The organism is Prochlorococcus sp. G4PB17 (assembly GCF_059772445.1).
The window spans coordinates 342,060-442,899 of sequence record NZ_CM186288.1; the positions used below are offsets into that span (position 1 = coordinate 342,060).

Consider the following 100,840-nt stretch of genomic DNA (forward strand, 5'->3'; position numbering starts at 1 on the left):
CGAGGATGAAATCAGGATATTTAGTCGACTCGTCATTAACTCTGTTGGGATTTTCAGCCACTGAGCTTCTTGCTGTATTAAAAATAGCAAGAAAATGGAATGAAGATTATAAAAAAATAAAAATGTATTAAATACAAATCTCATGGTACTCCAGACCTTCCATAATCTGGGAAAAACAGAGCTGTAGCAAATGAAGCATATGAGTTAAAAAGCTATATTAAATTTAATTGCTATTATTTGAAAGTGTGAATTCAATTATATTTAATATCATAATTAATAAATCTATTGTCATTTATATAATGACTAATCAAATACCCGCATTAATTGGTTTATTAAAACCAAAAGCCAATCCAATAAAAGGTAATTATTGCAATTTATCAGTATAAATATATTCAATTGCTTTACAATTATATCAGGTCTATAATCATAGAAATAAATAGCTGAAAGAAATGAATTTAATTGATTATATGAAAAAAATGACTATTAATATTAGAAATTTATTACCTTACTTACTACTAATTGCAATATATTTCTTTTTTGTAAATCTAGAGGCTAAAAAGGAGAATATGCAAAATAAAACTTCAAAAGAAAATTATAAAAAAGAAAAAGTCTTATCAAAAAATGAAATAAGGAACTTTAATAATAACAAAGTGATAGAAATACCAGTAATTCCTTACAAAAACTAACTATAGTATTTTTGCATAATCTTTAAAGTTCTGTCTTTTAATAATTCAGCTTGTCTTTTTTCAGCTCTATCAAGCTGTTTTCTGATTTCCAAACAATGTTGACAGTTACAATTCATTTTCGATGTGAATGGTAATTAATAATGGATTTTGAATTAAAAAGACTTTCTTCTAAAATAACTAATAAAACAAAATTTTCAAGCATGATATGTTAATTAAATTTTAATTTAAATCAAAGAATAGAAAACTATTGTAATTCTGATTTTTAAATTCAAACACAAATTGTTATTCTTTAATTATATCTACTTTTTTATTATACCTTAATTTCATTCTTAATCAATAAACTTGATAAATATTTATTTTTATTTTCTGAATAATAAAAATTCCAATTCATACGCTTAATATATATCTTATTGTTAAATTAATTAATATTTTTTCCTCTCTTTACTATGATAATTAAATAAATATATTTATGATTAGTAAATTGTTTAAGTTAAATACTAACAATTCATTTTCTTTGATTGGCCTTGATAAAAGAGCATATTTAGCAATTCAGAATCATTTTCGTTTAAGTAATTATCAAATGTTGATACTTATTTGGGTAAAAGGAGTATGGACAGGATTGCTTATCGCACTGGTGCTTCATTATTTTATTTCTGAATAATATTAAAATCTGACTTTTTTGCAATTTTATTTTTATAATAAAAGAGAAATTGAGTATAGAATTAGTTATTAAAATGTTAATACCTTTTTGGTATTACTCTTCACCCCGGTATCCTTACTTGGAGCGTAATAGGTATTTTGAGTTTAGGTTTTGTTGTAATGTTTGGCTTTCCTCTGGTATGGGGGATTATCAGGGACTATTCACCAAAACGCTGGAGAATGGCTCAAACTCAAGGATTCTACGTAAAAAGAGTAAGAAAACATGATAAATCTATTTTTTAACCTCTCCCTTGTTTAGTTAAAAAGTTCATTTCACCAAGAATTAAAGTATATATGGCTAATCAGTGTAAAAATATCTAATTCCTTATTTTTCTAAAAATTAAAATGATTTATGAGAGGGCTTAGTAGACAATATTAATCTTATTTTATTTTTTGTCTTTATTACCTTTTTCGATGTTCTTATAGATTTAGGTAGAAGAATAATAGATAAAATAATTAAATATATTTTTAGTAAAAATATTTCAGGGATTGTGCATTAATTTATACGAAATCATATTTTTTAGTTATTGTTTTTCTTTTGAAGAACTTTCTGTGTTTCTGCTCTAGAAATACTTGCTTCAATCTGAGCTAAAACCTGTTGCAGTTCTGCTGTTTTATTAAGTGAATTCTCAGCCATAGATCTTAGTTTTTTAAGTTCTTTAGATGCTGTTTTCATATAGTAACTGAGAAATCAAAGGCGATGAATTATTCAATGGTAAGTATCAAATGCTTTTAAATAAGATACATTAAATAATCTGCCAAATATATTCATGATGTCAATAGGAATAATTCAAATAAATAATTTTTTATCTTTCGTTTGTCTTGACTTATCTTTTATTTGATAGGACTAAATCATTTAGTTCAAATTAATGATCTATAAATATTTATCTAAATATTAAATGATTATTAAATTATAGAATTTAGTTGTCTTTGCCTTTCTTTTCTGAGTCTACTGGTCGAACTGGTTTAGGAAGAAGCATGGTAAAAACTAATCTCTGTATATATTTATAGACGTTTTTACAGGGACGTAAATAAGAATACAAGCTTTGAAACTTCTTTTTACATCTTATCTATTGTTGCGTCCTTTCTCAGTGACCTTTTGATTTCCTTTTCTTGACAATATTGCCTCTAGTTGAGCTAGGACTCGTTGTAGCTCTGCTGTCTTGCTTAATTGTGCTAAGGAGATTTCACTTATTGAGTTTTTCATAGAAAACAAAATTAGCATTCGAGTTAACGGCTTTCAATAAAATGAAGAAATCCAGACAGTACATACAAGAAAAAGCTAATATCTGATGGTTCTTGTAATTTCCATAACCTTTGCTTATTTAGGAGTTTATCTATGACTGATGAATGGAAACCGGTAGATTCTCAAGTTTTAGTCGATGCATGGGAAGAAATAAAAGACTGTGCGGAAGGGATTCAAAAAGATTTAGCATGTCCAGATGAAACTATTTCAAAAATGCTCAGATCTGTAGCTGAAACATTTGAGAATACTGTTGAGGATATTCTTGATAAAGCAGAGGAAGACTGGGAGGAAGATAAATAGTTGTATTATTTTCAAATGATCCCAGATTTCTTCCAATCATCCGAAATAGCTAGTCATTTTGATAGCTGGAAAACAATATTAGGGTTAATAATTGTTTTATTTGCGACATTCATTGGAGTAGAAATTAGAATCGGAAACGATGAAGAAGAACAATAAAAGTATCTGAATCACTAAATTTATCTTTTATCCATTAGTAATAAGATATTTATAATTAACTTATAAGCGGAAAAACTTTAATATTTTATGCTAAATAATTTATAAAATAATGTAGTCTAGAAAAAAATGGATGTATTGAAGAACGTAAAATGCATAATTATTTGAGGATGACGAAGCTTACTGTTGGGGAAGCTTCAATATGTTCCTATCACCCTCATTTAATTAATAGCAATATATTTAATTATTGGCAACAATGGCATAAAAAATTGTTTCTGGAACTCAATTGATAGTTAATAGCGAGTTTACTTTAAATATATTTATAGCAATAATTTCATATTAACTCATATGGCTATTTCGATACGAAGGCCTTCTTTCCCCATGCTTTATGCTTACTATCAAGGTCTGATAGGGAATTTCTTTGTGCGTTTAATTTCAGTAAATAAGAAACTTTTGAAATTCTTGTTTTTTTTATTTTTTCTGAATGATCGCTAAATTGTTGATATGCCTCTAAGTAGTCTCCATTCATTTTTCATAAAAGAAAATATATAATCCATACTTACTACCTTATTAATTAAAACGATCGTACTTTAATATTGTCTTTCTCTTTGCTTTACAATTTAAAAAGTGCCGTTTATTTGAAATTCTGTAAATTTTTAAAAAATAATTTTTGATCAGATTCAGCATTAAAATACAAACATAATTAAAAATACCTATAAACGACTGGTCCAAAAATCAAGGACTGAAAAATTACCAACTTTTAGCTACTAGATCAAAGCGATCATAAGACCAAAACAACATTTTTCGTCTTTTTAAGTCTTTTAGTAGTCTCATTCAAACTTTAGTTCTAAAGATTTCTTCCGTACTTGACCATCCTGAATTATCATAGATTTTGAAAACCAATTGGTTGATGGAACAATGTGACTCTTTTCAGTGAAGCATTCCTGAAAATGAGCGACATTAATACTTTTTCCAATTTTTTCAGTCTGTCAGTGTAGCTCAGCTGGTTAGAGCACAGCATTCATAACGCTGAGGTCGAGAGTTCAAGTCTCTCCACTGACATAAATTTTTTTATATGAATAATTAGTTATTTTCATCTATTATCATTTAATTTATTTAATAATTATTTTTATAGTTATTGTAATTTTATTCTCAATTTGTAGAATTAAGTATATTAAACATCTTTAAATATCTTATAACACTATTTCATATCTATTTGCTCCAACCTAGTTTTAAATGTTGATGATGTATCATTCTCATTAGTTTTATTATCAATAATTACTTTGCTTTCTCTCTTTTCATTAGTTGATTCATTATTATTATAAATAGAAAAATTCTTTGAGTTATTGAAACTTATTGTTGATTTATTAATGTGGGTGTCCTTATTTAAATTTGAATTGTTTGAAATGGATATATTTTTAGTGTAACTTTTATCTGTATTTTCATTTTTATTAGGATTAATGTCATTATTCGGATTTGATATAGTCTGCTTTTTTTTATTTAATGGATACTTTTTAACTTCACTTCTCAACTGATTTAACATCTTAAAGTGATTAGAAGAACTAAATTTTTTAACAAGGGAGGAATCCCAACTTATTTGATCATTCATTTTTAATAATTATGGTCGGTTAGCTAAAATGAGAAAGTTTTCTGGTCTCTTCATGATAAATTATAAAAAGGAAAAGGGGAAGTTCTCCAGCCTCTAAACCAATCAAAATACGAAATTATTTCCATGACGACAAATGAATGCCTAAGGGTAGGTATGCAAGCTCCTGATTTTTCAGCAACTGCAGTCGTAGATCAAGAATTTAAAGATGTCACTCTCTCCCAGTACAGAGGTAAATATGTGGTTCTGTTTTTCTATCCACTAGATTTTACTTTTGTTTGCCCTACTGAGATTACAGCTTTTAGCGATAGATATAGTGATTTCAGTTCTAAGAACACTGAAGTATTAGGAGTATCAGTTGATAGTAAGTTTACACATTTAGCTTGGATTCAAACACCAAGAAATGAAGGAGGAATTGGTGATATTAATTATCCACTTGTTTCAGATCTTAAACGTGAAATTTGCCAGGCATATAACGTATTAAACGAAGATGGAGAGGCAGATAGGGGCTTATTCATCATTAACCCAAGTGGTGTAATTATGCACTCAACTATCAACAAGGCACCAGTAGGTAGAAATATAGATGAAACGCTACGAATTCTACAAGCCTATCAATATGTAGAGTCTCATCCAGATGAAGTATGTCCTGCAGGTTGGACGCCAGGTGATAAAACAATGAAGGAAGATCCTAAAGGAAGCAAGGAATATTTTTCTGCACTGTAGATTTATTAATTAAATAGATTTATTAATTATTAGATATGAAAGAATTAAGTTTTTGACTAACATATTCAGAATCAAGTATTTCCTTATCTATTAGCTCATCAACTAATATATCCATTAAATTGACTTTATCGATTATTAAATTAATAGCATGATTAAGAGCTTTGTTGGCAATTAAAATTATTTGCTTATCAATTTCTTTACTGGTTTTCTGAGAATATTCTTTTCTATTTTGCATTATATCGCGCCCTAAAAATATAGAATTATTTTCAGAATCATAAGCAATAGGTCCAAGATCAGAGAAGCCAAATCTTGTAACCATTTGATTAGCCCAAAAATAAACATCCTCAAGATCTTTTCTTGATCCTTGAGTAACTTCATTTGAGCCAAAAACAATTGTTTCTGCTGCTCTAGGACCAAGGGCGATAACTATTTTGCTATATATGTAGCTTCGGGTAATCAAACCACTATCCATGTTTTCTTCATTAGGTGTGAAATAAGTCATACCTGAAATATCTCCTAAAGACCTAAATAATGAAATTTTTTCTAGCTTGTCTTGAGAAGGAATTAGCAAGGCTACTAATGTTTTACCAATAATCTGATAAGCAATTTGCTTTTTTTTTGTACTATCTGTCAGTGGTTTAGAAATCAATCCGAAACGTGCTTTTTCTAGAGCCTGATCAATTTCAATAGTACTGATTTTTGTTTTTTTATTTCTAGCAGAAAGGATGGCTGCTTCATTTAGAAGATTTTGTAAATCAGCGCCTGAAAAACCAGGTGTTTTTGTTGCAAATTCCTTAAGGTTTACTGAATCGGTTAAAGGCTTTGTTCTTGCATGGACTGACAAAATCTTAAGCCTAGCTTTTTTATCTGGGAGTGAAATGTCTATTCTACGATCAAATCTTCCGGGTCTAGTAAGGGCTTGATCAAGAATATCGGGCCTATTGGTGGCAGCTATAACAATTACTCCATTATTAGAGGCGAATCCATCCATCTCGGTTAAGAGTTGATTTAATGTCTGTTCTCTTTCATCATTACCGCCACCAATTCCAGCTCCTCTTTGGCGACCAATTGAATCTATTTCATCAATAAAAACTATGCAGGGAGACTTTGATTTTGCATTTTTAAATAGATCTCTAACTCTTCCAGCACCAACACCAACAAACATTTCTACAAATTCTGAAGCTGAAATACTAAAGAATGGAACATTTGCCTCACCTGCAATTGCACGTGCAAGTAAGGTTTTGCCTGTTCCAGGAGGACCAACCAATAAAACACCTTTTGGGGTTTTTGCACCAAGGTCAATCAAAACTTGAGGGTTCTTTAAAAAGGTAACAATTTCTCTTAATTCTTCTGAAGCTTCATTTAATCCAGCAACATCATCGAAAGTTACTTGACTCATTTCATCTTCATTTTGTTGTGATGTTCTACTCGAAAAACTTTGCATGTTGTTCAGCAGCTTTGATGATCTCCTAATTAAAAATGAAAGTGACAAAACAAATATTAAGGCGAGTCCTAGGCCAGAAATAAAATTTGCTAAACGCTGTTCTGATCGTATATCTCTAACTGAAAGAGGTATATTATATTCTTCTGATATTCTTAGAATTTTTTGATCGTTATAAAAGATTGGAATTATTTTCTTCTTTCCATTATAAAATTCAACGATGACCTCTCTTCTGGTTGGAATTAAAATAATAGAAATAATTTCCCCAGTTTCAATATCCTTTAGAAGTTGACTATAACTTTTACTCATTTGATAATTAATTCAACAAAATCAAAAGAATTTATAAATAAACTATAGTCATAATGTCTACTAACTTGAGTTTATATAGAAAAAGAAACAAGAAATTTTCTATTCCTAAATGGGTTTTTGTTAAATCGGAGCATGACGTTATAAAATAAAAAATTAATAAATGATACGAAAAGATGGCTGTACCCAAGAAAAAGACCTCTAAAGGAAAGAGAAATCAAAGGCATTCCATTTGGAAAGGAAAAGCTGCTATCGCAGCTGAAAAAGCTTTGTCAATAGGTAAATCTGTATTAACTGGAAGAGCCCAAGGATTTGTGTATCCTATGGATGAGACCTCAGAAGAGGAATCTGAATGAATTTATTAAGATCCAAGCTTAAAAGCTTCTAGTATGAGTGCATAGGTTGAACCTATTCTAAAATTATTTATAGCAATAAATAATATTGAAAGTTTTCCTGAGTTAGTTAATATTAAAGAACGAATAGTTAATTCCATTATGACTAATATTGATATAGAAAGAAAAATTGTATTTACAGATTTATCCAACAAATAAGAGATTAAGCTATTGGTAAAATAAAAACCAGAAAAAACTGATATTAATAATATGCTTCTTTTAGACCATGAGTCAGAGATAAGGGGCTTTAATATTACTAACGAGCTGTCAATAAATTCTCTAAATTTAGTTTTCTGCATATTATTAATTAAGAATTTTTGTAAGATAAGTAAAATCTACATGATTGCTAATTAATGGTTTGCCATAAATTAAATTAGATTTATTGTTTCCATTCCCAAGACTATCAACACAAGCATTTGCCTTTTTGGATATTTTTTGTGGGTTAGAGTTCCATGGTGACAATGTTAACAGGCAATTTATATTTGCCGCAATAGCCGCATCAACGCCAATTACAGAGTCTTCAATGGCCATACAATTTGAATTGGGCGTATTGCTTAACTTTACTGCTAGCTTATATGCATCTGGATAGGGTTTGTGTTTTTTTACATCCTCATAACTAATTATTCGAGAAAAGAATTTACAATGCGATTCTAATGATGTATGTAAAATAGCTTCCACAGAATCTCTTCCACTTGTAGTAACAATAAATTGTTCAACATTAAAATTTTCTAATTCCTCTATAAGCCTTATTACTCCATCTCTAACTTTGATATTACCTGACTGAATTAATCTCTTGTAATGAAAACGCTTTCTAGATTGTATATTACTGCAAATTTTATTTGAGATTTGACTCTTGATTTCATCGCGATAAAAAAGAATTCTTTTTAAGCCACCTGAAATTTTTAACAATTCCAAATATTTATTTTCATTCCAGAACCAGTCCAAGCCAAAATCCTTAAAAGCTAAATTAAATGCGACTCTATGCCCACTAAGTTCTGTATCGGCTATAGTTCCATCAACATCCCAAAAAACTGCTGATAATTTATTCATGTTGATGAGTAAAAACTTAAATATAATTTATATAACTATAGAATCTTATAGGTAAAGCAATTGACAATAGATAATAATAAAATCAAAAGATGGATTTTACCAAAACCACTAAATAAAAGTGAACTACATAATTGCTTAATAAACTTCACATTACAGAAAGTCTTGTTAAGGAGAGGAATAAATATTGATTGTGAATTGGATTCTTTTTTGATACCTAATGAACTTCCAGATCCTGTAGACCATTTTAATGATTTAACCAAAGCATCTAATAGAATAATTGATGCTTGTAAGAATAATAGGAAGATAGCTATATGTGGTGATTATGATGCTGATGGAATCACTAGCACTGTACTTTTAGTTGAGTTGTTTTCTAAGTTAGGTGCAAATGCGATACCATATATCCCCTCCAGACAGGACGATGGATATGGATTAAATGTAGATATGGTAAATCATATTGCTAGAAATGATATTAAGCTTATAATCACCGTAGATAATGGGATTTCGGCTCTCACAGCTATTAAAAGATCAAATGAACTTGGTATAGATCTAATAATTACTGACCATCACAAAATTACTAATAAAACTATAGAAGTTTTTGCATTAATACATCCTGAAAAAGCCCCATTTGATTCCCCATATAAATATCTTGCTGGTGTCGGTATTGCATATATGTTGGCAAGAAATATATGTAATAAATTAAATTATAATATAAATAATACCACTGCTAATGTCCTATTTTGCATAGGAACAGTTGCCGATATGGCACCTCTTATTGGTGCTAATAGAATTTGGCTCAAAGAAAATTTACCCAAATTTAAAACTACACAAAATATAGGCATAAAAAATATATTAAAAAAGCTAGAACTTGAGGATACTGATATTTCTACTGATGATATTGGATATAAAATAGCTCCAATAATTAATGCTATTGGTAGAATAGGTGAGCCCAAGTTAATAATTGATCTTCTAACGAATCATAATATTTGTTCTGTAGATAAACTTACAAACGAATGTTTTTTATTGAATAAACAAAGAAAAATAATTACCGCTTTAATTGAAAAAGAAGCTAATGATTTGGCCATTTATGAATATGCAAAAAACTATAAGTTTATAATTCTCGTTAAAAGAGAATGGCATCCAGGCGTTATTGGAATTGTTGCGGCTCGAATTGTTGATAAATATAATTTACCTACTGCCATACTTTCAATAGCAAAGGATGGTCTATTCAGAGGTTCCATAAGATCTAACAAATTCTTAAAAGTTAATTTAGCTTTAGACGAATGTAGCGATTTACTTATTGCACATGGTGGTCATTCGGATGCTGCAGGATTTACAATTAGGGAAGAAAATATTCCAAAATTTAAGGAAAGATTAAATGCAATTGCTCAAAGACAATTTGTTAACCTGAATCTAAGTAAGTCAATAAAGCCAGATGCGCGTATATATCTTAGAGACATTAATTTTGATTTCTATAATCAATTAGTATTATTAGGGCCATTTGGGATCAAAAACGAAGAACCAATTTTTTGGGCTAGAAAATGCAGAATATTAGAGCTTTATAAGATGAAAGGAAACCATATAAAAATGACTTTAGATGATGGCACTGGAATGATAAGTGCTATAAAGTGGAACTTTATTCTTGATCTTAAGGTAAATGATTTAATAGATATTGCATTTTACATACAGATTAATAAATGGAAAAAAACTAATAAATTAATATTAAATATTATTGATATTAGATTTTATAAAGAAGAAATTGAATTGAAATTACATACTAGGACCTATAAATGTAAAATATCAGAAAATAATAATGTAATAATCACAAATGATAAAGGTACAAGTATATCTTCAAATCTATCAACTGTTTCTAGTTATAAAAATATGAAAAACAAAGTATTTGCTAAGAAGATTCTATCATTTGCCGAAATTGCCCTTGGTAGAGCAACTTAGCCCTTTAAACGCCTCTTCTATAAAAAATTAATGCAATTATCGCAGGACCAGCAAGAAAGACTGCTACTAGAGGCAATAGGTTTCCCATGTAATAAAAAAAATCTTTTTATATTGTACTAAATGGTTTGACAATGTTTCCCAATAATTAAAAATTTTTTATTTTTGTTCTTATTTAGGGCTATTCAATTTTTAGAGATAGGCCAAATTTTCAAAATCAACAGAAAGAAATGCCAAGTTAGCCTGCTAAGTTTTGAGATTTTGTATATATATTAATTATTCTTTTAGCGATTTTTGTCATAACTTGATTAATTAGTGGTTTACTATATATGATAAAAATGTTGTATAAACATAATTCTAAAGATAAAGTCTCTCTCTAGGAAGTAATGGGTCAGCCTAATTCAAATTCTAAATTAAATAATAGTGAGCAAAAGGATTCTACTACTTTTTTCAATATATTAATTACTTCTTTTAGTACCATTTTTCTTGCCGAGTTAGGAGACAAAACTCAGCTTGCAACCTTGATGCTTTCTGCTCAGTCCGGTAGACCATTAATAATCTTTATCGGTGCAGCTATCGCCCTTATTTCTACAAGCCTGCTTGGAGTTCTAATAGGTCAGTGGATAGCCAATAATTTGCCAAGGCAGCGTTTCACGGTGGTTTCTGGAATTATTATGTTAAGTTTAGGAATATACTTAGTAACAACTGGTTTTATTGACTTTATTCAAAATCGGATATTGAATTAATTTAATGCTTCTTACACTTCTTTTCTCAACTTTTTTTGCTGTTTTTCTAGCTGAGATGGGTGATAAGACCCAATTAACTACAATAACTTTAAGTAGCACTACCAACAAACCACTTGCGGTATTTATTGGTTCGTCAATAGCTTTAATCCTAGCCACATTGCTAGGAGCTTTAGCTGGCGGATCTATAGCCAACCTAATTCCAGCATTTTTACTTAAATTGCTTTCTGGAATAGTATTCTTAATAATAGGAATTAACCTACTTACACAAATTAATGATGATACTACTAGTGCTTAGACTTAACTAAATATTTAGACTTTATATTAAGAGTCTAAATCCAAAAGAAAACAAATTAATTTACCACTGGTCTTATGACAAAAGTTTTAAAGATACTTGAAAATTTAGATGAGGAGAAAGCATTAGAACTTGTTAAACTTGAGAAATCCTTGAGACTTACGAAAAAACTTGATAGAGATAATTTAAGCATAGCTATAAATGCTCTTACAAAAATTGGAATTATAAAAAATATTGGTGATGATAAACTTATAATTAATAATGAAGTTGACTTTATTCAAGGTAAAGTCCGATGTAGCAGTAAAGGATATTGCTTTGTAGTTAGGGAAGATAAAGGAGAAGATATTTACATACGAGAAAATAATCTAAATAATGCTTGGCATGGAGATTTTGTTATTGTATTAATCACTAAACCAGCGCTTAAAAGAAGAGCTCCGGAAGGAACTATACAATGTGTTTTAAAAAGAAACAATGATATATTGCTAGCCAAAGTTGAAGTGGACAAATCAACAGATAAATTGAGGGCATATCCCTTAGATGACAGAATAACAGCAGTAATTGAAGTAGATAGTAAGGTTAATAAGACTTTCAATCAAAAAAATAATGATTTTATTTATGAAATTCAAATAACTAAATATCCTATTGCTCAATATAATGCAAAAGGAATAATAATTCGTGAATTATCTGTAAACAACGGCGTTGAAGGTGATATAGAACTATTACTTTCCAAAAATAATATTATCAAAAATAATAATGTTCCTAAAATTAATCCAAAAAAAATATCACTTAAAGGTAGAGAAGATCTAACTTCTCAAGATGTATTGTTATTTAAAAGTTGGGAATGTTCAAACGCTCCTTCTCTTCCTGCATTATTTGCATCCCCCCATGAAGGTGGTCATAGATTATGGATTCATTCACCTACAGTTTCTGAAAGATTGGTTTTAGACGGTAAGTTAGATAATTATCTTAAGGAAAAAGGAGAAGTTATTTGTTTAGGAAATAACTGGCTTGAATTCTTAAATGAATCTCTTGCTTCAGCAGCTAAATTCAAAATTAATGAAGAATGCGAGTCGATTTCATTAATGATTGACATCGATAGCAAGGGAGAAATTACGGACTGGAAATTTTCTCTTAGTTTAATTAAACCTGTAAATGAAATTACTCAAAAACATCTTCAAACAATTAACAAGAGAAAATCAACATCAAAATCCATTCCTATTGCTCTTAAATCAGTAAAAAATAACCTTGAAGTTATATATAGTATTATTCACATATCAAAAATTATTAATCAGAGTGATAATGGTGCTATAAAATTAGATCAATATATTCCTAATTTAGAAAGAATTAAGGAATATCAAAAGGCTTTTCCCAGCAGAGATTTCTATGGTTGGACGAATTCTTTTGATACTAACGATCCACAATCAATAATTGATGTTTTTGTTAGATTAGCTAATAATACTCTTGCAAAACATTTAGTAGGCTACAAATTGCCATTTGTATACAAGGAACATGATGAAATTGATCCACTTTCTATTAATGAAATTACAAAATCTGCACTTAGTTTAAATAATAATATTGATGTTAGCATTGATGGGTCACTGACAACAAAAGAGTTAATTAATTCGTTCGAATCAAGTACAGAAAAGAAAATTATTCATAAATTAGTTAAACATATAATACCAGGTATACATCTGAAGCTTTTCAAAGATAATGAACATCTTAATTATGATCATTTAAACCAAAAGTTACTTACTAGAAACATAGAGGCTCCATGGTGTTGTCCATCACTTAATTATTGGAATATATTTAATCAATTTATGATTAGTTCACTTTTAAATGATGGCAAAAACAAACTATCTAGTCGTAGTAAAGTATCAATAGATTTAGGTAAAAATGATTCTTGGAATCTCTTAGAGTGGGAATTATTTTCATCCAAGACAAAAGACCTTATTGATTTATATTCAAATCCTAAACTAATTCAACATCTTAATGAAATTAGAAAAAATACAAAATCATTCAGGAATAATATTATTTCGATAGCTCAATGTAGAGAAGCCCAAAAAATAGTTGGAAAGGAGGTACCAGCAATTATTACTGGCGTTCAAAGTTATGGTTTTTTTGCTGAAATTGACGAGATAACAGCAGAGGGATTGGTTCATGTAAGTACGCTTGGAGACGATTGGTACGAATATAGATCAAGACAAAATCTATTAATAGGTCGTAAAAATAAAAAAACATATCAACTCGCACAAAGTGTAAATGTTAGAGTTTTAAAAGTTGACATATTAAAAAACCAAATAGACTTAGAACTTGCAAAAAAAGATGATATCGAGCAAATAAAACATAATGAAAACATTAATGAGGACAAAACGTATAAGGATTAAAAAAATGAAAAGTTTTGTTATTGCTATTACAGGTGCTTCAGCGATGCAACTGGGTGAGAGATCTATTCAGTTATTGCTAGAAAACAATAAGAATGTGGATTTAATATTAAGCAAAGGTGCATATGAAGTAGCTAAAAGTGAGCGTAATATTCATATACCTGTTGAGTCACATTCCCAAGCTGATTTTTGGAGAAACAGACTTTCAGTGGAATCTGGGACATTGACATGTTATCGATGGAATGATCATTCAGCACCGATAGCAAGCGGAAGTCATAAAACAACTGGAATGGTCATAGTCCCATGCTCAATGGGAACACTTGGGCGTATAGCTTCTGGTTTTTCATTAGATTTAATTGAAAGATGCGCTGATGTTCATTTAAAGGAAAATAGGCCACTAGTTATTTGTCCTAGAGAATCACCATTCAATTTAATTCATATTGAAAATATAAAACGTGTTGCTACAGCAGGGGCTTTAATTGTTCCTCCAATACCAGCCTGGTATACAAACCCTAAAACTATTGAGGACATCATTGATTTTATAGTAGTAAGAATTTTTGATTCGCTTGGCGAGGATTTAGATAATATAGAACGATGGGCGGGTCCAAATAAATGAAAGTTAATTCTCAATTGAAAAGCATACCAATATTAACAATTTTAATCTTAGTAATGCTTTTAAGCATTAATAATCAAAGGGAAAAAACCAAATTAAAAATACTTATATGGGATACACCCTCGTTATCCCTTGGGACATACCTTGCAATCTCAACTGGATCAGGATTTCTACTATCATGTTTTATTACTGGAGGTCTTATACAAGTTAATAAGTCGAAAACTATAAATAAAATAAAATATAAAGTTGAGAATCAAGATAATAAATATAGTGAATATTCAGAAGTGAACAATTTTAGTCAATATGATAATACACTTATAGAAAGAGATATTAAAGATCCCTCTCCTACATTAAATGCAAACTTTAGGGTGATTGGTAAAATAAGTAGAAAATCTGTTTCCCATAACAACAATGAAAGAGATAACTTCTATTCATCAGACTCCTCAAATGAATCGAATGATAAATACTATGAAAATGAAATAACTTATGAAAAGGAATCTAATTCAGAGAAAACATTAAATGACTGGTTTGATTACAATCATTTAGATTGGTAAGATTTTTCGCAAAATATTTTTATTCTATAATAAATTAACAACTTGGAATTGTTTTGCTAATATAAGTATATGTCAAATTCATCTCCCTCAAACGAATTTAATGCCGAGCCTAAGGTCTCAAAAATAGATAAACCAGATACTCCAAAAAAACAAGTAAAGCCTCCCAAAATAGAAGATAAACCATTTGAAGAATTTATTACTAATTATTTTATTCCAGGATTGAAAGAATCTATTTTAAATAAAGGAACTAATGTCGTTGAAATTAAATTAATAAAAGGAACTAGACCAGTTGTAGGAGGTCTATGCTGGATGGTGTTTTGCGAATTATCTGAAGATAGAAAATTTTGGCTTTGCTTTAATAATGAAAAAATTACTTCTGAGAAAACTATATTATTAGCAGAATCAGATAGTCTACCAAGTATAGTAGAATCATTTCTAATTGATGAAAAAAAGACAACTTTACCTTTACTAATATCACGAGTTCTTCAAAGATTAAACGGCCAAAAGTGGATCGGACCTAATTAGATATGTTATTATTATATTTATTTACTTTAAATTATTACTAATATTTTATGTAATTACAATAAATTTAAGAACTTTATATATTAATACGCACTACCGGCAATAAAATGGCATAATAAAAAAAAAAAAATTGACTAATTCCTTGTTAACTAAACGGAACGACAAATTTCTTTTTCATATTTTTGATGATACATTAAAACCACAAATTGAGGAATTACTATCACTTGGGAAATCTGCAGGAGCAGACCTTGTTGAAATCTTTTTAGAAAAATCGGACAATATTTCTGTACTGGCGGAACAAGATGATATTTCAAATGTAAGTCCTTCATTTGGTATTGGAGCTGGAATTAGAGTTTTCTTAGGGACAAAGGATGGCTTTGTAAGTACTAATGACTTGTCCAAGCAAGGTCTACTATTCGCTCTATCACAAGCATTAAGGATGTTAGGCCTTGAAATTGGAACTGGTAATCACAGATATTTTGATGGTCTATGCAAACTCAAAGATTTTGGAATTAATAAAAATAATTGGCTCAAGAAATCACCAGATCTTAATGAATCAACTTTAAAATTATTAGAATCTACAAAATTGCTTGCAAGCAAGAATAGTAATCTACAAGTGAGGAGGGCGAGTTATTCAAGAAATTGGCAGGAAGTTCTCGTTGCAGCAACTGATGGGGTTTTTGCTAGAGATATTCGTTTACATCAAACAGTAGGAATTAATGTAATAGCTACCAAGGATAAAAATCGATCAACATCAGCTAGACGATATGGAAGTTCAGGTAATCCAAATGATCTACGCAACTGGAACATTGAAGAGAGCGCTACAGAATTAAACGAAAGTGCTCAAAAAATGCTTAACGCGGAATATGTTCAAGCAGGGCAAATGCCAGTTGTTTTAGCAAATAAATTTGGAGGTGTAATATTCCATGAAGCATGTGGTCATCTTCTTGAAACCACTCAATTAGAGCGGGGAACATCACCTTTTCATGACAAAATCAATCAGCAAATTGCTCATAATTCAGTAAGTGCTGTTGATGAAGGAATATCAAACTACGCTTTTGGCTCACTATCAATGGATGACGAGGGAATGGAACCACAAAATACTCTCTTAATTGAGGATGGTATTTTAAAAAAATTTATTTCTGATAGGGCAGGTTCATTAAGAACTGGTCATCCAAGAACGGGTAGTGGAAGGAGACAAAATTTCTCTTATGCTGCGGCAAGTCGAATGAGAAATACATACATTAAACAAGGCTCTTATTCACCAGAGAATTTAATTGAAAGCATAGATAATGGTCTTTACTGCAAATCTATGGGTGGAGGAAGTGTTGGGCCAACCGGTCAATTTAACTTCTCCGTTGAGGAGGGATACTTAATCAAGAATGGAAAACTTGATAAACCAGTTAAAGGTGCAACATTAATAGGTGAAGCTAAGGAAATACTACCAAGAATATCTATGTGTGCGAATGATTTAGATCTTGCTGCTGGTTTTTGTGGATCAGTAAGCGGAAGTGTAAACGTTACTGTTGGTCAACCCCATATAAAAGTTGATTCAATAACCGTGGGAGGCAGATAAAATGAACAATAAAGATATCAATAACAATCTAGGTGAATTAAATTCAACATTATTAACAGAACTTTTAATCAAATACAGCAAAGAGACGGATATATCACAATGGGATATGGGTGCTTCATCAAGTAGAGATTTATCGGTCCAAGTTCAAAATGGAAAGGCTAAGCAATTAAAGGGTTCTCAACGGAACTCAATGACACTAAGAGTATGGAATAATAATAAAGTTGGGATAACGAGTACCTCCGATTTGACGAACGAAGGTATTAAAAAAGCAATGTATGGAGCTATTGATGCTAGTTTTTTTGGCAATGAAAATGAATCACCAGAGTTTTCCTCATTAGCAAAGAGTCCTATCCAGGAAATAAGTTCAAAAATATCTAAAGAGCATGATATTGATGAACTACTTACAATGCTTAAAGATGCTGAAAATAAATTATTAGCTTCACACTCTTCAATTGATTCTGTTCCATACAATGGTTTGAACCAAACTTATATGGAAAGGTTATATATCAATAGCGATGGTGCTAATAGATATATGAAACTATCTCAGTCTTCGATTTATCTTTATGCAAAAGCGCAGCTTGAAAATAAAAAACCTAGGAGTGCTGGGAGTATCAGAGTTAATTCTGAATTAGACAAACTTAACATTAAATCCTGCATAAAAGAAACATCTAGCAAGTTAATTAGTCATCTTAATTATAAAGCTATAGAAACTAATAAATATTTGATTTGTTTCACCCCAGAAGCCTTTCTTCAATTAATAAATGCATTTAGTTCAATGTTTAATGCTCGTTCAATAATAGACGGCTTAAGTTTAATGAATGAAGAATCAATAGGTAAACAAATAGCTGTCAAGAGTATAAACATAAGTGACGAAGGTTTACACCCTAAAAATGTTGGTGCCTTTAGTTTTGATGGTGAAGGTACACCAACCCAAAATATTGATTTGATCAAATCTGGTGTTTTGAAGAATTTACTACATTCAGAGGCCACAGCAAGAAAGTTTGGTGTAAAACCTACTGGTCATGCAGGATTAGGGGCTAAAGTGTCAGTATCTCCAGATTGGTTGGTTATTACTAAATCAGACGATGAAGGTGATAAAGATAAGTCTCTGAGTGTTAAGGAAACTAAAACTGAATATATTTTAATAGATGAATTAACAGCTCTTCATTCAGGGGTAAAAGCCAGTCAAGGTTCATTTTCATTGCCTTTTGATGGGTGGATAGTCAATGAAGGTAAAAAAACATCAATTGAGGCTGCCACTGTTGCTGGAGATATTTTAAAAGTTCTAAATAGTATTGTAAAAATTGAGGATGAACAAATTGTGACTCATCAAGGTATGAGTCCTTATATTTGGGTTGAGAATATGTCAATTACAGGTGAAGCGTGAAAATTGTTTTTTGGGGAACGCCAAAATATGCAGCAGAAAATTTAACATCAATATTCGAAGCTGGTTATGAAGTTATTGCTGTAATAACTCAACCTGATCGAAAAAGAAATAGAGGTAAGCAATTATCTCCATCACCAGTAAAAGAAGTTGCTTTAGATTTCGGTATTCCTGTATTTACGACAGAATCAATAAAAAATGATCAAAAAACTCAAAATATACTTTTGAATTTAAATGCCGATGTTTATGTAGTAGTTGCTTTTGGACAAATTCTTCCAAAAAAGATATTAGATCAGCCTAGTCTTGGCTGTTGGAATAGTCATGCATCATTATTACCATCCTGGCGAGGTGCCGCACCAATTCAATGGAGTATTATTAACGATGATGCAAAAACTGGAATTTGCATTATTGCAATGGAAGAAGGTTTAGATACTGGACCAGTAATAGAAATGGAATCAACAGTTATTAATGACAATGATAATCTTGAAACACTTAGCAAAAGATTATCGCTGATATCTTCAAAACTTTTAGTTAAAGCTTTAGATAATATAAAGTTAACTAGTGGATTAGGGAAAAAGGAAAGACTAGAAGTATTGAATGCAATTGATCAATCAAAACTTGGAAGTGGAAGTATAAGTTATGCTAGACAACTAGAAAAGGAAGACTATTTAATTGATTGGAATCAAAAAGCGATAAAAATATCAAAAAGAATAAAAGCACTTTATCCAAATGCATATACATTTTACAATGGAAAAAGAATTAAAATTTTTGATTCAGAGATAATTTCGACTATCCACGAATCATCAGAACTAAATAATTTATTGACTAAACCTATTAATGATTCATTACCTGGCAAAGTGATTATGATAAATAAAAAATATGGAATAGCAATAATGACAAAAGACAAACCAATTTTAATAAAGTCTTGTCAATTGGAGGGCAAAAATAAAACAGATGGATACACATTGTCGAATCAAACTAATATTGACATTAATAATATTTTAGGAAATTAAATATCTTCAGTAACATTGTCTTTACTTGAGAATCCCCAAAGGAAAAGAAATAACATAATAATAAAAAATAAATATTCTGGTATCACAATATCATAAAAGATTAATGAAATAATTAATTTTATACCTATTATAGCTACTGCTATATATCCTGCTTTCTCTAAGTTAATATATATCTCAAGCCATTTAATGAATAATCCAGAAGTAAAACGTAATGCTATCACACCAATAATTGCCCCCGTTATAACTAAAAGGAATTGATCGCTTATAGCGACTGCAGCTGTAATACTATCAATTGAAAATGCTAAATCAGTTATTGACAAAAGCAAAATAACATTTAACAATGATTTTGTAGAATCAACTCTAATATTGTTTTTAGTAGATTCATTATTGTTAGTGCCAATTAACTTTGAAATAGATAATGAAATCAAATAAATACCGCCAATAAGTTTTACTGGCCAAAATTTTAAAACATATTGTGCAGATAGTATTACAATTATTCTTAATAAAAGTGCTATGAGAATTCCTATATCTAGAGCTTTTTTTTGTAAATTTATATTGTTTAAGGTTTTTGTTATTGAAGCAAGCGCCACAGCATTATCAGCTGAAAGAACAAGCTCTAGTGACACGATGACGGGCAAAAGAGGTGCAAGTTCTACCCATCTATCGATACCATCTAGTAAAGGAGTTATGGATCTTAGTGATGCTGAATCCATTAAATTTCGATAAAAGAACTTTTTTTAATCGCTGTTTGGTATATGTTAACTCTAATTATTATAATTAGCGTTAGAGCAAAAGGTTATGAGAATTGAATCAAAGCTTTGCCATCTATCTGAAAACAAAGCTATTGTTCAAGTTAATGGATGGTTGAATGACAAAAATATTGGAAGCTCACTTGGAGAAGGTACATCAGTTGAAATAGCAGAGGATAGAGCAATTTCAAGATTGAACAAGAGACTTGGTTTTAAAAATGAAAATGAATCAAATTTAGGGCTAAATAACGATAATATAATTAAAGATAAGATTAAAGTTGAGCTACCAAAAAGTCAAAATTTCGATTCTAAAATCATAACTACTGAACCGAAAGATTGGAGTAACGAGTTAATTTCAATAGATTCACAAATTAAGCGTTTAAATTGGTCTAGAGAGGATGAAAAAATATTTCTAGAGGATAATTTTGGTTATAATCATAGAAATAAAATCACCAAATACAATGAGCTATTACATTATTTAGAACTGTTGAAGAAACAAGAAAATATTAATCAGGAGACACTAAAAACAATAGATAAACCTGCTTTGATCGAAGAATCTAATATTATCCTTAATGAATTATCATGGGATCACAAAAAAGGTAGTGAATATTTAAAGAAGGAATTTAATGTATATTCTAGAAAAGAACTTGATGATAAGCAGTTATTATCATTTGTTAACAAGCTTAGATCAATAAGAAATAATCGTCATCAATCTGCTATTTCACAATGACTAACCCAATGTTATAGTATTCTCAATATTTAATGAAATAGTGTCATTAGGTTCAATAGTAGAAAAATTAGAGAACCACCCATTAACTAAAGAAATTTTAGTAAGAACTAATAGAAAAGAAAGATTAATATTAACGGGAGCATCGCGAACAGTAAAAGCACTATTAACTACTTCACTTGCCAAAAAGGATTCTAAGGTACTTCTAGTAATTGTTCCAACATTAGAAGAGGCGACAAGGTGGTTCCCTCTCGTTAAAGATTGTGGTTGGTCTAAAACATGTTTATACCCAACAAGTGAAGTTTCTCCCTATGATTCGACTCAAGTTACTTCTGAAATTATATGGGGTCAATTGCAAGTCTTAAGCGATATTTTAGAATTAAATAATGAAGATAGTATTGCAATAATTGCTACTGAGAGATCGCTTCAACCGCATTTGCCACCAATTGAATATTTAAAATCCAAATGTATAAAATTAAATGTAGGAGATGAATTAGATTTAGCCAACCTATCTTTAAAGTTGGGTGAATGTGGTTATATAAGAAAAAGTAATATTGATCAGGAAGGTACTTGGACAAGAAGAGGAGATATTCTTGATATATTTCCAGTTAGTAGTGAGATACCTATCAGATTAGAGCTATTCGGAGATCAATTAGAGAAAATAAAAGAATTCGATCCTCTTTCACAGAGATCTTTAGACAAAATTGATAACGTCTGTATTACTCCTACTGGATTTAACCCACTAATTATTGAAAGACTTTTGGAGTATAAAGATGAAATAACATATATTACTGATGAGGAATATAGTGACTTTAGTAATTCAAATTCTATTTCTTCATCAAAAAAATATCTAGGAGTTGCATTTGATAAACCATCATCTTTGTTAGATTACTTAGATGCTAGTACAGTTGTAGTTTTTGATGAAAAATTACAATGCAAATCACATTGTGATGCATGGTATAAAATAGTTAATGAAAATTATAATGAACTTATAAGCGAAAAACAGGATAAAGGTATAAGTAATCGTATACTTAAACCAAATCTGCATAGAACTTTTAATGAGATTAACGCTGAACTGCAGAATTATAATGTAATAGAAATAACAGATCTTGAAGATGTTACATCAAAAAATAATACGTTAAATATTTCTAGTAAGTTACACAAATGGCTACCTAATCAGTACGGTAAAATTAGTTTATCAATTAAAGATTATATAAGACAAAAGTATACTGTATGGATAATTTCAGCCCAGCCTAGTAGGGCTGTGTCACTCTTAGATGAACATGAATGTTACGCTAAGTTTGTAGCAAATAGTAATGATCTAAATGGTATAAAAAGTATTCTAGATGATAATACTCCTGTTGCAATTAAAAATAATAATGACGGTGAAATTGAGGGATTTATACTTCCAAGTTGGAAAATGGCCTTAGTAACCGATAAAGAGTTTTTTGGCCAAAGTAATATTCTCAGAACAGGTTACGTTAGAAGAAGAAAACAGGCTGCAAGTAGAAAAATAGATCCTAACAAAATGAAACCAGGTGATTATATTGTTCATAAAAATCATGGAATAGGACTATTTCAAAAAATTGAGAAACTAAATATAAATGGAGAGTCTAGAGACTATTTAGTTATTAAGTACTTAGATGGCAAGTTAAGTGTTGCTGCAGATCAGCTTGGTAGTTTAGGTAGATATAGAAGCTCTAATTCAAAAACACCAAAAATTAATAAGCTTGGAGGAAATAATTGGAATAAAATCAAAGAAAAGGCTAGAAAATCTGTAAAGAAAGTAGCTATAGATTTAATAAAATTATATGCAGAAAGAAGCAAGGAAAAGGGTTTCAAATTTCCAATAGATGGTCCATGGCAAAGTGAATTAGAGGATTCATTTCCATATGATCTAACACCCGATCAATCTACAGCTACCAATCAAGTTAAGAGTGATATGGAAAGTGATAAACCTATGGATAGATTAATTTGTGGTGATGTTGGTTTTGGAAAGACAGAAGTGGCAATAAGAGCAATATTTAAAGCGATTACTTCAGGCAAACAAATAGCATTCTTAGCTCCTACTACAGTTTTATCACAACAACACTGGAGAACTATCTCTGATCGTTTCGCACCCTATCCAATTAAAGTTTCTTTACTTAATAGATTCAAAACAAGCAGAGAACGAAAACAAATACTATGCGGTCTAAAGGACGGTAATATTGATGCCGTTATAGGCACACATCAACTATTGAATAAACAATTAACTTATAAAGATTTAGGCCTTTTAGTTATTGATGAAGAGCAACGTTTCGGTGTGAATCATAAGGAAAAAATCAAGGAATTAAAAAAGAGTATTGATGTGTTAACACTCTCAGCAACACCAATTCCACGAACCCTTTATATGAGTCTTTCTGGTGTAAGAGAAATGAGTTTAATTACTACACCACCTCCATTACGAAGACCTATAAAAACCCATTTAGCGCCATTAGATAATGAAATAATAAGAAGCGCAATATCACAGGAAATAGATAGGGGAGGACAAGTTTTTTATATAGTTCCACGTGTTAGTGGAATAGAAGAAGTAGCAGAAAAACTAAAAAGCATGATTCCAAATGTAAAATTGCTTATTGCTCATGGACAAATGGAAGAGGGAGCACTGGAAAATGCAATGCTTGCTTTTAATGCAGGAGATGCAGACATATTACTTTGCACAACAATTGTAGAAAGTGGCTTAGATATTCCAAGAGTAAATACAATATTGATTGAAGATTCTCATAAATTTGGATTATCACAACTTTATCAATTAAGGGGAAGAGTTGGCCGAAGTGGGGTTCAAGCTCACGCTTGGTTATTTTATCCAAGTAATGAAAAACTAAATGACGGATCTAGACAAAGATTAAAAGCAATACAAGAATTTACCGATTTGGGTAGTGGTTATCAATTAGCAATGAGAGATATGGAAATTAGAGGAGTTGGCAATATTTTGGGCATAGAGCAAAGTGGACAAATGGAAACTATAGGATTTGATTTATATATGGAATTATTACATGAAACAATCGCTGAAATACAAGGCCAAGAAATACCATCAGTCGATGATACGCAAATTGATTTACCCGTTACAGCTTTTATACCTGGTGACTGGATTACAGATCCAGACGAGAAAATTCAAGCGTATAGATTAGCAACTCAATGCGAATCTAATAATGAACTAGTTCAATTTGCTAGCAATTTAATTGATAGATACGGAAATCTACCAAAAGCGGTGGAATCATTGATAGAAGTAATGAAACTGAAAATAATCGCTAAAAAATGCGGTTTCTCAAGAATTAAGCTTTCCAGACCAAATGTAGAGTTAGAAACATCAATGGACGAACCAGCATTTAGATTAATTAGAAAAGGTTTACCAACTCATCTACATGGAAGATTTATCTATAAAAAAGGGGATAGCTTTTCTTCAGTATTAATACGAGGTCTGGGAATCTTGGATAGCGATAAACTTCTAGAGCAACTGACCGAATGGCTAAACATAATGAATAATCAAATAAATACTCATTAAATTTAATAATCACTTCAATAAATCTAGTACATGGCAATTTTTCAATTGGTAACCAAAAAAATTATGAAAGTAAAAAATTGCTATACTCTCGAAAATTTGAGTATTTTTACCTTGGGTGAAGTCGTAGAAATCAGTACTAACCAGTATGGACTCAGCCTCTTTAGTGGATTAATAAGTCTAATGGCTTTAGGTGTATATACTCTTTTAACAGTAGACACTGGCAATGACGACGATGACTCTGATTCTGGTGGTGGTGGTTTAATGCAACCAGTTAACTAAAACATTAATCACACAACAGTTTTGAAAGTCTTTCTCTAAAGTCGCCTTTTGCAATACCCCCCTTTAATTCACCAATAATTTTAAATTCACCCTCAGGATTATCTACTAAAAGATAGGTAGGCCAACCCATACCCTCCTTTGTTGGATATTGTTTTAAAAGAATTGGTCTGTATTTTCTATATACCAAGGTGTCTTGTAGTTTTACACTGACAAAGTCTATTCCCAATTCATTTGCAACCTTTGAATCAAAGAAGCTCATTCTATGACACGTACCGCAATCCTCAGAACTAAATTTAATTAGTGAATAAGACATAAAAAATTCAACAATAATACAATTATATTAAATAGTAAAATAAATAAAACAGTATCAATTTTTAGACTTGTTATTTCTTGCAATAACAGAATAAAAGGGATCACTTTCTACATTATAAAAACCAAATAACTTATTATCATATGTTTTTTCTGAATAGATCTTTTCAATATCCCATTTGTTTGCTTTTAAGACATTTGTCACATATTCTACTCTTTTTTCTTCTGAGGAATTGGCCCAAATAAAAGGGGACTTTGTCCAAAATGCACGATTGGTAAAAGATATAATTAATAAAGAACTAGGTTTTATTATTCTAGATAGTTCTTTTGAAACTTGTTCGGGATATTGTAAATATTGCCAGCCGGCTACTACTAACACAGCATCAATAGTAGAATCTTCAAATGGTAGGCTTTGAGTCGTATTTAAATTTTGAATCCAGAATTTATCAAGTCTATTATTAGCTCTTAATTCTGCTTCATTCATTCCATGACCAATTACTTTTTTGTATTTAATTTGTGTGGGTAGATGACTAACCCAACTACTCATTAAGTCAACAATTACATAGTGCTCGCAAAGATATTTTGAATATAGCTTTGTAAGACGATTTCTAAATGAATTACTGAGATGATTAACATATCTTGGTGTTTTATAAAAAAATTGATCATCATTGTTATCAATTTTCTCTCTATCAAATTCTGAAAGTTTCATGTATATAAGTTATTTAAATTATCATAAAACATTTTTAATGTAGTTGTGAAATTTCAAGAAATAAATTAAGGCTAAATAATTAAGATAGTCTAAATTATAAGGAGGTTCACTATTAATATTTTGGAATAGACAATTTCGAAATGTTATTAGATTTATTGATTTCTTGATTATTATTTACTGGAATACAAAGTAATAAAGCACTACTTGATATAAAGATTAAAAGTGCAAAAAGTAAATTAAAATGTTTTCTAGGTTGTTTTATATTTTGGAGAATATATCTCTTAGTAAAAGGTTTATCTATACTAATATCCCATTTTAAGTTGAATCTAGAGTCAAAGCGAAGTAAATCAAGACATCGTGTTAGATCAGATAACTCGGAATCATCTAGAATAATTTCTAATGGCTGAACATCTTTTTTTGTACTATTAAGTAGTAATTTATGATTAATGCCATGAGGAGATAATGTCACAATATTTTTATTAGATGTAATTTTTGATCTAATTCCAGAAATATAAGATCGTGAATATTGGAGGATTACTTGCATTAAATTATCTAGATGTTCTTTTTCACCTTCTAATATTGGTGATCCTATAATTTTCAAGGTCCATGAAGTTAAAATTCCAATAGTTTGTTCTGAATCTCCATTGGAAACATCAGGTATTCCGGCTAATTCAAGAGAAGATGAATTTTGATCAAATTTATAAGTTAAATTTATCATATTTTTAATTTAATTTTGATGATATAAAGAAGCTTTTAAACGATCGGCGCCCCCTGGTCCACAAGATAATGAAAGAATAACTAATAAATGCCTAAAAAATTCATTATTCTTTTCTGCTAGCAGAAAAGAAATATAACTACGCTTCAAATTCATCCTTTCTCGTATGAGCGACTTTAGACGGGAACTAAATAAAAACCATCGTTCTTTATTTAGTGTTTGAGATTCCTTTGAAGATAGAAGCTGTCTAATGAGAGGATAAAGGTTTTCAGCCATAGATGAAATTAGTTCAACAAGTGAATTGATCTGATCCGATGAAAGGGATGAGAAAGTATATGATTTTCTCAAAGGGTTAGAACATCTCATTTTCCAAAATTCAACACGACTAGAAAATTGATCTGCAAGACCTATATTTTTAGCCTTTAAAAAAAGTGAATCCGTGGCATTAATCTGGAGAGTTTCAATTACTAAAATCAAAAAATCTAGTTTTTTAGAGGCATCATTGGCTATGGAGCAGTTTTGGTAAGTAAAACCCGCAGTAGTATTGGTAAAATTGGAGTCTTTATTTTGGAATTTATTCTGCGAGGTCACTAAATAAGTTGTTTTCATAAATTAAATAATGACAGGACTTAAGGGATTAGCTAGCTTAATTGTTGGTTTTATAAAATCGCACACCATATATAAATCTAAAATGGAACACCTAAAAAAATATATATCTGAAATACAAGATTTCCCCAAGGAGGGCATAGTTTTTAAAGACATAAATCCAATATATAAAAACCCTAAAATATGGAAAGAGCTAATGTGGCCTCTTGAACAGTTAATTTCAAACATTAAGCCAAATTATATAGCTGGTATTGAGTCACGAGGCTTTATAACTGCCTCTGCTTTAGCTTTTACCAACGAGATTGGTTTTATTCCCATCCGAAAGCCTGGTAAATTACCAGGACAGGTAATTGGTATTAATTATAAACTTGAATATGGTGAAGACAGATTAGAAGTTCAAAAAAACATGATAAAAAAAAACGATAGAATAATAATAATTGATGATTTATTAGCCACAGGAGGTACTGCATCTGCTGCCGGTAACTTGATAATGATGGCTGGAGGGCAATTACTAGGATATTGTTTTCTTGTTGAACTAAAAAATCTTTTAGGGAGACAAAATTTAGATAATAATTTAGTAATTGAAAGTCTAGTAAAATACTAATGGCCACCCTGCCACGATAATAATTCCTTTAATTGAGGAAGGGTAATCAATCCATAACTCCACATAACTATAGGTAAGGGTGAATTTTCTAAATAAGACCGCTTAATTCCTAAATCCAAGGCACTTTTACTAACTCCAAGTTTAGCTATGATAAATTCACATAACTCATCCGATGGAGGATTAATTGGTTTACTAGTATTTATCATTTATGTAGCTAATTGTTTATGTTCATTTTGTCATTAAATTTAAAATAAGTTTTCTTATAATCTTCGATTTTTTTAAAACTCTAAATATTAAAAATCTAGGAATAAAGAAAATTTTAGCATTACTTCTGGAATATCTAACCAAGCTATCAGTAAGTATAGATATTGATAATACATCTATTAATCTAGTTAAAGAATAAATAATGGGAATAAAATATTTATTAGTCATAAGTATTTTAGATGAAATTAAATTAGTAAGTGTTTCAACATCACGCCAACATAAATTTAATCCCTGACCACCAACTGGATGTAATGCATGAGATGTTTCTCCTAAGAATATATATTTTCCCGAATGAAATGAGTAATTTAAAAGAAAATTAATTGGAAATGATTTTGGTTCGCCAATTATAGTATCTGGTTCAATTCCATAAGGTAAAATTGTTGATAAGTAATCTAAGAAAAGTGCCTTAGAGATAGACATATTATGTTTACCATTTTCTATTGTTTGACTACAAATAATTTGAAATAAATCACCTCCCAGAGGCAAAACAGCAAAAGGACCTTCTGAGTTTAGTATTTCATATGCCTCATTAGATTTAGCTCCTCTTAATAGAATCTTTGCTGTAATACATACTTGATCATAATTAAATCTAAAAGATGGTATTTTGAGCTTCTTTTTAGTTATAGAATTTACTCCGTCTGCTGCAACAATGAAATCATAATTATTAGTATTTGGGATAACTGAAGTTGGGATCTTATTAATGTTATCAATATTAGATATAAATTCTAATATTGATAACATTAGTTTATTATGTTCAGCAATCCAACCGACAGTTGAATATTTTCTGTTGCTTTTTCTTAAATCATTTATACGAAATTCCACCATTTTATTTAACTCATAATCTATAACATTTAAAAATTTGAATGGAATTAAATCGGAAACAATATGTGACCAAATATCAATTCTTTCTAATATTTTTCTTGATGAATGTGTAAGAGCGTAGCAACGATCTCTATTAACAAGATCTTCGTCTGACAACCTTTCATACAAATCAACCCTGCAACCAGCTTTTGCTAATGATATTGCTGCTAATGATCCTGTTAATCCTGAACCAATAATTGCTATATTCATAAATATAATTATATCATTTATATTGTAAATTATTAATTTATGATTCTTCTATTAACAAATTCCTCAAAGGCAGGACGAAGTAGGAAAGGGTAAGAACCTACCCACAAATTAATTTCTGGACACCAAGCATCACTAATAGCATTAATATTATTAAAATCTCTTCTATTACTAAAAACTACACAATTTATCCTTAAGCCTTTTGTAAGGATATTAAATTTATTTTGTAGTGGAAAACTTATATTTCCAATAAATCCATCCTCATCTTCAATATCTATAACTATATAAGTTCTCTTTTTTTCTATTAATTCTAATCGGCCATCTTTATTTGCTTGTTCTTGTTGATTTTCAACTCTATCTTCAACATAAACATCAGAAATAAAGCCATCAACTAATGCTGAAAAAGAATAACTTTTGAATTTTGAATTTTTTCTACTAGCTTCAAGTATTGGTCCCCATAAAATATATAAAAGAAAAGCTACACCTAAAACCAACCACAAAGAGTAAAACTGACTTGTCACTTGACTTTGGCTAATTAGCAAAGTTATTACACCTCCAATGGCTGAGATCATAATCCTTTGAAAAACCTTCTGAGGATTACCCAACGCTGAATTAAATTGCAACCCTGTTGCTACGGCAGGGATTAACTTATTTATCTCATTTTGCTTAATCGGTAATAACATTTTTTGACACCTACAGGATTTTTTCTAGCCCATAAACCAGTTTTTTGTAAGATCTTATTTTTTTAACAACTAAGAGTACTCCGGGCATATAAGCAGAGCGATCAACAGTGTTATGAACTAACTCATAAGTCTCTCCATTAGAACCAAACATGACTTGTTGATGAGCAACAAGTCCGGGTAATCTTACAGAATGTAGTCTTAATCCACTAGGACGAGATCCTCCTCGGGAACCTTTAATTGATTCCTCTTCCTTTACCAGAGGTTTATTAAAAGCTGAGCGTTGTTCCTCAATCAATTCAGCGGTTTTAATACAAGTTCCACTTGGTGCATCTGCTTTTTTGTTGTGATGCATTTCTGTCAATTCCGCAAACTCATAAAAACGTGCCGCTGCTGCGGCAGCTTGCTGCAGCAAAACCATACCTACTGAAAAATTTGGAATTATTGCTGTACCAAGGGAAGCTTTTTTTGCAAATTTAGAAAGATCATCTAGTTGATCTGTTGTTATTCCAGTTGTCCCAATGACTGGATGAACTCCATATGCAATTGAAGTACGAGTGTGCTTATAAGCAACTTTTGGATGAGTGAAATCTACTAGAACAACTCCATTATTTAAACCATCTTTTGGGACGTTCTGACTTGCAGCACATAAAGTGCCTTCGAAGTCACTTGATATGAATACATCAAGCGGCCCTAAGCCAATTAATGTTCCAATGTCTTGACCTTCTTTTTCCTTCTGATTATCAATTGCTCCAACTAGTTCATAATCATTGGATGAATTAATTGCTTTAATCACCTCAGATCCCATTCGACCTAAGGCTCCTGCGACTAAAACTGGTATTGATTGATTAGCAGAACTCATTGAATTGCTTTTTTTATAATCATATTTGATATCCCTTGTAACACGCATTAACTAAATAACACACTAAAGGGCCACTGAACACTAGGCTTGGTCGAATTCCGATAGAAGAAAAAGATGTTTACACAGGTTCGCTCAGCCAATCGCAGAGTTTCACCTGTCGAGAATCACAAGCATAAAGCAGTGATGAAGGCCGTTTATGTGGTTCTTGAGCCTCAATATCAAAATGCTCTTACACAAGCTGCAAACTCATTAAATTCTCAAAATGGTCCTATTGGAATTGAGCTTAATGGATATTTAATTGAAGAATTAAGAGATACAGCCAATTATGAAAGCTTTAAAAAAGATATAAAAAATGCTGATTTATTCGTAGCTTCATTGATTTTCATTGAAGATTTAGCGCAAAAAGTTGTTGAAGCAGTTGAACCTCATAAGGAAAATCTTAAAGCTGCAGTTGTATTCCCATCAATGCCAGAAGTGATGCGACTGAACAAATTGGGCACTTTTTCTATGGCCCAGTTAGGTCAAAGTAAAAGCATTATTGGCGACTTCATGAAGAAGAGGAAAGAAGCAGGCGGTGCTGGCTTTCAAGATTCAATGTTGAAGCTTCTAAATACTCTTCCATCAATTCTTAAGTATCTACCAGTAGACAAGGCACAAGACGCTCGTAGTTTTATGCTTAGTTTTCAATATTGGTTAGGTGGAACTCCAGATAATTTGAGGAATTTCCTACTAATGCTTGGTGACAAATACGTTTTTCCAGAACTTAATATAGAAAAAGAGAATATTGAAGTTGCAGAGCCAGAAGTTTTTCCAGACTTAGGGATTTGGCATCCTTTAGCGCCAAATATGTTTGAAGATAAAAAAGAATATCTAAATTGGTCAGCTTCTAGAGATGATTTATCAAATAAGGCGAAAGAAGGCCCAGTAATTGGTCTTGTACTTCAAAGAAGTCATATCGTTACTGGAGATGATGCTCACTATGTCGCTGTAATTCAAGAACTGGAATATCGGGGAGCAACAGTAATTCCAATTTTTTGTGGTGGATTAGATTTTTCTAAGCCTGTAAATGAATTTTATTACGATCCAATTAACCCTGACAAACCAATTGTGGATGGGGTTGTCTCCCTTACTGGCTTTGCACTTGTAGGAGGTCCTGCAAGGCAAGATCATCCAAAAGCAGTTGAGGCATTAAAGAAACTCAATCGACCCTACATGGTTGCTCTACCTCTTGTTTTCCAAACGACACAAGAATGGGAAGGTAGTGACCTTGGTCTTCATCCAGTTCAAGTGGCTCTGCAAATTGCAATTCCTGAATTAGATGGAGCTATTGAACCAATCGTTTTATCCGGACGTGATGATGCCACTGGAAAAGCTCATACACTCCAAGACAGAGTAGATGCAATAGCTGAAAGAGCTATTAGATGGTCATCACTAAGAATAAAAAAAAGAGACCAGAAGAAATTAGCGATTACTGTATTTAGTTTTCCACCTGATAAAGGAAATGTTGGAACAGCTGCTTATTTAGACGTCTTTGGCTCAATTTATAGGGTTTTAGAAGAAATGAAGCAGAAAGGTTATGACATAAAAGATATGCCTAAGAATCCAAAAGAACTGATGGAGACATTAATAAATGATCCTGAAGCATTACAAGGTTCTCCTGAACTATCAATAGCTCATCGAATGAGCGTAAAAGAATATGAAAAATTGACTCCCTATTCTGAAAGGCTAGAAGAGAACTGGGGAAAGCCACCTGGAAATTTAAATAGTGACGGTCAAAATCTTCTTATATATGGGAAAGAGTTTGGGAATGTATTTGTTGGAGTACAACCAACATTTGGATATGAAGGCGATCCAATGAGATTGCTTTATTCCAGAAGTGCTAGTCCTCATCATGGTTTTGCCGCTTATTACACTTATTTAGAAAAAGTTTGGAAGGCAGACGCAGTTCTACATTTTGGTACCCATGGATCTCTGGAATTCATGCCTGGGAAACAAATGGGTATGAGTGAGACTTGTTATCCCGATTCATTAATTGGAGGTCTACCTAATCTTTATTACTACGCAGCAAATAATCCCTCGGAAGCAACAATCGCCAAAAGAAGAGGATACGCATCAACAATTAGTTATTTAACTCCTCCTGCTGAAAATGCTGGACTATATAAAGGACTAAAGGAACTTGGAGAATTAGTTGGTTCTTATCAACAGTTACGAGAGAGTGGAAGAGGAATTCAAATTGTTAACGCCATAGTTGAAACATCAAAAAAATGCAATTTAGACGAAGATGTAAAACTTCCTGAAAAAGATGCCTCCGAATTGGATTTAGATGAAAGAGATTTGGTAGTTGGAAATGTTTATAAACAATTAATGGAAATAGAAAGTCGATTATTACCTTGCGGCTTACACACTATTGGAAAACCCGCCACTGCTGAAGAAGCTATTGCAACTTTGGTAAGTATCGCATCTATAGAAAGAGAAGATGATGGAATCAGATCTTTACCAGGTTTATTAGCTGAATCAAAAGGGAAAACCATTGAGGAAGTCTACGAAGGGAATAACAAGGGAAAATTAGAAGATGTTGAACTTAATAAATTAATTACAGAAACTTCTAGAGAAGCTGTTGGTTCAATGGTTAAGTCTCTTACAGGAAGAGATGGCAGAGTAAATATGAAGAAGAATATTTGGACCCTAATAGTTGAGTTTTTGAGAGGAATAGGTTTCTCAATCCCATCGCCATGGCAAGCATCGACTAAGAAAGCAGGTTTTGAAAATGTAAATACAAGTTCACTTGATAAATTGTTTGAATATTTGAGATTTTGCCTAGAGCAAATATGTGCAGATAAAGAAATGGAGAGCCTTTTAAAAGCTCTAGATGGAGATTACGTTATTCCTGGGCCAGGTGGAGATCCTATAAGGAACCCTGGAGTATTACCAAGTGGTAAAAATATTCATGCATTAGATCCTCAATCGATACCAACTGTAGCTGCTGTAGCTTCAGCCAAGGGTGTGGTTGACAAACTTATAGAGAGACAAAAAGAAGAGCAAGGTACATGGCCAGAAACTATAGCTTGCGTACTTTGGGGCACTGACAATATCAAAACCTATGGTGAATCATTAGCACAAATTCTTTGGTTTGTAGGTGTAAAACCAAAACCAGATTCAGTTGGAAGGGTAAATAAATTAGAGCTTCTTTCTCTTGAGGAACTAGGAAGACCAAGAATAGATGTAGTTGTTAATTGCTCAGGTGTTTTTAGAGATTTGTTTATTAATCAAATGGCATTAATTGACCAAGCCGTAAAAATGGCTGCAGAGGCAGATGAACCACTTGATAAAAATTTCGTAAGAAAACATGCATTAGAGCAGTCAGAAAAAGAAGGTAAAAGTATCAGAGAATCAGCAAGCAGAGTGTTCTCAAACGCGAGTGGAAGTTATAGCTCAAATGTCAATTTGGCAGTTGAGAATTCAACATGGGAAGAAGAAAATGAATTACAAGAAATGTACCTTTCTAGAAAAACTTATGCATTCAATGCAGATAATCCTGGTGAAATGAATCAGAACAGAGATGTTTTTGAATCTGTTATGAAGACTGCTGATGTTACATTCCAAAATCTTGACTCTTCAGAAATATCATTAACTGATGTAAGTCATTACTTTGACTCTGATCCAACAAATTTAATTAAAAATCTTAGAGATGATGGTAAAGCGCCAAGTAGTTACATAGCCGACACAACAACAGCCAATGCCCAGGTCAGATCATTAAGTGAAACTATTAGGTTAGATTCTAGAACAAAATTACTTAACCCAAAATGGTATGAAGGTATGCTCAAGTCAGGATATGAGGGTGTAAGGGAAGTCTCTAATAGACTTAATTACACATTGGGCTGGAGTGCAACTAGTGGTCAAGTTGATAACTTCGTATATGAAGAATCAAATGAAACTTTTATAAATGATCCGGAGATGAGGAAAAGACTAATGGAATTAAATCCCCACAGTTTTAGAAGAATAGTTGGAACATTATTAGAAGTTAATGGAAGAGGATATTGGGAAACATCCGATGAAAATATTGAACAATTAAAAGAGCTCTATCAAGAAGTAGAAGATAGAATCGAAGGGGTTAACACAGAAGATTAGTTTAAATTAAATAATTGACTTAGTCATTTTGATAACCTGTGAAATTTGTTTAACATCATGAACTCTTAGAAAATCAACTCCAGCAATCACAGATCTAGACGCAACTGCCGCCGTTCCAAATATTCTTTTTGTAGGGTCAGGTTCATTAATAACCGAACCGATAAATCTTTTTCTAGAAGGTCCTATTAATACAGGATAATTCATAGAAACAAATTCTTCTAAATTTCTCAGTAAAGTTAAGTTTTGAAAATGATTTTTTGCAAAACCTATACCAGGATCAATAATAATTTGTTCATTTTTTATGCCTTTAGATAAAGCTAACTCAATTTGATTAGATAATTCATTTTTTACTTCTTTGACAACATTTGTATAAGTTGCTAATGAATCCATAGTCTTACTATTTCCACGACTATGCGTCAAAACATACGGTGAACGTTTATCAGCAATAACATTAAAGATTAGAGGATCATGTCGACCCCCACTAACATCATTTATCCAATCAGCACCAAGATTTAATACTTTCTCAGCTACAGAATGATGGAATGTGTCTACAGAAATTGGAATCTTGGGATGTAATGATTTTATTTCACTTATTAAAGGAACCAATCTTTTTATCTCTATGTCAGCTCCAACCTCAGATGCACCAGGTCTCGTGCTCTGAGCGCCAATATCTAAAATATGCGCTCCTTGTTTTATGCATAATGTTGCATGCTTAACCGCCGAGGATAAGTCAATATAAAGACCTCCATCACTAAATGAATCTTCAGTGATATTTAGTATCGCCATTAAATGGGTTTCTCTATCCCAATGTTCTGGCAGATAATTATTATATTGTTTTGAAGTTAGCAATTCTCGCAAAATTTTTAGGGTCTAAAGAGGCACCACCAACTAATACACCATCAATATCTGGCATAGACATAATCTCATCAATATTATTTGATTTAACTGATCCACCATATTGAATAGTGACGTCTTCGTAACCAGTCCATTTACGAATGAGTCCACAAATCCTATTAGCCTCATTTGCTTCACAAGTTTTACCAGTTCCTATGGCCCAAATTGGTTCATAAGCGACTATGAGTCTTTCTACATCAATACCTTCAAGGCCCTGATCAATTTGCCTTCTAATAACCCTTTCTGCCTCTCCCAGCTCTCTTTGTTCAATAGTTTCACCTACACAAACAATTGGAATTAATTGATGATCTTGAGCCGATTGCGCTCTCTTATTTATTTGTTCATCACTTTCACTGAAGTATTTTCGTGGCTCACTGTGTCCAACAATTGCACATTTAACCGAAAGCTCGTTAAGCATGAGAGGAGAAACCTCTGCTGTATAGGCTCCACTATCCTCCCAATGAACATTTTGGCTAGACAAAGAAATATATTCACTTCTTTCCTTAATGAATTCAGAGAGAGGGTAAAGGGCTGTAAATGGTGGTGCAATAACAACTTCCCTTTCTTTTTTTGGTATATCTTTCAACAATGGTATCAATACCCGCATGTACTCAATCGCCTCAGAACAAGTCATGTTCATCTTCCAATTCCCTGCGATGACCGGTTTACGCACGGCAGCTCCTCATTTTTCGCTTCTTGCCAACCTACGGCCTAGAGGATCAGAATTTGGAACAATGTATGTTTCATTTGCAAAAATAATTTGATCACCATCAATTAATTTTCTACCTCTTCTGTTTTCAACTATGCCATTGACTGATATTTCTCCTGATTTAATAATTAATTTTGCTTGTCCTCCGGTCTGAACGATCCCAATAAATTTTAGAAATTGATCTAATTTCATTGACGTGCATTTAAATTAAACATTGATAGTTTGATGGAATGAACCAAAAAAACAAAATAAATTTCATTTACTTGATAAGGAGACTCAAGGGACATTTGTCAACCTTGCTCCTGGGTGGAATAAGCATGTTTGTATACGTCATTTGTTGGCCAATACTCGCATGGTTATCAGGAAAATTAATACCTGCGATTGGTCAAGGAAATACAAAACAGGTTTTAACCGTGATTTTACAAGCCCTGATAATTTTTATAATTCAAAAAACTGCACAATATCTACAAGATAGTCTCCTTGCAAAACCCGCATTAGCCTTAAGCCAAGATCTTCGAACAACAATATTTAGGAAACTTCAAAAAAGTAATATTCTTTTTATAGAAAAACTTTCATCTGGAGATATTGCGTACAGACTCACAGAAGATGTTGATCGAGTTGGGGAAGTTATTTATAAAACAATTCAAGATACTACACCATCGATATTTCAATTATTAGCAGTATTTGGTTATATGATATTTATTGACTGGAAATTATCATTTGCAACATTGATATTAGCTCCCTTAATTGCAATATTAGTGAGTAATTTTGGAGGAAGAGTACTAAAAGCATCTGAAAAAAGTCAAAACAAAATTAGCTCTTTAGCTGGTTTGCTTTCAGAGGCAATTCAAGGATTACCGATGGTTAAAGCATTTGCTGTAGAAGAATGGTTGCAAAATGATTTTGATAAACAAGTTAAATTACATAAAGAGGCAAAATTTAATATGCTTAAACTTATAGCCCTTCAACATCCAATAGTTGGATTAATAGAAGTAATTGGTATTTTGAGCATTCTAGCAATAGGAACATATAGAATACAAACTGGAGGTATCTCAAATGAAGAATTTGGTAGTTATTTTACAGCTTTAATAATGTTAATTGATCCAATAAGCCATATAACTTCAAACTACAACGAATTAAAGCAAGGTCAAGCATCACTAAAAAGATTAAATGAAATAACAACTAATCCAAAAGATATTCTGACTTTAGATAAAGGTATTATACCCAAAAAAATTGTAGGGAAGATAACTTTAAAGAATATATTTTTTTCGTATAATGTTAATAATGACGTAATAGAAGATGTAAGTTTAGAAATAGACAGCGGGAAAATAATAGCCTTAGTGGGACCTTCAGGTGCTGGTAAAAGTACCATCTTCTCATTAATATTAAAATTCATACAACCAAATAAAGGATCAATATTTATCGATGACTATAATTTAAACAAATTAAATACAAAATATTTAAGAAGATTAATAGGAATAGTTCCTCAAAAAACATTTATATTTTCAGGGACAATTGCAGATGCAATAAGTTTTGGAAGACCCACAACAAGAGATAGAATTATCAATGCTGCGAAAATTGCTAATGCTCACGATTTCATTGAACAATTCCCTAATGGGTATGAAACATTTATAGAAGAAAGAGGTGCTAATCTATCTGGAGGTCAATTACAGAGAATATCAATTGCAAGAGCTTTACTAGGAGATCCAACAATTTTATTACTAGATGAAGCTACTAGTGCTTTGGATGCTGAGGCGGAAGAATCCGTTCAAAAAGGCCTCAAACAAGCTATGAATAGTCGAACTGTATTGGTAATAGCTCACAGATTATCAACTATACAAAAAGCAGATAAAATAGCTGTGATTGAAAAAGGCAGAATTTGTGAAGTAGGTAACCATAATGAATTAATTAACAGGAAAGGAAGATATAAAGAGTTTTGCGATAAACAATTTATTAAGAGCTTTTAGGAATGTAATCAATGCTATATTAAATATGAATTATATATTAAATTAATGTCAAATAACATATCAAATGAAAGAGAAGCAATTCTAACATTTGAGGACAAAAAATATGATATTAAGAATCTACCAAGTGAAGCCCAAGAACTCATAAAAGGTATGCAAGTTGCAGATGCACAATTAAGGATGCATGAAGACACACTGAAAGTACTAGCAGTAGGACGTCAACATCTTGCGATGCAGTTAAAGGCTAAACTTGAAAAAATAAGTCCTATAAATTAATTAGTTTTACATTAACAACTTATAATTAAACTTTAACGATAAATAAAATTAATTTGATTAATAATTAAAATCAATAACTTCAGAAAGCATCATTTGCAAATAAAGTAAATATACTTATTAACTATAAAAAATTAAATAATCCCATTTATTGACCCTAAGGTGGCTAATACATGAGAGAATCTAAAAAAAAAATAAAGAAATGGCAACTAAAGGTTATTGGCTAAAGCAGGCCAAAATTGAAAGTACAGCACAATTCATCGAATACGTAAAAACAGTTGTTCCATGGCTTAGATCAGTAGGCGGAACAATAATTGCTAAAGATGTAAACCAAAATTCCGATTTAAACGAATGGGATGGTGGACAATTAGGGGTAATAGTTGAATTTGAATCTAAAGCCGCTGCTCAAAAGGCATTTAATTCATCTGAATTTCAAGAATATATTAAATATAGTGGAATAGAAAATCAATTATCCCTTTCTATAATTGGATAAATGAATTAATCTGATCAATAAGTAGAAAGATTAATTATGATAAGAGATTCATCAAATCTTCAAAAAGGACAAAAATTACGAATTGAAATTAATGAAGTAAAAGATCGACTACCAGAAAATATTCTAGAAATAATAAGAAAAGAGCCTTTAGTCGAACTTGTTGGTTATAAAATGGTAGATGGCAATCAATTTGGCCTAGTGGTCAAACATACTACTGGTGATATAAATTGGTTTTTCGAAAAGGAATTATCCGAAGCGATGTAATTTATACCTAAATATCACTTTTTTGTATAACTAAAAGATACATATAAGGATATCAAATGATTGATAAAGTATATTAAATACTCACTAATAAAAAAGATGATGCCTTACAACCAAATTACTGTGGTTATTGGTGGACTTATGCATATTCCTGTAATAATAGCAGTTCTAAGATTTGTTGAAAATAAATTTAATAATAGAAACTGGACCACAGAAGAACTTAATTACAATAAAATAGCTTAATAGTTAATCAATAAGACAAATTTTTTACTCAAAATATATATACATCTGTAAGATAGTAAATAATGAAAACAATCGTCATCACAGGACCATCAGGTTCTGGAAAAACTTACTTAAGCAATAGATTATCTAAATTATTTAATAATTCAATAGTAATAAAAACCGATTCTTATTACAGGGATAATCTATTTATCCGCGTTTTATCAATATTTCTAGAAGATATATATGATAGGCCCATTAGTATTAAGAAAAACAAACTAATGAATATTCTAAGATCTATAAATAATAAGGATAGCTTGATTTTCTTTAATGAATATGACTTTAAAAGAAAACATTCAAAGCAATCAAAAAAAAGAATTAACTATACAGAAGATAATCAATTCCTAATATTAGAAGGAATATTTTCTCATAGATTAGATTTAAACTATCAAAAGACTATAAATATTGTATGCGTAGAAGAAAAAGAAATTTGTTTTCAAAGACGACTTAAAAGAGATCAATTAGAGAGGGGGAGAAAAAAAAGGAAATCAAAAATAAATTCAGCAAATCATGGCATTTATTTTATCGAAATATTAAATCCTATCTAAATGGAAATAAAATAATAAGATTCAATCAAGTTGATCAAATTTCTTTCGATAAATTAGTTGACAATTTAAAAAAGATAAATAACTAAGAAAATATTTTAAATATATTTCTTAGTTATTTTCTCAATATAAAAAATATCTATTTTTTCACCTCTGGGGCATTCATGCCATCGTAGTCAGGACCTACCATTAAGCCAACAATTGCAAATAATGCAATTGAAGCTACTCCAACTAAAACTGCCGTTGGGGCTGGAGTACTAGTAAGGCCAGCAAATAATAAATTGAACATAAAAAATAATTAAAGCAAATTATAAATAGCAGAAAAAGGTATAAATTGATTAAATAGTGACTAGTTTTGAACTAAAAATGGAAAAATAGTAATTTTGATACATAAAGAAGAGTCTATTGTTTAAATGCCACAAGATATTCTATACATTTTTATTTATTAATCGTACACCAATGAATTAAAAAAGTGCTGGATGGAATCAATTCATTTACATGTAAATCTTTTAAAAAGAAAAATGTGGGTTAACATGCAAAACATATCAACCCACATGATTTGGCTAGATAATCTAATTATTTAGATGTATTTGGATCATTAAAACCATCGTAATTAGGGCCAACAACGACAGCCATAATTCCAAATAGGGCCATAAAAGCGATACCTATGATTGGTGCAGTAGGAGCTGGTGTACTTAGTAGCCCAGCGAATGTTAAAGGAAGCATGTTCTTTAGTAAGACCCAATATAAATACCAGTCATCAGGGAATATGACCATTGATATTTTAATTTGTAACATTTAACTCTGACTTAAGTAAGCTATGACTGGGTTTAGAAAGAGAATCATGAAGAAATGTCAGTAAATCTCATATTCATGAAAGGTTTAAAATCAGCCGTATGTCGAATAGATTGATTGGTTTATAAAAAAAAATAAATATTCAAAACTAAAATTAATTTACTATTACCTTTCAACGTAATATATAAAAAAAGAATAAAATTTGGTAATATAAAAGTATAGATGATAATTTAAATTTTTGAAGTGATTTCTTACAAACGTCCAATAACACCCATCGAAGAATTTGAGGAAGCCTGTATAAAAGCTAAGTTAAATGATAAAGAACAAAAGATTATTGATCATATTAGATATGTCGGTGTATTTACTCAACCGTCACTTACTAAAGATCTTCAATTAGATTCAAAGCCTCCAATATTATCCGTACTATGTGAAATTTGTAGAAAGATAGGTAACTATATGCCCGAACATTTTAGAAGTGTCAGAGACTGGTCCAAGCAAATTAATGAACATAAAGTAAAATGGGATGGAGACCTAGTTTGTTCATTAGCATGGAATAAAGATGGACAAAGATTATCACCAGAAAATGGAACATGTTTATACCATACATTTGCAGTACACAAAGAATTATTCCAAGGCCTAGATTAAAATACTAATTTAGATAAAAGGTTATCCCTGACTAAGGTACTCAAACAACACATTATTAAAACCTAACTCTTCGGCTGAATATTCAAGCATCAAATTATCAGATTCTATTTGGGAACGGAAGGTTTTAATTTCGTCAGATTCATCTCCTGATGGAGGGATACCATCGACAACATCGAAGATAATGTTTTGTCGATCAATTTTAGCAAGAACTTCATTTGCCATAATGATCAAACTTAGTACTATTAAATACATAGCCAAAATTTTGAATCTGTATAAGCAAATAAAACATTCCTTTACGAAAGACAAAATACAAAAATGGATAGCTAGTAGATCAAGACCCTAGTTTCTGCGTATCAGCTAAAACTTTCGAGCAGGCAGGAACAACAGCTTTACATAAATTCATTTATGATTTACATTCCTTAACTTATTATTTTCTAAATCGTGCTTGACCAAGTAATTATAGGTGAGTCGAAAGTGAAAAAAAATACTGTCATAGCAGTAACTATGGCGACAAGCCGACAAGGTTCAGGAGTGGTAAAGGAATTAAGCAAAACTAACAAATATCAAATACGTGCAATTACAAGAAATATAAATAGCCCTAAAGCTAAAGAGCTTGAAAACCTACAAAACGTTGAACTAGTTAAAGGTGATTTAATGGTTCCTGAAAGCCTTAATAAAGCTTTTGAAGGAGTTAACGTGATTTTTGGAAATACTACCCCTACTAAAGGATGGAAATTATTTAGAGGAAGTATTGTCAGGGCTTATGAAATGGAACAAGGATTTAACTTGGTAAATCAAGTTAAAATTGCATATGAAAAAGGCATGCTAAATCATTTTATTTTTAGTTCAATTAGTAAAGGAAAAGATCCACTAAAAAATGATCCTGCTCCAGGACATTTTACGAGTAAATGGGATATAGAAGAATATATACAAAAATTAGATCTAAAAAAAATTACTACTGTATTAAGACCAGTTAGCTATTTTGAAAACTTTGAGAATAAATTACCAGGCTACAGTATTTCTAAAGAAATATTTCCCGGTATTGTTGGTAAAAATTTTAAGTGGCAAACAATTGCAGTTGAAGACATTGGTAAATGGGTAAGAGGTGTTTTATCTAAACCAGAGAAATATAAAAATCAATCAATCAATATAGCCGGAGAGGAATTAACGGGAATAGAAATGGCGAAGACACTACAAAATATAGTTTCCTCAGAAGGACTTCAAACTAATTACGTGATGATACCCAGATTGGCAATTAAACTGTTGGAATATGACATAGGTTTGATGGCAGATTGGATTGAAAGATCAGGGTATGGGGCTGATATGAATAAACTCAAAATGATTCAGTCAGATTTAGGTATTGTTCCTACAACTCTTAAAGACTGGCTTAAAGCAAAACTTAAAAATCAGAGTGAATCACGAAATTCATGGTCAAGGCAGTGGAAAAAATCACAATGGAAACTACAATGGGACAAATATTAAATATATATATACGTTCAATTAAACTTATAGACCATTCAATTCAATTGCGTTTGCAATAGATCTGAGCAGTTCAACTATTTCACTTTCATCACAACTGGTTTCTTCCTTAAGCTCAACACATAAATCTTTAATAGAGACATTAGTTGACCACCATATACCTGAAGTTTCTGTATCATCAAAGTTAAAATTTGGCATCAAAAAAATCCAAATTTATACTATGACAACTTTTGAACATCAGTAGAATTATCTAAAGCTTTCAATTCTTCGGGTAATTCCATATCTAAACCCTCTAATAAATTCTTTAATAGGATTTTATTATTTTCCATATTTTTTCCAGTTCTAAAATTTAGAAAAAAGTAAAAAATAGAACAGATTGCAAATAATATAAAAAAGAAATATAAATAGTTAATGTTGATCATCCAATTGAATCATTACTTTTATTTATATTCATACCAAATGTGCTAAAAATCAATAAAAGTTAAAAAAATAATAATAAAATGCTAGAACAAACACAATCAGAGTTTAAAAGAAAGCATATAATAAGTATTTATAACTAGTAGTTATTGCTTTAAGCGAATGGACCAAATGATTGAAAGAATCTGAGATATTTGAAAAAACCGTATAAATTTGAATAAAAAAAGCTAGTAGAGTTTATTAAAATATAAGAAAAGAAGTTATTATTTGTATTTACAATAGAAGCAACTATCAAATAACATCTTAATATGCTTTAAATTATTATAAAATTTATGCTTACTAACATAAGTTATATATTTCTTATTTCCGTGCTTTTAATTTTTGGTGGGTGGGCGTTTAAAGCGCTGATCTCATTAGCTCAAGGGAAACCTATAGAAATAAACCTCAAAAACCCACTTAATTTAAAGGCAAGGTGGCCTAAAGAAACGAATGAAAAGTAATTAATTATCTAAGAACTAAAACAATAAGTTTTCATTTGGGTATATAGGCTTTTGTTCAATTATCATTATTAAAGTGATTAAAAAGTTTAAGGAAAATAAAAATGCTTGATTCCTTAGATCCATTCCAACAACTTTTATTAGGTGTTTCTAGTGTTGGTCTGCTAATGATAGTTTTAGTAATTTTCCTTACTGCAAGTCCTAACTTTCAAAACACAGATAGATTAAAAAAGATCCTAGATTTTTTAGAAAAAAAGAAATAAAGATTTAGTAAAGAAGAACCTAAACACTTATTATTTGATTATTAAAAACCAAAATCTATCCATTCGCATATATTTTCAAAGGATAACTTAATCTGATCATTCTCTAAATCATAAGTAATGTTGATAATAAATAATCATTTCTCGAGATGCTTAAAGAATTATTTGACAATAACAAATACTTGCTTTGTGCTGGCTTAAGTACTCTATCTATCTTATTCACTTCAATCTCAATAATTTCTGTATCTAATTCAGTAAAGAAGATATCAACTGATTTGGAACCGCTTTCAAAATGGGCTGACTCACAAAATGAATGCATAACAAAAACATTTCGCATTGATGGTAAAAATACACAAGGGATCCCCTCAAAGGTTTGGAGCTGTAATGGGGGAGGACAGTAACTTCAAATCTTTACAAAGAAAGGCTAGGGTTCTCCCCATCTCTTACCAATTTCATAACCCCATTTCTTTGCAAGTTCTACTACATCATCATGAGTTTTACAAGCTAAAAGTAGATTATACTTTTCAGGAGACTTATTAATTAATTCAACCAGTTGATTTAGCTGATCAATTTTGAATAAGAACCTCTCGTAATCCTTCTTAGACATTTTAATTTAATAGTAAATACTATGTATAAATAAATATTTTGCAAATATAAAAATTAAACAAATTTAATATAAATCATTTAATAATATTAATAAAATCTTTGATTTTAATTAAGTTTTAGAGTGGTTTGGTTGTTTCCAAACATATCTATCAATGGTATAATCCTTCTTTACTGCTACGCAATTGGTAGCTATATGCCAAAGAGACTTGTGAATGGGAGTAGGATTATATAGATATACTTTAGGAAATTTATTTTTCAATATTCTCGTAGCAAGTCTTGCATGATAGTGAGGTATTGTTGGTTCAATGTGATGAATAGCGTGAGTTGAACCTATTGAGTGATGAAGAAAATCTAATATTCTTCCATAAGGTCGGTCGATAGATAAGAATGCGCCTCTCATATAGGAAAATTGACTAGCGCCTAGATGGGGAACATCAGTATCTGTGTGGTGAAGCCATGTATAAATAACTAGCCAAATGTTAACAACCAATAGTGGGCCTAAATAAAGACTAATCATTGAATTAATACCAAAAATAAATGACCAACAAGTCAATAGAAGCAACATACAAACAATTCCCCAATCTGATATCCATACCTTTCTTGCCCATACGGATGGCCAAAGTTTTTTGGAGAAAGGTGCTTTTGGCCAAAAATGATTACTGGTCCCATAACGAGGTCCGCCAGTTTTACCTAGAAGTAAATAAGCTGGCCATCCAAGAATCAAATGAAGGAAAAGTTGATTAAATCCATAAAGAATCTTCCCAAAGAATAATGATGATTCCATTTCATTTTCACCACCCTTTTTCTCAGATTTACCATCGCCGGAAATCACAACAGGAACATGTGTCTCTCCAGCAGTTATGTGATTGGTAAAAGCATGGTGAACAGCATGTGACCTTTGCCATGAAAAGTATGGAACTAATAAAAAAGAATGAAGACAATATCCAACAAGTGTTTCTAATTTTCGGTTATCTGAAAATGCACCATGACCACATTCATGAGCTAAAACCCATAGCCCCATTGAAGTTGTACCTGAGAGAATAGCGTATAAGAACCAAATTGGAATCATCTCTTTTGTAAGAGGAATACAGAGACCTAGCAAAACAACAAAAATCTGAATTACTACTGTCCTAGTGAGATAGAAAAGAGATTTATTCGTCTGGCGAGTAAAACAGTGTTTGGGTATAGCTTCTCTAACTTCTTTTCTAGAAGGGATGTCAGCCATTGAAATTTTTAATGCTTTACCATCTAAACCAGATGGAAGAAAAGTCCTATTGTTTTTTTCGTTATTATTTCTCTCGAAATTAGTAAGCAGACTTTTTTCCAATTTCTACAACATGATTAAGGTTCACGTAAGACGTTACTCTTCAATATGCGATGAGGCTATAGTAATTTCTAACTTTCACACAGGATAGCTAAAGTATCCAAAAAAATTCGTAAAAAAATCAATTTATATTCCCTGACTATCAACTTTAAGATGCGATAGAAAATTGATGACTAAAAATAATATTAAATATTCCGACTCTCAGGATACTCAACCGATCCATCAGCCTTCCTAACAGGCTTTGAATATAGAACTCTTAATAAACCTTTTGTATCCATATTAGGACTAGTTATAAAAAAACTGATTAGAAAGAAACCACCGAACATAACTAATATTACTACAAGGGGTAAAGTCAGACCCATCTCTGAAAATGATAATAAAAATAAATACATTGTAAGTACTATTAAATAAATATTATTCATTTAATAGTAATTGATTTTAGTGGGATAGAAACAAATGTAAATGATTACTAATAATCTATAATTGAATTTTCTCAAAAGGGTTTTCAATTATCTCATTATCATCAAGAAACACATTATATGTATTTTTATTATTTTTAAAACTAATATTTTTAAATGGTTTACCGTCAATAAAATGCATGGCAGAACCCCCCTCAATAGATATACAATTAGATACTTTTTCTTCAAGAAGTATTTTTTTAACATAGGGAATACGAGATGGTTCCTCATCATAATGAGGGCAACAGGTCCCACTAATAAAATCCAAACAAGGTAAGATCCTTAATTCATTATCCCAAGAGTCTGTAATACCATTTGTAAACCAACAAATAGCTCCTGCACTTACTCCGCTCATTATTACTCCATTATTATAAGCTTCCTTAAGTAAATCACTCATTTCCCACTCATTCCAAATCGCTAGCATACTCTTTGTATTTCCACCCCCAACAAAAACAATATCCTGTTCCATAATATGATTTTTTATATTTGTAGTTCTTTTAAAAAATTCAATATGACTGGGATTACAATTTAAACGGGTAAAAATTGAGTAATAACGAGCAATGTAGCTATCATTATCTCCGGTAGCGGTGGGTAGAAAAGTAATTTTTGGGCTAGTTTCTACTGAAAGATTAAGTATATATTTTTCGATTAAATAAGATGAATTGTTTCGACCAAATCCACCTCCACCTATGGCGACTATATGTTTTTTCAAGTGCGTTATAAAATGCTTTTTATATAATACAACTTAAAAATAGAAAATTAAAAACTAAATAATCAAAAGGAATAATAATAGGATTGAAATCAACTAAAATTTGACAATCACCAGGGGATAATACTCCTATCCCAAGCTATAAATTTTCCAGAATCAGTGGGGGTTTGATCAGAAATAATATTTATCAAATATTCAGAAGATTTCGCAGGACTAAAAAGTTTATCCTTAGGAACTGCAGTCTGATAGGGTTTTGATAATTTTGTATCACATGTACCTGGATGCAAAATAGACACAATTGAGAGGGGGAATTTACGTCGCCATTCAATACTTAGAGTTTTTAAAAATTGATTTTGTGCAGCTTTAGAAGCTCTATAGGAATACCAACCACCAAGTCTATTATCACCAATACTTCCAACTCTGGCACTTAAGCTTGCAAAGCAGAAGGGAAGTTCTGGTTTTATAAACTTTTCAATACTTTTTGCAATCAGAATAGGAGCAATAGCATTAATCGTAAAATTTTTATTTATATTAGAACGATTTATATTTGAAAGTCTTTTCTCAGGTTTAACTAAATTTGAATGAAGAAACCCACTTGTATTGAAAACTAGACGAAGAGGCTTTTTTAATTGGGAAATTTGGTTTTCAAAGGAAGTAAATGAATGGTCATTTTCTAAATCAAGGTAAATAGCATTTTTATTAGCTAGTTGTCGACCACAGACAAAAACATCCAAATTTGGTGATACGTTCGTCAAATAATCAAAAATACTTTTACCAATATCTCCAGCTCCAACAATCAAAGCAACTCCTTCCCAATCTCTAATTGTCATGATTTTAATAATATAGTTGATAATAGGGGAGTATTTTCTCAAGTGAGAGATTAACAAAACGTATATATATATTAGTTAGCTAATATAGTAGTTTAAATTAGATAATTAATAAAATATTGATACCATGGAAAATGATTGGTTGTATGAGTTTCAAAAATATATAAAAAAATTTGCACTTCTATTAATTGTAATTTTGATAATAATATTTATTTTTTTGGTCATTTAGTGATTTTAAAAACAAAATCACAGTCGAATAATCCACCATATTAAACAACAAGAGTTATATTAGGATATAAACGATGGTAATAAAAGCGACTTACTACGGAGCGAATGGTTGGCTTCTTGATTTGGATAAAACAAGAATATTGGTTGATCCTTGGTTGAATGGCGATTTGACTTTCCCTCCTGGAGACTGGCTAATAAAAGGAAAATTGAGCAAGGAAATTGAAGTTCCTAGTGATATTGATTTTTTATTGCTTACTCAAGGCCAACCGGATCACGCCCATCCTCCAACACTTGAAAAAATAGATAAAAGTATTTCAGTAATTGCTTCACGAACAGCTAGTAAAGTTGTAGGTCAATTGGGTTTTAACAAAATTCATATCCTAAAATGTGGAGAAAGCTTTAAAAAAAACAATCTAAATATTCAAGCGACATCCGGTGCCTCCGTGCCAAATATTGAAAATGGGTACATTATTGATTTAGGATTAAACTCAATTTATATAGAGCCACACGGTTTCCTTGACAAAAAAATAAAACCGAGAAATATAGATTTATTAATAACACCAGTAATTGATTACTCATTACCACTTGCAGGCAAATTTATCAAAGGTAAAACGGTTTTACCAGAACTTATGAAGTTGTTTAAACCTACTACAGTTTTAGCCAGTACAACTGGCGGAGATATAACTTTTACTGGGTTAATAAACAATTTAATAAATGTTGATGGCTCTCTAGAAAATATAAATTTATTCAAAAATAGTACAACCAACTTTATAAATCCAATACCACTTAAACAATATATATTTAATAGAAACTAAGGAATCATATAATTATTGTTTATTTTTTTTATTTTGAAGAATATAAAACTCAGAAACATCCTTAAGCATTTTTAAAACAACATCATTGCTACATTTTGTTCTTTCTTGGAGTCTCATGCATGCTTCCTTTATATTTACAAAAGCATCCTCAGTCATTTCTGAAAGTTGTTCTTTAGTAAATTTTGTTTTATCCATTAGTACTCACAAGTTCAGTTTGATAATAGTATAAAGAGTCTAAAATCAAACAAAATTTGTTTAAGTGTTAATTAAATCCGATAGAGATTTAAATTGTTTACGATATTTTATTACAGTTTTTAAATCTGGAAATCCCTCTCTCGTAAGTTTAGCTAGGAATAATTTATCAAAGCCAAGTAATTCCTGGTTAGAAGTTTTTTCATCCTCGAAAGAAAATAAAAATTTAGTCTTATTATATAAATTTTGATAATCTTCAAGTTCTGATTTACTTTTAAACATTGAACCATCCTCTGCTTTAAAGGATTCTTTACTAAAACTTTTAAACAGAAATAATGAAAGAAATATTAGTGCAAGAACTATAAAAAATATTATAGCTATAAAGGTAATATCCATAAATTAGATAAAAGGTTAAATTTATTTTAGTTGATAAAAAGTAAAAATGGTAGAAAGACGTATTAAAATGAGTATCCTCACTTAATGTAAAAATTTATTATATGAATAACTCGTAAAGTAAAGTATATAAAATGTATAATAAAAAATATTAAACTCAGAAATCGGTAATGATAAAATTATTAAGCATCTCTATTTTTTTTGTTATAATAATTATCTTACTTACTAATTTAAGAAACCGAAGACAGAAATCTATTTATCAAAAGGCAGCTAAGAAATGGGATGGAATAGTTGAAGAGCTGAGAAGAAGAAAATAGAAATTTTAATTATATTCTCCTGGAACATCGTTTTTATGGACCCTGACTCTACCGACTTTATTTCCTGAAAAACGTAGTAACTCATCTCCTGAAAATTCATACCCCCTTTTCAAGGCAATCAAAGCTACATCATCCGCAGTTGAGGATGAAATGACTTCATCTTTTAGGGCTTTATCGTTCTGCATTTCCTTTAAGAAATTCCTTAAATCATCTAACGACATTTATTAAATAATTTATTTTTGTTATTATATATAATTAAACCAATTTCTTAACAAAGATGTAAATAAAGATAAATAAATAGAAAATATCTATTTATTTAATATAATAATCATAAAGTATTTAGCAATAATGCTTATTAGGATGAATCCAATGAAAGTTCTATTAATTATCGCTTTTTCTTTAATTTGTTACTCAGGACGAGTATTTGCATACCCTGCAAGTCAAATGGAAGACTGTATGTTAAGTGCGTTAAGTAATCCAGCAACCAAATCAATATCCAAAAACTCAATAAAAAATTATTGCGATTGTGCCCTCAAAGCAATAATTGATGAGCAAAGAGATATAAAAGAATCAGGATATGAATGCGCCCAGCAATATTTTAATTAAAGTAAATTTCTTTAAATAGGAAACATAGCAAATTATGATTAATTTAGATAATTAAATAATCCTAATACAAATTGGCATCAGATTTTCCCCAATCATTTGGCAAAGCCAAAACCCAGTCATCTATTGAATCTCCTAACCACTCCTTATATTCCTGAAAAATACATCTTCTAGTTTTTGCTTCGCTAGTCAACTCAATTCGGTGAACTGCATTAGAGACAACCTCTTCAAGAGTTGACTTCAAATCATTATCTTGACTCATAAAACATTCGTATCACCTATGTTTATACACATAGCAATAAAACAAAAAAAAAGCAGCTATTTCATTCTAAAATCATAATGAATCATGGTTTTTCATAAAGCAAAATTGAGAGTTAAAGAGCTTGCTGAGGCACTTAATTTAGATTCACGTGAAATTATTGCAACTTGCATTCTTTTAAAAATACCCGCCTCATCTCCACTATCTTCTTTATCTGTAGATCAATGCAAAGAAATAATTGATTATTTAAAAAATGAAAAAACTATAGATAATCTATAATTAGCTATATTAGAGAAAGTATTTATTATATCCAAGTGATTGATATGTAGGATTCTAATAAACCTTACATATCATTTGCTTCTCTAAATAATGCATCTTGGTAGTCTGAATCTTTCTTTAAGTTTTCCATTTTAACAGGGTCAAAATGATTAATTAGTGATTTACCAAACTCAAATATTTCAAGGTCTGACAAACCTTTATCACGTAAACCTGCAAGTATGGCTGAAATATCTTGGTATGCCTCTTCAAATAATTCTTTTTTGTCATCAGAGTCAAGATTAGCCATATCTATTAAATTTAAAAGTAATTAAATACTTATTTTAGTATAAGTTAAATTTTACCCTGTATCATTATCTATATAATTTGAATACTTAATACTTCCTGACAATAAGTCTAGAAGTTGAATGGAAAAATAAATTAAATCGCTGCATTATATTAAGATCAATCTAACGATTAATTCTAGGAGATTGAAAAACAATAACTATAAAAACTATTTAAAAGTTTGGGCCGTTCCTTTATCCTTGCTAATAGTATTGTTTTTCTTTGGTGCACTGGGTTATCGCATAACAGAAGGGTGGGATTGGGGCGATTGTTTATGGATGGTTCTAATAACGATAACAACAATTGGCTTTGGAGAAGTTGAAGTTTTAAGCGCCTCAGGTAGAGTAATAACTTTTTTAATCATTGGTGGTGGATTATTTGTAGTTCAATTAACACTACAAAGATTTATACAATTATCAGAACTGGGATATTTCCTAAGATTAGAGGAGTTAAGATTAAGAAGAATAATTAGAAGAATGAAAAATCATGTGATCATATGCGGGTATGGGCGAACAGGGAAAGAAATAGCCGATCAACTTAAAACAGAAAAAATATCAACAATAATAATCGAAATCGATCAAGCAAGAAAGAACGAAGCAGAAGAGAAAGGATTCAATGTCCTTATGGATGATGCAACAATGGATGAAACATTAATACTTGCTGGAATAAAAAGTTGTAGGAGTATAGTCGTTACATTACCGAGTGATGCAGCTAATCTTTATGTAATACTAAGTGCTAAAGCCTTGAATAATAATTGCAGATTAATTGCAAGAGCGGCCACAGAGGAAGGATCTAATAAATTAAAACTTGCAGGAGCAAATGCAGTAGTTAGTCCATATGTTGCCGCTGGAAGAACCATGGCTGCCTCAGCATTAAGGCCAATAGCTGTTGACTTTATGGATTTACTTACTGGTTCTGACTGTGAAATTGAGGAATTTAAATTAACCAATAATATCGAAAAAATAAATAATTTCTTAATCAATAATAAGAATGAATTAGATTTCTCAAAAGATTGTGGAGCTTTGCTATTGGCTACTAAAGTCTCCGGAAAGCTAATAGGAAATCCAATTGATAAGTTAACCTTATCTCCTGGAATGATATTGATATTTCTTGGAAGTCAACGACAATTACAGATTATCAAAGAAAAATTAAGGGAACTGCTAGTCAATACACCATAGTTAAAACAGCTACATACAATAAGCGTGGGTAAACACTACAAAAAAGCTCAAACATCGATAAGCGTTTGTAGTTAGAACTTTAATAGTAATATTCTTATAGATGCCACTAGAATTTCAAACAAATCTAAAAAAAGAGAAACGGTTAAATGAATTATCAAAGTTTAACGAACAAGTTTTCTCAAAAGATTACGTAGATTTTTTACACGAAGCTGGATGGATATTAGAAAAAAGATTCCCCTCAAAAGTTAATCATTATTCAGACTTACTAGAGGACACAGATTGGAAATCTACGAAATCAGATTTTAAAAGTTCAATCCATTACAGAAGGGATTTAGATGCGTTAAGTTAAGAATGAAATTTGTTAAAAAAGCTGAAATATTTTCCAGATATATCATACTAATAAAAGAAAGAAATATTTCCATCTTCAGTAATGCAATCACCCAATCAACCTTGGAAGATATGGATATTTGTGATTGTTTTAAACTCAATGGCTATTGTAGGGGCTTTTTATCTTAAATCTATTGGTATCGACATTTATGCCTTTAGAGGTGTTTCATGATAAATACATTAAATTTTTCCATAACTAATTAACATATAACAATATTCTCATTAAAATTAGAAAATGACTGAAGGAAAAGAAGGCAATTGGAAAAAGGCAATTGATAATGTTTTGATCTATAACCTCTATGTATTAATAATAGGTGCGTTATTTTTAGGAGTTAGTTTTATATTGAGTGTAAATGGAGATAATAAATTATACATATTATTCCAAAAACTTTGGTACCCTATATTTATACCCTCATTAAGTCTATTTTTTACGGCAATACTTATTGAAGCAATTTTTAATAAAGTAGTTGATTAAAACAACTAAAGCACTTTCTCCTTCTAGTTGTTAACATTTTTAACCAATTAGTTGCCTTAAGAGAGGAATTCGTAAAAATAAAAAAAAATACTACAAGAAATGAGATTTAAAGTAAAAGTGGTCAATCATTTTGGAGAGCACTATGATGAGACAATAATTGCCAACCATGAGAATGAAGCAAAACAGAATGCAAGGCAATCTAATCCCAAGTCAAATATACTTAATGCTAAATGGGTCTATAAATAAATTATTTATTTGAATATAATGGAAGAACTAACTTATAAAGATTTCACAACAAATGAATTAGATTCATTGAAAGATATCTATATATCCAGTCGTATTAACTCAATGACAGAAAATGATCTTAGACAATTTGCCAAAGAAATTATTGTAGATCAAATAAAAGGAACCGTTGGTAATGCTGAAGAAAAAGAAGCATGGGAAGAAATGAAAGATCATTTCTCAGATGATTTTGAAAAAATTATTCATGAAGTTAAAGCTAAATATTCAAAAAATAAAAAACAGGATATAAAAAGTCCTGAAGAAATTGAATTCGATAAAAGACTTAGTCTTCTTAAAAAACAAGAGGATGAAAAAACAAGTAAAGACATGTGGTAAGTTTAATTTCAAAATAAATAATTATTTAGTCATAATAAAAATCTATAAAGATATCTAAAGAACAATGCATATAAAATAAAAGAAGATACCCTTGTAACTCTAAATTTCATCTCATTAATTATGCTGAAATAAAAATCAGATCTGATCGTGATAGAAATAAACGATAAACAAATTGAAATCTTCTCAATAAAATATAGCGAATTAAATAACACATGTTTTACATCATTAAAATTTAATGATAGGAAAATAAAAAAAACAATAAAAATTGATAATAAAATCAAGAATGACTGGAGAAAAATCCATAAAGTAATACTTAAAGGGTAGGAAATTTTTCTAAGCCTATATTTAATTTCTCTGACTTGAAAGTTATCTAATCGAAAATATTCAGTTTGAGGAATTCTGACACTTTTATATTTCTTATGAAATTCTCTTTCTAAAAGCTTAAAATTACTGGTATATATTTTTGCAATAACTTTATCAGGTTTAAGTTGTTTCATCCTATTCTTAAAGTTTTTTGTAATTCCAATCTTATGCAAATCTCCATTTTTTATTAGATAAAGCCATCCATTCATATCTCTATTGATTCTGAACATAAATTAAAATAACTAGATGTAAAAGATATTATTATTACATAAGTGATCTAATTAAGCAGCATTGCTATCTCTTATTCGTTTAAACTTTTCCATCATAGTTGGATTATTTTTAGTTAATCTCTTTACTGTCACTTCTTGAGCCTTGTCATTCGCTAACCTAAGATTTCTGTCGGCACCAAGCAAAGCATCCTTCGTTTTCTGTAAATGATTAATAGATTTATCTATCTCTGAAATGGCAGTTTCAAAACGTTTTGATGCGAGCTTATAATTTTTACCAAATGAATCTTTAAAAAGCTCTAGGCTTGATTCAAAATTTGTAATGTCAATATTTTGTTCTTTAATTTCAGCTAATTCAGATTTATACTTAAGAGCCTTTAATGAAGAATTTCTTAACAATGAAACTATAGGTAAAAAACATTGAGGCCTAACAATATACATTTTTGGAAAGCGATGTGAGAAATCTACAATTCCAGAATTAAATAAATCATTATCTGACTCTAATAAAGAAACAAGAACAGCATATTCACAGTTTTTCTGAAGCCGATCTTTATTTAATTCTTTAAGGAAATCATCATTTTTCTTTTTGGTAGAGGTACTATCACATTCGTTTTTCATCTCGAACATAATTGATACGATTTCATTTCCATCATCATCAAAATCGCGAAAAATATAATCTCCTTTACTACCTAAACTAGTATCATTATCTTTTTCAAAATATGAATTAGGAAAAGCACTAGCTCGTAAACGATTAAATTCATTTTCACAATGTTGCTCTAATGACTCTCCAACCATTTTTGTTGAAAGTTTTATTTTCATATCACGAAGTCGTTCAATCAAGTCATCGCGTTCTTTTAACTGAATCTCATACTTCATCTTGAGCGAATTTTCTGAAATTTCTTTTTGTAATTCAACTTTATCTAAATTATTTTTAACCTTGTCATAGTCTTCTTTTAAATCGGAAGTTGCATTAGAAATAGCCAACCTTTTATCAATTTCATTATTCTCTTTTGTCTTCTCAAGCAAATATGAAAGGGCAGTGTATTCTTTTTCATAAGCTTGTTTAATTTTGTTGACGGTATTGTTTTTGTCGGTATCTGCCTCAACTAACTGAGATTTGAGAGCTTGTATTTTTTTTTCATGTAAAAAAGAAGCTTCTTGCATTTCAAACCGAATATTTTGAACAGCAAGATCTATAGATTTATTTTTATCCTTCTCAAGGAGTTCGATTCTTTTGCAAATTTCATTCTCAAATTCCTTATTTCTTACTTGTTTAATAATGTTAGAGTACTGGTCTTCATCCATCCTGATCGTACTTCCACACTCAGGGCATTTGATTTCATCCATATCAAAATCAGAAAGGGAAAATAATCCTATATAACTCTTTTTATCTTTATTAGTCTTCGTGAGCAAGCATTTTGTTAAAGACGGAATTTAGTTGTTAAAAAAACCCATATCAAAAACCAAAGTCAAAAACAGAGACAGATCTATAGCCTTTTATTCTTCAAGATCAGGGTAAATGCTAGACAAATCAGCTTTATTCTCCTTGATAGCAGAAGACTTCCATTTCAACCATTTCTTATTTCTTTCAAAATCTTCTTCCTCCCAAATTTGATTTTGAAAAATCAATATCCCACAAAGGAGAAAAAAGATAATTCCACCTAGCAAGAGTTGTAAATCAAAATTTAGTGAGGCATTTGAATATCGTACAAAAGAGAAGATTTTAACCATGGTTTGATTTATGAACGTTCAAGTTCAAAGAGATTTTTTTCTTGTAGTTAATAATAATAATATTTTTTATAAAAAAGTGAGTAAATTTGACCAAAAAACCGTATGAGAAAGGGTAATCAAATGAAATACCACTTAGAATAACAAATAAGAAAAGAAATTAAATTAAATTAGACCAATAACTTTTACTACATAATAGATTTATAATGGATTTTAAATCTATTATTAAAAAGATTTTTATAGTAATAGAATGTTTTATCTGAACTTTGCCCTAACTCAGTCAGAGCTTGGTATAAGTCACTTTACAAGTGATTTAATACTTGTAGTTTCATTTGCTATAGTAACTGCACTTCCAATGTCATTATTAAGGCCACAGATTAAAGAAGAAAATGTAAAAAGCAATATCTTTAAGAGTACAAACTAAATAATTTTTATAATAATACTTATACATTGTAAACATTTGTTTTTGGTAATAGTTAGATGGCAATCAATCAATTGAATATAAAATATATTGGGTTTTATCATTAACACATTGAGTATATTTTAATTAAATCATTTAACTATATTAATTATTTGAGATAAAATTTTTTATCTGTCTATCCACGCATTAGATCGGTGTTTATGTAAAATAGATTTATTAGATTTATGTTATGTCAAATAAAATTGTATTTATTTATGACGGGGAATGTCCCTTCTGCAATCATTTTGCGCATTTACTTGAATTAAAAAGTACTTTTCCCTCATTAGAGATAATAGATGGAAGAGAAAATTTAGCTCAATTAACACAGCTATATAAGCAAGGATATGATCTGAATAATGGAGCAATTCTTATAAATAATGGAAAAATCAAGCATGGGGCGGAAGCAATAAACTGGATTTGCAGTGAGCTCAAGCAGCCCAATGACTCATTACTTGAAATCCTCAGGATTATTTTCTCTTCTAAGAAGAGTAGTAAATTATTATTTCCTATTCTTTTATGGGCAAGAAGATTATCCTTGACAATAAAAGGAAGGGCATGGGAACCAGTAAGTGATAGCACTCAATTCTATTGACTCTAATCAGAATTCAGAATTATTAGCATGACCTCTAATCTAAATAGCAGCAAAAAACGTATAGATAATTAATACTAATTATAAAAACCTAGAAATCTAACTTCATCAATAATTTTTCCAAAGAACAAAACCAGTTTAATTAAAGACCTTTTCACTTTTCGAGTCCATCAATTTTATCAAGATCAGCCAAACAACAAAAGAAGTCATATAGCCTGGTATGCGATCGCTAATGAAAAAATCTAAATATACATTCGATTTGTAACACGATTTTATAGATGCATATCTCCAATTGTTTGTAAGAGTTGAGATAGGTAAAATATATTTAAGTTTTATAAACTAATATGCTTATTGAAATCCTAGGTAATAGCAGTTCAGTGTTAGTTGTTTTTTTAATTGGATTATCAATTTATTTTGGTATCCAAGCTAAAAGAAAAAAATTAAAATAAATTTAATATTAAAAAAAATTTATAAATGATAATTCCAAACTATGAATAATATGAAAAAGTAACCCATCTCATTCAAATAGACTTTTTTTTAGGTCCTCAAGACTAATTCCTCTTTCACTATCAGTTGAAGACAAGGGGATAAAACTCCAGTCAACAAGCAAAGTAATCATCATTGCACAAAAGATAGATAATGGTAAAACAAGTTCCAAAAAAATATGTCGAGCAAAATAAACCAATAGTTCTGAATAATTAGTAACAAGCTCGTCATAAAGGGGATCAAACAAAATTCTACGAATAGTACATCCCAATAAAGATAACGTAATTAGATAAGGAAGCGTGAATATAATAATAGCCAACAATATTAAAAATATATAGATCAGGATTCAATTAAAGCTTTCTAAGATTAAAAATAAAAACTTGACAAGGAATTATCTCAAATGCTAACGATCTAACGAAAACGTAAATAATAATCGTAATAAAATAAAATTCACTGATACAAAAGACAATGTTAGTTAAAAATGGCTCGAATGAGCATGAGCACAATAAAAAAATTGCTAATTTAGATAAGGTATATGAAATTTCCGATTAGAGGCCATATCAAAAATTGAATAAAAGTCAAAATAGGTGGCTATGAAAAAAATGTAAATGGATAAAATAAAAAATGGAAAAACCTTCAAAAAGATTTAGGAAAAGGTAAACGGGTAAATAAAATATAGATGCCTAATCAAGGCTATATTTCATGAAGGATTTATCCAATAAAAAAGCCGAGAAGCAAATATGCATCCCGGCAAAATCTAAATGTTTAAGAACAGATAGTTTAGAATTAACCTTCTCCTTCAGGTACTAAACGGAAACCTTTACGTCCCATCTTAATCTCAAAATTATCACCTGGTTTGAGATCTAAAAGAGCTGTATAGGCCTTTCCTATCAATAGGTTTCCATTTCCTTGAACGGTAGCAACATAACTAAGCTTTCTACCTCCTTTACCAATACCACCGGCACTTTCAGCAGCTAGGTTTACACCTTTAGCCTCAAGAAGTGCTTCATAGAAAGCGGTATAGTTAAGACGCTCTCCGCCTCCTTTTTTAGTGGATACATATCCACAAGCCTTTACAAGATCAGATTTTGAGACATCTCCCAAGTCTTTGACCTTGGCTAATAAATCCTTACCAGTGAGCATGATAAATAAATGGTTGTACTTATAATACTAACTTATAATTAACAAACTTACAATATTTATATTAGTCCAAGACATTAAAGCTAAAAGTTATGGGAACAAAAGCTACTAGATTAAACTCACAAATTCAAGGTTATATGGAAAACTAAACAGAGATCAAGGCAAAGATTTATAGGAAAGTTCCTTATTGGCAAACTGTAAGATAAATGATTCGTCACATCATTTCGCTATTAGAAATCCCTCAATCACCAGCAATAGCAAGATAAATTGATAAATAAGGCAAGATCTATGAATGGTTAATCACAGGTATGCGATGACTGTAGTTTTCCAAGTGTCTCTACGATAAGTTTATAAAGCGTTACTTTTGTATATTGGTTTAAGAATGAATCAGAAGAAGATTTCTTATTACAACAAAAAATGAATCTCTCTAAAATTCTTGCGATTTGTATCGTATCTATATTCATCCTTTCAGCATTTGCCGGATTAATTGGAACTCTAATAAATCCCTAGAATCAAAAAGAATTAGTAAATTACGGACTTAGCTAAAGATTTATTATTTTCTTAAAATCCGATTAAAAACTTTTAAAATACAACTTCTTTAATATTTCACAGCACGAAATAATTAAATGATAAAAGCAATGGCTTTACTGGATATTCGTCTTAATTTTGGGTTCAAAGACTGCTCCATTACATATCATCACGGAAATAACTTCCTTGCTTTCTTTATCCATTTTCTTAATAGCCATGATTTGACTCAAAGATACAGATGTTTTTTTTAAGCAACGGTTCCAGCTAGAGGCTTGCTTAGACAAAGGAATTAATTGAATAGAAACTGTAGTAAATGAAATTGCCATAAGGCCAAAAAATAATTTTTGAGGGAAGACAATCATTTTTTCTCTAAAGATAAATAATCAACCAAAGCTATTTAAACAGATCAGGAAAAGAAATTTATTAACCCCCTAACCAAAACAGGAACATTTAATGTAAGTAAAGTAGATGAAATTATGGGACTAGAAAATCAGCGGGTTCTGACTGATTTGAATATTTCATATACAGAGCCACTGTAAAATTTAATCAGTGCCATTTTCCCATTGTAAATTCAAGAAACCTATCAACATCATCATCAGGGCAGCCTGTATTGCTTTTAAGTTCCTTACACGCGTCAGCAATTTTACTAAAGCAATCTCTGACATACTCATTTTTTTCTAATGCTGCAAATATTTGCTTGTCTGTAAATGCCATATTAAAAGAACACTTATATTGATAAAGAATATTTTCATTAGACTCTTTTGGCAATAAAAAAAATAATAATCCTATATATTCATTCAAAAGATAACTTAGATAATTAAATAGGGAGAAAAAATAATCAAGCAATCATCGAGTCAAAGCTAAAGCCCAATTAGGAGAAGATCGTTTATCACCTAAGAACTTCTTGGTCGAGAGAGAATTGCACTTAGCGACGATTCCATTAGTTGGAAGATCAGAAAACAATTCGTTATTTATCCATTGAGAATACCATTTTCTGACCTGCATCGGATCATCAGTTCTTAATGTAATAGGAACATCAAATCCCCAATTTTGCAGTTGAGTCAAATCTGACAACTCATCACCATTTGAACAAAAAATATGAAATGCTAAAAACGAAAGAGGTAAATTTGACTCAAGAAGATAGTTAGAAGTTGCATGAAATTTCTCGTCCGAGAATTTAGAGTTCAATTTTGGGGTATATAGAATGCCCTCCAACTCAACTTCAACTTTTAGAGAATCATCTATGCTTAAAGGAATAGTATTGATTGTTCTAATATTTTCAATAATTTCTGTGTCTTCTCTAGTGTAAGCATCGACCAATTGACCATATTTATATCTCAGGCCAATCGCACAGCCAGCAATCTTTGGTTGTACAACCATAGTTGCTCCTTCTGGTAGCTTCGAACACCAGTTGGAAAAACTATTTTTCTCTAGTCCAAGTAATCTCATATATATATCAATAGGAAAATGTCGAGAGAAGTCTCTTCTTTAACTTCTTTTCTTAAGGAATCAAAAATCCAAAAAAGCACGAATATAATTAAATAAAGAAAATGCTAAAGATAAAAATTAAAAAATCAATCTAGAGTCAAATATCACTTTAATTAATTGAATGTGACTTATAGGAGAAAAATCAGCATTATTCCTGAGATGAATGAAAAATTAAAATGATGTCAAGGAATTTGATTAATCAAATGTTTACTAATTATGACTGTTACAAAAATCTATCCTATCGAGCCATAAACCGTTAATTAGTAGTTATGTAAATAAATACAGTATATATTCTCATGTCTAGCTTGAAAAAATGACCTATTATTTATAGGCATTAGTAACTATATGCCAATATTAGAAAAATATCCTGAATATATTCCTTGGGATTTAAATATCAAACAGAGCAAATACAAATCTATCCAATGGATTCTAACAAAAGCTGATAATGTTTATACATTTAAAAGGAGTTGTATAAATGATAATTATGTGTACATTCAAAAAAACGATGGAAAAAAAGAAGCCTTTATAGAATATGACGCTAGATTTACATTTCAAAGATTATTTGATGATGGATATTCTTTAGCTGCCGTTTCGTGATTAAAAATAATTCTTGACGTTGAAGAGCATAAGTGTAGTCTGAAAGCATTAGACACTTTCAATACATGCCAAGAGTAAAAAGAGAGAAGTATCCAGAAAAGGCTCCATGGGATTTAGGACCATTATCGGAGCATAAATCTCTAGATTGTTGGAGGTTAGTAAGAGGTTCCGAAATAGTCATTTTCGCAAGGAAAGGTGATGACAACCACTATTTTTTGATGCAAAGAGATGACAAAGAGCCTATCGAAATTCTTGCATTTCAAGCGAGGCTCTCATACCAACAACTTTTAGATAAAGGATTTAGACTTGAAGTCTAATGAATTAATTTTCAAAAAATTACCTATTTAATACATATAGATCTAGATCATGACTGAATTAGATGAACTAGAGCAACTAGTTGGCAATTTAGAAAATATAGAAGCTTTTGGAATAGAACCTGATTTCAGCTCGTTAGGCCTTGAACCAGCAGATGTATTGGGATTTAAAACCGAAGAATCATTAGAAAATGCTCTTGAGCTTCTTACAAAAGAAGTAATCTTTGATCGATCTCGTTTGTATCTCACAGCATATAAAAGTACAGCCGCCTAATAACACTATTTTAATAAACTACAATTGAACACAAATAGAAGTCAATTAATAAAATCAAATACAAAGAAAATAGTTATATAAAGTTTTATAATTACTTAGTCACTTAAGTTTAAAAAATAAATAATTCCAAATTATATGTTTTTTATTATCGAAAAATTTTTTCTGTTCTCTCAGATTAATTATAAACAAAAGGAGAAGTAGAAATTGAAAAAAGGAATAGTATGGTGACTGGGCTAAACATAATTCCTATAAAAGGTTAAAGAAAACTTTAAATATTTAACTTTTACATTCATTAAATTAATTACATAAACATCTCTAAAGTATAATAAAAAATAAGGTATATTGATTTTAGATTTCAAATTCAACGCGATATATAAGTATACAATTTTTCATAAAAAAAGAGTATAAAAAAATCATCAAATACTGAATAAACTTTAATGAGGAATAAAAGTGGAAACTATTAGATTAGTAGTATTAGAGATGAAATATTATATAGAGTTAAAAAAATTTTATCTCTGTTAGATCAGAAAAGGTAATAATGATATGTTTCGTACAAATCTATAGGGTGCTGAACAATAATGATATACTACTTATTTTATCAAGATTGTTGAAACACCCCATGCACAAAATTAAACCTTATATTCTCCAATAAAAGTCAGAAGAAGTTTTCTTACTTAGTTGACAATAAAAGGTTTCTTGCATTGTCAACACATTGCCTAAATAAGAACTAAGTCCATTCAGTATCTTCTAATAGACTTGAATAATCTGAACAATCGAAGAAGGTATCTTCGTTGAGTAAATCCTCGACTTCTGCACGAAGCCAATAACTTAAAGCCATTGTAAAAAAAGAGTAGGGTTAAACAAAACCTGGAATGATCCAGCCAGTGAATCCATAATTAATTACAGCTGCAAGAAGGCCCATCATCGCAAGACGACCATTCATTATTTCAGCTGTCTTCCAGTAGTTGTTTTCCATTAAACAAAACCAGGAATGATTTGACCTGTAGTTGCGTATGCACCAACTAAAGCAATGCATCCAAACAAAGCTGCATAGCCATTAAGTCTTTCAGCAGTTACCTTTTCAGGGTCAATTTTTCTACTGTTGTTGTCGTTTTGTATAGTCATTACACAACACCTGGAATGATTTGACCTGTTGTTATGTATGCACCGATAAGTGCCCAGCATCCAAAAAATGCTGCGTAGCCGTTGAGTCTTTCAGCAATTACTTTGCCTTCTTCTACTCTTGGAGTTTCAGTAGTTGGAGTTTTCATTAAACGACACCTGGGATAAGTTGACCGGTTGTTAGGTAGATACCTGTTAGCAGAACGAATGCCATCATGGCTGGTCTGCCGATGCTTCTTTCTAGGATTGTTTTGTTGGATGGTTGCATTGTTTTAGTGGTTACTGGTTTAGAAAATCCCAGGAATGATTTGACCTGTTGTTGCGTATGCACCGAAGGCTGCAACGAAGCCAAGCATTGCTGCCCAACCATTAAACTTTTCTGCTTCTGGAGTCATGATGAAATCCGAGATGTGTATGTGACTAAATGTAAACCAATTATTAAGCTACGTAAAGCTCAAAAAGTACGGCTTGCCTCATGAATATGTAATTCAGACGCAACGGATACAGAAAAACCTTTTTTCACTATCTTACAGAATATATAAGAGGAAAATAAAACCAGAATTATATCCTCCTACAAGAGGTATTGAGCAGAAAAAAGTGTGACACTAGTGTCACGCAAAGATTAGATTTATTTTCAGTTATCAGATCTCAGTTATAAAAAAAATCTATTTCTTTAGTTTTTAATCCATCCCAACCAGCTTGAATTAATCGTGTGTTTAGAGAATCTTGGTCAAAATGTTTGGATCCCGTTTTGACAATACGGTTTCGCATTGATTTTTTAACTCCACTTCTTTTTCGCGCATTTTCTTTATCCATTACATCCCTGTAGAGGGTAAGCATTTCTGATGGAATCGGAGTTCCATCTAGATCTAATCCTGCTTGAATAGCGTTATCAATTGCATCTGGGCCAGAAAAATCCACAAGAAAAAAGCATAATGTAATTATTCTCCTATCGCATCTACCGAATTACTGAAATTCTTAGCAGAAAGTCTAATAATTGCTAGTAATTTTACTTTAAGCGATAAATAATTGAAAGATTATTGGCAGGCATATCGATAACTTTATCTATTTTAAATCCATTTTTATCAGCAATGTGGTTAACGTTTTCTAAGTAGCGAACGCCCCAGAGCGGATTTTGCATTTTTAATGATTGATCAAAATTCAAATTACCTTCTGATGTTTGTCTATCTTTTCTTAAGAAAGGTCCATAGAGCATCAAAAAATTACTTTGATCTAGATATTTAGTTGATTGCTCAAACAACGATCTTGTACAACTCCATGGTGAGATATGAATCATATTTATACACACGATTCCTTTAATTAATGCCCCAAGTCCATTGGTAATTGACCAAGGACGCATTTCTACATCAAGATCAAGAGGTTCCGGCATTTTTGAATCAAGCCCCTCATGCTTAATCCATGAATTAATACTTTTTCTATGTACTAATTCGGGATCACTAGTTTGCCAGGTAATTGACGGGAATTTTTTTTGAAAGAATACTCCGTGTTCTCCACTACCACTAGCTATTTCTAAAAGCAAGGTATTAGGCGAAATATAATTGCTTAAAACCGAGGCGATTGAATCACGATTCCTTGCCGTGGCAGGAAAAAATAGGCGATAGTCGAGATTTATATTGTCCATAATTTATCAATAGTTAATAGGACTAATGAATCAGAATTGCGTGGAAGTTTTTCCTTAGAAAAATCTTTAATAGCATGAATAATCATTATCAGTAAGGGAGCTAGAAATGCTAATACGACAACTACTCCAATAATTCGTTTAGAGTTAATTAAGGGCTTTTTAACTAATGTCTCACCGCAGAGACCACAAATTAAAACCCCCTCACTGCTAGTTTTATGAAATTGATAATTAGAAGAGCAGAAAGGGCAATAATATAGGCTCATTTCTGATCTTACAAAAAACAAAATTTATCTATATTAATTATGCCTACCATTATAAAAAAAAAGTAAATTGATTAAATGAAGAATCGAAAGATGAGAAAAGAGAATGAGGTATCAAATCATCTTATAAGGAATCTTGAGAGAATATCTCCAGAAAACTCTATCTTTAATTACAAATCTGGAAGAAATACCTTCTTGTCATTAGGTAAAGGAAATTTTCGTGAATGGTTGGAGATATTTCTTCCGAATACCAGAATAATTTTAGAACCAAAAATCATTGGATCAATCATTGGCATTCAATATATCAATGGAGAATTAAGCAAGGTCATAAATAAAAATAGTCAAGATCTTACAGAAACTGTTAGGTCTCTAAAAATTATTCCTAAAAGCCTACCGATTAAAAACAAAATAGAAATAAAAGGAGTTCTATACGACAATAAAACAACATCAAATGAAAAAAACCAAAGTGAATTTATGGAAATTCAATATTTCAAATCACAGTCTGAAAGACTTAAATTCTGCGCTTTTCAAATATGTCATTGCAATATTAATCACTTTCAATCACTTCAAGAGTTAAAACATCTAAATTTTGAAATTCCACAAACTCAATTTACAAACTTCATTTCAGACATCGAAATCTATTTTCAATGTTGGAAAGAGGGTAAGTTATTTACAAGCTATCCAACAAATGGATTAGTATTGAAAATCAATTCAAGAAAATTACAAAAGTATCTTGGAGAAAATAACCTATCAATACCTTGGGCATACGCCATAAATTAATGATTATGCTAAATCGCAAAAAGCATCACAAGTCATGTGAGGGGTAGAAATCCTTTCCCCCATGGGATTAACCATCCTAACAATAGGCATACTATTTACAATCGGAGTGCCACTAACAATGATTTCAAGAGGAAAGAAAGATTAAGTTATTTTTACTCACAATTTTATCGATAAATAAAATTGTGAGTAACCAAACAATCAACTACAAAATAAGGATTTAGATTAAACTAAATATATAGTTAAATTCAATACAAGAAAGTTATGAATAAAGATATTAAAATTTTAATTTCTAATATCAACTACTTATTTAAGACTATACAACCTAAGAGATTTCATTTGAATTGGGTATTGCTATCAGGATTAGTCTTAGTACCATTGCAACAAACTAAATCGGAAGAAATTTTTCTAAAATGTATTGGTAAATATGAAGTAAATAGAGGTGCTCTAATAAAGCCAGATTGGGAAACGAGCTATCTCACAATTAATCTAGATGGATTAATCTCTACTATTGACGATAAAGGAATAAAAAAAGAAGGAAGGACTTCGATTAGACGTAATTCATACACAATTACGCACAGAGACAATAGAAACAGGGTGAAGAATATCTACAAAATAAATGGAAATCATGGTACATACTCAGTTGAATCACCTCAAAGGAATAGAACTTTGATAGGCACTTGTCAAAAAGGAAGAGGCTAAGAAGATTGATTTACAAAATATAAAATACTACTTTAACTATTTTCCAAATCAATTATTTTTCACTTCTTTTACTTTGATCAAGGCCTTGCGCTCTGCGGTTTTTGCCAATACCTCCTACCCCAAGCACTAAAAAAATAATGTAAAAAATTACAGTAGAAATAATCGTAATAAGTACAATCGTGGCTAAATTCATATAAATATTGATTAAAATTGTCTCTTAATCTAACAGGAAGTATAAATACAACCACTTAGGTAAAGACAACAGTAACTCCGCTGATCAATATGGCAAAGGTAATAATAAAAAAAGGTAGAACCTGAAATTGATTTTTATCCATAAAAATTCTTTATTTTTACCGTAATCAATTCAGAGCTCAGCCGAGATGAATACTGTGTAAAAAAATTAGTAATAACCGAACTGCCGCAAATTTAATTTAGCAAAAGCTATTGATGAAGAAGACTTTAAGTATAAAAATTAGTAGCTAGAATTTAAAAAATGCTTTCAATCTTAAGTTGATATGTGGGTAAGCATAGATCTTTGCTTAGTACCAATAGGGGTAGGTGTCTCATTATCTCCATACATAAAGGAGTGCATATCAATTATTGAGGAACATAAGCTCGAGTATGAACTGGGTCCAAATGGAACTGCAATTGAAGGGGAGTGGGATCAAGTTTTTGAATGCATAAAAAAATGTCATGAGGCAGTTCATAGCAAAGGTGCTCCACGTGTTTACACAACATTAAAAGTGAATACACGTACAGATAAGAAACAATCATTTAAAGAAAAAGTGCAAAGAATAAGAGGCTCATAGCAAAAGAATTTAAAAGCATTAAGCAAAAGTTTAAAACCATAAAACAAAAGAAAGATCCAAAAAATTACCCATGCATATTCAGATTAGAACTGATATAAAAGAGTAGGAGCACAGTGTACTAATGACTATTTTTGCTCGTCTAAGTAGATCAGAAGTTATTCACGGAAGAGCAGCCATGTTTTTTGTTGCAATCTGGTTATTCACTAACTATCTAATTCGTTAAAAATGGCTAATCCAATAAAAACTTGGTTTTTTGAATTAATCGAAGATGCAATAGGCAGTAAAGCCATGAAGCAATTTAAGGAAGAAGAGGCAAAAAAAATGAATCAAGAATCAAAGGCGAGCCAAACAAAAATAGATGTTAATGACTCCTAATTACTAATCTAACCACAAAATCAATCCCATTCAGCCGCAACGGCTCTTAAACCACTAGCGATGATCTCGTTGGGGCAATTAGTATTTTCCTTTAAGGCCTTAGCTGCAAGATGAACGTTCTCCCAAAATACTGAAACTGCTCCTGTTTTTTGATCTTCAGAGAATTTGAACTCCTCAAAGGCTTTTGGCATTTTTTCTGTTTTTTTAAGTTCTAGCAAATAATTCATTCGTCAACTTTTATTTTCACAGCTTCAATGCAATTATCTTTTATATTGTCTAAAAGTAGTTTTCTTGTTATGGAAACTGCCAAAGTTGTTAAAAATATGAAGCCAACACTTTGAACAAAATCTATATACGTTGCCAAAAAATGATTCATTGGAAAATTGATTTTTTTAAATTTAGAGGGAAAAAATCAAATGACACATATAACTTGACAAAAGCAATAAAGAGTAACTTAGTAATCTTTTTAAGTCAAAGAGCTATCACCCAATAAGGTACCAGTAGCTAGATCAAAAACATTATCCAAATTAGATAGCAGCTCTTTTAATTCTTCACCACTGATTCTCTTAATTTCTTGGTAAGTTTCTTTAGACATCAAAAAAAATAAATCAGATGCAAATTTAACCACTCCCAATCAGCCTCAGAGGCAGTAAAGACCGATAGGGTTAATTACCTTTCGGTATACGTCAATAAAAATAATGATAATAACAAGATTGCATGCATAAAAATTACTAATCAATGCCACAAACAAAATAACAATACTAACGAGCTATAAATTTTAAGTAATTATTCCTACACGGCTAATATTAATTTGTTCTTATATTTTTTGAACTTCTCAGGACAACCTTTTTTTTATACTGAGCTTTAGAAGGTTGTTTCTTTGAATAAAAAACGTCAGTGCTCCCCCCCAGAAGCCAATCAATTGGGGACCAATTCAATTGATTGCCTGACGTACATCAATACTAAATTCTCCCTCTCCTCAATACCTTTGTAGGACCGTACGTCTTTGGTAGGGAAACCGTAGAAAGAGTAAAACTCATTTAATTAGACATTTTAAAAGGGCCTCAGGGGGCCCTTTTCCTTTACCGATTCTTTTGTAGAAGCTTCTGGATTTTGGTGGCCTGGGGCCAAGTGTCTAGTAGAAAGGCTTTTATACTCCGTTAGGGCACCTAAACGATGCAGAGGAGCTTCGACTGAATTGACGCACCTATATCATTGATCCTTGTCGCATCAGACGAATAGCCTACTTATTCATTGAGAATGTTGGAGCAGGAACCAGAATTCAGTTCGCTTCTCTTAAATACTCAGGTGGAGTGTCGACCATCAATGGTGCCTCTGAGCTCAACAAACGTATCTTTGCTCTATTCGCACCTCAACGCAATCAGCCTTAATGCCCATTGCATTTCCACTTAACCTGATCAAAAATAGTAAGTTTGAGGTACAAAACTTCTATCTCAAATCAAAACATCAATATGACGAATGAACAAAAAAGTAAACAAGACCAGATAAGCATTTTCGGAGAAATAGCAAGAGGATGTAAAACTGATCATCAGAAAATTGAATTTTTCGATTCATCTAAGGAAGCATTTTTCACTGATTCCAATGAAGCAACAAGCTCCGTTAATAAAGATATCCCTAAAGAATTAGACGACGGGTTTTACGTATACGCAAATATGAAAAAACTCTGTGAAAAAGAGTTTGAAGAGTTAAAAAGTCTGGCCTGGAATGAATACCCGGAAAACCTTAAAATATTTTTATTCGATTTTTGCATCTTAAACGGTGATGTATATGCAAAATACTTCCTAGATTAAAGTAGATTCAGGCATTTTCTAAGACGACCCGCTCAGCGAAAGAACTCAATAATTTGGTGGAGTGGAATACGGAGAATTCGGCTAACACAGAAAATATAAAAACAACCGATAATATATTTTTGAGTTTGGGCTAAGAATATGATGCGTTCATTGCAAGCAAGTTAGGAGCTTTTAAATTAAAGAAACAACATTATTTCTCACCTAATGATTGAAACAACTGTATGTACATTTGATGTGAATGTACCTTACGGTGAATGGGTCAGAAAGTTTGACAACGACGAGGCTCCAGCCAAATCAACCAAAGGAATAAAGGTGATTTTCAAATGTGTCAGCAAGGACAATCCTAATAAAGCGATCGTAGTAGTTCAAGCTTTAGAGGGTGTCTTAGAGAAACATATAAAAGAAAACATTGAAATATTTGAAAAAAATGGTGCAGTCATGAGTACTGCAGAACCTAGTCTCTGGTCTTGAGGAACCACATTGCTTAGGTATAAATAAAGAATCAAATCAAAAGATTAGTCTCAATTAAATTTGAACAATGATTAGAAATCTTTTTTTCTTAATTCTCGGAGTATTTAGCGGTCTTTGGTTTATATGGCCTCAAATCATTACTACCAAAGGTTGGGAATGCACAAAAGATGTTATTGCATCTTCTAATGAAGATCTAACAGATATTGAATCATTAGTTGAGTCATTGCCAAACAGAATCAAATTAAGCTTGGCTGTTTCCCCTAAAACATTGCTAAAGAGAGAGAACCTTACTCGTATCGAGAAGCTCAGAGTTGTTGGAGATGCTTGCTTTAGATAATTTATAAATCATAAAGCAAAAATATCATCATGAATAACAACAAAAAGTTGGCGTCTTAATTTATCAAAGCAATTGCTTCTTTTAATTCGTTCGCATGATTAATCTCATCCTGAGCAATTTCACGTATTCTCTGATCATTTGGATTAACGGTTAAATACTTTGCATATGTTTCATAGGCATGCTCTTCAATTTTTATATTGATATCGTATGCATTTGATGGAGATAGTAAGTAATAAAAAACCATTACCCAGTAATAGAAGAGCACTAAATGCCTAGCAAGAAATCGATCAACCCAATATCTATTGCCGCTTCGTGATTCCATCTCCTCTAAATGCTCCGTTTCATTGATTGCTTGGTAAAAATGAGCCTTCATAAGCATGTTACTTAAAGGAGTTTTAAGACCAAGCGACTCTTGTAAATGCAAAACTGATAAGAATGCAAAATAAGGGGCTCTAGCAATTACCTCAAGAACCCAAAAACGTTGTACAGGTCTACCTTCGTAGATCCGATCTAGAATGCTTACACTGAAATCTAAAACAAATGAATTCAAGCTTTTCATAATTCCTTAGCTCACTAATTGAGTATATATACTTAACAAAAGATTTTTAGTTGTAACTTATTTTTTTAACTATCGATAACAACTAGAGTTGAATATGGAAGTGGACCAATGATTAAATCTATCTTGCTCGAACAGGTTGGTAAGCAGGAATCATCTTTCCTCCACCGAAATCGTCATCATCATCTGGAAGCGCTCTTGAGATTAGTTCTAAGAGAACTAGAGCAGCCATCGGATAGAAACACCATAAAACAGCTTTCCAGATGGGAAATGAGTCAACTAGCTGAAGCTCAGACATGTATCAGAAAATTGTTTGCACAAACCTAACTGATCTAAAAATATTTAGTGTTACGGTTAGCACGAAGTGAATGTTTATGTAATCGAAACTTGTGTAAAAAAATTACTTCAATCTGTTTAGGTTTTCCACAGTTTCAGAGTCACTAAATAACTCCAAGATCTAAATAAAAAGCAATTCCAATAAAAAAGACCCTAGGTATGGTGTCCTACGGGCCTGGGTGATGGGGACCTTATTTTTAACTGTTTTTCAACCAAATTGCAACCCCTACCATATCTGGTGTTGGAAAGATTAAAAAAACAGAAAAAAAGGCCCATATCTGGAATTATTAGCTTGCGTAATATGTACACAGCGAGTAGTATTTTCGAATTACTGGGTGATGGGGATCTCTCAGTGTCTTCTCCCTCAAATTGAGGGTTTTTTTTTGCCATGAATTTCTGCACATAATTTCTAAGAAGGATTATGGAAATTAGTGAAAAAATGCTCTGATCCCTATTTTTTTCCCAAATCGAAAAGATGGAACAAGTAACTGATGCAATTGGTAATCCCACAGCTCTATTAGTAGAGAGAATTTTTTGGTTGGGGTTAGGTGCATTTTTAGGACTGGCAATAATTACATCTTTACTAAGAGGTTTAAAAGAAGGAAAAAACAAAATGACACCAGTTTCACCTGATCAATTAAAGAATCATGCAAAAAAAGCGATCCAACAAAGCAGTGACAGCAATTGATATTGGTTATCAGATATTTTTATAGCCACAAACAAATTTACTTATGGTCGTTGGAGCGAGAACCGTACAATCAACTACCACTGATTAGATGGTGAGCATATATGCTTAATACATCTTCATAAAAACAATGAAATTAGTTCCTTACATATTTATGGCTGTTGCAATCTTCTCAGAAGTTTCAACAATTGCTACGACTCCTATTATTTAACTGAATATCATTAATTGAGTATTCAGACCTAACGCGATCGGGCGAACACCATCGTTAGATTGTATATAACTGATTTAAATCCATGTTTAAAAAAATATTGAGCGCTGCCAGTTTTTTAGTTTTGTCTATTTTTTTAGCCTCAACAACTATATTTTCAGGATTTAACCCAGTAGAAGCTGCGCAAATGGGTTCTGATATGAATGAAGACAACTCTATGGGGATTGTGATAGAAGAATCAAGTGATTCCTTGAATGGTTCGAAAACTAGTGCTGCCCCAGACCTTGGAGATGATCAAGCATTTCCTTTTATTCCAGGTTTTGGTAAAAATTCCGGTAAAGACTGATCATCTTTTTATTTAAAAGTAATGGTTGATATTTAATAACTAATTTTTTCGAAAGCTAGAAAAAATCCACAGATATAAGTATTAATAAGCTAAAACCATTTTCATGGAAAAATGGGAATCAAAAATAATTATTTTTGTTATTTTTGCAGTACTTGCAATTGGGTCAATCGCGCCATTGATCAGGATGATCAGTGATCGTATTTCCTAAGAATGACTGTGCCTGCACAAACTGAGATCATTGGAGGGATTACTACGAACATGTTTGCTTTAGGTATTTTTTTGCTTATAAATTTTTTATTTTGCAAAACTGGAAAAATGGCTGAAATGCATTGAGGGAACATAAAAATCTAGAGGGAAATCTCTAGATTTAAATGAAGATTGATTTGCCTAAAACTTTTTAAAATATGCCAGGAATAATTTGTCCAGTAGTGATATAAGCGCCAAGTAAAGCAATCATCCCTATCATCGCCCAACGGCCATTGGTCTTTTCCGCTTCTTCAGGATAGCTGGTATAGTTTTCAACTAATTGAGTTTGTACTTGTGTAGCAAACATGTTTTGCTTGCCATATTCAGTAATGATCTGGTTAGAAGCAGAACTGTAAGCAGGGATTCCTGTTGGATCAACAGATTGACCTTCTAATTGATTATCAGTGGTATCTATTGATTCATCAGAAACTGGGTTAGTAGAAGTCATATAAGAACCTAAAAAATACCTGGAATGATTTGACCTGTTGTTGCGTAAGCACCGAAAGCAGCAATAAAGCCGATCATTGCCATCCAACCATTAAACTTTTCTGCTTCTGGAGTCACGAGGTTAAACTCAAATAATGGCCATGAATGTAAAGGAAAAGTAAAGGAATGTAAAGGGGGCACCCGTACACAGCAAAAGTTATCAGGGTTATTAGCTGAAGCAATATTTTTTATCCACGGTCTAAATAACAATTCAACTACCTTTGTTGAACTTAATTCAACTAGATGGATTTAATACCGGGAGTAGTTCTTTTCTTTGGAGCCATTGGAACTATTGCTTTACTTGGCTGGGATACTTTCCAAAATCGCAAGCCAATAACTAAAGCTGAAATGCAGCAGTCACGTGGAACTAGGGCAGCTAAGCCACAACAAAAAAGAAGAGGGTTGTTTAACAGAGGTTAATTATGGGTGAAATTCAGACATACTCTTCAAACTCAGGAGATTTTAGTTTCCTTTTTGTTCTAATTATTGTTGGGACTTATCTTCTTTATGAGGTTGGAAGAGCAATATTGGACAACAACGATGATGATGACATGGATGGCGGAATGATGATGCGTGCAGCAGATGGAGCTCAAGCCTGATTAACTACCAAAATAATAGATACTTGTTGACTACAAAATTTGTCGTCTCTTAACAGGCTTAAGGGTTAATTGAATTTATAATTAGTTATCTATTAAATAAAAAATTTTGAGCGAAGAAAATATCAAAAGAAAAATAGGTGCATTATTAAAAGAACTTCAGGAGAAAACAGCTGTTTCGGATGAGGAGATGGAGGAATTTAAAAAAATAATGGAATTAGTAGATTTTTCACAAGACAAAGAATAATTTATTTATAATCCGGCATTAATGAAGGTTTAGCGAGATGCGAGTTTTGACCAAATAAACAGTACCAACACGTTAAACAATCCATATCCAACAGCTATTTGAAGTTGGTAAAAATATCCAACAATCGAAAAGGATACCAAAATGATCAAACTAGTAATAAAAATATCTATTGAAAAATTCACCTAAAAAATCAGGCACCATAAATATTCAGATTGAAACTAAAATCATGAAAGTCTTATTTGATTTTCAATCGAATAAGCATTGATTGTGCACGCCTCATTACCCGTAACTTGAGAAAGAGCAATAACAAGAAGGCTTAGAGAACCAACTGCTAAAGAAATAGTTCTGATTGCACTGGCTTTCTTAGAGATTTTCTTGCTCATATCAAAAAATCTTGATGTAATTAAGAATATGATAACTATCCAAGCATAAAAGAGTATCCATTGATACCTAATAGAAATAATTACCTAAAAATTATTAGCACAATTCTGAATAGAGCGAAATCAATTGAAAACTATATGTAAATTGATTGCTTTATTTACAAGATTGCGATGGTTTTTGCGAACTTTCTTTTAACAGTTCAATCCAATCTTGCAAAGAATTTAATGAGTCAATATTCAATTGGTAATAAACCCATCTACCAGTTTGCCTATCGGTAATTAAACCTGCGTCTTTTAAAACTTTTAAATGAAAAGATATTTTCGATTGCGCCAATCCAATTTCATTAATCAAATCACAAACACATCTCTCTCCTCCTGAAAGTGACTCAATGATTTGCAATCGCAATGGATCAGATAAAGCTTTTAGCAATTTCCTGGCCATTGCATTTTCAAGAACTACTTTGCTCTTTATCGCTGTGGCCATCACAGAAGGAAAAATATAATCACATGATAAAACAAACTTCAGAAAAGGCTTATATCGACAAACCTCTATATATCAAAATAAATTGATATGAGGAATCTTATCTTTATTGATTCACTAAATTAACTCAATTACTGGTTATGCGTGTCGGTATTAATGGTTTTGGTCGAATAGGAAGACTTGTTCTTAGGGCACTCTGGGGTAGAGAAAACATCGAAATTACACATATCAACGATCCATTTGGTGATGCAAAGGGAGCTGCGCATTTACTTGAATTTGATTCAGTTCATGGTCGTTGGATGAAAGCAATATGCAACGACCAAGACAACCTGAGTAATGAAGGTCAACCAATATCTTTTTCTCAAGAAAGTGATTTCGCAAAAGTCTCATGGGATGAGTCAGGGGTAGAGATAATTCTCGAATGCTCAGGAAAATTCAAAACCTCTCAAACATTAAATCCATATTTTGATACTCTTGGGATGAAAAGAGTTGTCGTTGCATGTCCAGTTAAAGGAAAAATCCAGGGAGAGGATGCTCTAAATATCGTCTACGGTATTAATCATGATTTATATGAGCCCAATAAAAATCGCTTAGTAACAGCTGCATCCTGCACAACTAATTGCTTGGCTCCCGTTGTGACAGTTGTTAATCAAGTTTTGGTATTAAGCATGGATGCATTACAACACTCCATGATCTAACCAATACATACGTAATCGTTGATTCATTTAAGCCGGATTTAAGAAGAGCCAGAAGCGGATCACAAAGCTTAATTCCAACAACAACAGGTTCCGCAAAAGCGATAGGGATGATATTCCCAGAATTACAAGGAAAATTAAATGGCCATGCAGTTCGAGTTCCTCTCCTCAATGGATCCTTAACTGATGCTGTATTTGAATTAGATAAAGAGGTAACGGAAGAAGAAGTCAATCATGTGTTCAAAGAAACTTCTGAAGGAGAACTAAAGGCATACTTGGTTACGAAGAAAAACCACTTGTTTCAATTGATTATGTCAATGACTCAAGAAGTTCAATCATTGATGCTCCCTCAACCATGGTGGTCAATAAAACTCAACTGAAAGTCTATATTTGGTATGACAATGAATGGGGGTATAGCTGTCGAATGGCAGATCTCGTTTGCCATATCATAAATCTCGAAATGGATAAAAAAAAAGAACATGCGATTATCGGCATTGCAACAATATGGAATCGTAACGACCAACTATTGGGCATTCACACTGACAGATGGTGCTCTAAGGATGCTAGTGATATTTCACTTTCATGGCCTTGGGTATACAACATTAGAAATTGGATTCTTATTCCTTTTTTATGAGTTCTTTGGCGTTATTACTAATCTCTATGGAGGATGGATAGGAGCAAGATATGGATTACGTCTAACACTTTGGGTCGGGACTCTTTTACAAATCGGTGCCTTATTGATATTGATACCCGTTTCAAGTGGTTGGTCGAAACTTTTGAGTGTCTTTTATGTCATGGTTGCTCAAGCAATTAGTGGTATAGCAAAAGATCTCAATAAGATGAGTGCTAAAAGTGCCATCAAAACTGTCGTTCCAGACTCCTCAGAAGAAGAAGGTGGAAATAAACAATTATTTAAATGGGTAGCCATCTTAACTGGTTCAAAAAATGCACTAAAAGGAGTTGGCTTCTTTCTTGGTGGATTGTTGCTGACCAGTTTCGGTTTTAATAAAGCAGTTGAATTAATGGCTATCGGGTTAGGTGTTTCGTTTTTACTGACATTGATTTTGCCTGGAGATATTGGAAAGATGAAAAGCAAACCCATCTTTAAAGACTTATTCTTTAAATCTCAAGGGATCAACGTCCTATCTTTTGCACGTTTTTTTCTCTTTGGGGCAAGAGACGTATGGTTCGTCGTAGCACTTCCTGTTTTTCTTGAAACGTATCTAAATTGGAATTTTTCTGAGATTGGAGGGTTCCTGGGATTGTGGGTAATTGGTTATGGTTTTATTCAAGCTTTTGCACCTTCATTAAGAAATTTATGCGGAAATAAAACAACTCCAGGAGTCTCTTCTGTTCAATTCTGGAGCGCTGTCTTAACTGCAATACCAGCGCTAATAGCAATAGCACTATGGCGACAAAGCAATCCAGAAATAGCAATTACCGTTGGATTGATAACATTTGGATTCATTTTAGCAATGACCTCATCGATACATTCATATATGGTTCTTGCTTATACGGACAAGGAAAACGTAAGTCTAAATGTAGGCTTCTATTACATGGCAAATGCTGCAGGGAGACTAATTGGCACGCTCTTATCTGGTGTCCTATTTATGCTTGGGAGCAATGCCTCTATAGGAATGCAACTATGTTTATGGTGTTCAAGCCTATTTGTATTTATCTCATTGTTAACTAGTTTACGACTACCATCAGTTTCAATTGCTATGGCTATTGAAAAAGCCTAAGAACCCATATTAATTAAAAATAAATTAAATATCATGCAGGTGAAATACTACTGAACCTCTGATTCTCGGTCATATTCAAGTCCAACTTCATTCATCCAAGCTGCTTTCGTTTTACAGTTTTTACCATGCTCGGCTAGATGTAATCCCTCAATCGAAATAAATAAAACTAGTAGTGAAACTGGAACCCACCAAATGGGTGATCCAACTATTTCCTTCAAATTATTCATTGATTCTTTTTTTTCAGATTAAAGATCTTTTTTTTAGCTTAAGTTAGGAAGTGACTGGCTAACAAAAACAGACATTAAAAAGGAGGCTATTGCCTCCTTTTTAATTTATAAGGAATTAATTTACTTACCAATACGCTTCACAGCAGCGCGAGACTTGAAAAGAAGATTACCTTTTAGAGGAACAAAGCCAAGAGAAGGAGCCTTAGCCTGGGCTTTATTACTTAATAGGTAGTTAAGTGAATCTTTAATGGCATCAGTGTTTCTACCATTACCAGTTTCGTAAGCAAGAATCCATGTAAGGGTTGCGATTGGGTATGCACCTTTGGCCTTAGGGTTAGGATTTTTTCCGGCTAGATTTTTATCTAGTTGTATTCCATTAAGAGCAATCGCACCAGCCTCAGTAGTTGGCTGCAAGAACTCTCCTGATAAATTTTGGAGAGCGGCTGCTTTGATTTCACCTCTTATATATGACTGGTTTACATAACCAATTGCACCAGGAGTGTTTCGAATAACGCCAGCGACACCAGCATTACCTTTACCACCAACACCAGCAGGCCAGGCGACAGATTTACCTGTACCCAGAGTCCAGGTCTTTGAGAAAGCTTGCATAGAATTTGTAAAAGCCTTCGTAGTACCCGAGCCATCAGAACGATGCGCCCAAGTTAGTTTTCCTTCAGGACAACCAACCTCTTTCCAGTTTGTAATTTTACCCATAGCAACACGAACAGCTTGCTCTTGAGTAAGTTTAAGATCGCAATCGTAGTTATAACCAAAGGCAATAGTGCCACCAACCATAGGGATTTGAACTAATCCACGCGTAACTTTTGCAATATCTGTTGCTTTCATCGGATCATCAGACGCACCGAAATTAACGGTTTCATCAATGAAAGCTTTACGGCCAGAACCTGAACCAACAGCTTGATAGTTAACACGAGGTCCACGCTCTTTAGCTAAGTCAGAGAACCATCGAGTGTAGATTTTAGCGGGAAAGGAGGCGCCGGCTCCGCTGAGTCGAGCACCCGCAAAGGCACTTCCACTTGAGCCAAGAATAATCAAAGAGGAAAGAAGAAGACTCTTCTTAGCAAAGCTCATCAAAGGTCTGCCACGTAAAAGCAATGAAAGCATAGGACGCAAAGGCACTGACATTGATCAATACATATTGATATGAGGCAATTGACAAAAATCTAATTCAGAATATACATATACGATTATTATTCCAAAGCGGTATATTTAAGAGCAATAATAGAATTGATGGCTGGTTGAAAACCAATCATTAGATCAATCAAGTACTTAATAAGAAGTTGAGTAGAAAACAATTAAAATATTTTCTAATAATTTTAATCTTGGTAATATTTACACCTATATATGTTAGGCAATACGAAAACACATATACAGACCCAAAAGAGAGAAAAGAGTTATCTGCAACTGCAATCTTTTTAGATTAATTATGATAAATTTACAAAAATATAAAACATAAAAAAGGTTTAAGTGTATAAATTTAGACTAAAGTGAAATAAGTGAGAAGGCTTGAAGAAAAGAGGAAACAAAATGAGATGGCCACCGAATGCAGCTTGGACCTCAGCCGTAAAAAGAGAAGGTTATCGACATTTTGAAGTCAAAAGCTATGGAGGCAAAAAAGATGAACGATGGGTAGAACTATTTCCAGTTAACAACAACGAAATTCTTATAAGAGTTCCATGGTCGGAATTAAAAACGTACTCAAAGTGGACAAGTGGATGGCTTCAGTTGCCAAAAGATGAAGATTGCGATGGCAACTAATCTTTAGAGAAAATAAAAAATAGGTATTTTAAGTAATTATTCCTACACGGCTAATATTAATTTGTTCTTATATTTTTTGAACTTCTCAGGACAACCTTCTTTTTATACTGAGCTTTAGAAGGTTGTTTCTTTGAATAAAAAACGTCAGTGCTCCCCCCCAGAAGCCAATCAATTGGGGACCAATTCAATTGATTGCCTGACGTACATCAATACTAAATTCTCCCTCTCCTCAATACCTTTGTAGGACCGTACGTCTTTGGTAGGGAAACCGTAGAAAGAGTAAAACTCATTTAATTAGACATTTTAAAAGGGCCTCAGGGGGCCCTTTTCCTTTACCGATTCTTTTGTAGAAGCTTCTGGATTTTGGTGGCCTGGGGCCAAGTGTCTAGTAGAAAGGCTTTTATACTCCGTTAGGGCACCTAAACGATGCAGAGGAGCTTCGACTGAATTGACGCACCTATATCATTGATCCTTGTCGCATCAGACGAATAGCCTACTTATTCATTGAGAATGTTGGAGCAGGAACCAGAATTCAGTTCGCTTCTCTTAAATACTCAGGTGGAGTGTCGACCATCAATGGTGCCTCTGAGCTCAACAAACGTATCTTTGCTCTATTCGCACCTCAACGCAATCAGCCTTAATGCCCATTGCATTTCCACTTAACCTGATCAAAAATAGTAAGTTTGAGGTCTCGCTAAGATCTAACTAATAGATAGAAAAAATGAATCAGTCTCCAGAGAAAGAGAAAGGAATGAGCTTTATAAAAAAAGCTGGTAAATGGGCTCCATTAGTTGGAGGAGCATGGATTGTTCTGAATATTGTTCTTCCATTAGCGCTTCTTCGTATTCCTGCAGTCCAAAAATACCTAGTAGTGCTGGAAGACAAACTTCCTTTTGACATTCCAAGTATTGGTTAGATGGCAACAGAGATTATTTGTTTTTTCTTGCTTGGTATTGCAGCACTGCTTCTAAATGCTGGACTCGACGCTCAAGTTCTTCCACTCTTTTGGCTAATTCTTCCATTAGTAATCAAATTAAGTTTCGACAATATAACCAGAAAGAAAGCACTCCTCATCAACAAAAAAACAAAATAGAGGTTAAGGTCGTAGAAAATTAGCCGCAAAGCTTTGAACGAGTTACAAGCATTGACGCTATCAGGAGCATTAGCAGTATTCGCAATTACCTGGCTATTTTTTGGTTTTGGAGATGACGATGATGATGGAGGCGGGATGATGAGACCTGTCAGACAAAATGCCAATTAAAAATCAGTTGCTATTAAGAAAAAGAAAAGCGTAAATCTAAAAGAAGACAATTCAAAAGCTATTTTTACAAGTCCTAAAGCTAATCAACCTTCTGATCAAGCATTAGCCCAAGTAATGAGAGCATGGGTATATGAAAAATTTTCTAATCAAATTAGTTTTATTCGTATTCATTGCTTTCTCTGGATTGAATAGTGCTGAGGCTGTAATACAAGGCTGGGTTCCACCAGAGGATTATGGGGAAGGTGACTCATATGAAATGGGAATGGAATTCGAAGAAGAAGCTGTAGGAATGGAGTCACAAAGTGAAGAGTTGAGTATGGAGGATATTTTTGGGGATGAACAAGTTTTTCCTTTTCCACCTGGTCTAGGCAATTAATCAAAAGGCAAACATTCGCTTTAGTAAGGTAGATACAGATAACTATCTAACTATTAAGTTTGTTGAACTAATGGCAGCAATAAAAAAAGACTCAGAGCCTCTAGATAACTTATCCAGTCAAGAGATAGAGGATATTGTCAGATCAAACGAAATCTTGGATCAAGAAAATGAAAGACTACTCAAAGAAGCAGAAATAGAGGCACAAAGATTCTCAAACACAAAATCTACAAAAAGATTGCTTAGACGATTAAGAAGATCTCCACTTGAAGTGATAAATCGATCACTCTTTTTTGTATTCATTGGTAGTTTTATCTTCTCCTTTGTCTCTGTTTACTCAATCAACAAATTGTGGTTTATCTTTTATGTCATAAGTGCCTTCTCATGTGTCTTATACACTCCCAATAGACAAGCCCTAAAGGAACTAATTGCAGCATGGCCTAATATCGAAGATCTTTTAAAACAAAGAAGTCTATGGAAATAAATTATTGAGACTTATAGGCCATTGATTTGAAAATTATTTTTTGAGCTAAGTCTGATCTATCCTAAATTCATAATTGATTAAAAGGTAATGGATAAGAAAGGAGCCAAAGGGTACTGGATCTCAACTTCAAAGGTTATTAATCAAGAATTATTTAATGAATATGTCGAAAAAGTTGGGCCATGGCTCAAAGAAAATGGTGGGGAGGTATTTGCGAAAGATACAGACCCAATAGGAAAAGAAAAAACTGAAGATTCTAACCTAGCCGTCATTTGTGAATTCCCATCAATGCGAATAGCAGTAGAAGCTTATGAATCTAGTGAATATCAAGAGCTATCAAAGCTACGTACAGCCGCGACAGTTAATTCTACTTTCACAATCATGGAGGGAATGGACGAGGCGACAAAACTTAGAAGAGCAATGGGAATGTAGATAATGGCATCAGCCACTTCACTATTCATTTCACATGAATGGATGAATTGATCTAATTCCTTACCGCATTAAAACTTAAGGAGGCATATTTTGATGAGTACCCAAAAAAGAAGTGACGATCAAGAACTAGTTAGGAAAAACCTTGAATTAATTATTAGTTCGAACAATTACCAATTAGCCCATGAAGATAGAGAGTTACTCAATAGTGATGAAATGAGAGGAGTGCGAATGCTTCTAGAAATTAATAAACCAGAAAAAATCCTAGAAGAACAGAATATTTTATCAACAATCATCGTCTTTGGAGGAGCGAGCCTTACCGATAAAAGCTCGATAGATAACAGACTTGAACTAGCTAAGAACTCTCTCACCAAAGATCCAAGATTATCTAATTTACAGAGAGAAATAACACGTCTAAAGAATTTACAATCGATATCTCATTACTACGATTCGGCCAGAGAATTCGCAAAGATTGTCTCCAGACAAAACCAAAAAGAACACTGCAATTCACATGTAATTGTCACTGGTGGCGGCCCAGGGATTATGGAGGCTGCTAATCGAGGCGCTTTTGATGCCGACTGTAAATCCATAGGTTTAAATATAAGTCTCCCAAACGAACAACATCCCAATGCTTATATCACTCCTGGGCTTTGCTTCAAATTTAATTATTTCGCCTTAAGAAAATTTCATTTTGTGATGCGATCAGTTGCAGCTGTTTTTTTTCCTGGGGGATTTGGAACATTTGATGAACTCTTCGAATTACTAACTCTTCGTCAAACAGGAATGAAAACACAAATTCCAATTATTCTATTTGGTCGAGATTATTGGTCAAAAGTGATCAACTTTCAATTCCTTTGCGATCACGGACTTATCTCTGATGAACACATGAATCTCTTTCAATACGCCGATAGTGCTTCAGAAGCATGGGACATTATCAAACAATAGACGTAACATCTGATAATGGATTGGAAAACATCACTAGATTGGTATTGTTCAGGCAACATTCTCGATAAAGAGGATCTAGACCTTTTAGAAAAACATTATCAACAGGTAATCAATGAAATCGATACGAATATGTCCCTTGAACTAGCTCCAAAACATATTTGTAATCAAACCAATATTCCAGAGGGAAGTTCTTGGTTTACAGCAGTAGCAGTTGTACTTGATCGATTAAATCCTGTTAAGACTGGCAAGCCAAGAAGTTTAATCGTTGATCAATTAAGAAGAAAGCAAAGCAGTTAACCCCTCTTTATACAAAAGAGTTGAACATAAAAGGCCCGATGCCCAACAAAGTCCTCTAGCAGGAGGAATATCGCCAACATAAGCACCGATATAGATAAACCTCACAATAGGGTGAACCCACGCAGCTATTACGGCCACAGGAGACGCAACACCAGCAATCAGACATAGCAAACATGCAGGAGCGTGAAGGGTTATGCTCTCCCAACTATTTTGATGACACCAAACAGCTCTTTTACCAAAATCGGGGAGCTCGTCAAACAAAGCCCTTGGAGCACTCATATTCTCAGCCGAATATCCAGCTTTGACTCGGCCATAAGTTAGTGGCCCAATTGAAAGCAAAACAACAACGGCAGAAAGGCAAAGGCTCCAAGCAAAAGCTGTTTCCATAGAATAAATAATTTTATCTCGAGCCTAAGTGAGGCAGAGTCAAAATGAGGTTTAAGGTTGGGTTTCACCTCATAAGCCTAAAAATTCATTCAAATAAGATTTTCATAAAGAAGATAAAAACACAATAATTAGTTAATAAGCTTGTTATTCTCTAGGAGTCATAAAGAGTTCTGCTCGACCAAATCATCCATTATCAAAGTAATCCAACCATGAACTGGGATTCTGCAAAACAACATTGCAATGAGCGAAACTGGCAATGGTCATTGGAATTAATCAATCAGGCACAAAAGGAGATGGAAGAATTAGAGACGAAACTAAAAAAATGTGAGGATCAGCAGAAAGCTAATCGTTTATATAACGCCTGTAATTACTAATAGAAGAAATGAGCGCAACAATAGTTCCATTGGGTTCACTTGCACTTTTATTTGCTGTGATCACAATCCTTGTGTTACTTAGGAAGGCAATTATCGCAAGACAAGCTGATGAGTCAATAAAAAATAGAATGGAGGCAAAAAGAAATGAAAAGACCGAATCTCTTGAAGACCAAAAAAAACGTTTAGAACTTTTGCTTAAAAAATAAAAAAGTACGTATTTACAAATTATCGTCGCTTATTTTGCCAATCCTTTTAATCGGATTAGATCCATCTCTATGATTTGCTGGATCAAATGGGAAATTTGTATCTGGCCCTAATAGATCATCAATACTTTTTGTATCCATTGAGCCTTGATCATTTTCAATATCAACATCCGTTGTCATTAACACCGGCTGTGCTTTAACTGACTGGAAGCAAAAACAAACTACTAAAAATAGGGAAAGAAATAATCCATAACAAGTTTTTATAACACTTTTCATTGAGAAGTAAAAGAATAACTATTGCTCAAGGAAAGTATATTTCCTTATTTTTCTTTCAACTACTAGTCCTCAAAAATCAGACATGCAGGTGAGGAAGGATTTAAAGCACACTCTCTCTCCCAGTATGATGCGATCGCATTCATTCCTCTTTTGACCGCCTCGTGTTTTCTACCTATGTCACCCATATTTTCTCTGGGGACACTAAATGAAGTTTGAAGTTTCATAGTTTTCCTCTTCAATTAATCTCGGTATAAACCATCAAGAAGGCCTATTGCAAGGGAATTTATCCTCATTTTTCTTTTAAATTATTTTAGAGTCATAAATTAAAAAATTTTTAATCTGGGAAACTCAATTTTTGACATCTGATGAGCTGCTTAAAAAAGCAAAATCAACCCAAGCAATTAAGGGTTATAACAAGTGACTTCATCAATAATTTCAATAATGACATTAGGCATCGCTATTACAGGAATTTCAGTTTGGTGGGTCACAACCACCCTCAAAGAAGGTAACAAGACACTTGAAGAAAGCCAAAAAAAGAATCTAGACAATTAACACTTTCATAGATTTAGGTGCAAAGCAATGCATTGAGAAAAATCTTTTGAAAATCTAGAAAAAAAAAGCACCTCCACTTAAATAGTGGAGATGCTAAGAAACACATTCTTCAGACCAACTAACAGTTACTTCTTATTACGGGCAGTCTTAACCTTTGTTGGAGACAAAACCTTAAGTTCCTTTTTTATCTCATTTTGACGTTCATCAAGAACTTTAATACGAGCTTTATAGCTCTCTTCTAGTCTTTTTCTGGTGTCTTCGATGTCGTCGAGTTCCTCTTGACGTTGATTACGCTTAAGCTCTTCAAGCTGACTATCAGAAACCACATAAACAGTTCTGGTAGGTGCAATTAAAGAATCAGAGAAAAAAGTATCGAAGAGTGAAGTGTACATAACTTTTCTTTCGGAGTACACAACTACTCTGTCCTAAAGTAATTGAGTTAGGGATGAGGCATACCGTAGAAATTGATTCGGTAAATACAACTCACTTCGGTTGCTACTACTCAAAAGTTAGGTATACCGACCTCTAAACTTTTTCACAAAGCGTCTCTTGAAAGAGATAACAAAATAATGGCTACTTATTCACTCTTACTTGGAATCCTCGTGATAATCATTTCATGGAAATTCTTCAATGACTGGGCTTCTGGCCTGGCAGGATTTATTTATGGTGGCATCTTTTTTGGGAGTATCAAATTATTTGTTCAACTCATTAAAACTTTATTTGGATAAAAAATGATGTCTCCATTGAAATCAAATGAAACTACTGAAACCATGTTTTAAGCCCCAAAAGATAGTCACCAAAATTGCTGATAAAGGTAATGCGATGGCAAGTGTGATATTGATTGTTCTAAAAATCTTCCCAACTCCATTACTCGTATCTTTAGAAGGATCTACGATAAGTGGCATGGCGAATACGTATTTTTTTTATTTATAGGCGCAATTTCCATTCAATTGGTTAGATTGTCGTAATTATCGAGACAGTCTCATGTATTTATTAGGTCTTGGACTATTAGTTTTAAGCACTTGGTATCTGATGAAGCTATACACAAATTTCAATAACGATCCGATAGCAAAGAAAGAAATCGACAATGCATGGCAAGAAGCAAAGAAAGAAGCAAAAGGTAAAAATCCTTTTGCACCAGGAAGAATTAAAGAGGCTCTCAATGCATATAAAGCCGATATGAATAAAAAAGACAACTAAGAGATAGAAAATCCAAAGAGATCATAATATTTCTAAAAAGTAGTCAAATTAGTTTTTTGTAGATTTAGAAATGACGTCCTCATTAGTTTTAATGGATTATGTTGACAGAAAGACATTGAATAACGAACAACTAGAATATCTCGAGCAAGTTTTAAAAGCATCAATTCAGAAATTGAAATTCACTGGTATCAAACCTGTAATTGCTAATAATGAAATATGTGATGCAGCACTCATTTCCCAGGGTTCCTATGAAATAAGTTGTATTGCGTCCATACTTGATATGCTTCAGCCAACAGAAAAAACAATGGGGCGCAAAAAAAAAGTATTCAACGCTCTATGCAATGCAGGTTTAATAGTTACTGATTAAGGAAAGAGGCCTACCTGAGCAAACAGATCCAAACAAATTTAAACAAGATATCTACCAAAATACCAGTGAAAGGCATTGAACCTCTCATGCCGCCTGACGGTCTGGTTGAGCTTTATTTAGCAGCTTCAGGTGCTTTTCTGGCTTTGCGTGCACGTCTAGCAGGTCTACCAGCACTTGGCTTAACAACTGCAGAAACATCAGCTTTAGCTTTGGCTGTAGCCTTTTTAGCTACTGGCTTTTTAGCTACTGCTTTCTTTGCTGAAGCCTTTTTAGCTACTGACTTTTTAGCTACTGCTTTTTTAGCTGTGGTTTTTTTTGCTGCAGCAGCTTTTGGTGCAGAGCCTTTACGTGTGCGATGAGAAAGAATTAAAGCCCATTCATCAGCGCTAATATTTGCTGGCTTATTTCCATGGACCTCAGAAACTTTAGCTGCTTTTTCGATATCTTTAATTAGGTTTTTCCAAGAAGCTGCGTAACGTTTATCAGACTGAGATTTAGCACCGCTTTCAACAAGGGTTTCAACGACTTGAGAAGCAGTAACCTTCTTACGACGTCTGTTAAAGATCTCCTTTTGCAAGGTAGCAATCAAGGCATCACCTTTAGCACTAACTTTGATGGATAACTGAGACATAACTCAATAATTACTTTCTTAATACATCTATCACATATAGGGTATTAAATTCAATAGTCAATGCTTAATCGACTACTAAATTTTCATATAACTATCAATATCAATTAAAGTGACACCATCAAATAATTCGAACTTGACTATAAAGCCATATCAAATGGGCGAGAGAAAAGCCAAAAACTAATACAAAAACAATGCTAGTCAACAAAGCGAATAGACCTCATATACTGATCAAAGATGGCGTACGAACACTAATAAGCAAATTGATCTATTAAAGTTTCAGGCTACCTCTTGACACCAACCAGTCCCTCTCTCTCGTTGCAGTATCCAGAGATGAAAACGTGAAATCAAATGATCTCCATGAGGAAAAAGACGACGACGAATATGACATTAAAGAATTGATCTGCAATGTTTGCCTCTGGAATAATTGAAATGTTGTCATGTCATGCAAACGCAAGTTGAACATATTTTATTGAGAATCCTTTTCTCAAAGTAATGACACTGTTCTTCTTGATCGAAGATGTGATCGGTGCAAGTTTCTTTGGGGTGCGTTGTAGACATTGACCAATACCAATAGGGTGAGCTACGACAGATACCAATTCATCAGCCTTAAAGACAGCATATGGGGAAGCAGAGGGAGTCATTCATCTATAGCAGTACACATGTACTAGCAAGAATCGATAGGCATTGTCAAGTCATCTATATGAAAACAGCCAATATTTGTGACTTGTAATACCAAAAATTAAGCAGACAAGGTGCTCAAACGCGATGAATTTCATGGAGATAAAGCTTATTAAAAATAATTAACGGATAAATCCAACAAAATTAAAGAAAACAATAAAAAAGCCCTCATCACATGAGGGCAAACACTGCTGAAGGATCCCCATCACCCAGCTTTCAAAAATAATAATCAAATCAATCAGATTAGGCAACATTAAAACACCATATGCTTTATCCCACGCTTAAATAGACACCATCCGTAGGGGGGGGTTGATTTATATGGGAAATAGGGTTAGAAATAGTATCCCCATCATCCAGACCCGTAGGACACCATACCTAGGGTCTTTTTTATTGGAAAACCTACAACAGAGCAATTTCGTAATTATTAAGGACATAGAAGCTGTGGAAAACTTTTGTTGTTTGACTGAATTTGCGAACTACAAAAGTTGGTCCTTGGCTAATACTTCGGAAAAGAAGCTTATAAAGGTTTAAAAACGATTAATTGAAAAATCCTTCCCAATTAAGTAAAAAGGTTCTAAATCTGTTAATTGATAGTAAAAACAATTGCGCTAAAGAAATTAAATTTATCGAATAAAGCCAGTTGAAATCTTTATGTGACTAAAAATGATTGATCTCAAAAGAAATAGCAAAAAAGAACCAATTGAAGCTACAGGGCTTCGAAGTCGTAAATCTTCTCTTTATAAACCAAATCAAAAAGAAGCTTTCAAAATTAGTAGGGGTCGATTCTCAAATTTTCTAACCTGTCAAAGGTGCTTTTATCTCGACAGGATAAAAGGACTTGATCCTCCAGGGACACCAGGTTGGACTCTCAACGAAACGACTGACCTATTACTCAAAAAAGAATTTGACGATTGCAGACAGAAGCAGATACCACACAGAATATTTTCATCTAATGGACTATCTCATGTTGTTCCATTTGATCATCCTGAAATAGATAACTGGAGAAACTCACTTCATCGAGGACTGATGCATCGTTACAAGGATACCGGAATAATTTTGACTGGAGGTGTAGACGATATCTGGCAAGACACAATTACAAGACAATTAATAATTGTGGATTACAAATCACAAGCTAAAAACGGACGAGTTGATAAGAAAGATTATTTAGAAGATCCATTTCACCAGAACTATAAGATTCAAATGGATTTTTATGCTTACTTGCTCTCGGGGATGGGGTTTAGTGTTCATCCAATATCTTATTTTCTAGTTTGCAATGCAAAAAGGGATGAAGATGAATTTAATAAGACTATGCGTTTTGATGAATATCTTGTTCCCTACAAATGGCGCAATGATTGGATAGAGAGACGACTAGATGAAATGGTGGCACTAATGAATCAGTCAGAGATTCCAGAATCCAATCCTTCATGCAAGAACTGCGCCTACGCAGATCAATATTCGAAAATACTATTTTCAGGAAATTCAACTCAAAAAGAAATTAAACAAGGAACTTTGCCATTATTTTAAAAATGCTAATAGTTTTAAAAATGATTCTTATCAAAACGCGTCTGAAGGATTAATGGTATGTGCGGAAGATATCAGCTATTAACAAAATTCATAAATTTACCTGATCTTTTAAAAAAAGATGTGCCAAAGGGATTGAGTGAAAATTATGAACCACAAATATTAATCAAACCAGGTTCTCCAATTCTTGTTCTTAAGAATGAAGGCAAGACACAAACATCCATAATGCTTTGGGGATTTATATCTGCGTGGAATAAAGACCCTTTTGACAACATAAGGCCAAAGCCATTTAATGCGAGATCAGAAAGTGTTGAAGAGAAGAAGCTATTTCGTGCAAGCTGGAGGCATAAGAGATGTTTAATACCAGCTAGTGGATTTATAGAAAAAGGTCACATAATTGGAAGAAAAGATTCTCAAACTTTCTGGTTAGGTGGACTTTGGAATAGATGGATGTCTAAAGAAGGTTGTGAACTAGACAGCTGTTGTGTGCTAACGACCGAGCCAAATGATTTAGTCAAAAAATTTCATAACCGTATGCCCGTAATTATTCCAAATGGGCTAGAAGAAGAATGGATCTCTTCAGTCAAAAACGCTCAAGATCTTAAAGCTTTAAAACCGCTAATGACTAAATGGGACCCAGAAGAATGGATAGCCGAGCCAGTGAACAAATCTAATGGCGACCAATTATCCTTCCTATAAAATCAGGACAAAAAGAAAGGGCTTATATAAGCCCTGAGATACAGTTTATAAAGTCAGAACATTAGTGATCGTGATGCACTTCTGCCAAGCTAGGCATTTCATGGGCAGAAGACAATTTCTTCAATGATTGAGATCCACAAATAGCAGACAGAGCGATCACAACCAAGGATGCAGTGCTTAACAACTGAAGCACTATCGGGAGATGTGAATTAATTCTTTCTCTAAAGGTAGTCATTTGGGAAGTTAATTAACACTCCATTCAAACAAAAAGAATAAGCACCGTCCATAGCTTGAATATTATGAACTAAATAGCTAAAAGCAAAAAAATAAGCATAAATAAATTCAATCCTACTGTTAAGAGTGATGTACCTGGTTTGAATTCATTAGCCACAACTTTGAACTCACGCTCTTATTGATTTCTAATTATGACCTAAATATTTAAAAGTCACATAGTATAAATAATGAAAAAATAGATATTGAAAGAAAACACATGAATAAATAATTGTACAATTAAGCCAATAGTTAACTAAAAACTACTCATGGCTGAAAAATTTAGGAAGGCTAAAACCACTCGTAGTCTGATATCTGATTAAAATTATTTAAGCAAATTTATTGAAATGGACGGAAATAGAATGGATCTTCCTTCTCTAGGCAAACTTAAAGAGTTAGAAAAAAACGCAAGAATAGAAGGGAGTGGCATTGAATTTGAATCTCTATTAGGGCTTTGGAAATTTAATTCAGTTTGGAAGCAGGGATCAGATACGGAAGACTCGATTTCAAGCACTTTGCTACAAGTTCTTTCAGCCAGTCTAGAGTTGAGGAAGGATACACAAAGTCCAGAAGAAAAGAAATTTACTATCGCCAACGCAATTAAATTTGGATTATTAACTCTAAGATTTAGTGGCTACGCAAATTTAGAAAGGAAGCAACCATTATTACCCTTTTCCTTTGATTGCATTCAAATAAAACTAGCTTCATTGACTATTTTAAAGAGATCTCTACCGGCACCGGATCGAATGACGAGACCATTTTTTGCACTAATAGCTATCGATCCAAATGGTAAATGGTTGTCAGCCAGGGGAAAGGGTGGAGGACTTGCTCTTTGGATACAAGATAAATAAGCTAACAACTTTAAAAATCCCTAAGGTATTTGGTTTAGCTAATTCGTCTCAAGGTATTTAGTTAGGTATCCAATATCTCAAGACATATATTAATAATCAGCCAAACGTAATACAACCGTGGTGATATCAAGCAACAACTTTATTTCTGAGAGAAATCCTATCTATGGAATTTGGATGCTCACGTACAAATTTATTGAACTCAATTGCTAGCTGTCTAGCTTCAAAAGCGTCAATAGCATAAAATCCTAACTCATGTCTTTTGTTAGCCAGATCTCTATAGCTAACAGCGTATCTCTTACAGGATGTAATTGGTCTTGAAGACATTTTTTCAGTTTCGATAAAATAAATATTAAAAACAATTAAACCCTTCTGAAAGAAATCTACCGAACATCTTTTGGACAGGAAACCGAATCTAAATTCTGTTAATGATTTATACCTGGTAGATCTCAGATAACTTCTAAACTAACTACTTGATAAAGATATGCTCTAAAAATGTACGTTAAAAAACTTTTTATAGATTTTAAAAAAATTGTTAAAGACTTAAAAACAAAGAGATCTATAAATAAACAATTATTAGGAAAACTAATTAAATTAATAATTTTTACTTTATATATTCGGTATTACTCCCTAAATACAATAAGTGATTAGGAATGTAACTTAAAAATATTATTCGAATTCATTAAAGTTATGACTTTAGATATTTACAAAGCGATTGTAAAAGCTTCAGAGCAAGGAAATTCATATGGACTCAAGCGTACCGATTACTAGCTATGAATAAATTCACCAGGTTTAAGTTTATTCAGCTACTTATATTGTGGAACCTCACGATTCTAATTTTAGCTATTGGATTAATATCAATACCCATAGAGTTTTCTAATTCAATTTTATTTTTTTTTTATAACTGAATATCTCTGTAAAAAAAAAATTGTTTTTAGTAGAGAAATATTTTATTAATATGTGAATCCTGCAAGTTTAGATATGCAAAACTATTAGTGAACTTCAATACCCAGAAAGAATAAAACTTTAGAATATGACATGTGACTATTACATAATTCCACGGACCGTACTTTATTAAGCGGCTTTACACTGAACACTACTGTTGTCGGTCCAAGTCCAAGCAGACTTCTCCATCGTAGATAAATCGACTCTGTGGCTGGCCATCCAGTCTCCATTGGCCTCTATAAATTTCTCAATATTGCCCTCTGGGTGCTGATGGATAACAATTATCTTTTGAGGGTCTTCATTACTACAGCCTCTGTATAAAGGCTGAATATGAAACTCTCTATGCCTTCTGGTAGCTTCATTGCTGTCGAAGATTGCAGCCCACTCATCAAAGGTGCTTTCAACCTTAAAAGTAAAAACTGAGGTGACCGTTGAAGACATCGATAATCATTGATATGCGCAAACAATACCCAAACAAAACACAACTGACTAACAGTTGTTCTAAAAACTAGATAAAAAAGAAAAGTATCTGCTAGAAATAGCTGATGCACATAACAAGAAAAAACCTCAAGCGAATCATCAACTTGATTGTTGTTTTATTCGTTGCCACTGTCGGGTTCATCAAAGTAAAACACCCTTTTAGTTATTTAGTTGGTGTTCCTGTCGCGAGTTGGGTCGTTTATCTTTTATGTAATGCAATGTGCACAGACCTTCTTTTTGGAGAAACATTAGGATGTTCAGAAAAAAGTATTTACAAGGAAAAATAAGGTAATTAAGAATTAAACTTTCTCAATTAGTCAAGAAGAAGAAAAAAATATCCAAAACCTATCCAATACTAGCAAAGATAAATTAAAGTTAAAATAAAGAAATGAATCAATAAAACTACTTTTAAATTCTCAGAAAAACTAAAATGCTATTTGCTTTACTCACTTGGAAATAATCTTTCTATTAGCTGAATTGATACCTTGTCTTTTAACAGGCTATTTACTAGGACGATTTAAAAAAGATTTATCCCTAACGATTTCTCGTGCGCTTATTCGTTATGGAATTCCTATCAGCTTGATGGGAATACTACTTAAGTCTGGCCTTAAATTACCCTTAATAGAATCAGCTGCATTAGCATTGGTAGCTATTGGTTCTTCAATGGCTATATTAAATAGTTTCTCAGCTATAAAAAACTTTATACCAAACAGAACTCTTCAATTAGGTAGCACATTTGGAAATACTGGATATTTCGGAATACCAGTTTCACTAGCACTACTACCAAATCATGCTTTGATTTACAGTATAGGTTTTGACCTTGGTGCGACGCTAGTAATTTGGAGTATCGGACCAATATTGCTTAAAGATCCTTCAAATGATTTAAGTTCTAATAGATATTGGAAGAATTTAATAAAAGCAATATCTAGCAGCCCTGCTGTAAAAGGATTAATTGGCGCATTAATTGTTCATTCATCTCCATGGAATGAACAAATAACAGACTTACTATGGATACCTTCAAGGGTGGTAATTGTTCTAGCACTGGTAATCGTAGGAATGCGTCTAAGTTGGCTGAGAAAAGAAAATCTCTCAAGAATAAAAATCCAATTAATATCCATAAAAAATGCTTTAATCATGAAACTGTTTGGATTACCAGTCATTATGTTGATGATTTCCGCTGCAATCAGATTACCTAACGTAATGCGAGAGGCTCTAGTACTTCAATCAGCAGCACCAACAGCAATATCTGTCTTACTAATATCCCAAGCAGCTTCAAGAGATGAAGAGGAAGCCACATCTCTTGTTGTCTTAGGTACGATCATCGCGCTCATATCAATCCCTGTTTGGTTGATGATTATAAGATTGTAAAAAGTTAACAACTATCGCCTTTTAACTCAGTTTGTCTAAGTTGTAAGAAACACAACTTCTTTAATGACCTCAGCTACAGCAACAAAAGCAACACCAAAGAAAACAGCGGCAGTAAAATCATCATCAGTAAAATCTCAATCAATTTATTCATCAACTCAATCAAGATTTGCCAGTTCAAAGTTAATTCAAAACCTTGGTTCATCTAATGATGGTGTTCAATTCGATTTTTCAAGTTCGTTAAGAACTGCTTTTGGGAGAGACTAAAACAATATGGACCTTTTAAAAACACTTTTTACAGTTGTCATATGTCTAGGTATTGGATGGGCAATCTCTAAAGGGATCATGTTTGGTTTGACTCATATTTAATATGCCTGAAAAATGGCATCCTATAAACGAAGAACTTGAAGTGATAGACAGTGCATGGAGGCAAGTTAACTCGCATGCGAAAAAACAAAGGAGCTAACAACTGCAACTGAAAAATATATTTCAATAATGATTACCGAAATAGCCGATCAATATTAAGAAAATTAATGGCTAAAGAATGGGAACCAAAAGAAGAACATCAAGTAGTTATTGCAAGGAGTATAGAGTTTATTTCTGATGAATTAGCTGAGTTACAAGAGGCTTTACACTGTCCAAATTCATTTATTGTTGAAATAGCTAATAGGGTAGTATCTGAATATAAAAAACATCAAATCATCATTAGAAGAGATGAAGAATAAATGGAATTCCTGCAATCACATGATTTAAACCAATTGGGACTTTGGACACCTCTTATTGGAGGTATTCTTCTTTACGTTGGCTTAAATCTAAAAATCACAGAAGTTGATCCTAATGAGTAAAAAAGAAATGAACAATCAGAACAACGATAAGAAAAAGTTCAGCTTGAAAGAATTGTAGTTTGAAATGAAACAAGGAACTATTGAACTAATTTTTTTTGCTCTGATTTTCTTGAGTCTTCAATTTTGGTGGATAAGGATGACAATTAAAAATGGTCGCACTGGAGAAGTAGATAAATGGGGGCAAAAAACATTCCCCAGAAAACCTAATGAATTAGAGAAAGCCAAGCAAGATTTAGAAAAACTTTTTCGATCTTAATTTTCAATATCACTTCAACTTTTTAAAAAATGAACTATCAAATTTTGCTTGAAAGCACAGCTGCTGGTGAAGTTATTAATAAAGACGAAATATTATTACTAGAATTAGAACTAGATTCTCAACTAAAATCAATTAAATTATCTTGCACTCAAGGTTGCATAGAAATTGCACCAAAACACATTTGCGAGGCTGCTGAGGTATGCGAAGGGAGTAGTGGGATCACATGCTTTGCTTCAATACTAGATAAGGCTAATCCTCTTTCTCTTGGGAAGAAATCAAGAGGAGCAAACATCGCTGATGCACTTCTAGATAACAATTATTTAATGAATTAAATAAGGAAAAATCAATTATCAATTCATTGTTAATAGACAAATTATTATCAAACCAATTCAATGAACAATAGTGAAAGTCGCAAAGAGAGGAAGAAACGTTTTAAAAGTCTTTCAAGTGCAGAAAGAAAAATGTTGATTAGAAAAAAACTGGAACTACAAGGTTTAACAGAGGGAAGCGGAGTGAGGGAAAAGGATCAATCTTCTTATGACAAGGAAGAAATGATAGATTTAATTCTAATAACGAGATGTTTTCAAAAGAATAAATTTCAATAATTCATCTAATGAAAATTAGTTTTACGAAATTTTTTCTTGCAAAATGGGTATATGGATAAAACTATTAAAAAAAAGAAGATTACATTTGCAAGATTTGCTGTTCGTAGTCTTGCTATTTCTGCAAGCACACTCGCTCTATTTGATTTTCTAAAAGGAGACTATCAAGCTGGAGGGCTGCTGGCACTTGGATGGTTAACAATCGTGATCGGGGAGAAAAGGATGTTTAATGAAGAAAAGACAAATAAAGAAACCTAAAGGAAATTCCAACTGTTAACTATCAATAAATAGATCTATAAAATTCATTCAGCTTTTATTCGCCATGCCACTATAAAAAAGATCATAGTACTTTAGTCTTTAAACTTTGAAGCATTTTATTCCAACCTATTAGTTCTATGAGTGAGACCAAGAAAAACAAGAACTTTAATCTGACAGAAATGAAGTTCAAGTTTAATGATCTATTTACTGGAATTGCGTTGCTGTTGTGTGCATTTTTATGTGCATTTAGCCTTGCACTAATTGCAATAAGATTAGGGCCAGTAGCAAAATGGGCTAATTATCAGACTATTTGCGTTGAACAAGAAAGTTTAAAATCTCCAATCGAATGGGCAGTACGTAAATGCAATGGAAGGTCAAAAGTTTATCAAGTGAAGTGAAGGCAACTCAATTAAAGTTAAGTTAAGAATTTTGACCCTTCAAATGATCGCGTTTTTCTTAATAAGCCATATCATCAAATCAATTGTTTGTTTAGAGCCAAAACAATAGAAATCCTGCCAAAAGTCCAGACATATGACCTAACAAGCTAATTCCAGGTAGGGATGACCAAATAATTCCAATACCTGTAAGTACAGAAATAGATTTAAGTAATCTTGGATCTCTCTTTAACTCGCATCTAATGTAAACAAATTTTTTCTTTCCATAAATTGTAGTCATTAGAATAAACGCGTCGATACCAAATAAAACACCACTAAAGCCAATGGCAAGAGACATAGGATTTCTATAAACCAAAATATCAACGCACCAACAAATGAATGCATGGAGAGGCATTATCAATACAATAAAAGCCAGAAAGAAATAGTCGCTTTGAAGGCTTAAAGATTTAAGAAAATATCTAGCTACGATGATTCCAGAGATATTGGCAAATAAATGATTAAAATCACCATGAAAAAAATGGGATGTAATAATCCTGTATGGCTCATAAAACAAACGTCCGGACCAATAAGCAATAGAAGTCTTATCAATTATTCCTAAGAAATCTGTTGCTAAGAAGCAAATAGTACAAACCAAAAAGGGGACCAAATATTGCCAATCATCTTTTGAAATTTTCTCAAGCATTCGTAAATAGATTTGCTAATAACCCAATCGTACATGCTTAATATGATCAATTGAAAAGCAAATAGAGTTAATTCTTTAACTATGTAAATTAGCTAAAATGTTTACCTATCAAGAACTTCACCAATAAAGAAAAGGACTAAAGCCTAAGGTGAACAAATCTATTATTTATACAAATGAACATTGATTTAAAAAAGAAACTCAATCTCAATAGTTATGAATGGTGGAGAAATCACCGAAGGTTTGTAACGCTTGGATTATTTCTGGCATTTTTTGCTGGCTATGTGAGGGCTCCTTCAGCGAAAGACTTCAAAGTTAATGATATTTGCGGGCGTCTTAGCGCTGATTTAATTACAGGTGAAGAGGCTGCAAGAGATTTAAAATTAGGCAAGAAAAAAATCGAGGGGCTAGCAGGAGAGAAAACTGATATTACAAATCACTACTACCATGCCAAGTACTACTGCCAAGGCTACATAAAAGGAAATGTAGGCTTAGGATACTAATTAACACATTTACAGAATAGCCAGAGAAAAGCATTGCACTTTTCAAGCCGCTTTGACGGATCTAGCTTTTTAACTAGGCTTTTTAGGCTTTAGAACTAACTTTTCTTGCACGCCTCGCAGGTCTGCCTGCTACAGCCTTAGAAGTTCTTTTAGAAACTGTTTTATCGGTTGAAGTTGCTTTTTTAGCTTGAGCAGAAGCTACTTTCTTAACTGCCATCTTAACCTTAGAAGTCTTAACTTTTGCTTTTGAGGCACTCTTAGCTGGAGAAGCTTTAGTTACTGTCTTCTTTGTAATTGCTTTTTTAACTGCGGTTTTTTTGACAGCAGCCTTTTTAGCTGATGGCTTGGCTGAAGCCTTCTTAGCAATCGTAGTCTTACGAGTACGGTGAGAGAGAATCAAAGCCCACTCGTCAGCACTAACATTAGCAGGCTTATTACCATGGATCTCTGAAACTTTTGCAGCTTTTTCAATATCCTTTATTAAGTTTTTCCAAGAAGCAGCATAACGCTTATCAGATTGAGATTTAGCACCACTCTCTACAAGAGTTTCAACAACTTGTGATGCTGTTACTTTTTTTCTTCTCCGGTTAAAGATTTCCTTTTGAAGAGTAGCGATCATGGCTTCGCCTTTAGCGCTAACTTTGATACTTAATTGAGACATTGAATTAATATTTACCTATATACAACATCTAGCACATTGTGGGTATCCAAACCGAACAAGCTATTTACATGTAGATGTAAATAGCTTTTGTATCTTAGTAATTTGTATAAGAAATATTCAAAAGAAGGCTTAAAGAGTATAAAAATATAGTCATAGGCTTGTTTAGAAAAAAAATAGGTAAAGTCTCACTTAGGAAGAAAATGACTATCAAGGAGGATTTAAAGGTTATTCTTTCTCTAAGAAATAAGCGATAGTCTCCATGAAACACAAAACACAAAAATTCGACCAATCAACCTAGCTATCTATTGAAAGTTCTTTCTAATTTTGCTTTAATTTGCTTCAAAGAAGGTTCTGAAACCTTGAGAATTTTTTTATAGAAGCCTAAAAATTTAAGACACGCCAGGGGAACAAATATTGTCAGTAATAAAGTTTTAGTTGTAATCATATCAATGTTATAGGCCAAATCAATGAGAAATGCTCAAATATTACTTGTTAAACCTATATATAAAATCGAGGCGTTTCGAAAATTTTAGTTAAGGTCAAGGTATTAAAAACGAATTAACCAATTCAATAAAATGCAAGACAGGAAGGATCTTAAAGCCCTTATTTACCAAATAGCAGCAGCAACAGATAGAGGTCAAAGAATGAACAGGATGATTGCTCCAATGTACCAAGATAAACTAGTTGAGATGCATAAAATAGTCGAAGATATACAACCCCTATCAGATGAAATAACTCAGAGATCTATTGAAGGTGAATGGGAGCTTATTTTCTCATCTGTTGAATTATTTAGAAGCTCTCCATTTTTTTTAGCCATTGAAAAGGCTTTAAACGACAAATCAAAAAGCGATTTATTTTTCAAGCTTCATCTTTTACAAGTTGGATCATTTGGTTTATCAACAGTAGGAAGAGTCGGTCAATATTTCAATTTTAATAAAGGTGAAATGATCTCCACCTTTGATACCACAATCTTTGGACTGACAACCATGCCAATAATAGGGTGGTTCAAGCTTTTACCTACCTTTGGTGGTCGAGTCATAACTCTGGCTAAGGGACTTCAACTAAGAGAAAACATTCTTTCAATGGAGTTAGAGAAAACTAAAGTATCAGAGGTGAATGGACTGGGAAAAATTCCTTTTTTAAATACTCTACTCATGGAAAGGTGGTATCCAGTAAAGACCGTATGGAAACTATTGCCATGGAACAAAGAAAATCCAAATTGCGAGATTAGTGTGATCTATGTTGACGAAGACTTAAGAATCATAAGAGATATGCACGGAGCCTTATTTGTTTACATACGTCCATCAATTCCATTTCTAGACCAAACAAAAATTTAAGTAAATAACCTTCTTAAATACTGACTTCATTCAAGCAGTTCTGAAGAATTTGTTGTAGAAACACTAAAGAAGAAAAACCCCTTAATAAAAAAGGAATGAAAAATCCAGAAGTAATTGTAATTGGAAGTGGTATTGGTGGATTATGTTGCGGAGGATTACTCGCAAAAGCTGGCAAAAAAGTACTAATCCTTGAAGCCCACTCAAAACCGGGAGGAGCCGCTCATAGCTTTGAAAAAAATGGTTATAAATTTGAATCTGGTCCCTCTCTTTGGAGTGGAATAGGGACCTGGCCAACGACAAATCCATTAGGTCAAGTCCTCAAGGCTCTAAACCAAAAAGTTGAATTAATTAAATATAAGGATTGGAATGTTCAAATTCCTGAGGGTGAATACACGATTGGAGTTGGGGATAGACGATTTCTTGATCAGATCAAATCAATTAGCGGAAATGATGCCATTAAAGAATGGGAACAATTTATTCAAGTGATTAAACCAATTGGTGCAGCAGCTAATGCAATTCCCCTAATAGCACTAAATCAAAACAAAGAAACTCTATTTCAGCTCTTAAAACGTAGTAAAACACTTCTCACCCACGTGAAATCCTTTAAATACCTAGGAGGTGCTTTTGGGAAATTAGTTGATGAACATCTTGAAGATCCATTTTTACGAAATTGGGTTGAGTTGCTGTGTTTTCTAATAAGCGGTTTATCCAAAGACGAAACGAATGCAGCTGCTATGGCAACACTTTTTGAAGATTGGTTTAAACCAGATGCCTACCTGGAATATCCAAAGGGAGGAAGTGAATCTATCGTTAAGGCTCTATTAAATGGAATTTACTC

159 protein-coding genes, 1 tRNA gene and 1 pseudogene (1 of these 161 running past the window's edge) are annotated in these 100,840 nt (G+C 32.2%); 89 read left to right on the forward strand and 72 right to left on the reverse strand.

What is annotated here, in order from left to right; all coding sequences use genetic code 11:
• The first annotated feature begins 449 nt into the window (after window positions 1-449).
• A complete protein-coding gene (locus AC6EJB_RS01820; protein ID WP_498492026.1) occupies window positions 450-686 on the forward strand; it encodes a hypothetical protein in 237 nt (78 codons plus the stop codon).
• A 469-nt stretch (window positions 687-1,155) separates the two neighbouring features.
• Window positions 1,156-1,347 (forward strand): hypothetical protein, encoded by a 192-nt coding sequence (locus AC6EJB_RS01825; RefSeq protein WP_498492027.1) that lies wholly within the window; start codon window positions 1,156-1,158, stop codon window positions 1,345-1,347.
• 558 nt (window positions 1,348-1,905) lie between these two features.
• Here AC6EJB_RS01825 and AC6EJB_RS01830 read toward each other — a convergent pair.
• Window positions 1,906-2,061: a hypothetical protein gene (locus tag AC6EJB_RS01830; RefSeq protein ID WP_498492028.1), complete on the reverse strand. Its 156-nt coding sequence runs from the start codon at window positions 2,059-2,061 to the stop codon at window positions 1,906-1,908.
• 390 nt (window positions 2,062-2,451) lie between these two features.
• The gene (locus tag AC6EJB_RS01835; RefSeq protein ID WP_498492029.1) at window positions 2,452-2,592 is read right to left on the reverse strand and encodes a hypothetical protein; all 141 of its coding nucleotides are present in this window, start codon (window positions 2,590-2,592) and stop codon (window positions 2,452-2,454) included.
• A 132-nt stretch (window positions 2,593-2,724) separates the two neighbouring features.
• Here AC6EJB_RS01835 and AC6EJB_RS01840 point away from each other — a divergent pair, with 132 nt between their 5' ends.
• The 3 genes from AC6EJB_RS01840 to AC6EJB_RS01850 all read left to right on the forward strand — a co-directional run bounded on the left by AC6EJB_RS01840 (window position 2,725) and on the right by AC6EJB_RS01850 (window position 4,146).
• Window positions 2,725-2,931, forward strand: coding sequence for a hypothetical protein (locus tag AC6EJB_RS01840; protein WP_498492030.1), 207 nt, complete (start codon window positions 2,725-2,727; stop codon window positions 2,929-2,931).
• Window positions 2,932-2,946: 15 nt separating this feature from the next.
• A complete protein-coding gene (locus AC6EJB_RS01845) occupies window positions 2,947-3,087 on the forward strand; it encodes a hypothetical protein (RefSeq protein WP_498492031.1) in 141 nt (46 codons plus the stop codon).
• 985 nt (window positions 3,088-4,072) lie between these two features.
• Window positions 4,073-4,146: transfer RNA gene (locus AC6EJB_RS01850), tRNA-Met, on the forward strand.
• A gap of 139 nt (window positions 4,147-4,285) precedes the next feature.
• Here the strand turns inward: AC6EJB_RS01850 and AC6EJB_RS01855 are convergent.
• Complete coding sequence (locus AC6EJB_RS01855; RefSeq protein ID WP_498492032.1) at window positions 4,286-4,693, reverse strand: hypothetical protein; 408 nt, start codon at window positions 4,691-4,693, stop codon at window positions 4,286-4,288.
• Window positions 4,694-4,816: 123 nt separating this feature from the next.
• On the opposite strand from AC6EJB_RS01855, the gene AC6EJB_RS01860 reads away from it, so the two are divergent.
• Window positions 4,817-5,413 (forward strand): peroxiredoxin, encoded by a 597-nt coding sequence (locus tag AC6EJB_RS01860; protein WP_498492033.1) that lies wholly within the window; start codon window positions 4,817-4,819, stop codon window positions 5,411-5,413.
• A 22-nt stretch (window positions 5,414-5,435) separates the two neighbouring features.
• On the opposite strand, the gene ftsH is transcribed toward AC6EJB_RS01860, so the two are convergent.
• Window positions 5,436-7,163 carry an ATP-dependent zinc metalloprotease FtsH gene (gene ftsH / locus AC6EJB_RS01865; RefSeq protein ID WP_498492034.1) on the reverse strand — a complete coding sequence of 576 codons (1,728 nt, stop codon included), beginning with the start codon at window positions 7,161-7,163 and terminating at the stop codon, window positions 5,436-5,438.
• A 173-nt stretch (window positions 7,164-7,336) separates the two neighbouring features.
• Here ftsH and rpmF point away from each other — a divergent pair, with 173 nt between their 5' ends.
• The gene (gene rpmF / locus AC6EJB_RS01870) at window positions 7,337-7,516 is read left to right on the forward strand and encodes a 50S ribosomal protein L32 (RefSeq protein ID WP_498492035.1); all 180 of its coding nucleotides are present in this window, start codon (window positions 7,337-7,339) and stop codon (window positions 7,514-7,516) included.
• A gap of 5 nt (window positions 7,517-7,521) precedes the next feature.
• Here the strand turns inward: rpmF and AC6EJB_RS01875 are convergent, their stop codons facing one another.
• Together AC6EJB_RS01875 and AC6EJB_RS01880 are read right to left on the reverse strand one after the other, a co-directional pair.
• On the reverse strand, window positions 7,522-7,851 hold the full coding sequence (locus tag AC6EJB_RS01875; protein WP_498492036.1) for a DUF565 domain-containing protein: 330 nt from the start codon (window positions 7,849-7,851) through the stop codon (window positions 7,522-7,524).
• A gap of 4 nt (window positions 7,852-7,855) precedes the next feature.
• Window positions 7,856-8,602, reverse strand: coding sequence for an HAD-IA family hydrolase (locus AC6EJB_RS01880; RefSeq protein ID WP_498492037.1), 747 nt, complete (start codon window positions 8,600-8,602; stop codon window positions 7,856-7,858).
• Window positions 8,603-8,662: 60 nt separating this feature from the next.
• Here AC6EJB_RS01880 and recJ point away from each other — a divergent pair, with 60 nt between their 5' ends.
• Window positions 8,663-10,552 carry a single-stranded-DNA-specific exonuclease RecJ gene (gene recJ, locus AC6EJB_RS01885; protein WP_498492038.1) on the forward strand — a complete coding sequence of 630 codons (1,890 nt, stop codon included), beginning with the start codon at window positions 8,663-8,665 and terminating at the stop codon, window positions 10,550-10,552.
• A 4-nt stretch (window positions 10,553-10,556) separates the two neighbouring features.
• On the opposite strand, the gene psb30 is transcribed toward recJ, so the two are convergent.
• Window positions 10,557-10,640 carry a photosystem II reaction center protein Ycf12/Psb30 gene (psb30, locus tag AC6EJB_RS01890; protein WP_071813363.1) on the reverse strand — a complete coding sequence of 28 codons (84 nt, stop codon included), beginning with the start codon at window positions 10,638-10,640 and terminating at the stop codon, window positions 10,557-10,559.
• Window positions 10,641-10,935: 295 nt separating this feature from the next.
• On the opposite strand from psb30, the gene AC6EJB_RS01895 reads away from it, so the two are divergent.
• The 9 genes from AC6EJB_RS01895 to fmt all read left to right on the forward strand — a co-directional run bounded on the left by AC6EJB_RS01895 (window position 10,936) and on the right by fmt (window position 19,630).
• Window positions 10,936-11,295: a TMEM165/GDT1 family protein gene (locus AC6EJB_RS01895; RefSeq protein WP_498492039.1), complete on the forward strand. Its 360-nt coding sequence runs from the start codon at window positions 10,936-10,938 to the stop codon at window positions 11,293-11,295.
• A 4-nt stretch (window positions 11,296-11,299) separates the two neighbouring features.
• Entirely contained in the window at window positions 11,300-11,590 is a 291-nt protein-coding gene (locus tag AC6EJB_RS01900) for a TMEM165/GDT1 family protein (protein ID WP_498492040.1), read from the forward strand.
• A 74-nt stretch (window positions 11,591-11,664) separates the two neighbouring features.
• Window positions 11,665-13,971 (forward strand): RNB domain-containing ribonuclease, encoded by a 2,307-nt coding sequence (locus tag AC6EJB_RS01905; RefSeq protein ID WP_498492041.1) that lies wholly within the window; start codon window positions 11,665-11,667, stop codon window positions 13,969-13,971.
• 4 nt (window positions 13,972-13,975) lie between these two features.
• Window positions 13,976-14,584 (forward strand): flavin prenyltransferase UbiX, encoded by a 609-nt coding sequence (locus AC6EJB_RS01910; RefSeq protein ID WP_498492042.1) that lies wholly within the window; start codon window positions 13,976-13,978, stop codon window positions 14,582-14,584.
• Window positions 14,581-15,135 (forward strand): hypothetical protein, encoded by a 555-nt coding sequence (locus AC6EJB_RS01915; protein WP_498492043.1) that lies wholly within the window; start codon window positions 14,581-14,583, stop codon window positions 15,133-15,135. Before AC6EJB_RS01910 ends, AC6EJB_RS01915 begins: the two co-directional genes overlap by 4 nt.
• 69 nt (window positions 15,136-15,204) lie before the next feature.
• On the forward strand, window positions 15,205-15,660 hold the full coding sequence (locus tag AC6EJB_RS01920) for a DUF2996 domain-containing protein (RefSeq protein WP_498492044.1): 456 nt from the start codon (window positions 15,205-15,207) through the stop codon (window positions 15,658-15,660).
• A 139-nt stretch (window positions 15,661-15,799) separates the two neighbouring features.
• Entirely contained in the window at window positions 15,800-17,233 is a 1,434-nt protein-coding gene (locus tag AC6EJB_RS01925) for a TldD/PmbA family protein (protein WP_498492948.1), read from the forward strand.
• A gap of 1 nt (window position 17,234) precedes the next feature.
• The gene (locus tag AC6EJB_RS01930) at window positions 17,235-18,620 is read left to right on the forward strand and encodes a TldD/PmbA family protein (protein WP_498492045.1); all 1,386 of its coding nucleotides are present in this window, start codon (window positions 17,235-17,237) and stop codon (window positions 18,618-18,620) included.
• Complete coding sequence (fmt, locus tag AC6EJB_RS01935; protein ID WP_498492046.1) at window positions 18,617-19,630, forward strand: methionyl-tRNA formyltransferase; 1,014 nt, start codon at window positions 18,617-18,619, stop codon at window positions 19,628-19,630. Before AC6EJB_RS01930 ends, fmt begins: the two co-directional genes overlap by 4 nt.
• Here fmt and AC6EJB_RS01940 read toward each other — a convergent pair.
• Window positions 19,627-20,343, reverse strand: coding sequence for a TerC family protein (locus AC6EJB_RS01940; protein WP_498492047.1), 717 nt, complete (start codon window positions 20,341-20,343; stop codon window positions 19,627-19,629). The two genes, fmt and AC6EJB_RS01940, sit on opposite strands and share 4 nt — an antisense overlap.
• Before the next feature lie 85 nt (window positions 20,344-20,428).
• On the opposite strand from AC6EJB_RS01940, the gene AC6EJB_RS01945 reads away from it, so the two are divergent.
• From AC6EJB_RS01945 to AC6EJB_RS01955, 3 genes are all read left to right on the forward strand, one after another.
• Window positions 20,429-21,109, forward strand: a complete 681-nt coding sequence (locus AC6EJB_RS01945) for a hypothetical protein (protein ID WP_498492048.1) — start codon at window positions 20,429-20,431, stop codon at window positions 21,107-21,109.
• Between the two features lie 40 nt (window positions 21,110-21,149).
• Window positions 21,150-24,650 carry a transcription-repair coupling factor gene (gene mfd, locus AC6EJB_RS01950; RefSeq protein ID WP_498492049.1) on the forward strand — a complete coding sequence of 1,167 codons (3,501 nt, stop codon included), beginning with the start codon at window positions 21,150-21,152 and terminating at the stop codon, window positions 24,648-24,650.
• Between the two features lie 63 nt (window positions 24,651-24,713).
• On the forward strand, window positions 24,714-24,929 hold the full coding sequence (locus AC6EJB_RS01955) for a hypothetical protein (RefSeq protein WP_498492050.1): 216 nt from the start codon (window positions 24,714-24,716) through the stop codon (window positions 24,927-24,929).
• 4 nt (window positions 24,930-24,933) lie between these two features.
• Here AC6EJB_RS01955 and AC6EJB_RS01960 read toward each other — a convergent pair whose 3' ends face one another.
• From AC6EJB_RS01960 to AC6EJB_RS01975, 4 genes are all read right to left on the reverse strand, one after another.
• A complete protein-coding gene (locus AC6EJB_RS01960; RefSeq protein WP_498492051.1) occupies window positions 24,934-25,242 on the reverse strand; it encodes a TlpA family protein disulfide reductase in 309 nt (102 codons plus the stop codon).
• A 54-nt stretch (window positions 25,243-25,296) separates the two neighbouring features.
• The gene (locus AC6EJB_RS01965; protein WP_498492052.1) at window positions 25,297-25,947 is read right to left on the reverse strand and encodes a methyltransferase domain-containing protein; all 651 of its coding nucleotides are present in this window, start codon (window positions 25,945-25,947) and stop codon (window positions 25,297-25,299) included.
• Between the two features lie 112 nt (window positions 25,948-26,059).
• On the reverse strand, window positions 26,060-26,665 hold the full coding sequence (locus AC6EJB_RS01970; protein WP_498492053.1) for a DUF4335 domain-containing protein: 606 nt from the start codon (window positions 26,663-26,665) through the stop codon (window positions 26,060-26,062).
• A 9-nt stretch (window positions 26,666-26,674) separates the two neighbouring features.
• On the reverse strand, window positions 26,675-27,271 hold the full coding sequence (locus AC6EJB_RS01975) for a DUF3038 domain-containing protein (protein ID WP_498492054.1): 597 nt from the start codon (window positions 27,269-27,271) through the stop codon (window positions 26,675-26,677).
• An 82-nt stretch (window positions 27,272-27,353) separates the two neighbouring features.
• Here AC6EJB_RS01975 and AC6EJB_RS01980 point away from each other — a divergent pair, with 82 nt between their 5' ends.
• Window positions 27,354-27,872 carry an adenine phosphoribosyltransferase gene (locus tag AC6EJB_RS01980; RefSeq protein WP_498492950.1) on the forward strand — a complete coding sequence of 173 codons (519 nt, stop codon included), beginning with the start codon at window positions 27,354-27,356 and terminating at the stop codon, window positions 27,870-27,872.
• Here the strand turns inward: AC6EJB_RS01980 and AC6EJB_RS01985 are convergent.
• The 4 genes from AC6EJB_RS01985 to dapB are packed head-to-tail and all read right to left on the reverse strand — an operon-like array spanning window position 27,869 to window position 30,746.
• On the reverse strand, window positions 27,869-28,078 hold the full coding sequence (locus tag AC6EJB_RS01985; protein WP_498492055.1) for a DUF2949 domain-containing protein: 210 nt from the start codon (window positions 28,076-28,078) through the stop codon (window positions 27,869-27,871). The two genes, AC6EJB_RS01980 and AC6EJB_RS01985, sit on opposite strands and share 4 nt — an antisense overlap.
• Before the next feature lie 22 nt (window positions 28,079-28,100).
• The gene (locus AC6EJB_RS01990) at window positions 28,101-29,207 is read right to left on the reverse strand and encodes an FAD-dependent monooxygenase (RefSeq protein ID WP_498492056.1); all 1,107 of its coding nucleotides are present in this window, start codon (window positions 29,205-29,207) and stop codon (window positions 28,101-28,103) included.
• 32 nt (window positions 29,208-29,239) lie between these two features.
• On the reverse strand, window positions 29,240-29,887 hold the full coding sequence (locus AC6EJB_RS01995) for a DUF8619 family protein (protein WP_498492057.1): 648 nt from the start codon (window positions 29,885-29,887) through the stop codon (window positions 29,240-29,242).
• Window positions 29,888-29,897: 10 nt separating this feature from the next.
• The gene (dapB, locus tag AC6EJB_RS02000; protein WP_498492058.1) at window positions 29,898-30,746 is read right to left on the reverse strand and encodes a 4-hydroxy-tetrahydrodipicolinate reductase; all 849 of its coding nucleotides are present in this window, start codon (window positions 30,744-30,746) and stop codon (window positions 29,898-29,900) included.
• Window positions 30,747-30,860: 114 nt separating this feature from the next.
• On the opposite strand from dapB, the gene AC6EJB_RS02005 reads away from it, so the two are divergent.
• Window positions 30,861-34,874, forward strand: a complete 4,014-nt coding sequence (locus AC6EJB_RS02005) for a magnesium chelatase subunit H (protein ID WP_498492059.1) — start codon at window positions 30,861-30,863, stop codon at window positions 34,872-34,874.
• A 6-nt stretch (window positions 34,875-34,880) separates the two neighbouring features.
• Here AC6EJB_RS02005 and folP read toward each other — a convergent pair whose 3' ends face one another.
• The 3 genes from folP to AC6EJB_RS02020 are packed head-to-tail and all read right to left on the reverse strand — an operon-like array spanning window position 34,881 to window position 36,669.
• On the reverse strand, window positions 34,881-35,660 hold the full coding sequence (folP, locus tag AC6EJB_RS02010; protein WP_498492060.1) for a dihydropteroate synthase: 780 nt from the start codon (window positions 35,658-35,660) through the stop codon (window positions 34,881-34,883).
• 40 nt (window positions 35,661-35,700) lie between these two features.
• On the reverse strand, window positions 35,701-36,441 hold the full coding sequence (tpiA, locus tag AC6EJB_RS02015) for a triose-phosphate isomerase (RefSeq protein WP_498492061.1): 741 nt from the start codon (window positions 36,439-36,441) through the stop codon (window positions 35,701-35,703).
• Between the two features lie 9 nt (window positions 36,442-36,450).
• Complete coding sequence (locus AC6EJB_RS02020) at window positions 36,451-36,669, reverse strand: RNA-binding S4 domain-containing protein (protein ID WP_498492062.1); 219 nt, start codon at window positions 36,667-36,669, stop codon at window positions 36,451-36,453.
• Window positions 36,670-36,707: 38 nt separating this feature from the next.
• Between AC6EJB_RS02020 and AC6EJB_RS02025 the strand changes: the two genes are divergently transcribed.
• From AC6EJB_RS02025 to AC6EJB_RS02050, 6 genes are all read left to right on the forward strand, one after another.
• Complete coding sequence (locus tag AC6EJB_RS02025) at window positions 36,708-38,444, forward strand: ABC transporter ATP-binding protein (RefSeq protein WP_498492063.1); 1,737 nt, start codon at window positions 36,708-36,710, stop codon at window positions 38,442-38,444.
• A 45-nt stretch (window positions 38,445-38,489) separates the two neighbouring features.
• The gene (locus AC6EJB_RS02030) at window positions 38,490-38,717 is read left to right on the forward strand and encodes a DUF6447 family protein (RefSeq protein ID WP_498492064.1); all 228 of its coding nucleotides are present in this window, start codon (window positions 38,490-38,492) and stop codon (window positions 38,715-38,717) included.
• A 199-nt stretch (window positions 38,718-38,916) separates the two neighbouring features.
• Window positions 38,917-39,207, forward strand: a complete 291-nt coding sequence (locus AC6EJB_RS02035) for a DUF1330 domain-containing protein (protein WP_413390531.1) — start codon at window positions 38,917-38,919, stop codon at window positions 39,205-39,207.
• 36 nt (window positions 39,208-39,243) lie between these two features.
• A complete protein-coding gene (petP, locus tag AC6EJB_RS02040) occupies window positions 39,244-39,471 on the forward strand; it encodes a cytochrome b6-f complex subunit PetP (RefSeq protein WP_498492065.1) in 228 nt (75 codons plus the stop codon).
• Window positions 39,472-39,567: 96 nt separating this feature from the next.
• The gene (locus tag AC6EJB_RS02045; RefSeq protein ID WP_498492066.1) at window positions 39,568-39,711 is read left to right on the forward strand and encodes a hypothetical protein; all 144 of its coding nucleotides are present in this window, start codon (window positions 39,568-39,570) and stop codon (window positions 39,709-39,711) included.
• 62 nt (window positions 39,712-39,773) lie between these two features.
• On the forward strand, window positions 39,774-40,295 hold the full coding sequence (locus AC6EJB_RS02050; protein ID WP_498492067.1) for a uridine kinase family protein: 522 nt from the start codon (window positions 39,774-39,776) through the stop codon (window positions 40,293-40,295).
• Between the two features lie 136 nt (window positions 40,296-40,431).
• On the opposite strand, the gene AC6EJB_RS02055 is transcribed toward AC6EJB_RS02050, so the two are convergent.
• The gene (locus AC6EJB_RS02055; RefSeq protein WP_498492068.1) at window positions 40,432-40,581 is read right to left on the reverse strand and encodes a hypothetical protein; all 150 of its coding nucleotides are present in this window, start codon (window positions 40,579-40,581) and stop codon (window positions 40,432-40,434) included.
• A gap of 287 nt (window positions 40,582-40,868) precedes the next feature.
• Window positions 40,869-41,090: a hypothetical protein gene (locus AC6EJB_RS02060; RefSeq protein WP_269605689.1), complete on the reverse strand. Its 222-nt coding sequence runs from the start codon at window positions 41,088-41,090 to the stop codon at window positions 40,869-40,871.
• 240 nt (window positions 41,091-41,330) lie between these two features.
• Here AC6EJB_RS02060 and AC6EJB_RS02065 point away from each other — a divergent pair, with 240 nt between their 5' ends.
• A complete protein-coding gene (locus AC6EJB_RS02065) occupies window positions 41,331-41,732 on the forward strand; it encodes a hypothetical protein (protein ID WP_498492069.1) in 402 nt (133 codons plus the stop codon).
• Between the two features lie 21 nt (window positions 41,733-41,753).
• Here AC6EJB_RS02065 and AC6EJB_RS02070 read toward each other — a convergent pair whose 3' ends face one another.
• On the reverse strand, window positions 41,754-41,984 hold the full coding sequence (locus tag AC6EJB_RS02070) for a hypothetical protein (protein WP_498492070.1): 231 nt from the start codon (window positions 41,982-41,984) through the stop codon (window positions 41,754-41,756).
• 222 nt (window positions 41,985-42,206) lie between these two features.
• On the opposite strand from AC6EJB_RS02070, the gene AC6EJB_RS02075 reads away from it, so the two are divergent.
• Window positions 42,207-43,214, forward strand: coding sequence for an NmrA/HSCARG family protein (locus AC6EJB_RS02075; RefSeq protein WP_498492071.1), 1,008 nt, complete (start codon window positions 42,207-42,209; stop codon window positions 43,212-43,214).
• A 24-nt stretch (window positions 43,215-43,238) separates the two neighbouring features.
• Here AC6EJB_RS02075 and AC6EJB_RS02080 read toward each other — a convergent pair whose 3' ends face one another.
• Window positions 43,239-43,409, reverse strand: a complete 171-nt coding sequence (locus AC6EJB_RS02080; RefSeq protein WP_498492072.1) for a hypothetical protein — start codon at window positions 43,407-43,409, stop codon at window positions 43,239-43,241.
• Between the two features lie 551 nt (window positions 43,410-43,960).
• On the opposite strand from AC6EJB_RS02080, the gene AC6EJB_RS02085 reads away from it, so the two are divergent.
• From AC6EJB_RS02085 to AC6EJB_RS02095, 3 genes are all read left to right on the forward strand, one after another.
• Window positions 43,961-44,128, forward strand: a complete 168-nt coding sequence (locus AC6EJB_RS02085; RefSeq protein WP_498492073.1) for a hypothetical protein — start codon at window positions 43,961-43,963, stop codon at window positions 44,126-44,128.
• A 101-nt stretch (window positions 44,129-44,229) separates the two neighbouring features.
• Window positions 44,230-44,388, forward strand: coding sequence for a hypothetical protein (locus AC6EJB_RS02090; RefSeq protein WP_498492074.1), 159 nt, complete (start codon window positions 44,230-44,232; stop codon window positions 44,386-44,388).
• A gap of 146 nt (window positions 44,389-44,534) precedes the next feature.
• Window positions 44,535-44,786 carry a hypothetical protein gene (locus AC6EJB_RS02095; RefSeq protein WP_498492075.1) on the forward strand — a complete coding sequence of 84 codons (252 nt, stop codon included), beginning with the start codon at window positions 44,535-44,537 and terminating at the stop codon, window positions 44,784-44,786.
• Between the two features lie 23 nt (window positions 44,787-44,809).
• On the opposite strand, the gene AC6EJB_RS02100 is transcribed toward AC6EJB_RS02095, so the two are convergent.
• The 5 genes from AC6EJB_RS02100 to AC6EJB_RS02120 all read right to left on the reverse strand — a co-directional run bounded on the left by AC6EJB_RS02100 (window position 44,810) and on the right by AC6EJB_RS02120 (window position 48,312).
• Entirely contained in the window at window positions 44,810-44,992 is a 183-nt protein-coding gene (locus tag AC6EJB_RS02100) for a Nif11 family protein (RefSeq protein ID WP_498492076.1), read from the reverse strand.
• A gap of 108 nt (window positions 44,993-45,100) precedes the next feature.
• On the reverse strand, window positions 45,101-46,318 hold the full coding sequence (locus AC6EJB_RS02105; RefSeq protein WP_498492077.1) for a fatty acid desaturase: 1,218 nt from the start codon (window positions 46,316-46,318) through the stop codon (window positions 45,101-45,103).
• 182 nt (window positions 46,319-46,500) lie between these two features.
• A complete protein-coding gene (locus AC6EJB_RS02110; RefSeq protein ID WP_498492078.1) occupies window positions 46,501-46,737 on the reverse strand; it encodes a hypothetical protein in 237 nt (78 codons plus the stop codon).
• 55 nt (window positions 46,738-46,792) lie between these two features.
• The gene (locus AC6EJB_RS02115) at window positions 46,793-47,485 is read right to left on the reverse strand and encodes a Type 1 glutamine amidotransferase-like domain-containing protein (protein ID WP_498492079.1); all 693 of its coding nucleotides are present in this window, start codon (window positions 47,483-47,485) and stop codon (window positions 46,793-46,795) included.
• Between the two features lie 107 nt (window positions 47,486-47,592).
• A complete protein-coding gene (locus AC6EJB_RS02120) occupies window positions 47,593-48,312 on the reverse strand; it encodes an SDR family NAD(P)-dependent oxidoreductase (RefSeq protein ID WP_498492080.1) in 720 nt (239 codons plus the stop codon).
• Between the two features lie 299 nt (window positions 48,313-48,611).
• Between AC6EJB_RS02120 and AC6EJB_RS02125 the strand changes: the two genes are divergently transcribed.
• Complete coding sequence (locus tag AC6EJB_RS02125; RefSeq protein WP_498492081.1) at window positions 48,612-49,352, forward strand: MBL fold metallo-hydrolase; 741 nt, start codon at window positions 48,612-48,614, stop codon at window positions 49,350-49,352.
• Window positions 49,353-49,364: 12 nt separating this feature from the next.
• Here AC6EJB_RS02125 and AC6EJB_RS02130 read toward each other — a convergent pair whose 3' ends face one another.
• The 3 genes from AC6EJB_RS02130 to AC6EJB_RS02140 all read right to left on the reverse strand — a co-directional run bounded on the left by AC6EJB_RS02130 (window position 49,365) and on the right by AC6EJB_RS02140 (window position 50,475).
• Window positions 49,365-49,547 (reverse strand): hypothetical protein, encoded by a 183-nt coding sequence (locus AC6EJB_RS02130; protein WP_498492082.1) that lies wholly within the window; start codon window positions 49,545-49,547, stop codon window positions 49,365-49,367.
• 60 nt (window positions 49,548-49,607) lie between these two features.
• Window positions 49,608-49,940 carry a hypothetical protein gene (locus AC6EJB_RS02135; RefSeq protein WP_498492083.1) on the reverse strand — a complete coding sequence of 111 codons (333 nt, stop codon included), beginning with the start codon at window positions 49,938-49,940 and terminating at the stop codon, window positions 49,608-49,610.
• 319 nt (window positions 49,941-50,259) lie between these two features.
• A complete protein-coding gene (locus tag AC6EJB_RS02140) occupies window positions 50,260-50,475 on the reverse strand; it encodes a Nif11-like leader peptide family natural product precursor (RefSeq protein WP_498492084.1) in 216 nt (71 codons plus the stop codon).
• A gap of 148 nt (window positions 50,476-50,623) precedes the next feature.
• Here AC6EJB_RS02140 and AC6EJB_RS02145 point away from each other — a divergent pair, with 148 nt between their 5' ends.
• Window positions 50,624-50,860 carry a hypothetical protein gene (locus tag AC6EJB_RS02145; RefSeq protein ID WP_498492085.1) on the forward strand — a complete coding sequence of 79 codons (237 nt, stop codon included), beginning with the start codon at window positions 50,624-50,626 and terminating at the stop codon, window positions 50,858-50,860.
• 61 nt (window positions 50,861-50,921) lie between these two features.
• On the opposite strand, the gene AC6EJB_RS02150 is transcribed toward AC6EJB_RS02145, so the two are convergent.
• Window positions 50,922-51,119, reverse strand: a complete 198-nt coding sequence (locus AC6EJB_RS02150; RefSeq protein WP_498492086.1) for a hypothetical protein — start codon at window positions 51,117-51,119, stop codon at window positions 50,922-50,924.
• An 84-nt stretch (window positions 51,120-51,203) separates the two neighbouring features.
• Here AC6EJB_RS02150 and AC6EJB_RS02155 point away from each other — a divergent pair, with 84 nt between their 5' ends.
• A complete protein-coding gene (locus AC6EJB_RS02155) occupies window positions 51,204-51,395 on the forward strand; it encodes a translation initiation factor IF-2 N-terminal domain-containing protein (protein WP_498492087.1) in 192 nt (63 codons plus the stop codon).
• A gap of 64 nt (window positions 51,396-51,459) precedes the next feature.
• Here the strand turns inward: AC6EJB_RS02155 and AC6EJB_RS02160 are convergent, their stop codons facing one another.
• A complete protein-coding gene (locus tag AC6EJB_RS02160) occupies window positions 51,460-51,681 on the reverse strand; it encodes a hypothetical protein (RefSeq protein WP_498492088.1) in 222 nt (73 codons plus the stop codon).
• A 181-nt stretch (window positions 51,682-51,862) separates the two neighbouring features.
• On the opposite strand from AC6EJB_RS02160, the gene AC6EJB_RS02165 reads away from it, so the two are divergent.
• The 6 genes from AC6EJB_RS02165 to AC6EJB_RS02190 all read left to right on the forward strand — a co-directional run bounded on the left by AC6EJB_RS02165 (window position 51,863) and on the right by AC6EJB_RS02190 (window position 54,374).
• The gene (locus tag AC6EJB_RS02165; protein WP_498492089.1) at window positions 51,863-52,894 is read left to right on the forward strand and encodes a potassium channel family protein; all 1,032 of its coding nucleotides are present in this window, start codon (window positions 51,863-51,865) and stop codon (window positions 52,892-52,894) included.
• A gap of 100 nt (window positions 52,895-52,994) precedes the next feature.
• On the forward strand, window positions 52,995-53,243 hold the full coding sequence (locus AC6EJB_RS02170; protein WP_498492090.1) for a hypothetical protein: 249 nt from the start codon (window positions 52,995-52,997) through the stop codon (window positions 53,241-53,243).
• A gap of 81 nt (window positions 53,244-53,324) precedes the next feature.
• Window positions 53,325-53,453 (forward strand): hypothetical protein, encoded by a 129-nt coding sequence (locus AC6EJB_RS02175; RefSeq protein WP_498492091.1) that lies wholly within the window; start codon window positions 53,325-53,327, stop codon window positions 53,451-53,453.
• Window positions 53,454-53,516: 63 nt separating this feature from the next.
• Window positions 53,517-53,756 (forward strand): DUF8620 family protein, encoded by a 240-nt coding sequence (locus AC6EJB_RS02180; RefSeq protein WP_498492092.1) that lies wholly within the window; start codon window positions 53,517-53,519, stop codon window positions 53,754-53,756.
• 99 nt (window positions 53,757-53,855) lie between these two features.
• Window positions 53,856-54,002 (forward strand): hypothetical protein, encoded by a 147-nt coding sequence (locus tag AC6EJB_RS02185; protein WP_498492093.1) that lies wholly within the window; start codon window positions 53,856-53,858, stop codon window positions 54,000-54,002.
• Window positions 54,003-54,020: 18 nt separating this feature from the next.
• Window positions 54,021-54,374: a DUF7326 family protein gene (locus tag AC6EJB_RS02190; protein ID WP_498492094.1), complete on the forward strand. Its 354-nt coding sequence runs from the start codon at window positions 54,021-54,023 to the stop codon at window positions 54,372-54,374.
• Window positions 54,375-54,403: 29 nt separating this feature from the next.
• Here the strand turns inward: AC6EJB_RS02190 and AC6EJB_RS02195 are convergent, their stop codons facing one another.
• From AC6EJB_RS02195 to AC6EJB_RS02205, 3 genes are all read right to left on the reverse strand, one after another.
• Window positions 54,404-54,967, reverse strand: a complete 564-nt coding sequence (locus AC6EJB_RS02195; RefSeq protein ID WP_498492095.1) for a GIY-YIG nuclease family protein — start codon at window positions 54,965-54,967, stop codon at window positions 54,404-54,406.
• 51 nt (window positions 54,968-55,018) lie between these two features.
• On the reverse strand, window positions 55,019-56,311 hold the full coding sequence (locus tag AC6EJB_RS02200; protein WP_498492096.1) for a DUF2130 domain-containing protein: 1,293 nt from the start codon (window positions 56,309-56,311) through the stop codon (window positions 55,019-55,021).
• A gap of 150 nt (window positions 56,312-56,461) precedes the next feature.
• Complete coding sequence (locus AC6EJB_RS02205) at window positions 56,462-56,695, reverse strand: hypothetical protein (RefSeq protein WP_498492097.1); 234 nt, start codon at window positions 56,693-56,695, stop codon at window positions 56,462-56,464.
• A gap of 647 nt (window positions 56,696-57,342) precedes the next feature.
• Between AC6EJB_RS02205 and AC6EJB_RS02210 the strand changes: the two genes are divergently transcribed.
• Window positions 57,343-57,744 (forward strand): DCC1-like thiol-disulfide oxidoreductase family protein, encoded by a 402-nt coding sequence (locus AC6EJB_RS02210; protein WP_498492098.1) that lies wholly within the window; start codon window positions 57,343-57,345, stop codon window positions 57,742-57,744.
• Between the two features lie 514 nt (window positions 57,745-58,258).
• Here AC6EJB_RS02210 and AC6EJB_RS02215 read toward each other — a convergent pair.
• The 5 genes from AC6EJB_RS02215 to AC6EJB_RS02235 all read right to left on the reverse strand — a co-directional run bounded on the left by AC6EJB_RS02215 (window position 58,259) and on the right by AC6EJB_RS02235 (window position 61,344).
• Window positions 58,259-58,546 carry a hypothetical protein gene (locus AC6EJB_RS02215; protein ID WP_498492099.1) on the reverse strand — a complete coding sequence of 96 codons (288 nt, stop codon included), beginning with the start codon at window positions 58,544-58,546 and terminating at the stop codon, window positions 58,259-58,261.
• 467 nt (window positions 58,547-59,013) lie between these two features.
• On the reverse strand, window positions 59,014-59,370 hold the full coding sequence (locus tag AC6EJB_RS02220) for an AbrB family transcriptional regulator (protein ID WP_011293945.1): 357 nt from the start codon (window positions 59,368-59,370) through the stop codon (window positions 59,014-59,016).
• Window positions 59,371-60,011: 641 nt separating this feature from the next.
• Window positions 60,012-60,257, reverse strand: coding sequence for a hypothetical protein (locus AC6EJB_RS02225; protein ID WP_498492100.1), 246 nt, complete (start codon window positions 60,255-60,257; stop codon window positions 60,012-60,014).
• 184 nt (window positions 60,258-60,441) lie between these two features.
• On the reverse strand, window positions 60,442-60,609 hold the full coding sequence (locus AC6EJB_RS02230; RefSeq protein ID WP_498492101.1) for a hypothetical protein: 168 nt from the start codon (window positions 60,607-60,609) through the stop codon (window positions 60,442-60,444).
• Between the two features lie 132 nt (window positions 60,610-60,741).
• The gene (locus AC6EJB_RS02235; protein WP_498492102.1) at window positions 60,742-61,344 is read right to left on the reverse strand and encodes an NAD-dependent DNA ligase; all 603 of its coding nucleotides are present in this window, start codon (window positions 61,342-61,344) and stop codon (window positions 60,742-60,744) included.
• Between the two features lie 384 nt (window positions 61,345-61,728).
• On the opposite strand from AC6EJB_RS02235, the gene AC6EJB_RS02240 reads away from it, so the two are divergent.
• The 3 genes from AC6EJB_RS02240 to AC6EJB_RS02250 all read left to right on the forward strand — a co-directional run bounded on the left by AC6EJB_RS02240 (window position 61,729) and on the right by AC6EJB_RS02250 (window position 62,568).
• A complete protein-coding gene (locus AC6EJB_RS02240) occupies window positions 61,729-61,980 on the forward strand; it encodes a hypothetical protein (RefSeq protein ID WP_498492103.1) in 252 nt (83 codons plus the stop codon).
• A 65-nt stretch (window positions 61,981-62,045) separates the two neighbouring features.
• The gene (locus AC6EJB_RS02245) at window positions 62,046-62,297 is read left to right on the forward strand and encodes a hypothetical protein (RefSeq protein WP_498492104.1); all 252 of its coding nucleotides are present in this window, start codon (window positions 62,046-62,048) and stop codon (window positions 62,295-62,297) included.
• A 49-nt stretch (window positions 62,298-62,346) separates the two neighbouring features.
• Window positions 62,347-62,568, forward strand: coding sequence for a hypothetical protein (locus AC6EJB_RS02250; protein WP_498492105.1), 222 nt, complete (start codon window positions 62,347-62,349; stop codon window positions 62,566-62,568).
• A gap of 856 nt (window positions 62,569-63,424) precedes the next feature.
• On the opposite strand, the gene AC6EJB_RS02255 is transcribed toward AC6EJB_RS02250, so the two are convergent.
• The 8 genes from AC6EJB_RS02255 to AC6EJB_RS02290 form a co-directional block, all read right to left on the reverse strand.
• Window positions 63,425-63,544 (reverse strand): chlorophyll a/b-binding protein, encoded by a 120-nt coding sequence (locus tag AC6EJB_RS02255; RefSeq protein ID WP_269612988.1) that lies wholly within the window; start codon window positions 63,542-63,544, stop codon window positions 63,425-63,427.
• On the reverse strand, window positions 63,544-63,693 hold the full coding sequence (locus tag AC6EJB_RS02260) for a high light inducible protein (protein ID WP_498492106.1): 150 nt from the start codon (window positions 63,691-63,693) through the stop codon (window positions 63,544-63,546). Before AC6EJB_RS02260 ends, AC6EJB_RS02255 begins: the two co-directional genes overlap by 1 nt.
• Window positions 63,693-63,839: a high light inducible protein gene (locus tag AC6EJB_RS02265; RefSeq protein WP_498491362.1), complete on the reverse strand. Its 147-nt coding sequence runs from the start codon at window positions 63,837-63,839 to the stop codon at window positions 63,693-63,695. The genes AC6EJB_RS02260 and AC6EJB_RS02265 overlap by 1 nt, the downstream gene beginning before the upstream one ends.
• Window positions 63,839-63,958, reverse strand: a complete 120-nt coding sequence (locus tag AC6EJB_RS02270) for a high light inducible protein (RefSeq protein WP_011294968.1) — start codon at window positions 63,956-63,958, stop codon at window positions 63,839-63,841. The genes AC6EJB_RS02265 and AC6EJB_RS02270 overlap by 1 nt, the downstream gene beginning before the upstream one ends.
• A gap of 19 nt (window positions 63,959-63,977) precedes the next feature.
• The gene (locus AC6EJB_RS02275) at window positions 63,978-64,085 is read right to left on the reverse strand and encodes a high light inducible protein (protein WP_011125327.1); all 108 of its coding nucleotides are present in this window, start codon (window positions 64,083-64,085) and stop codon (window positions 63,978-63,980) included.
• A 253-nt stretch (window positions 64,086-64,338) separates the two neighbouring features.
• Complete coding sequence (locus AC6EJB_RS02280; protein WP_498492107.1) at window positions 64,339-64,611, reverse strand: small RNA NsiR4-regulated ssr1528 family protein; 273 nt, start codon at window positions 64,609-64,611, stop codon at window positions 64,339-64,341.
• 88 nt (window positions 64,612-64,699) lie between these two features.
• Window positions 64,700-65,332, reverse strand: coding sequence for a DUF938 domain-containing protein (locus AC6EJB_RS02285; RefSeq protein ID WP_498492108.1), 633 nt, complete (start codon window positions 65,330-65,332; stop codon window positions 64,700-64,702).
• Entirely contained in the window at window positions 65,320-65,595 is a 276-nt protein-coding gene (locus tag AC6EJB_RS02290; RefSeq protein ID WP_498492109.1) for a hypothetical protein, read from the reverse strand. The genes AC6EJB_RS02285 and AC6EJB_RS02290 overlap by 13 nt, the downstream gene beginning before the upstream one ends.
• 75 nt (window positions 65,596-65,670) lie before the next feature.
• Here AC6EJB_RS02290 and AC6EJB_RS02295 point away from each other — a divergent pair, with 75 nt between their 5' ends.
• The 4 genes from AC6EJB_RS02295 (at window position 65,671) to AC6EJB_RS02310 (ending at window position 68,255) form a co-directional block, all read left to right on the forward strand.
• Entirely contained in the window at window positions 65,671-66,372 is a 702-nt protein-coding gene (locus tag AC6EJB_RS02295; RefSeq protein WP_498492110.1) for a hypothetical protein, read from the forward strand.
• A 336-nt stretch (window positions 66,373-66,708) separates the two neighbouring features.
• Window positions 66,709-67,071, forward strand: coding sequence for a hypothetical protein (locus AC6EJB_RS02300; protein WP_498492111.1), 363 nt, complete (start codon window positions 66,709-66,711; stop codon window positions 67,069-67,071).
• A gap of 515 nt (window positions 67,072-67,586) precedes the next feature.
• Complete coding sequence (locus tag AC6EJB_RS02305) at window positions 67,587-67,880, forward strand: MTH1187 family thiamine-binding protein (protein WP_498492112.1); 294 nt, start codon at window positions 67,587-67,589, stop codon at window positions 67,878-67,880.
• A 225-nt stretch (window positions 67,881-68,105) separates the two neighbouring features.
• Window positions 68,106-68,255, forward strand: a complete 150-nt coding sequence (locus tag AC6EJB_RS02310; protein ID WP_498492113.1) for a hypothetical protein — start codon at window positions 68,106-68,108, stop codon at window positions 68,253-68,255.
• 20 nt (window positions 68,256-68,275) lie between these two features.
• Here AC6EJB_RS02310 and AC6EJB_RS02315 read toward each other — a convergent pair whose 3' ends face one another.
• From AC6EJB_RS02315 to AC6EJB_RS02325, 3 genes are all read right to left on the reverse strand, one after another.
• Window positions 68,276-68,482 (reverse strand): hypothetical protein, encoded by a 207-nt coding sequence (locus AC6EJB_RS02315; RefSeq protein ID WP_498492114.1) that lies wholly within the window; start codon window positions 68,480-68,482, stop codon window positions 68,276-68,278.
• Window positions 68,479-68,631, reverse strand: a complete 153-nt coding sequence (locus AC6EJB_RS02320) for a hypothetical protein (RefSeq protein ID WP_498492115.1) — start codon at window positions 68,629-68,631, stop codon at window positions 68,479-68,481. The genes AC6EJB_RS02315 and AC6EJB_RS02320 overlap by 4 nt, the downstream gene beginning before the upstream one ends.
• 90 nt (window positions 68,632-68,721) lie before the next feature.
• Window positions 68,722-68,850, reverse strand: a complete 129-nt coding sequence (locus AC6EJB_RS02325; RefSeq protein ID WP_498492116.1) for a hypothetical protein — start codon at window positions 68,848-68,850, stop codon at window positions 68,722-68,724.
• A gap of 877 nt (window positions 68,851-69,727) precedes the next feature.
• Here AC6EJB_RS02325 and AC6EJB_RS02330 point away from each other — a divergent pair.
• From AC6EJB_RS02330 to AC6EJB_RS02340, 3 genes are all read left to right on the forward strand, one after another.
• Window positions 69,728-70,066 carry a hypothetical protein gene (locus AC6EJB_RS02330; RefSeq protein WP_498492117.1) on the forward strand — a complete coding sequence of 113 codons (339 nt, stop codon included), beginning with the start codon at window positions 69,728-69,730 and terminating at the stop codon, window positions 70,064-70,066.
• 204 nt (window positions 70,067-70,270) lie between these two features.
• On the forward strand, window positions 70,271-70,537 hold the full coding sequence (locus AC6EJB_RS02335; protein WP_498492118.1) for a DUF3764 family protein: 267 nt from the start codon (window positions 70,271-70,273) through the stop codon (window positions 70,535-70,537).
• A 67-nt stretch (window positions 70,538-70,604) separates the two neighbouring features.
• The gene (locus AC6EJB_RS02340) at window positions 70,605-70,874 is read left to right on the forward strand and encodes a hypothetical protein (RefSeq protein WP_498492119.1); all 270 of its coding nucleotides are present in this window, start codon (window positions 70,605-70,607) and stop codon (window positions 70,872-70,874) included.
• A 55-nt stretch (window positions 70,875-70,929) separates the two neighbouring features.
• Here the strand turns inward: AC6EJB_RS02340 and AC6EJB_RS02345 are convergent, their stop codons facing one another.
• Window positions 70,930-71,433: an alternative oxidase gene (locus AC6EJB_RS02345; RefSeq protein WP_498492120.1), complete on the reverse strand. Its 504-nt coding sequence runs from the start codon at window positions 71,431-71,433 to the stop codon at window positions 70,930-70,932.
• Between the two features lie 118 nt (window positions 71,434-71,551).
• Entirely contained in the window at window positions 71,552-71,728 is a 177-nt protein-coding gene (locus tag AC6EJB_RS02350) for a hypothetical protein (RefSeq protein WP_498492121.1), read from the reverse strand.
• Window positions 71,729-72,241: 513 nt separating this feature from the next.
• On the opposite strand from AC6EJB_RS02350, the gene AC6EJB_RS02355 reads away from it, so the two are divergent.
• Both AC6EJB_RS02355 and AC6EJB_RS02360 read left to right on the forward strand, forming a co-directional pair.
• Window positions 72,242-72,454 carry a hypothetical protein gene (locus AC6EJB_RS02355; protein ID WP_498492122.1) on the forward strand — a complete coding sequence of 71 codons (213 nt, stop codon included), beginning with the start codon at window positions 72,242-72,244 and terminating at the stop codon, window positions 72,452-72,454.
• A gap of 290 nt (window positions 72,455-72,744) precedes the next feature.
• The gene (locus AC6EJB_RS02360) at window positions 72,745-73,005 is read left to right on the forward strand and encodes a hypothetical protein (RefSeq protein ID WP_498492123.1); all 261 of its coding nucleotides are present in this window, start codon (window positions 72,745-72,747) and stop codon (window positions 73,003-73,005) included.
• Between the two features lie 397 nt (window positions 73,006-73,402).
• On the opposite strand, the gene AC6EJB_RS02365 is transcribed toward AC6EJB_RS02360, so the two are convergent.
• Together AC6EJB_RS02365 and AC6EJB_RS02370 are read right to left on the reverse strand one after the other, a co-directional pair.
• Window positions 73,403-73,558, reverse strand: coding sequence for a high light inducible protein (locus AC6EJB_RS02365; RefSeq protein WP_498492951.1), 156 nt, complete (start codon window positions 73,556-73,558; stop codon window positions 73,403-73,405).
• A 149-nt stretch (window positions 73,559-73,707) separates the two neighbouring features.
• The gene (locus tag AC6EJB_RS02370; RefSeq protein ID WP_011294533.1) at window positions 73,708-73,815 is read right to left on the reverse strand and encodes a high light inducible protein; all 108 of its coding nucleotides are present in this window, start codon (window positions 73,813-73,815) and stop codon (window positions 73,708-73,710) included.
• 165 nt (window positions 73,816-73,980) lie between these two features.
• Between AC6EJB_RS02370 and AC6EJB_RS02375 the strand changes: the two genes are divergently transcribed.
• The 3 genes from AC6EJB_RS02375 (at window position 73,981) to AC6EJB_RS02385 (ending at window position 74,580) form a co-directional block, all read left to right on the forward strand.
• Window positions 73,981-74,157, forward strand: coding sequence for a hypothetical protein (locus tag AC6EJB_RS02375; protein WP_498492124.1), 177 nt, complete (start codon window positions 73,981-73,983; stop codon window positions 74,155-74,157).
• Window positions 74,158-74,159: 2 nt separating this feature from the next.
• Entirely contained in the window at window positions 74,160-74,336 is a 177-nt protein-coding gene (locus tag AC6EJB_RS02380; protein ID WP_498492125.1) for a hypothetical protein, read from the forward strand.
• A 106-nt stretch (window positions 74,337-74,442) separates the two neighbouring features.
• Complete coding sequence (locus AC6EJB_RS02385) at window positions 74,443-74,580, forward strand: hypothetical protein (RefSeq protein WP_498492126.1); 138 nt, start codon at window positions 74,443-74,445, stop codon at window positions 74,578-74,580.
• A gap of 224 nt (window positions 74,581-74,804) precedes the next feature.
• Here the strand turns inward: AC6EJB_RS02385 and AC6EJB_RS02390 are convergent, their stop codons facing one another.
• Both AC6EJB_RS02390 and AC6EJB_RS02395 read right to left on the reverse strand, forming a co-directional pair.
• Window positions 74,805-74,963: a hypothetical protein gene (locus AC6EJB_RS02390; RefSeq protein WP_498492127.1), complete on the reverse strand. Its 159-nt coding sequence runs from the start codon at window positions 74,961-74,963 to the stop codon at window positions 74,805-74,807.
• 151 nt (window positions 74,964-75,114) lie between these two features.
• Window positions 75,115-75,444: an ArsR/SmtB family transcription factor gene (locus AC6EJB_RS02395; protein ID WP_498492128.1), complete on the reverse strand. Its 330-nt coding sequence runs from the start codon at window positions 75,442-75,444 to the stop codon at window positions 75,115-75,117.
• Between the two features lie 137 nt (window positions 75,445-75,581).
• On the opposite strand from AC6EJB_RS02395, the pseudogene AC6EJB_RS02400 reads away from it, so the two are divergent.
• Window positions 75,582-76,596, forward strand: a pseudogene (locus tag AC6EJB_RS02400) (ArsJ-associated glyceraldehyde-3-phosphate dehydrogenase); the annotation flags it as partial.
• Window positions 76,597-76,615: 19 nt separating this feature from the next.
• Window positions 76,616-77,878 carry an organoarsenical effux MFS transporter ArsJ gene (gene arsJ, locus AC6EJB_RS02405; protein ID WP_498492129.1) on the forward strand — a complete coding sequence of 421 codons (1,263 nt, stop codon included), beginning with the start codon at window positions 76,616-76,618 and terminating at the stop codon, window positions 77,876-77,878.
• Between the two features lie 47 nt (window positions 77,879-77,925).
• Here the strand turns inward: arsJ and AC6EJB_RS02410 are convergent, their stop codons facing one another.
• Both AC6EJB_RS02410 and pstS read right to left on the reverse strand, forming a co-directional pair.
• Window positions 77,926-78,105, reverse strand: coding sequence for a hypothetical protein (locus AC6EJB_RS02410; protein WP_498492130.1), 180 nt, complete (start codon window positions 78,103-78,105; stop codon window positions 77,926-77,928).
• 120 nt (window positions 78,106-78,225) lie between these two features.
• Window positions 78,226-79,197 carry a phosphate ABC transporter substrate-binding protein PstS gene (gene pstS / locus AC6EJB_RS02415; RefSeq protein WP_498492953.1) on the reverse strand — a complete coding sequence of 324 codons (972 nt, stop codon included), beginning with the start codon at window positions 79,195-79,197 and terminating at the stop codon, window positions 78,226-78,228.
• A 456-nt stretch (window positions 79,198-79,653) separates the two neighbouring features.
• On the opposite strand from pstS, the gene AC6EJB_RS02420 reads away from it, so the two are divergent.
• The 9 genes from AC6EJB_RS02420 (at window position 79,654) to AC6EJB_RS02460 (ending at window position 83,670) form a co-directional block, all read left to right on the forward strand.
• On the forward strand, window positions 79,654-79,884 hold the full coding sequence (locus AC6EJB_RS02420; protein ID WP_011823827.1) for a TIGR02450 family Trp-rich protein: 231 nt from the start codon (window positions 79,654-79,656) through the stop codon (window positions 79,882-79,884).
• 721 nt (window positions 79,885-80,605) lie between these two features.
• The gene (locus AC6EJB_RS02425) at window positions 80,606-80,800 is read left to right on the forward strand and encodes a Signal peptidase I (RefSeq protein ID WP_498492131.1); all 195 of its coding nucleotides are present in this window, start codon (window positions 80,606-80,608) and stop codon (window positions 80,798-80,800) included.
• The gene (locus AC6EJB_RS02430) at window positions 80,801-80,977 is read left to right on the forward strand and encodes a hypothetical protein (protein WP_011294556.1); all 177 of its coding nucleotides are present in this window, start codon (window positions 80,801-80,803) and stop codon (window positions 80,975-80,977) included. It begins immediately after the preceding gene.
• A 33-nt stretch (window positions 80,978-81,010) separates the two neighbouring features.
• Window positions 81,011-81,145 (forward strand): hypothetical protein, encoded by a 135-nt coding sequence (locus AC6EJB_RS02435; RefSeq protein WP_498492132.1) that lies wholly within the window; start codon window positions 81,011-81,013, stop codon window positions 81,143-81,145.
• Window positions 81,146-81,275: 130 nt separating this feature from the next.
• Complete coding sequence (locus AC6EJB_RS02440; protein ID WP_498492133.1) at window positions 81,276-81,521, forward strand: hypothetical protein; 246 nt, start codon at window positions 81,276-81,278, stop codon at window positions 81,519-81,521.
• A 70-nt stretch (window positions 81,522-81,591) separates the two neighbouring features.
• Window positions 81,592-82,002 carry a DUP family protein gene (locus AC6EJB_RS02445; protein ID WP_498492134.1) on the forward strand — a complete coding sequence of 137 codons (411 nt, stop codon included), beginning with the start codon at window positions 81,592-81,594 and terminating at the stop codon, window positions 82,000-82,002.
• Between the two features lie 87 nt (window positions 82,003-82,089).
• Entirely contained in the window at window positions 82,090-82,431 is a 342-nt protein-coding gene (locus AC6EJB_RS02450) for a DUF1330 domain-containing protein (protein WP_498492135.1), read from the forward strand.
• Window positions 82,432-82,524: 93 nt separating this feature from the next.
• The gene (locus AC6EJB_RS02455) at window positions 82,525-83,373 is read left to right on the forward strand and encodes an LOG family protein (RefSeq protein WP_498492136.1); all 849 of its coding nucleotides are present in this window, start codon (window positions 82,525-82,527) and stop codon (window positions 83,371-83,373) included.
• A 15-nt stretch (window positions 83,374-83,388) separates the two neighbouring features.
• Entirely contained in the window at window positions 83,389-83,670 is a 282-nt protein-coding gene (locus AC6EJB_RS02460; protein ID WP_498492137.1) for a hypothetical protein, read from the forward strand.
• Here the strand turns inward: AC6EJB_RS02460 and AC6EJB_RS02465 are convergent.
• On the reverse strand, window positions 83,647-84,057 hold the full coding sequence (locus tag AC6EJB_RS02465; RefSeq protein WP_498492138.1) for an MAPEG family protein: 411 nt from the start codon (window positions 84,055-84,057) through the stop codon (window positions 83,647-83,649). The genes AC6EJB_RS02460 and AC6EJB_RS02465 overlap by 24 nt on opposite strands.
• A gap of 209 nt (window positions 84,058-84,266) precedes the next feature.
• Here AC6EJB_RS02465 and AC6EJB_RS02470 point away from each other — a divergent pair, with 209 nt between their 5' ends.
• Together AC6EJB_RS02470 and AC6EJB_RS02475 are read left to right on the forward strand one after the other, a co-directional pair.
• The gene (locus AC6EJB_RS02470) at window positions 84,267-84,431 is read left to right on the forward strand and encodes a hypothetical protein (RefSeq protein WP_498492139.1); all 165 of its coding nucleotides are present in this window, start codon (window positions 84,267-84,269) and stop codon (window positions 84,429-84,431) included.
• Between the two features lie 8 nt (window positions 84,432-84,439).
• Window positions 84,440-84,637: a hypothetical protein gene (locus AC6EJB_RS02475; RefSeq protein ID WP_498492140.1), complete on the forward strand. Its 198-nt coding sequence runs from the start codon at window positions 84,440-84,442 to the stop codon at window positions 84,635-84,637.
• A 12-nt stretch (window positions 84,638-84,649) separates the two neighbouring features.
• Here AC6EJB_RS02475 and AC6EJB_RS02480 read toward each other — a convergent pair whose 3' ends face one another.
• Window positions 84,650-84,814, reverse strand: coding sequence for a hypothetical protein (locus tag AC6EJB_RS02480; RefSeq protein ID WP_498492141.1), 165 nt, complete (start codon window positions 84,812-84,814; stop codon window positions 84,650-84,652).
• Between the two features lie 158 nt (window positions 84,815-84,972).
• A complete protein-coding gene (locus tag AC6EJB_RS02485) occupies window positions 84,973-85,134 on the reverse strand; it encodes a hypothetical protein (protein WP_498492142.1) in 162 nt (53 codons plus the stop codon).
• 193 nt (window positions 85,135-85,327) lie between these two features.
• Between AC6EJB_RS02485 and AC6EJB_RS02490 the strand changes: the two genes are divergently transcribed.
• Window positions 85,328-85,462, forward strand: coding sequence for a hypothetical protein (locus tag AC6EJB_RS02490; protein WP_498492143.1), 135 nt, complete (start codon window positions 85,328-85,330; stop codon window positions 85,460-85,462).
• Between the two features lie 125 nt (window positions 85,463-85,587).
• Here the strand turns inward: AC6EJB_RS02490 and AC6EJB_RS02495 are convergent, their stop codons facing one another.
• Both AC6EJB_RS02495 and AC6EJB_RS02500 read right to left on the reverse strand, forming a co-directional pair.
• Window positions 85,588-85,854, reverse strand: a complete 267-nt coding sequence (locus AC6EJB_RS02495) for a hypothetical protein (RefSeq protein ID WP_498492144.1) — start codon at window positions 85,852-85,854, stop codon at window positions 85,588-85,590.
• Between the two features lie 357 nt (window positions 85,855-86,211).
• Entirely contained in the window at window positions 86,212-86,367 is a 156-nt protein-coding gene (locus AC6EJB_RS02500; protein ID WP_269605837.1) for a hypothetical protein, read from the reverse strand.
• 79 nt (window positions 86,368-86,446) lie between these two features.
• Between AC6EJB_RS02500 and AC6EJB_RS02505 the strand changes: the two genes are divergently transcribed.
• Window positions 86,447-86,662 (forward strand): hypothetical protein, encoded by a 216-nt coding sequence (locus AC6EJB_RS02505; RefSeq protein ID WP_158466695.1) that lies wholly within the window; start codon window positions 86,447-86,449, stop codon window positions 86,660-86,662.
• A 70-nt stretch (window positions 86,663-86,732) separates the two neighbouring features.
• Entirely contained in the window at window positions 86,733-87,029 is a 297-nt protein-coding gene (locus AC6EJB_RS02510) for a hypothetical protein (RefSeq protein WP_498492145.1), read from the forward strand.
• A gap of 112 nt (window positions 87,030-87,141) precedes the next feature.
• Here AC6EJB_RS02510 and AC6EJB_RS02515 read toward each other — a convergent pair whose 3' ends face one another.
• Entirely contained in the window at window positions 87,142-87,660 is a 519-nt protein-coding gene (locus AC6EJB_RS02515) for a hypothetical protein (RefSeq protein ID WP_498492146.1), read from the reverse strand.
• 440 nt (window positions 87,661-88,100) lie between these two features.
• Window positions 88,101-88,301, reverse strand: a complete 201-nt coding sequence (locus AC6EJB_RS02520; protein ID WP_498492147.1) for a hypothetical protein — start codon at window positions 88,299-88,301, stop codon at window positions 88,101-88,103.
• Between the two features lie 700 nt (window positions 88,302-89,001).
• Here AC6EJB_RS02520 and AC6EJB_RS02525 point away from each other — a divergent pair.
• A complete protein-coding gene (locus AC6EJB_RS02525; RefSeq protein ID WP_498492148.1) occupies window positions 89,002-89,862 on the forward strand; it encodes a PD-(D/E)XK nuclease family protein in 861 nt (286 codons plus the stop codon).
• Between the two features lie 57 nt (window positions 89,863-89,919).
• Window positions 89,920-90,558 (forward strand): SOS response-associated peptidase, encoded by a 639-nt coding sequence (locus AC6EJB_RS02530; protein WP_498492149.1) that lies wholly within the window; start codon window positions 89,920-89,922, stop codon window positions 90,556-90,558.
• 61 nt (window positions 90,559-90,619) lie between these two features.
• Here the strand turns inward: AC6EJB_RS02530 and AC6EJB_RS02535 are convergent, their stop codons facing one another.
• Window positions 90,620-90,793 (reverse strand): hypothetical protein, encoded by a 174-nt coding sequence (locus tag AC6EJB_RS02535; RefSeq protein WP_498492150.1) that lies wholly within the window; start codon window positions 90,791-90,793, stop codon window positions 90,620-90,622.
• 382 nt (window positions 90,794-91,175) lie between these two features.
• On the opposite strand from AC6EJB_RS02535, the gene AC6EJB_RS02540 reads away from it, so the two are divergent.
• Window positions 91,176-91,679, forward strand: a complete 504-nt coding sequence (locus AC6EJB_RS02540; protein ID WP_498492151.1) for a hypothetical protein — start codon at window positions 91,176-91,178, stop codon at window positions 91,677-91,679.
• A gap of 126 nt (window positions 91,680-91,805) precedes the next feature.
• Here AC6EJB_RS02540 and AC6EJB_RS02545 read toward each other — a convergent pair whose 3' ends face one another.
• Together AC6EJB_RS02545 and AC6EJB_RS02550 are read right to left on the reverse strand one after the other, a co-directional pair.
• On the reverse strand, window positions 91,806-92,003 hold the full coding sequence (locus AC6EJB_RS02545; protein WP_498492152.1) for a DUF8647 family protein: 198 nt from the start codon (window positions 92,001-92,003) through the stop codon (window positions 91,806-91,808).
• A 747-nt stretch (window positions 92,004-92,750) separates the two neighbouring features.
• Complete coding sequence (locus AC6EJB_RS02550; protein WP_498492153.1) at window positions 92,751-93,062, reverse strand: DUF3764 family protein; 312 nt, start codon at window positions 93,060-93,062, stop codon at window positions 92,751-92,753.
• 104 nt (window positions 93,063-93,166) lie between these two features.
• Between AC6EJB_RS02550 and AC6EJB_RS02555 the strand changes: the two genes are divergently transcribed.
• The 9 genes from AC6EJB_RS02555 (at window position 93,167) to AC6EJB_RS02595 (ending at window position 96,825) form a co-directional block, all read left to right on the forward strand.
• Window positions 93,167-93,388 (forward strand): hypothetical protein, encoded by a 222-nt coding sequence (locus AC6EJB_RS02555; protein ID WP_498492154.1) that lies wholly within the window; start codon window positions 93,167-93,169, stop codon window positions 93,386-93,388.
• Window positions 93,389-93,551: 163 nt separating this feature from the next.
• Window positions 93,552-94,469, forward strand: a complete 918-nt coding sequence (locus tag AC6EJB_RS02560) for an AEC family transporter (protein WP_498492155.1) — start codon at window positions 93,552-93,554, stop codon at window positions 94,467-94,469.
• Between the two features lie 63 nt (window positions 94,470-94,532).
• Complete coding sequence (locus tag AC6EJB_RS02565) at window positions 94,533-94,733, forward strand: hypothetical protein (RefSeq protein WP_498492156.1); 201 nt, start codon at window positions 94,533-94,535, stop codon at window positions 94,731-94,733.
• Window positions 94,734-94,999: 266 nt separating this feature from the next.
• Window positions 95,000-95,191, forward strand: a complete 192-nt coding sequence (locus tag AC6EJB_RS02570) for a hypothetical protein (RefSeq protein WP_498492157.1) — start codon at window positions 95,000-95,002, stop codon at window positions 95,189-95,191.
• Window positions 95,192-95,375: 184 nt separating this feature from the next.
• Window positions 95,376-95,567: a DUF8681 family protein gene (locus AC6EJB_RS02575; RefSeq protein WP_498492158.1), complete on the forward strand. Its 192-nt coding sequence runs from the start codon at window positions 95,376-95,378 to the stop codon at window positions 95,565-95,567.
• 29 nt (window positions 95,568-95,596) lie between these two features.
• Window positions 95,597-95,899 carry a hypothetical protein gene (locus AC6EJB_RS02580; protein ID WP_498492159.1) on the forward strand — a complete coding sequence of 101 codons (303 nt, stop codon included), beginning with the start codon at window positions 95,597-95,599 and terminating at the stop codon, window positions 95,897-95,899.
• Window positions 95,900-95,959: 60 nt separating this feature from the next.
• Entirely contained in the window at window positions 95,960-96,172 is a 213-nt protein-coding gene (locus AC6EJB_RS02585) for a hypothetical protein (RefSeq protein ID WP_498492160.1), read from the forward strand.
• A gap of 51 nt (window positions 96,173-96,223) precedes the next feature.
• On the forward strand, window positions 96,224-96,427 hold the full coding sequence (locus AC6EJB_RS02590; RefSeq protein WP_498492161.1) for a hypothetical protein: 204 nt from the start codon (window positions 96,224-96,226) through the stop codon (window positions 96,425-96,427).
• A gap of 137 nt (window positions 96,428-96,564) precedes the next feature.
• Window positions 96,565-96,825 carry a hypothetical protein gene (locus AC6EJB_RS02595; protein ID WP_498492162.1) on the forward strand — a complete coding sequence of 87 codons (261 nt, stop codon included), beginning with the start codon at window positions 96,565-96,567 and terminating at the stop codon, window positions 96,823-96,825.
• Between the two features lie 91 nt (window positions 96,826-96,916).
• Here AC6EJB_RS02595 and AC6EJB_RS02600 read toward each other — a convergent pair whose 3' ends face one another.
• A complete protein-coding gene (locus tag AC6EJB_RS02600) occupies window positions 96,917-97,504 on the reverse strand; it encodes a rhomboid family intramembrane serine protease (RefSeq protein WP_498492163.1) in 588 nt (195 codons plus the stop codon).
• A gap of 173 nt (window positions 97,505-97,677) precedes the next feature.
• On the opposite strand from AC6EJB_RS02600, the gene AC6EJB_RS02605 reads away from it, so the two are divergent.
• Window positions 97,678-98,004 carry a hypothetical protein gene (locus AC6EJB_RS02605; protein ID WP_498492164.1) on the forward strand — a complete coding sequence of 109 codons (327 nt, stop codon included), beginning with the start codon at window positions 97,678-97,680 and terminating at the stop codon, window positions 98,002-98,004.
• Window positions 98,005-98,086: 82 nt separating this feature from the next.
• Here AC6EJB_RS02605 and AC6EJB_RS02610 read toward each other — a convergent pair whose 3' ends face one another.
• Window positions 98,087-98,665: a hypothetical protein gene (locus AC6EJB_RS02610; RefSeq protein WP_498492165.1), complete on the reverse strand. Its 579-nt coding sequence runs from the start codon at window positions 98,663-98,665 to the stop codon at window positions 98,087-98,089.
• A 575-nt stretch (window positions 98,666-99,240) separates the two neighbouring features.
• On the opposite strand from AC6EJB_RS02610, the gene AC6EJB_RS02615 reads away from it, so the two are divergent.
• Window positions 99,241-100,002, forward strand: a complete 762-nt coding sequence (locus AC6EJB_RS02615; RefSeq protein WP_498492166.1) for a PAP/fibrillin family protein — start codon at window positions 99,241-99,243, stop codon at window positions 100,000-100,002.
• 95 nt (window positions 100,003-100,097) lie between these two features.
• Window positions 100,098-100,840, forward strand: partial view of a phytoene desaturase family protein gene (locus AC6EJB_RS02620; protein WP_498492167.1) — the beginning only. Its footprint extends 787 nt past the window's final position; the window shows 743 of its 1,530 coding nt (coding positions 1-743); the start codon lies at window positions 100,098-100,100; its stop codon lies beyond the right edge, outside the window.

Excerpts from the sequence above, each read along its gene's own strand:
- AC6EJB_RS01835 (WP_498492029.1), bottom strand. The coding sequence starts at position 2,592 with ATGAAAAACTCAATAAGTGAAATCTCCTTAGCACAATTAAGCAAGACA.
- AC6EJB_RS02200 (WP_498492096.1), bottom strand. The coding sequence starts at position 56,311 with ATGGATGAAATCAAATGCCCTGAGTGTGGAAGTACGATCAGGATGGAT.
- AC6EJB_RS02505 (WP_158466695.1), top strand. The coding sequence starts at position 86,447 with ATGTATTTATTAGGTCTTGGACTATTAGTTTTAAGCACTTGGTATCTG.
- AC6EJB_RS02195 (WP_498492095.1), bottom strand. The coding sequence starts at position 54,967 with ATGTTCAGAATCAATAGAGATATGAATGGATGGCTTTATCTAATAAAA.
- AC6EJB_RS02500 (WP_269605837.1), bottom strand. The coding sequence starts at position 86,367 with ATGCCACTTATCGTAGATCCTTCTAAAGATACGAGTAATGGAGTTGGG.
- AC6EJB_RS02375 (WP_498492124.1), top strand. The coding sequence starts at position 73,981 with ATGGATTTAATACCGGGAGTAGTTCTTTTCTTTGGAGCCATTGGAACT.
- AC6EJB_RS02240 (WP_498492103.1), top strand. The coding sequence starts at position 61,729 with ATGCCAATATTAGAAAAATATCCTGAATATATTCCTTGGGATTTAAAT.
- AC6EJB_RS02485 (WP_498492142.1), bottom strand. The coding sequence starts at position 85,134 with ATGAAACTTCAAACTTCATTTAGTGTCCCCAGAGAAAATATGGGTGAC.
- AC6EJB_RS01840 (WP_498492030.1), top strand. The coding sequence starts at position 2,725 with ATGACTGATGAATGGAAACCGGTAGATTCTCAAGTTTTAGTCGATGCA.
- AC6EJB_RS02465 (WP_498492138.1), bottom strand. The coding sequence starts at position 84,057 with ATGGAAACAGCTTTTGCTTGGAGCCTTTGCCTTTCTGCCGTTGTTGTT.
- AC6EJB_RS02020 (WP_498492062.1), bottom strand. The coding sequence starts at position 36,669 with ATGAAATTAGATCAATTTCTAAAATTTATTGGGATCGTTCAGACCGGA.
- AC6EJB_RS02225 (WP_498492100.1), bottom strand. The coding sequence starts at position 60,257 with ATGATTGTCTTCCCTCAAAAATTATTTTTTGGCCTTATGGCAATTTCA.
- AC6EJB_RS02145 (WP_498492085.1), top strand. The coding sequence starts at position 50,624 with ATGAAAGTTCTATTAATTATCGCTTTTTCTTTAATTTGTTACTCAGGA.
- AC6EJB_RS02600 (WP_498492163.1), bottom strand. The coding sequence starts at position 97,504 with ATGCTTGAGAAAATTTCAAAAGATGATTGGCAATATTTGGTCCCCTTT.
- AC6EJB_RS02060 (WP_269605689.1), bottom strand. The coding sequence starts at position 41,090 with ATGTTACAAATTAAAATATCAATGGTCATATTCCCTGATGACTGGTAT.
- AC6EJB_RS02530 (WP_498492149.1), top strand. The coding sequence starts at position 89,920 with ATGTGCGGAAGATATCAGCTATTAACAAAATTCATAAATTTACCTGAT.
- AC6EJB_RS01995 (WP_498492057.1), bottom strand. The coding sequence starts at position 29,887 with ATGTTATTACCGATTAAGCAAAATGAGATAAATAAGTTAATCCCTGCC.
- AC6EJB_RS02100 (WP_498492076.1), bottom strand. The coding sequence starts at position 44,992 with ATGTCTAAGAAGGATTACGAGAGGTTCTTATTCAAAATTGATCAGCTA.
- AC6EJB_RS02470 (WP_498492139.1), top strand. The coding sequence starts at position 84,267 with ATGAACTGGGATTCTGCAAAACAACATTGCAATGAGCGAAACTGGCAA.
- AC6EJB_RS02365 (WP_498492951.1), bottom strand. The coding sequence starts at position 73,558 with ATGTTTGCTACACAAGTACAAACTCAATTAGTTGAAAACTATACCAGC.
- AC6EJB_RS02425 (WP_498492131.1), top strand. The coding sequence starts at position 80,606 with ATGAATCAGTCTCCAGAGAAAGAGAAAGGAATGAGCTTTATAAAAAAA.
- AC6EJB_RS02355 (WP_498492122.1), top strand. The coding sequence starts at position 72,242 with ATGGAACAAGTAACTGATGCAATTGGTAATCCCACAGCTCTATTAGTA.
- AC6EJB_RS02380 (WP_498492125.1), top strand. The coding sequence starts at position 74,160 with ATGGGTGAAATTCAGACATACTCTTCAAACTCAGGAGATTTTAGTTTC.
- AC6EJB_RS02270 (WP_011294968.1), bottom strand. The coding sequence starts at position 63,958 with ATGCAACCATCCAACAAAACAATCCTAGAAAGAAGCATCGGCAGACCA.
- AC6EJB_RS02555 (WP_498492154.1), top strand. The coding sequence starts at position 93,167 with ATGCACATAACAAGAAAAAACCTCAAGCGAATCATCAACTTGATTGTT.
- AC6EJB_RS02305 (WP_498492112.1), top strand. The coding sequence starts at position 67,587 with ATGTGGGTAAGCATAGATCTTTGCTTAGTACCAATAGGGGTAGGTGTC.
- AC6EJB_RS01905 (WP_498492041.1), top strand. The coding sequence starts at position 11,665 with ATGACAAAAGTTTTAAAGATACTTGAAAATTTAGATGAGGAGAAAGCA.
- AC6EJB_RS02550 (WP_498492153.1), bottom strand. The coding sequence starts at position 93,062 with ATGTCTTCAACGGTCACCTCAGTTTTTACTTTTAAGGTTGAAAGCACC.
- AC6EJB_RS02475 (WP_498492140.1), top strand. The coding sequence starts at position 84,440 with ATGAGCGCAACAATAGTTCCATTGGGTTCACTTGCACTTTTATTTGCT.
- AC6EJB_RS02205 (WP_498492097.1), bottom strand. The coding sequence starts at position 56,695 with ATGGTTAAAATCTTCTCTTTTGTACGATATTCAAATGCCTCACTAAAT.
- AC6EJB_RS01825 (WP_498492027.1), top strand. The coding sequence starts at position 1,156 with ATGATTAGTAAATTGTTTAAGTTAAATACTAACAATTCATTTTCTTTG.
- AC6EJB_RS02125 (WP_498492081.1), top strand. The coding sequence starts at position 48,612 with ATGGTAATAAAAGCGACTTACTACGGAGCGAATGGTTGGCTTCTTGAT.
- AC6EJB_RS02095 (WP_498492075.1), top strand. The coding sequence starts at position 44,535 with ATGCTTAAAGAATTATTTGACAATAACAAATACTTGCTTTGTGCTGGC.
- AC6EJB_RS02080 (WP_498492072.1), bottom strand. The coding sequence starts at position 43,409 with ATGCCAAATTTTAACTTTGATGATACAGAAACTTCAGGTATATGGTGG.
- psb30 (WP_071813363.1), bottom strand. The coding sequence starts at position 10,640 with ATGGGAAACCTATTGCCTCTAGTAGCAGTCTTTCTTGCTGGTCCTGCG.
- AC6EJB_RS02350 (WP_498492121.1), bottom strand. The coding sequence starts at position 71,728 with ATGTCTGAGCTTCAGCTAGTTGACTCATTTCCCATCTGGAAAGCTGTT.
- AC6EJB_RS01875 (WP_498492036.1), bottom strand. The coding sequence starts at position 7,851 with ATGCAGAAAACTAAATTTAGAGAATTTATTGACAGCTCGTTAGTAATA.
- AC6EJB_RS02025 (WP_498492063.1), top strand. The coding sequence starts at position 36,708 with ATGAACCAAAAAAACAAAATAAATTTCATTTACTTGATAAGGAGACTC.
- AC6EJB_RS02525 (WP_498492148.1), top strand. The coding sequence starts at position 89,002 with ATGATTGATCTCAAAAGAAATAGCAAAAAAGAACCAATTGAAGCTACA.
- pstS (WP_498492953.1), bottom strand. The coding sequence starts at position 79,197 with ATGAGCTTTGCTAAGAAGAGTCTTCTTCTTTCCTCTTTGATTATTCTT.
- AC6EJB_RS02050 (WP_498492067.1), top strand. The coding sequence starts at position 39,774 with ATGAAAACAATCGTCATCACAGGACCATCAGGTTCTGGAAAAACTTAC.
- AC6EJB_RS02290 (WP_498492109.1), bottom strand. The coding sequence starts at position 65,595 with ATGAGCCTATATTATTGCCCTTTCTGCTCTTCTAATTATCAATTTCAT.
- AC6EJB_RS02045 (WP_498492066.1), top strand. The coding sequence starts at position 39,568 with ATGATGCCTTACAACCAAATTACTGTGGTTATTGGTGGACTTATGCAT.
- AC6EJB_RS02265 (WP_498491362.1), bottom strand. The coding sequence starts at position 63,839 with ATGAAAACTCCAACTACTGAAACTCCAAGAGTAGAAGAAGGCAAAGTA.
- AC6EJB_RS02420 (WP_011823827.1), top strand. The coding sequence starts at position 79,654 with ATGAGATGGCCACCGAATGCAGCTTGGACCTCAGCCGTAAAAAGAGAA.
- AC6EJB_RS02430 (WP_011294556.1), top strand. The coding sequence starts at position 80,801 with ATGGCAACAGAGATTATTTGTTTTTTCTTGCTTGGTATTGCAGCACTG.
- AC6EJB_RS02595 (WP_498492162.1), top strand. The coding sequence starts at position 96,565 with ATGAGTGAGACCAAGAAAAACAAGAACTTTAATCTGACAGAAATGAAG.
- AC6EJB_RS02180 (WP_498492092.1), top strand. The coding sequence starts at position 53,517 with ATGACTGAAGGAAAAGAAGGCAATTGGAAAAAGGCAATTGATAATGTT.
- AC6EJB_RS02030 (WP_498492064.1), top strand. The coding sequence starts at position 38,490 with ATGTCAAATAACATATCAAATGAAAGAGAAGCAATTCTAACATTTGAG.
- AC6EJB_RS02515 (WP_498492146.1), bottom strand. The coding sequence starts at position 87,660 with ATGTCTCAGTTATCCATCAAAGTTAGTGCTAAAGGTGATGCCTTGATT.
- rpmF (WP_498492035.1), top strand. The coding sequence starts at position 7,337 with ATGGCTGTACCCAAGAAAAAGACCTCTAAAGGAAAGAGAAATCAAAGG.
- AC6EJB_RS02170 (WP_498492090.1), top strand. The coding sequence starts at position 52,995 with ATGCCACTAGAATTTCAAACAAATCTAAAAAAAGAGAAACGGTTAAAT.
- AC6EJB_RS02330 (WP_498492117.1), top strand. The coding sequence starts at position 69,728 with ATGACGAATGAACAAAAAAGTAAACAAGACCAGATAAGCATTTTCGGA.
- AC6EJB_RS02585 (WP_498492160.1), top strand. The coding sequence starts at position 95,960 with ATGAACAATAGTGAAAGTCGCAAAGAGAGGAAGAAACGTTTTAAAAGT.
- AC6EJB_RS02480 (WP_498492141.1), bottom strand. The coding sequence starts at position 84,814 with ATGACAACGGATGTTGATATTGAAAATGATCAAGGCTCAATGGATACA.
- AC6EJB_RS02035 (WP_413390531.1), top strand. The coding sequence starts at position 38,917 with ATGGCAACTAAAGGTTATTGGCTAAAGCAGGCCAAAATTGAAAGTACA.
- AC6EJB_RS02155 (WP_498492087.1), top strand. The coding sequence starts at position 51,204 with ATGGTTTTTCATAAAGCAAAATTGAGAGTTAAAGAGCTTGCTGAGGCA.
- AC6EJB_RS02135 (WP_498492083.1), bottom strand. The coding sequence starts at position 49,940 with ATGGATATTACCTTTATAGCTATAATATTTTTTATAGTTCTTGCACTA.
- AC6EJB_RS02235 (WP_498492102.1), bottom strand. The coding sequence starts at position 61,344 with ATGAGATTACTTGGACTAGAGAAAAATAGTTTTTCCAACTGGTGTTCG.
- AC6EJB_RS02460 (WP_498492137.1), top strand. The coding sequence starts at position 83,389 with ATGGATTGGAAAACATCACTAGATTGGTATTGTTCAGGCAACATTCTC.
- AC6EJB_RS02325 (WP_498492116.1), bottom strand. The coding sequence starts at position 68,850 with ATGTCTAAAGAAACTTACCAAGAAATTAAGAGAATCAGTGGTGAAGAA.
- AC6EJB_RS02450 (WP_498492135.1), top strand. The coding sequence starts at position 82,090 with ATGGATAAGAAAGGAGCCAAAGGGTACTGGATCTCAACTTCAAAGGTT.
- AC6EJB_RS02545 (WP_498492152.1), bottom strand. The coding sequence starts at position 92,003 with ATGTCTTCAAGACCAATTACATCCTGTAAGAGATACGCTGTTAGCTAT.
- AC6EJB_RS02340 (WP_498492119.1), top strand. The coding sequence starts at position 70,605 with ATGATTAGAAATCTTTTTTTCTTAATTCTCGGAGTATTTAGCGGTCTT.
- AC6EJB_RS02335 (WP_498492118.1), top strand. The coding sequence starts at position 70,271 with ATGATTGAAACAACTGTATGTACATTTGATGTGAATGTACCTTACGGT.
- AC6EJB_RS02230 (WP_498492101.1), bottom strand. The coding sequence starts at position 60,609 with ATGGCATTTACAGACAAGCAAATATTTGCAGCATTAGAAAAAAATGAG.
- AC6EJB_RS02580 (WP_498492159.1), top strand. The coding sequence starts at position 95,597 with ATGAACTATCAAATTTTGCTTGAAAGCACAGCTGCTGGTGAAGTTATT.
- dapB (WP_498492058.1), bottom strand. The coding sequence starts at position 30,746 with ATGAGTTCTGCTAATCAATCAATACCAGTTTTAGTCGCAGGAGCCTTA.
- AC6EJB_RS02615 (WP_498492166.1), top strand. The coding sequence starts at position 99,241 with ATGCAAGACAGGAAGGATCTTAAAGCCCTTATTTACCAAATAGCAGCA.
- AC6EJB_RS01915 (WP_498492043.1), top strand. The coding sequence starts at position 14,581 with ATGAAAGTTAATTCTCAATTGAAAAGCATACCAATATTAACAATTTTA.
- AC6EJB_RS01965 (WP_498492052.1), bottom strand. The coding sequence starts at position 25,947 with ATGAAACTTTCAGAATTTGATAGAGAGAAAATTGATAACAATGATGAT.
- AC6EJB_RS02255 (WP_269612988.1), bottom strand. The coding sequence starts at position 63,544 with ATGGAAAACAACTACTGGAAGACAGCTGAAATAATGAATGGTCGTCTT.
- AC6EJB_RS02070 (WP_498492070.1), bottom strand. The coding sequence starts at position 41,984 with ATGTATTTAATAGTACTAAGTTTGATCATTATGGCAAATGAAGTTCTT.
- AC6EJB_RS02360 (WP_498492123.1), top strand. The coding sequence starts at position 72,745 with ATGTTTAAAAAAATATTGAGCGCTGCCAGTTTTTTAGTTTTGTCTATT.
- AC6EJB_RS01945 (WP_498492048.1), top strand. The coding sequence starts at position 20,429 with ATGAGAATTGAATCAAAGCTTTGCCATCTATCTGAAAACAAAGCTATT.
- AC6EJB_RS02250 (WP_498492105.1), top strand. The coding sequence starts at position 62,347 with ATGACTGAATTAGATGAACTAGAGCAACTAGTTGGCAATTTAGAAAAT.
- AC6EJB_RS02245 (WP_498492104.1), top strand. The coding sequence starts at position 62,046 with ATGCCAAGAGTAAAAAGAGAGAAGTATCCAGAAAAGGCTCCATGGGAT.
- AC6EJB_RS02295 (WP_498492110.1), top strand. The coding sequence starts at position 65,671 with ATGAAGAATCGAAAGATGAGAAAAGAGAATGAGGTATCAAATCATCTT.
- AC6EJB_RS02260 (WP_498492106.1), bottom strand. The coding sequence starts at position 63,693 with ATGACTATACAAAACGACAACAACAGTAGAAAAATTGACCCTGAAAAG.
- folP (WP_498492060.1), bottom strand. The coding sequence starts at position 35,660 with ATGGCGATACTAAATATCACTGAAGATTCATTTAGTGATGGAGGTCTT.
- AC6EJB_RS02210 (WP_498492098.1), top strand. The coding sequence starts at position 57,343 with ATGTCAAATAAAATTGTATTTATTTATGACGGGGAATGTCCCTTCTGC.
- AC6EJB_RS01895 (WP_498492039.1), top strand. The coding sequence starts at position 10,936 with ATGGGTCAGCCTAATTCAAATTCTAAATTAAATAATAGTGAGCAAAAG.
- AC6EJB_RS02085 (WP_498492073.1), top strand. The coding sequence starts at position 43,961 with ATGCTTACTAACATAAGTTATATATTTCTTATTTCCGTGCTTTTAATT.
- AC6EJB_RS01880 (WP_498492037.1), bottom strand. The coding sequence starts at position 8,602 with ATGAATAAATTATCAGCAGTTTTTTGGGATGTTGATGGAACTATAGCC.
- AC6EJB_RS02190 (WP_498492094.1), top strand. The coding sequence starts at position 54,021 with ATGGAAGAACTAACTTATAAAGATTTCACAACAAATGAATTAGATTCA.
- AC6EJB_RS02220 (WP_011293945.1), bottom strand. The coding sequence starts at position 59,370 with ATGCTCACTGGTAAGGATTTATTAGCCAAGGTCAAAGACTTGGGAGAT.
- AC6EJB_RS01970 (WP_498492053.1), bottom strand. The coding sequence starts at position 26,665 with ATGATAAATTTAACTTATAAATTTGATCAAAATTCATCTTCTCTTGAA.
- AC6EJB_RS01990 (WP_498492056.1), bottom strand. The coding sequence starts at position 29,207 with ATGAATATAGCAATTATTGGTTCAGGATTAACAGGATCATTAGCAGCA.
- AC6EJB_RS01975 (WP_498492054.1), bottom strand. The coding sequence starts at position 27,271 with ATGAAAACAACTTATTTAGTGACCTCGCAGAATAAATTCCAAAATAAA.
- AC6EJB_RS01985 (WP_498492055.1), bottom strand. The coding sequence starts at position 28,078 with ATGATAAATACTAGTAAACCAATTAATCCTCCATCGGATGAGTTATGT.
- AC6EJB_RS02090 (WP_498492074.1), top strand. The coding sequence starts at position 44,230 with ATGCTTGATTCCTTAGATCCATTCCAACAACTTTTATTAGGTGTTTCT.
- AC6EJB_RS02520 (WP_498492147.1), bottom strand. The coding sequence starts at position 88,301 with ATGACTCCCTCTGCTTCCCCATATGCTGTCTTTAAGGCTGATGAATTG.
- arsJ (WP_498492129.1), top strand. The coding sequence starts at position 76,616 with ATGCGATTATCGGCATTGCAACAATATGGAATCGTAACGACCAACTAT.
- AC6EJB_RS02390 (WP_498492127.1), bottom strand. The coding sequence starts at position 74,963 with ATGAGCAAGAAAATCTCTAAGAAAGCCAGTGCAATCAGAACTATTTCT.
- AC6EJB_RS01960 (WP_498492051.1), bottom strand. The coding sequence starts at position 25,242 with ATGTCTTATTCACTAATTAAATTTAGTTCTGAGGATTGCGGTACGTGT.
- AC6EJB_RS02410 (WP_498492130.1), bottom strand. The coding sequence starts at position 78,105 with ATGAATAATTTGAAGGAAATAGTTGGATCACCCATTTGGTGGGTTCCA.
- AC6EJB_RS02275 (WP_011125327.1), bottom strand. The coding sequence starts at position 64,085 with ATGACTCCAGAAGCAGAAAAGTTTAATGGTTGGGCAGCAATGCTTGGC.
- AC6EJB_RS02285 (WP_498492108.1), bottom strand. The coding sequence starts at position 65,332 with ATGGACAATATAAATCTCGACTATCGCCTATTTTTTCCTGCCACGGCA.
- AC6EJB_RS02120 (WP_498492080.1), bottom strand. The coding sequence starts at position 48,312 with ATGACAATTAGAGATTGGGAAGGAGTTGCTTTGATTGTTGGAGCTGGA.
- AC6EJB_RS02315 (WP_498492114.1), bottom strand. The coding sequence starts at position 68,482 with ATGAATTATTTGCTAGAACTTAAAAAAACAGAAAAAATGCCAAAAGCC.
- AC6EJB_RS01830 (WP_498492028.1), bottom strand. The coding sequence starts at position 2,061 with ATGAAAACAGCATCTAAAGAACTTAAAAAACTAAGATCTATGGCTGAG.
- AC6EJB_RS02495 (WP_498492144.1), bottom strand. The coding sequence starts at position 85,854 with ATGTACACTTCACTCTTCGATACTTTTTTCTCTGATTCTTTAATTGCA.
- AC6EJB_RS02005 (WP_498492059.1), top strand. The coding sequence starts at position 30,861 with ATGTTTACACAGGTTCGCTCAGCCAATCGCAGAGTTTCACCTGTCGAG.
- AC6EJB_RS02395 (WP_498492128.1), bottom strand. The coding sequence starts at position 75,444 with ATGGCCACAGCGATAAAGAGCAAAGTAGTTCTTGAAAATGCAATGGCC.
- AC6EJB_RS02575 (WP_498492158.1), top strand. The coding sequence starts at position 95,376 with ATGAAACAAGGAACTATTGAACTAATTTTTTTTGCTCTGATTTTCTTG.
- ftsH (WP_498492034.1), bottom strand. The coding sequence starts at position 7,163 with ATGAGTAAAAGTTATAGTCAACTTCTAAAGGATATTGAAACTGGGGAA.
- AC6EJB_RS02320 (WP_498492115.1), bottom strand. The coding sequence starts at position 68,631 with ATGAATCATTTTTTGGCAACGTATATAGATTTTGTTCAAAGTGTTGGC.
- AC6EJB_RS01940 (WP_498492047.1), bottom strand. The coding sequence starts at position 20,343 with ATGGATTCAGCATCACTAAGATCCATAACTCCTTTACTAGATGGTATC.
- AC6EJB_RS01845 (WP_498492031.1), top strand. The coding sequence starts at position 2,947 with ATGATCCCAGATTTCTTCCAATCATCCGAAATAGCTAGTCATTTTGAT.
- AC6EJB_RS01900 (WP_498492040.1), top strand. The coding sequence starts at position 11,300 with ATGCTTCTTACACTTCTTTTCTCAACTTTTTTTGCTGTTTTTCTAGCT.
- AC6EJB_RS02345 (WP_498492120.1), bottom strand. The coding sequence starts at position 71,433 with ATGAAAAGCTTGAATTCATTTGTTTTAGATTTCAGTGTAAGCATTCTA.
- AC6EJB_RS01910 (WP_498492042.1), top strand. The coding sequence starts at position 13,976 with ATGAAAAGTTTTGTTATTGCTATTACAGGTGCTTCAGCGATGCAACTG.
- AC6EJB_RS02185 (WP_498492093.1), top strand. The coding sequence starts at position 53,856 with ATGAGATTTAAAGTAAAAGTGGTCAATCATTTTGGAGAGCACTATGAT.
- AC6EJB_RS02540 (WP_498492151.1), top strand. The coding sequence starts at position 91,176 with ATGGACGGAAATAGAATGGATCTTCCTTCTCTAGGCAAACTTAAAGAG.
- AC6EJB_RS01855 (WP_498492032.1), bottom strand. The coding sequence starts at position 4,693 with ATGAATGATCAAATAAGTTGGGATTCCTCCCTTGTTAAAAAATTTAGT.
- AC6EJB_RS02150 (WP_498492086.1), bottom strand. The coding sequence starts at position 51,119 with ATGAGTCAAGATAATGATTTGAAGTCAACTCTTGAAGAGGTTGTCTCT.
- AC6EJB_RS02565 (WP_498492156.1), top strand. The coding sequence starts at position 94,533 with ATGACCTCAGCTACAGCAACAAAAGCAACACCAAAGAAAACAGCGGCA.
- AC6EJB_RS02570 (WP_498492157.1), top strand. The coding sequence starts at position 95,000 with ATGGCTAAAGAATGGGAACCAAAAGAAGAACATCAAGTAGTTATTGCA.
- AC6EJB_RS02510 (WP_498492145.1), top strand. The coding sequence starts at position 86,733 with ATGACGTCCTCATTAGTTTTAATGGATTATGTTGACAGAAAGACATTG.
- petP (WP_498492065.1), top strand. The coding sequence starts at position 39,244 with ATGATAAGAGATTCATCAAATCTTCAAAAAGGACAAAAATTACGAATT.
- AC6EJB_RS02445 (WP_498492134.1), top strand. The coding sequence starts at position 81,592 with ATGGCAGCAATAAAAAAAGACTCAGAGCCTCTAGATAACTTATCCAGT.
- AC6EJB_RS01820 (WP_498492026.1), top strand. The coding sequence starts at position 450 with ATGAATTTAATTGATTATATGAAAAAAATGACTATTAATATTAGAAAT.
- AC6EJB_RS02455 (WP_498492136.1), top strand. The coding sequence starts at position 82,525 with ATGAGTACCCAAAAAAGAAGTGACGATCAAGAACTAGTTAGGAAAAAC.
- AC6EJB_RS02110 (WP_498492078.1), bottom strand. The coding sequence starts at position 46,737 with ATGAATAATATTTATTTAATAGTACTTACAATGTATTTATTTTTATTA.
- AC6EJB_RS02590 (WP_498492161.1), top strand. The coding sequence starts at position 96,224 with ATGGATAAAACTATTAAAAAAAAGAAGATTACATTTGCAAGATTTGCT.
- AC6EJB_RS02610 (WP_498492165.1), bottom strand. The coding sequence starts at position 98,665 with ATGTCTCAATTAAGTATCAAAGTTAGCGCTAAAGGCGAAGCCATGATC.
- AC6EJB_RS01920 (WP_498492044.1), top strand. The coding sequence starts at position 15,205 with ATGTCAAATTCATCTCCCTCAAACGAATTTAATGCCGAGCCTAAGGTC.
- AC6EJB_RS02140 (WP_498492084.1), bottom strand. The coding sequence starts at position 50,475 with ATGTCGTTAGATGATTTAAGGAATTTCTTAAAGGAAATGCAGAACGAT.
- AC6EJB_RS02160 (WP_498492088.1), bottom strand. The coding sequence starts at position 51,681 with ATGGCTAATCTTGACTCTGATGACAAAAAAGAATTATTTGAAGAGGCA.
- AC6EJB_RS02310 (WP_498492113.1), top strand. The coding sequence starts at position 68,106 with ATGGCTAATCCAATAAAAACTTGGTTTTTTGAATTAATCGAAGATGCA.
- AC6EJB_RS01860 (WP_498492033.1), top strand. The coding sequence starts at position 4,817 with ATGACGACAAATGAATGCCTAAGGGTAGGTATGCAAGCTCCTGATTTT.
- AC6EJB_RS02055 (WP_498492068.1), bottom strand. The coding sequence starts at position 40,581 with ATGTTCAATTTATTATTTGCTGGCCTTACTAGTACTCCAGCCCCAACG.
- AC6EJB_RS01980 (WP_498492950.1), top strand. The coding sequence starts at position 27,354 with ATGGAACACCTAAAAAAATATATATCTGAAATACAAGATTTCCCCAAG.
- AC6EJB_RS02605 (WP_498492164.1), top strand. The coding sequence starts at position 97,678 with ATGAACATTGATTTAAAAAAGAAACTCAATCTCAATAGTTATGAATGG.
- AC6EJB_RS02440 (WP_498492133.1), top strand. The coding sequence starts at position 81,276 with ATGAAAAATTTTCTAATCAAATTAGTTTTATTCGTATTCATTGCTTTC.
- AC6EJB_RS02130 (WP_498492082.1), bottom strand. The coding sequence starts at position 49,547 with ATGGATAAAACAAAATTTACTAAAGAACAACTTTCAGAAATGACTGAG.
- AC6EJB_RS01955 (WP_498492050.1), top strand. The coding sequence starts at position 24,714 with ATGAAAGTAAAAAATTGCTATACTCTCGAAAATTTGAGTATTTTTACC.
- AC6EJB_RS01930 (WP_498492045.1), top strand. The coding sequence starts at position 17,235 with ATGAACAATAAAGATATCAATAACAATCTAGGTGAATTAAATTCAACA.
- AC6EJB_RS02175 (WP_498492091.1), top strand. The coding sequence starts at position 53,325 with ATGCAATCACCCAATCAACCTTGGAAGATATGGATATTTGTGATTGTT.
- AC6EJB_RS02535 (WP_498492150.1), bottom strand. The coding sequence starts at position 90,793 with ATGACTACCTTTAGAGAAAGAATTAATTCACATCTCCCGATAGTGCTT.